General features: G+C 75.8%; 110 protein-coding genes, 2 pseudogenes and 1 riboswitch (2 of these 113 cut by a window edge). Of the genes and pseudogenes, 64 read left to right on the top strand and 48 right to left on the bottom strand.

Annotated elements, in window-relative coordinates:
* A protein-coding gene (gene polA / locus ACUN9U_RS06545) for a DNA polymerase I (protein ID WP_445484184.1) crosses the window boundary here: on the top strand, positions 1-705 show its 3' portion. It extends 2,061 nt beyond the left edge of the window; only the last 705 of its 2,766 coding nucleotides appear in the window; its start codon lies off the left edge, out of view; it ends in the stop codon at positions 703-705.
* A gap of 25 nt (positions 706-730) precedes the next feature.
* Here the strand turns inward: polA and ACUN9U_RS06540 are convergent, their stop codons facing one another.
* Positions 731-1,549 carry a class I SAM-dependent methyltransferase gene (locus ACUN9U_RS06540; RefSeq protein WP_445484118.1) on the bottom strand — a complete coding sequence of 273 codons (819 nt, stop codon included), beginning with the start codon at positions 1,547-1,549 and terminating at the stop codon, positions 731-733.
* Positions 1,550-1,742: 193 nt separating this feature from the next.
* Here ACUN9U_RS06540 and rpsA point away from each other — a divergent pair, with 193 nt between their 5' ends.
* From rpsA to ACUN9U_RS06515, 5 genes are all read left to right on the top strand, one after another.
* A complete protein-coding gene (gene rpsA / locus ACUN9U_RS06535; protein WP_445484117.1) occupies positions 1,743-3,236 on the top strand; it encodes a 30S ribosomal protein S1 in 1,494 nt (497 codons plus the stop codon).
* 143 nt (positions 3,237-3,379) lie between these two features.
* Complete coding sequence (gene coaE, locus ACUN9U_RS06530) at positions 3,380-4,570, top strand: dephospho-CoA kinase (protein ID WP_445484116.1); 1,191 nt, start codon at positions 3,380-3,382, stop codon at positions 4,568-4,570.
* Positions 4,571-4,637: 67 nt separating this feature from the next.
* Entirely contained in the window at positions 4,638-6,740 is a 2,103-nt protein-coding gene (gene uvrB / locus ACUN9U_RS06525; RefSeq protein ID WP_445484115.1) for an excinuclease ABC subunit UvrB, read from the top strand.
* Positions 6,741-6,942: 202 nt separating this feature from the next.
* Positions 6,943-8,070, top strand: coding sequence for a TerC family protein (locus ACUN9U_RS06520; protein WP_445484114.1), 1,128 nt, complete (start codon positions 6,943-6,945; stop codon positions 8,068-8,070).
* A gap of 2 nt (positions 8,071-8,072) precedes the next feature.
* Positions 8,073-9,071: a TerC family protein gene (locus tag ACUN9U_RS06515; protein ID WP_445484113.1), complete on the top strand. Its 999-nt coding sequence runs from the start codon at positions 8,073-8,075 to the stop codon at positions 9,069-9,071.
* A gap of 72 nt (positions 9,072-9,143) precedes the next feature.
* Here the strand turns inward: ACUN9U_RS06515 and ACUN9U_RS06510 are convergent, their stop codons facing one another.
* A complete protein-coding gene (locus tag ACUN9U_RS06510; protein WP_445484112.1) occupies positions 9,144-9,785 on the bottom strand; it encodes an MBL fold metallo-hydrolase in 642 nt (213 codons plus the stop codon).
* Positions 9,785-11,674: a glycoside hydrolase family 15 protein gene (locus ACUN9U_RS06505; RefSeq protein ID WP_445484111.1), complete on the bottom strand. Its 1,890-nt coding sequence runs from the start codon at positions 11,672-11,674 to the stop codon at positions 9,785-9,787. Before ACUN9U_RS06505 ends, ACUN9U_RS06510 begins: the two co-directional genes overlap by 1 nt.
* 44 nt (positions 11,675-11,718) lie before the next feature.
* Here ACUN9U_RS06505 and ACUN9U_RS06500 point away from each other — a divergent pair, with 44 nt between their 5' ends.
* From ACUN9U_RS06500 to ACUN9U_RS06440, 13 genes are all read left to right on the top strand, one after another.
* Positions 11,719-13,263 carry a glucose-6-phosphate dehydrogenase gene (locus ACUN9U_RS06500; RefSeq protein ID WP_445484110.1) on the top strand — a complete coding sequence of 515 codons (1,545 nt, stop codon included), beginning with the start codon at positions 11,719-11,721 and terminating at the stop codon, positions 13,261-13,263.
* Between the two features lie 98 nt (positions 13,264-13,361).
* Positions 13,362-16,316: an excinuclease ABC subunit UvrA gene (gene uvrA / locus ACUN9U_RS06495; RefSeq protein WP_445484109.1), complete on the top strand. Its 2,955-nt coding sequence runs from the start codon at positions 13,362-13,364 to the stop codon at positions 16,314-16,316.
* Entirely contained in the window at positions 16,313-16,870 is a 558-nt protein-coding gene (locus tag ACUN9U_RS06490) for a Rieske (2Fe-2S) protein (RefSeq protein WP_445484108.1), read from the top strand. Before uvrA ends, ACUN9U_RS06490 begins: the two co-directional genes overlap by 4 nt.
* 58 nt (positions 16,871-16,928) lie before the next feature.
* On the top strand, positions 16,929-19,730 hold the full coding sequence (locus tag ACUN9U_RS06485; RefSeq protein ID WP_445484107.1) for an MGH1-like glycoside hydrolase domain-containing protein: 2,802 nt from the start codon (positions 16,929-16,931) through the stop codon (positions 19,728-19,730).
* A gap of 555 nt (positions 19,731-20,285) precedes the next feature.
* Complete coding sequence (uvrC, locus tag ACUN9U_RS06480; protein WP_445484106.1) at positions 20,286-22,325, top strand: excinuclease ABC subunit UvrC; 2,040 nt, start codon at positions 20,286-20,288, stop codon at positions 22,323-22,325.
* A 23-nt stretch (positions 22,326-22,348) separates the two neighbouring features.
* Positions 22,349-23,296: an RNase adapter RapZ gene (rapZ, locus tag ACUN9U_RS06475; RefSeq protein ID WP_445484105.1), complete on the top strand. Its 948-nt coding sequence runs from the start codon at positions 22,349-22,351 to the stop codon at positions 23,294-23,296.
* Between the two features lie 7 nt (positions 23,297-23,303).
* Positions 23,304-24,314 (top strand): gluconeogenesis factor YvcK family protein, encoded by a 1,011-nt coding sequence (locus ACUN9U_RS06470; protein ID WP_445484104.1) that lies wholly within the window; start codon positions 23,304-23,306, stop codon positions 24,312-24,314.
* Positions 24,315-24,413: 99 nt separating this feature from the next.
* Entirely contained in the window at positions 24,414-25,394 is a 981-nt protein-coding gene (gene whiA, locus ACUN9U_RS06465) for a DNA-binding protein WhiA (RefSeq protein ID WP_445484103.1), read from the top strand.
* Between the two features lie 51 nt (positions 25,395-25,445).
* A complete protein-coding gene (gene gap, locus ACUN9U_RS06460) occupies positions 25,446-26,441 on the top strand; it encodes a type I glyceraldehyde-3-phosphate dehydrogenase (RefSeq protein WP_445484102.1) in 996 nt (331 codons plus the stop codon).
* A gap of 16 nt (positions 26,442-26,457) precedes the next feature.
* The gene (locus tag ACUN9U_RS06455) at positions 26,458-27,699 is read left to right on the top strand and encodes a phosphoglycerate kinase (protein ID WP_445484101.1); all 1,242 of its coding nucleotides are present in this window, start codon (positions 26,458-26,460) and stop codon (positions 27,697-27,699) included.
* 175 nt (positions 27,700-27,874) lie between these two features.
* Positions 27,875-28,639, top strand: coding sequence for a triose-phosphate isomerase (tpiA, locus tag ACUN9U_RS06450; protein ID WP_445484183.1), 765 nt, complete (start codon positions 27,875-27,877; stop codon positions 28,637-28,639).
* Positions 28,640-28,730: 91 nt separating this feature from the next.
* Positions 28,731-28,985, top strand: coding sequence for a preprotein translocase subunit SecG (secG, locus tag ACUN9U_RS06445; protein WP_445484100.1), 255 nt, complete (start codon positions 28,731-28,733; stop codon positions 28,983-28,985).
* 31 nt (positions 28,986-29,016) lie between these two features.
* Complete coding sequence (locus ACUN9U_RS06440) at positions 29,017-29,364, top strand: RNA polymerase-binding protein RbpA (RefSeq protein WP_445484099.1); 348 nt, start codon at positions 29,017-29,019, stop codon at positions 29,362-29,364.
* Positions 29,365-29,449: 85 nt separating this feature from the next.
* On the opposite strand, the gene pgi is transcribed toward ACUN9U_RS06440, so the two are convergent.
* The 6 genes from pgi to tkt all read right to left on the bottom strand — a co-directional run bounded on the left by pgi (position 29,450) and on the right by tkt (position 38,138).
* Entirely contained in the window at positions 29,450-31,135 is a 1,686-nt protein-coding gene (pgi, locus tag ACUN9U_RS06435; RefSeq protein WP_445484098.1) for a glucose-6-phosphate isomerase, read from the bottom strand.
* Positions 31,136-31,204: 69 nt separating this feature from the next.
* Positions 31,205-31,990 (bottom strand): 6-phosphogluconolactonase, encoded by a 786-nt coding sequence (pgl, locus tag ACUN9U_RS06430; protein ID WP_445484097.1) that lies wholly within the window; start codon positions 31,988-31,990, stop codon positions 31,205-31,207.
* Entirely contained in the window at positions 31,987-33,078 is a 1,092-nt protein-coding gene (locus tag ACUN9U_RS06425; RefSeq protein WP_445484096.1) for a glucose-6-phosphate dehydrogenase assembly protein OpcA, read from the bottom strand. Before ACUN9U_RS06425 ends, pgl begins: the two co-directional genes overlap by 4 nt.
* 10 nt (positions 33,079-33,088) lie before the next feature.
* Positions 33,089-34,642, bottom strand: a complete 1,554-nt coding sequence (gene zwf, locus ACUN9U_RS06420; RefSeq protein ID WP_445484095.1) for a glucose-6-phosphate dehydrogenase — start codon at positions 34,640-34,642, stop codon at positions 33,089-33,091.
* A 49-nt stretch (positions 34,643-34,691) separates the two neighbouring features.
* Positions 34,692-35,831, bottom strand: coding sequence for a transaldolase (gene tal, locus ACUN9U_RS06415; RefSeq protein ID WP_445484094.1), 1,140 nt, complete (start codon positions 35,829-35,831; stop codon positions 34,692-34,694).
* Positions 35,832-35,933: 102 nt separating this feature from the next.
* Positions 35,934-38,138, bottom strand: coding sequence for a transketolase (gene tkt / locus ACUN9U_RS06410; RefSeq protein WP_445484093.1), 2,205 nt, complete (start codon positions 38,136-38,138; stop codon positions 35,934-35,936).
* A 236-nt stretch (positions 38,139-38,374) separates the two neighbouring features.
* Between tkt and ACUN9U_RS06405 the strand changes: the two genes are divergently transcribed.
* The gene (locus ACUN9U_RS06405; RefSeq protein WP_445484092.1) at positions 38,375-39,319 is read left to right on the top strand and encodes a heme o synthase; all 945 of its coding nucleotides are present in this window, start codon (positions 38,375-38,377) and stop codon (positions 39,317-39,319) included.
* A 420-nt stretch (positions 39,320-39,739) separates the two neighbouring features.
* Here the strand turns inward: ACUN9U_RS06405 and ACUN9U_RS06400 are convergent, their stop codons facing one another.
* The 3 genes from ACUN9U_RS06400 to ACUN9U_RS06390 form a co-directional block, all read right to left on the bottom strand.
* Positions 39,740-40,720 carry a COX15/CtaA family protein gene (locus ACUN9U_RS06400; RefSeq protein ID WP_445484091.1) on the bottom strand — a complete coding sequence of 327 codons (981 nt, stop codon included), beginning with the start codon at positions 40,718-40,720 and terminating at the stop codon, positions 39,740-39,742.
* A gap of 90 nt (positions 40,721-40,810) precedes the next feature.
* Positions 40,811-41,617 (bottom strand): ABC transporter permease, encoded by an 807-nt coding sequence (locus ACUN9U_RS06395; protein ID WP_445484090.1) that lies wholly within the window; start codon positions 41,615-41,617, stop codon positions 40,811-40,813.
* Positions 41,614-42,576 carry an ABC transporter ATP-binding protein gene (locus tag ACUN9U_RS06390; RefSeq protein WP_445484089.1) on the bottom strand — a complete coding sequence of 321 codons (963 nt, stop codon included), beginning with the start codon at positions 42,574-42,576 and terminating at the stop codon, positions 41,614-41,616. The genes ACUN9U_RS06395 and ACUN9U_RS06390 overlap by 4 nt, the downstream gene beginning before the upstream one ends.
* A 136-nt stretch (positions 42,577-42,712) precedes the next feature.
* On the opposite strand from ACUN9U_RS06390, the gene ACUN9U_RS06385 reads away from it, so the two are divergent.
* From ACUN9U_RS06385 to ACUN9U_RS06355, 7 genes are all read left to right on the top strand, one after another.
* Positions 42,713-43,588: a helix-turn-helix transcriptional regulator gene (locus ACUN9U_RS06385; RefSeq protein ID WP_445484088.1), complete on the top strand. Its 876-nt coding sequence runs from the start codon at positions 42,713-42,715 to the stop codon at positions 43,586-43,588.
* Complete coding sequence (gene sufB / locus ACUN9U_RS06380) at positions 43,585-45,033, top strand: Fe-S cluster assembly protein SufB (RefSeq protein ID WP_445484087.1); 1,449 nt, start codon at positions 43,585-43,587, stop codon at positions 45,031-45,033. The genes ACUN9U_RS06385 and sufB overlap by 4 nt, the downstream gene beginning before the upstream one ends.
* A gap of 2 nt (positions 45,034-45,035) precedes the next feature.
* Positions 45,036-46,448 (top strand): Fe-S cluster assembly protein SufD, encoded by a 1,413-nt coding sequence (gene sufD, locus ACUN9U_RS06375; protein WP_445484086.1) that lies wholly within the window; start codon positions 45,036-45,038, stop codon positions 46,446-46,448.
* 32 nt (positions 46,449-46,480) lie between these two features.
* On the top strand, positions 46,481-46,828 hold the full coding sequence (locus ACUN9U_RS06370; protein ID WP_445484182.1) for a non-heme iron oxygenase ferredoxin subunit: 348 nt from the start codon (positions 46,481-46,483) through the stop codon (positions 46,826-46,828).
* Positions 46,829-46,855: 27 nt separating this feature from the next.
* Positions 46,856-47,635 carry a Fe-S cluster assembly ATPase SufC gene (gene sufC, locus ACUN9U_RS06365; protein ID WP_445484085.1) on the top strand — a complete coding sequence of 260 codons (780 nt, stop codon included), beginning with the start codon at positions 46,856-46,858 and terminating at the stop codon, positions 47,633-47,635.
* Positions 47,635-47,949 carry a metal-sulfur cluster assembly factor gene (locus ACUN9U_RS06360; protein WP_445484084.1) on the top strand — a complete coding sequence of 105 codons (315 nt, stop codon included), beginning with the start codon at positions 47,635-47,637 and terminating at the stop codon, positions 47,947-47,949. Before sufC ends, ACUN9U_RS06360 begins: the two co-directional genes overlap by 1 nt.
* Before the next feature lie 96 nt (positions 47,950-48,045).
* Positions 48,046-48,765, top strand: coding sequence for an acVLRF1 family peptidyl-tRNA hydrolase (locus ACUN9U_RS06355; protein ID WP_445484083.1), 720 nt, complete (start codon positions 48,046-48,048; stop codon positions 48,763-48,765).
* Between the two features lie 15 nt (positions 48,766-48,780).
* On the opposite strand, the gene ACUN9U_RS06350 is transcribed toward ACUN9U_RS06355, so the two are convergent.
* Positions 48,781-49,701 (bottom strand): S41 family peptidase, encoded by a 921-nt coding sequence (locus tag ACUN9U_RS06350; RefSeq protein WP_445484082.1) that lies wholly within the window; start codon positions 49,699-49,701, stop codon positions 48,781-48,783.
* 136 nt (positions 49,702-49,837) lie between these two features.
* Here ACUN9U_RS06350 and ACUN9U_RS06345 point away from each other — a divergent pair, with 136 nt between their 5' ends.
* The gene (locus tag ACUN9U_RS06345; protein WP_445484081.1) at positions 49,838-50,209 is read left to right on the top strand and encodes a hypothetical protein; all 372 of its coding nucleotides are present in this window, start codon (positions 49,838-49,840) and stop codon (positions 50,207-50,209) included.
* A 166-nt stretch (positions 50,210-50,375) separates the two neighbouring features.
* On the opposite strand, the gene ACUN9U_RS06340 is transcribed toward ACUN9U_RS06345, so the two are convergent.
* Complete coding sequence (locus ACUN9U_RS06340) at positions 50,376-50,990, bottom strand: biotin transporter BioY (RefSeq protein ID WP_445484080.1); 615 nt, start codon at positions 50,988-50,990, stop codon at positions 50,376-50,378.
* 96 nt (positions 50,991-51,086) lie between these two features.
* Between ACUN9U_RS06340 and abc-f the strand changes: the two genes are divergently transcribed.
* The 3 genes from abc-f to ACUN9U_RS06325 all read left to right on the top strand — a co-directional run bounded on the left by abc-f (position 51,087) and on the right by ACUN9U_RS06325 (position 55,193).
* Entirely contained in the window at positions 51,087-52,685 is a 1,599-nt protein-coding gene (gene abc-f / locus ACUN9U_RS06335; RefSeq protein WP_445484079.1) for a ribosomal protection-like ABC-F family protein, read from the top strand.
* Between the two features lie 250 nt (positions 52,686-52,935).
* Positions 52,936-53,160, top strand: a complete 225-nt coding sequence (locus tag ACUN9U_RS06330) for a helix-turn-helix domain-containing protein (RefSeq protein ID WP_222710405.1) — start codon at positions 52,936-52,938, stop codon at positions 53,158-53,160.
* 155 nt (positions 53,161-53,315) lie between these two features.
* Positions 53,316-55,193, top strand: coding sequence for an ABC transporter ATP-binding protein (locus ACUN9U_RS06325; protein WP_445484181.1), 1,878 nt, complete (start codon positions 53,316-53,318; stop codon positions 55,191-55,193).
* 16 nt (positions 55,194-55,209) lie between these two features.
* Here the strand turns inward: ACUN9U_RS06325 and ACUN9U_RS06320 are convergent, their stop codons facing one another.
* The 3 genes from ACUN9U_RS06320 to ACUN9U_RS06310 all read right to left on the bottom strand — a co-directional run bounded on the left by ACUN9U_RS06320 (position 55,210) and on the right by ACUN9U_RS06310 (position 57,347).
* Positions 55,210-56,121: an SURF1 family cytochrome oxidase biogenesis protein gene (locus ACUN9U_RS06320; protein WP_445484078.1), complete on the bottom strand. Its 912-nt coding sequence runs from the start codon at positions 56,119-56,121 to the stop codon at positions 55,210-55,212.
* Between the two features lie 144 nt (positions 56,122-56,265).
* The gene (locus ACUN9U_RS06315) at positions 56,266-56,511 is read right to left on the bottom strand and encodes an acetone carboxylase (protein ID WP_445484077.1); all 246 of its coding nucleotides are present in this window, start codon (positions 56,509-56,511) and stop codon (positions 56,266-56,268) included.
* Between the two features lie 329 nt (positions 56,512-56,840).
* Positions 56,841-57,347 (bottom strand): DUF3099 domain-containing protein, encoded by a 507-nt coding sequence (locus tag ACUN9U_RS06310; protein WP_445484076.1) that lies wholly within the window; start codon positions 57,345-57,347, stop codon positions 56,841-56,843.
* Between the two features lie 135 nt (positions 57,348-57,482).
* On the opposite strand from ACUN9U_RS06310, the gene fabG reads away from it, so the two are divergent.
* From fabG to ACUN9U_RS06295, 3 genes are read left to right on the top strand one after another with little or no spacing between them, the layout of a single operon-like run.
* Entirely contained in the window at positions 57,483-58,202 is a 720-nt protein-coding gene (gene fabG / locus ACUN9U_RS06305) for a 3-oxoacyl-ACP reductase FabG (protein WP_445484075.1), read from the top strand.
* Positions 58,202-58,981, top strand: a complete 780-nt coding sequence (fabI, locus tag ACUN9U_RS06300; RefSeq protein ID WP_445484074.1) for an enoyl-ACP reductase FabI — start codon at positions 58,202-58,204, stop codon at positions 58,979-58,981. The genes fabG and fabI overlap by 1 nt, the downstream gene beginning before the upstream one ends.
* Positions 58,982-59,012: 31 nt before the next feature.
* On the top strand, positions 59,013-59,537 hold the full coding sequence (locus ACUN9U_RS06295; RefSeq protein ID WP_445484073.1) for a SixA phosphatase family protein: 525 nt from the start codon (positions 59,013-59,015) through the stop codon (positions 59,535-59,537).
* 80 nt (positions 59,538-59,617) lie between these two features.
* Here the strand turns inward: ACUN9U_RS06295 and ACUN9U_RS06290 are convergent, their stop codons facing one another.
* Both ACUN9U_RS06290 and ACUN9U_RS06285 read right to left on the bottom strand, forming a co-directional pair.
* The gene (locus tag ACUN9U_RS06290; protein ID WP_445484072.1) at positions 59,618-59,989 is read right to left on the bottom strand and encodes an ATP-binding protein; all 372 of its coding nucleotides are present in this window, start codon (positions 59,987-59,989) and stop codon (positions 59,618-59,620) included.
* 1 nt (position 59,990) lies between these two features.
* Positions 59,991-61,067 carry a glutathione S-transferase family protein gene (locus ACUN9U_RS06285; RefSeq protein WP_445484071.1) on the bottom strand — a complete coding sequence of 359 codons (1,077 nt, stop codon included), beginning with the start codon at positions 61,065-61,067 and terminating at the stop codon, positions 59,991-59,993.
* A 175-nt stretch (positions 61,068-61,242) separates the two neighbouring features.
* Here ACUN9U_RS06285 and ACUN9U_RS06280 point away from each other — a divergent pair, with 175 nt between their 5' ends.
* Positions 61,243-61,983 (top strand): hypothetical protein, encoded by a 741-nt coding sequence (locus ACUN9U_RS06280; RefSeq protein WP_445484070.1) that lies wholly within the window; start codon positions 61,243-61,245, stop codon positions 61,981-61,983.
* Positions 61,984-62,012: 29 nt separating this feature from the next.
* Here the strand turns inward: ACUN9U_RS06280 and ACUN9U_RS06275 are convergent, their stop codons facing one another.
* From ACUN9U_RS06275 to ACUN9U_RS06245, 7 genes are all read right to left on the bottom strand, one after another.
* Entirely contained in the window at positions 62,013-62,846 is an 834-nt protein-coding gene (locus ACUN9U_RS06275) for an FAD-binding oxidoreductase (RefSeq protein ID WP_445484069.1), read from the bottom strand.
* Positions 62,839-63,435 carry a sulfite oxidase-like oxidoreductase gene (locus tag ACUN9U_RS06270; protein ID WP_445484180.1) on the bottom strand — a complete coding sequence of 199 codons (597 nt, stop codon included), beginning with the start codon at positions 63,433-63,435 and terminating at the stop codon, positions 62,839-62,841. The genes ACUN9U_RS06275 and ACUN9U_RS06270 overlap by 8 nt, the downstream gene beginning before the upstream one ends.
* A gap of 5 nt (positions 63,436-63,440) precedes the next feature.
* Entirely contained in the window at positions 63,441-65,075 is a 1,635-nt protein-coding gene (gene serB, locus ACUN9U_RS06265) for a phosphoserine phosphatase SerB (protein ID WP_445484068.1), read from the bottom strand.
* A 108-nt stretch (positions 65,076-65,183) separates the two neighbouring features.
* A complete protein-coding gene (locus tag ACUN9U_RS06260) occupies positions 65,184-65,984 on the bottom strand; it encodes an LLM class F420-dependent oxidoreductase (RefSeq protein ID WP_445484179.1) in 801 nt (266 codons plus the stop codon).
* 193 nt (positions 65,985-66,177) lie between these two features.
* The gene (locus ACUN9U_RS06255) at positions 66,178-67,104 is read right to left on the bottom strand and encodes a MetQ/NlpA family ABC transporter substrate-binding protein (protein WP_445484067.1); all 927 of its coding nucleotides are present in this window, start codon (positions 67,102-67,104) and stop codon (positions 66,178-66,180) included.
* Positions 67,091-67,915, bottom strand: coding sequence for a methionine ABC transporter permease (locus tag ACUN9U_RS06250; RefSeq protein WP_445484066.1), 825 nt, complete (start codon positions 67,913-67,915; stop codon positions 67,091-67,093). Before ACUN9U_RS06250 ends, ACUN9U_RS06255 begins: the two co-directional genes overlap by 14 nt.
* Positions 67,912-68,967, bottom strand: coding sequence for a methionine ABC transporter ATP-binding protein (locus tag ACUN9U_RS06245; protein ID WP_445484065.1), 1,056 nt, complete (start codon positions 68,965-68,967; stop codon positions 67,912-67,914). The genes ACUN9U_RS06250 and ACUN9U_RS06245 overlap by 4 nt, the downstream gene beginning before the upstream one ends.
* 294 nt (positions 68,968-69,261) lie before the next feature.
* Positions 69,262-69,373: riboswitch (SAM riboswitch) on the bottom strand.
* A gap of 135 nt (positions 69,374-69,508) precedes the next feature.
* On the opposite strand from ACUN9U_RS06245, the gene ACUN9U_RS06240 reads away from it, so the two are divergent.
* On the top strand, positions 69,509-70,258 hold the full coding sequence (locus ACUN9U_RS06240; protein ID WP_445484178.1) for a maleylpyruvate isomerase N-terminal domain-containing protein: 750 nt from the start codon (positions 69,509-69,511) through the stop codon (positions 70,256-70,258).
* Positions 70,259-70,314: 56 nt separating this feature from the next.
* On the opposite strand, the gene ACUN9U_RS06235 is transcribed toward ACUN9U_RS06240, so the two are convergent.
* The 3 genes from ACUN9U_RS06235 to glgC are packed head-to-tail and all read right to left on the bottom strand — an operon-like array spanning position 70,315 to position 73,512.
* Complete coding sequence (locus ACUN9U_RS06235) at positions 70,315-70,923, bottom strand: pentapeptide repeat-containing protein (protein WP_445484064.1); 609 nt, start codon at positions 70,921-70,923, stop codon at positions 70,315-70,317.
* 49 nt (positions 70,924-70,972) lie between these two features.
* Positions 70,973-72,262 carry an NAD(P)/FAD-dependent oxidoreductase gene (locus tag ACUN9U_RS06230; RefSeq protein WP_445484063.1) on the bottom strand — a complete coding sequence of 430 codons (1,290 nt, stop codon included), beginning with the start codon at positions 72,260-72,262 and terminating at the stop codon, positions 70,973-70,975.
* A gap of 11 nt (positions 72,263-72,273) precedes the next feature.
* On the bottom strand, positions 72,274-73,512 hold the full coding sequence (gene glgC / locus ACUN9U_RS06225; RefSeq protein ID WP_445484062.1) for a glucose-1-phosphate adenylyltransferase: 1,239 nt from the start codon (positions 73,510-73,512) through the stop codon (positions 72,274-72,276).
* 141 nt (positions 73,513-73,653) lie between these two features.
* Here glgC and glgA point away from each other — a divergent pair, with 141 nt between their 5' ends.
* Positions 73,654-74,916 carry a glycogen synthase gene (gene glgA / locus ACUN9U_RS06220; protein ID WP_445484061.1) on the top strand — a complete coding sequence of 421 codons (1,263 nt, stop codon included), beginning with the start codon at positions 73,654-73,656 and terminating at the stop codon, positions 74,914-74,916.
* Between the two features lie 184 nt (positions 74,917-75,100).
* Here glgA and ACUN9U_RS06215 read toward each other — a convergent pair whose 3' ends face one another.
* Positions 75,101-75,961, bottom strand: a complete 861-nt coding sequence (locus ACUN9U_RS06215) for a hypothetical protein (RefSeq protein WP_445484060.1) — start codon at positions 75,959-75,961, stop codon at positions 75,101-75,103.
* Positions 75,962-75,995: 34 nt separating this feature from the next.
* Here ACUN9U_RS06215 and ACUN9U_RS06210 point away from each other — a divergent pair, with 34 nt between their 5' ends.
* The 6 genes from ACUN9U_RS06210 to map all read left to right on the top strand — a co-directional run bounded on the left by ACUN9U_RS06210 (position 75,996) and on the right by map (position 81,176).
* Positions 75,996-76,781, top strand: a complete 786-nt coding sequence (locus tag ACUN9U_RS06210) for an ABC transporter ATP-binding protein (RefSeq protein ID WP_445484059.1) — start codon at positions 75,996-75,998, stop codon at positions 76,779-76,781.
* Between the two features lie 89 nt (positions 76,782-76,870).
* Positions 76,871-77,377, top strand: a complete 507-nt coding sequence (locus ACUN9U_RS06205; RefSeq protein WP_445484058.1) for an NfeD family protein — start codon at positions 76,871-76,873, stop codon at positions 77,375-77,377.
* A 3-nt stretch (positions 77,378-77,380) separates the two neighbouring features.
* On the top strand, positions 77,381-78,559 hold the full coding sequence (locus ACUN9U_RS06200; protein ID WP_445484057.1) for an SPFH domain-containing protein: 1,179 nt from the start codon (positions 77,381-77,383) through the stop codon (positions 78,557-78,559).
* Complete coding sequence (locus ACUN9U_RS06195; protein WP_445484056.1) at positions 78,556-78,756, top strand: hypothetical protein; 201 nt, start codon at positions 78,556-78,558, stop codon at positions 78,754-78,756. The genes ACUN9U_RS06200 and ACUN9U_RS06195 overlap by 4 nt, the downstream gene beginning before the upstream one ends.
* A 12-nt stretch (positions 78,757-78,768) precedes the next feature.
* A complete protein-coding gene (locus ACUN9U_RS06190; RefSeq protein ID WP_445484055.1) occupies positions 78,769-80,367 on the top strand; it encodes a cryptochrome/photolyase family protein in 1,599 nt (532 codons plus the stop codon).
* A gap of 35 nt (positions 80,368-80,402) precedes the next feature.
* The gene (gene map / locus ACUN9U_RS06185; RefSeq protein WP_445484054.1) at positions 80,403-81,176 is read left to right on the top strand and encodes a type I methionyl aminopeptidase; all 774 of its coding nucleotides are present in this window, start codon (positions 80,403-80,405) and stop codon (positions 81,174-81,176) included.
* 34 nt (positions 81,177-81,210) lie between these two features.
* Here the strand turns inward: map and ACUN9U_RS06180 are convergent, their stop codons facing one another.
* Complete coding sequence (locus tag ACUN9U_RS06180; protein ID WP_445484053.1) at positions 81,211-82,992, bottom strand: SpoIIE family protein phosphatase; 1,782 nt, start codon at positions 82,990-82,992, stop codon at positions 81,211-81,213.
* 93 nt (positions 82,993-83,085) lie between these two features.
* Between ACUN9U_RS06180 and ACUN9U_RS06175 the strand changes: the two genes are divergently transcribed.
* Positions 83,086-83,886, top strand: a complete 801-nt coding sequence (locus tag ACUN9U_RS06175; protein WP_445484177.1) for a sulfite exporter TauE/SafE family protein — start codon at positions 83,086-83,088, stop codon at positions 83,884-83,886.
* Positions 83,887-84,064: 178 nt separating this feature from the next.
* The gene (locus ACUN9U_RS06170) at positions 84,065-84,568 is read left to right on the top strand and encodes a hypothetical protein (protein WP_445484052.1); all 504 of its coding nucleotides are present in this window, start codon (positions 84,065-84,067) and stop codon (positions 84,566-84,568) included.
* An 81-nt stretch (positions 84,569-84,649) separates the two neighbouring features.
* On the opposite strand, the gene ACUN9U_RS06165 is transcribed toward ACUN9U_RS06170, so the two are convergent.
* The gene (locus ACUN9U_RS06165; RefSeq protein ID WP_445484051.1) at positions 84,650-85,084 is read right to left on the bottom strand and encodes a YybH family protein; all 435 of its coding nucleotides are present in this window, start codon (positions 85,082-85,084) and stop codon (positions 84,650-84,652) included.
* Positions 85,081-86,688, bottom strand: coding sequence for a purine-cytosine permease family protein (locus ACUN9U_RS06160; protein ID WP_445484050.1), 1,608 nt, complete (start codon positions 86,686-86,688; stop codon positions 85,081-85,083). Before ACUN9U_RS06160 ends, ACUN9U_RS06165 begins: the two co-directional genes overlap by 4 nt.
* A gap of 125 nt (positions 86,689-86,813) precedes the next feature.
* Here ACUN9U_RS06160 and ACUN9U_RS06155 point away from each other — a divergent pair, with 125 nt between their 5' ends.
* From ACUN9U_RS06155 to ACUN9U_RS06130, 6 genes are all read left to right on the top strand, one after another.
* A complete protein-coding gene (locus ACUN9U_RS06155; RefSeq protein WP_445484049.1) occupies positions 86,814-87,398 on the top strand; it encodes a helix-turn-helix domain-containing protein in 585 nt (194 codons plus the stop codon).
* Between the two features lie 14 nt (positions 87,399-87,412).
* Positions 87,413-88,078 carry a cyclase family protein gene (locus tag ACUN9U_RS06150; protein ID WP_445484048.1) on the top strand — a complete coding sequence of 222 codons (666 nt, stop codon included), beginning with the start codon at positions 87,413-87,415 and terminating at the stop codon, positions 88,076-88,078.
* Between the two features lie 104 nt (positions 88,079-88,182).
* On the top strand, positions 88,183-89,040 hold the full coding sequence (locus tag ACUN9U_RS06145) for a hypothetical protein (protein WP_445484047.1): 858 nt from the start codon (positions 88,183-88,185) through the stop codon (positions 89,038-89,040).
* Positions 89,037-89,570, top strand: a complete 534-nt coding sequence (locus ACUN9U_RS06140) for a hypothetical protein (RefSeq protein WP_445484046.1) — start codon at positions 89,037-89,039, stop codon at positions 89,568-89,570. The genes ACUN9U_RS06145 and ACUN9U_RS06140 overlap by 4 nt, the downstream gene beginning before the upstream one ends.
* A gap of 92 nt (positions 89,571-89,662) precedes the next feature.
* Positions 89,663-91,108, top strand: a complete 1,446-nt coding sequence (locus ACUN9U_RS06135; RefSeq protein WP_445484045.1) for a sensor histidine kinase — start codon at positions 89,663-89,665, stop codon at positions 91,106-91,108.
* Positions 91,105-91,797 (top strand): response regulator, encoded by a 693-nt coding sequence (locus ACUN9U_RS06130; RefSeq protein WP_445484044.1) that lies wholly within the window; start codon positions 91,105-91,107, stop codon positions 91,795-91,797. The genes ACUN9U_RS06135 and ACUN9U_RS06130 overlap by 4 nt, the downstream gene beginning before the upstream one ends.
* A gap of 52 nt (positions 91,798-91,849) precedes the next feature.
* Here the strand turns inward: ACUN9U_RS06130 and ACUN9U_RS06125 are convergent, their stop codons facing one another.
* Positions 91,850-92,302, bottom strand: coding sequence for a VOC family protein (locus tag ACUN9U_RS06125; RefSeq protein ID WP_445484043.1), 453 nt, complete (start codon positions 92,300-92,302; stop codon positions 91,850-91,852).
* A gap of 99 nt (positions 92,303-92,401) precedes the next feature.
* On the opposite strand from ACUN9U_RS06125, the gene ACUN9U_RS06120 reads away from it, so the two are divergent.
* On the top strand, positions 92,402-93,394 hold the full coding sequence (locus tag ACUN9U_RS06120) for a helix-turn-helix transcriptional regulator (RefSeq protein WP_445484042.1): 993 nt from the start codon (positions 92,402-92,404) through the stop codon (positions 93,392-93,394).
* A 36-nt stretch (positions 93,395-93,430) separates the two neighbouring features.
* On the opposite strand, the gene ACUN9U_RS06115 is transcribed toward ACUN9U_RS06120, so the two are convergent.
* From ACUN9U_RS06115 to ACUN9U_RS06105, 3 genes are all read right to left on the bottom strand, one after another.
* On the bottom strand, positions 93,431-94,240 hold the full coding sequence (locus ACUN9U_RS06115; protein ID WP_445484041.1) for a hypothetical protein: 810 nt from the start codon (positions 94,238-94,240) through the stop codon (positions 93,431-93,433).
* A 7-nt stretch (positions 94,241-94,247) separates the two neighbouring features.
* Positions 94,248-94,712, bottom strand: a complete 465-nt coding sequence (locus ACUN9U_RS06110) for an SRPBCC family protein (protein ID WP_445484040.1) — start codon at positions 94,710-94,712, stop codon at positions 94,248-94,250.
* A gap of 92 nt (positions 94,713-94,804) precedes the next feature.
* The gene (locus ACUN9U_RS06105; protein ID WP_445484039.1) at positions 94,805-95,599 is read right to left on the bottom strand and encodes a MerR family transcriptional regulator; all 795 of its coding nucleotides are present in this window, start codon (positions 95,597-95,599) and stop codon (positions 94,805-94,807) included.
* Positions 95,600-95,677: 78 nt separating this feature from the next.
* Here ACUN9U_RS06105 and ACUN9U_RS06100 point away from each other — a divergent pair, with 78 nt between their 5' ends.
* Positions 95,678-96,028 carry a nuclear transport factor 2 family protein gene (locus tag ACUN9U_RS06100; RefSeq protein ID WP_445484038.1) on the top strand — a complete coding sequence of 117 codons (351 nt, stop codon included), beginning with the start codon at positions 95,678-95,680 and terminating at the stop codon, positions 96,026-96,028.
* 8 nt (positions 96,029-96,036) lie between these two features.
* Positions 96,037-96,824: pseudogene (locus tag ACUN9U_RS06095) on the top strand (SDR family oxidoreductase).
* Positions 96,825-96,858: 34 nt separating this feature from the next.
* Here the strand turns inward: ACUN9U_RS06095 and ACUN9U_RS06090 are convergent.
* On the bottom strand, positions 96,859-97,680 hold the full coding sequence (locus ACUN9U_RS06090) for a TrmH family RNA methyltransferase (protein ID WP_445484037.1): 822 nt from the start codon (positions 97,678-97,680) through the stop codon (positions 96,859-96,861).
* Between the two features lie 149 nt (positions 97,681-97,829).
* Between ACUN9U_RS06090 and ACUN9U_RS06085 the strand changes: the two genes are divergently transcribed.
* Both ACUN9U_RS06085 and ACUN9U_RS06080 read left to right on the top strand, forming a co-directional pair.
* Entirely contained in the window at positions 97,830-98,648 is an 819-nt protein-coding gene (locus ACUN9U_RS06085) for an MOSC domain-containing protein (protein ID WP_445484036.1), read from the top strand.
* Positions 98,632-99,603: a PDR/VanB family oxidoreductase gene (locus ACUN9U_RS06080; RefSeq protein WP_445484035.1), complete on the top strand. Its 972-nt coding sequence runs from the start codon at positions 98,632-98,634 to the stop codon at positions 99,601-99,603. Before ACUN9U_RS06085 ends, ACUN9U_RS06080 begins: the two co-directional genes overlap by 17 nt.
* A 43-nt stretch (positions 99,604-99,646) precedes the next feature.
* On the opposite strand, the gene ACUN9U_RS06075 is transcribed toward ACUN9U_RS06080, so the two are convergent.
* From ACUN9U_RS06075 to ACUN9U_RS06050, 6 genes are all read right to left on the bottom strand, one after another.
* The gene (locus tag ACUN9U_RS06075; protein ID WP_445484034.1) at positions 99,647-99,961 is read right to left on the bottom strand and encodes a chorismate mutase; all 315 of its coding nucleotides are present in this window, start codon (positions 99,959-99,961) and stop codon (positions 99,647-99,649) included.
* A 181-nt stretch (positions 99,962-100,142) separates the two neighbouring features.
* Positions 100,143-100,517: a hypothetical protein gene (locus ACUN9U_RS06070; RefSeq protein WP_445484033.1), complete on the bottom strand. Its 375-nt coding sequence runs from the start codon at positions 100,515-100,517 to the stop codon at positions 100,143-100,145.
* Between the two features lie 214 nt (positions 100,518-100,731).
* Positions 100,732-101,166, bottom strand: coding sequence for an SRPBCC family protein (locus ACUN9U_RS06065; protein ID WP_445484032.1), 435 nt, complete (start codon positions 101,164-101,166; stop codon positions 100,732-100,734).
* Between the two features lie 7 nt (positions 101,167-101,173).
* Positions 101,174-101,725 carry a YbaK/EbsC family protein gene (locus ACUN9U_RS06060; RefSeq protein ID WP_445484031.1) on the bottom strand — a complete coding sequence of 184 codons (552 nt, stop codon included), beginning with the start codon at positions 101,723-101,725 and terminating at the stop codon, positions 101,174-101,176.
* Between the two features lie 14 nt (positions 101,726-101,739).
* Positions 101,740-102,273, bottom strand: coding sequence for a YbhB/YbcL family Raf kinase inhibitor-like protein (locus ACUN9U_RS06055; protein WP_445484030.1), 534 nt, complete (start codon positions 102,271-102,273; stop codon positions 101,740-101,742).
* A gap of 79 nt (positions 102,274-102,352) precedes the next feature.
* Positions 102,353-102,559 (bottom strand): hypothetical protein, encoded by a 207-nt coding sequence (locus ACUN9U_RS06050; RefSeq protein ID WP_445484029.1) that lies wholly within the window; start codon positions 102,557-102,559, stop codon positions 102,353-102,355.
* Between the two features lie 124 nt (positions 102,560-102,683).
* Here ACUN9U_RS06050 and ACUN9U_RS06045 point away from each other — a divergent pair, with 124 nt between their 5' ends.
* The 3 genes from ACUN9U_RS06045 to ACUN9U_RS06035 all read left to right on the top strand — a co-directional run bounded on the left by ACUN9U_RS06045 (position 102,684) and on the right by ACUN9U_RS06035 (position 106,122).
* The gene (locus ACUN9U_RS06045; RefSeq protein ID WP_445484028.1) at positions 102,684-103,382 is read left to right on the top strand and encodes a DedA family protein; all 699 of its coding nucleotides are present in this window, start codon (positions 102,684-102,686) and stop codon (positions 103,380-103,382) included.
* A 108-nt stretch (positions 103,383-103,490) separates the two neighbouring features.
* Positions 103,491-104,261 carry a diguanylate cyclase domain-containing protein gene (locus ACUN9U_RS06040; RefSeq protein WP_445484027.1) on the top strand — a complete coding sequence of 257 codons (771 nt, stop codon included), beginning with the start codon at positions 103,491-103,493 and terminating at the stop codon, positions 104,259-104,261.
* Positions 104,262-104,343: 82 nt separating this feature from the next.
* The gene (locus tag ACUN9U_RS06035; RefSeq protein WP_445484026.1) at positions 104,344-106,122 is read left to right on the top strand and encodes a DEAD/DEAH box helicase; all 1,779 of its coding nucleotides are present in this window, start codon (positions 104,344-104,346) and stop codon (positions 106,120-106,122) included.
* Positions 106,123-106,144: 22 nt separating this feature from the next.
* Here ACUN9U_RS06035 and ACUN9U_RS06030 read toward each other — a convergent pair whose 3' ends face one another.
* Positions 106,145-106,918 carry a metal-dependent hydrolase gene (locus tag ACUN9U_RS06030; protein WP_445484025.1) on the bottom strand — a complete coding sequence of 258 codons (774 nt, stop codon included), beginning with the start codon at positions 106,916-106,918 and terminating at the stop codon, positions 106,145-106,147.
* Positions 106,919-107,280: 362 nt separating this feature from the next.
* On the opposite strand from ACUN9U_RS06030, the gene ACUN9U_RS06025 reads away from it, so the two are divergent.
* The 3 genes from ACUN9U_RS06025 to ACUN9U_RS06015 all read left to right on the top strand — a co-directional run bounded on the left by ACUN9U_RS06025 (position 107,281) and on the right by ACUN9U_RS06015 (position 109,808).
* Positions 107,281-108,567, top strand: a complete 1,287-nt coding sequence (locus ACUN9U_RS06025; RefSeq protein WP_445484024.1) for a sensor histidine kinase — start codon at positions 107,281-107,283, stop codon at positions 108,565-108,567.
* Complete coding sequence (locus ACUN9U_RS06020; protein WP_445484023.1) at positions 108,564-109,247, top strand: response regulator; 684 nt, start codon at positions 108,564-108,566, stop codon at positions 109,245-109,247. Before ACUN9U_RS06025 ends, ACUN9U_RS06020 begins: the two co-directional genes overlap by 4 nt.
* A gap of 270 nt (positions 109,248-109,517) precedes the next feature.
* On the top strand, positions 109,518-109,808 hold the full coding sequence (locus ACUN9U_RS06015) for an SHOCT domain-containing protein (RefSeq protein WP_445484022.1): 291 nt from the start codon (positions 109,518-109,520) through the stop codon (positions 109,806-109,808).
* A gap of 198 nt (positions 109,809-110,006) precedes the next feature.
* Here ACUN9U_RS06015 and ACUN9U_RS06010 read toward each other — a convergent pair.
* Positions 110,007-111,212, bottom strand: a pseudogene (locus tag ACUN9U_RS06010) (MFS transporter); the annotation flags it as partial.
* A 77-nt stretch (positions 111,213-111,289) separates the two neighbouring features.
* Entirely contained in the window at positions 111,290-111,733 is a 444-nt protein-coding gene (locus ACUN9U_RS06005) for a MarR family winged helix-turn-helix transcriptional regulator (protein ID WP_445484021.1), read from the bottom strand.
* Positions 111,734-111,890: 157 nt separating this feature from the next.
* Between ACUN9U_RS06005 and ACUN9U_RS06000 the strand changes: the two genes are divergently transcribed.
* Both ACUN9U_RS06000 and ACUN9U_RS05995 read left to right on the top strand, forming a co-directional pair.
* The gene (locus tag ACUN9U_RS06000; protein WP_445484020.1) at positions 111,891-112,253 is read left to right on the top strand and encodes a hypothetical protein; all 363 of its coding nucleotides are present in this window, start codon (positions 111,891-111,893) and stop codon (positions 112,251-112,253) included.
* Between the two features lie 134 nt (positions 112,254-112,387).
* Positions 112,388-112,906 (top strand): DUF6328 family protein, encoded by a 519-nt coding sequence (locus ACUN9U_RS05995; protein WP_445484019.1) that lies wholly within the window; start codon positions 112,388-112,390, stop codon positions 112,904-112,906.
* Here ACUN9U_RS05995 and ACUN9U_RS05990 read toward each other — a convergent pair.
* Positions 112,891-113,478: the 3' portion of a diguanylate cyclase domain-containing protein gene (locus ACUN9U_RS05990; RefSeq protein ID WP_445484176.1), read on the bottom strand. Its footprint extends 1,905 nt past the window's final position; the window shows 588 of its 2,493 coding nt (coding positions 1,906-2,493); its start codon lies beyond the right edge, outside the window — the gene reads right to left on this strand; its stop codon occupies positions 112,891-112,893. The genes ACUN9U_RS05995 and ACUN9U_RS05990 overlap by 16 nt on opposite strands.

The following is a 113,478-nucleotide window of genomic DNA, read 5'->3' as shown; positions in this document are numbered from 1 at the left end:
GTCCTGCTGACGGCCGACTACAGCCAGATCGAGATGCGGATCATGGCGCACCTGTCCGGTGACGCCGGGCTCATCGAGGCGTTCCGCTCCGGGGAGGACCTGCACCGCTTCGTCGGCGCCCGCGTCTTCGGGGTGGAGCCCGCCGACGTCACCGGCGAGATGCGCGCCAAGATCAAGGCGATGTCCTACGGCCTCGCGTACGGGCTGTCGGCGTTCGGCCTCTCCCGCCAGCTCACCATCCCCGTCGACGAGGCGCGCGGTCTCATGGACGACTACTTCGCCAGGTTCGGCGGCGTGCGCGACTACCTGCGCGGCGTGGTGGAGGAGGCCAGGGCGACGGGCTTCACCGAGACCGTTCTGGGCCGGCGCCGCTACCTGCCCGACCTCACCAGCGACAACCGCCAGCGGCGCGAGATCGCCGAGAGGATGGCGCTGAACGCGCCGATCCAGGGGTCGGCGGCCGACGTCATCAAGCTCGCCATGCTCGGGGTGGAGCGCGCCCTGCGCGAGCAGGGCCTGCGCTCGCGGCTGCTGCTGCAGGTCCACGACGAGCTCGTGGTCGACGTCGCCGCGGGGGAGCGGGAGGCGGTCGAGGCGCTGCTGCGCGAGCAGATGGGCGCCCGCGTGCAGGAGCGCACCCAGCTGTCGGTGCCGCTGGACGTCTCCGTGGGGGCCGGCGCCTCGTGGCACGAGGCCGGCCACTGACGCTCCCGGCAGCGCGGGCAGCGGGTCAGCGCTCGAGGCGCTCGCAGACGAAGACGGCGGTGCCCGGCAGGTGGGCGCCGCGCAGCGCGCTCCACCCGCCCCACGTCGGCTGCTCGGGTCGGGTCCACTCCGGCTCGACCAGGTCGAGCAGGCCGAAGCCGGCGCCGCGCAGCAGGCGCACCCAGTCGCCCAGCGTGCGGTGGTGCTCGGCGTACAGCAGGGCGCCGTCGTCGTCGCGCTCGACGTAGGGGGCCCTGTCGAAGTAGGAGCGCTCGGCCACCAGGCCGCGCGGCCCGGGGTCGTCGGGGAAGGCCCAGCGCACCGGGTGGCTGACCGAGAAGGTCCAGCGGCCGCCCGGGGCGAGCACCCGGTGCACCTCGGCGAGGACGCCGGCGGCGTCGGCGGTGAAGGGCAGCGCGCCGTAGGCGGAGAAGGCGACCCGGGCGCACCCGCCGGCCAGGGGGATCGCGCCGGCGTCGGCCTGGAGCACCGGGACGGCGGTGCCGGTGCTGGCGTCCAGGGCGCGGCTGCGGGCCAGCATGCCGGCGGACAGGTCCACGCCCACGGCGCGCGCGCCGCGCCGGGCTGCCCAGCGCGAGCCCTGGCCCGCGCCGCACCCGACCTCCAGCACCACGGCGCCCGCCAGGGCGGCGGGGTCGCCGAGCAGCTGCGCCTCGTCCTCGGTGAGCCCCTCGGGGCCCCAGACCAGGACGTCGGTGCCCAGGGTGTCGCCGTGCTCCTCCAGGTAGCTGCCCGAGGCGCCGTCCCAGTGGCTGCGGCTGGCGCGCACGCTCTCGGCGGCGCCGGCGGGGCCGTAGCCCGCGCTGGAAAGGGATCCGGTCACTGCAGTAGTCTCTCTGCTGGGTGTGTCGTGCGCTGTCGGAGGTCCTGCGGGTCAGGGCCGAGGACGGCGGCGCCGGCCGCTGCGGTGCTGAGGCTGTGGAATCCCGGAGCTCCTCCCGTGGTGATCGTGCGCGTGGCGCATCCGATCAACCGTCCACCCCTCACTCCCTGTCCGCATCGGAGCCCATCCCTTCATGACCGCCACCCTCCCGACGTCGAGCGCTCCCCAGGTCGCCGTCAACGACATCGGCAGCGCCGAGGAGCTCCTCGCCGCGATCGACTCGACGATCAAGTACTTCAACGACGGCGACATCGTCTCCGGCACCATCGTCAAGGTCGACCGCGACGAGGTCCTGCTCGACATCGGCTACAAGACCGAGGGCGTCATCCCCTCGCGCGAGCTGTCCATCAAGCACGACGTCGACCCCAGCGAGGTCGTCGGCGTCGGTGACGAGGTCGAGGCCCTCGTCCTCCAGAAGGAGGACAAGGAGGGTCGTCTGATCCTGTCCAAGAAGCGGGCTCAGTACGAGCGCGCCTGGGGCACGATCGAGAAGCTCAAGGACGAGGACGGCGTCGTCACCGGCACCGTCATCGAGGTCGTCAAGGGCGGCCTCATCCTCGACATCGGCCTGCGCGGCTTCCTGCCCGCCTCCCTGGTCGAGATGCGCCGCGTGCGCGACCTGGCCCCCTACGTCGGCCAGCAGCTCGAGGCGAAGATCATCGAGCTCGACAAGAACCGCAACAACGTGGTCCTGTCGCGCCGCGCCTGGCTGGAGGAGACCCAGTCGGCCGTCCGCCAGAACTTCCTGCAGACCCTGCAGCGCGGCCAGGTCCGCCCGGGCGTCGTGTCCTCGATCGTCAACTTCGGCGCCTTCGTCGACCTCGGCGGCGTGGACGGCCTGGTGCACGTCTCGGAGCTGTCCTGGAAGCACATCGACCACCCCTCCGAGGTGGTCGAGGTCGGCCAGGAGGTCAAGGTCGAGGTCCTCGACGTCGACATGGACCGCGAGCGCGTCTCCCTGTCGCTGAAGGCGACCCAGGAGGACCCGTGGCAGCAGTTCGCCCGCACCCACGCCATCGGGCAGGTCGTGCCGGGCAAGGTCACCAAGCTCGTCCCGTTCGGTGCGTTCGTGCGCGTCGAGGAGGGCATCGAGGGCCTGGTGCACATCTCCGAGCTGGCCGAGCGCCACGTGGAGCTGCCGGAGCAGGTCGTCAACGTCGGTGACGACATCTTCGTCAAGGTCATCGACATCGACCTCGAGCGCCGCCGCATCTCGCTGTCGCTGAAGCAGGCCAACCAGGGCGTGGACCTGGAGTCCGAGGACTTCGACCCGTCGCTGTACGGCATGGCCGCGGAGTACGACGAGGCGGGGAACTACAAGTACCCCGAGGGCTTCGACCCCGAGACCAACGACTGGCTCGAGGGCTTCGAGCGCCAGCGCGAGGAGTGGGAGCGGCAGTACGCCGAGGCCCACGCGCGCTGGGAGGCCCACCGCAAGCAGGTCTCCGACGCGCGCGAGCGCGACGCCGAGGCCGCGACCTCCGGCGAGTCGGCCCCGACGAGCTACTCCAGCTCCGCTCCGGCCGAGTCGACCAGCTCGAGCCGCTCCAGCGGCCCCGCGGCGGAGGGCACCCTGGCCTCCGACGAGGCGCTGGCGGCCTTGCGCGAGAAGCTCACCGGCGGCTGATGCGCCGCTGAGCGCTCCGCTCGCTGACGACGAGGCCCCGCCACCCGCTCCGGGTGGCGGGGCCTCGCCGCGTCCCGGGACCCCCGCGGGGGTGGGCGCGCGGTGCGCGGATCGCCGGGCGGGAGGGGCCGTAGGGTCGGCGGGTGCTGTTCGTGGGGCTGACCGGCGGGGTGGGCGCGGGCAAGAGCACCGCGGCCGCTGCCCTGCGCGAGCTGGGCGCGGTGGTGGTCGACGCCGACGCCGTCGCCCGGGAGGTGGTCGCCCCCGGCACCCCGGGCCTGGCCGCGGTGGTCGCGGAGTTCGGCGAGGGGGTGCTGGGCGCCGACGGCGCGCTGGACAGGCCAGCGCTGGGGCGGGTCGTCTTCGGCGCCGACGCGGGCAGCGCGCAGCGGCGCCGGGCGCTGGAGGCCATCACCCACCCCCTCGTGCTGCGGCGCACCGAGCAGCTGGTGGCCGCGGCGCAGGCGGCCGACCCCGCCGCCGTCGTCGTCCACGACATCCCGCTGCTCGTGGAGCTGCGCCGCACGGACCGCTACCACCTGGTGCTGGCGGTGGTGGCCGACGAGCAGGTGCGGCTGCGCCGGCTGGTGCAGGGCCGCGGGATGGCCGAGGACGACGCGCGCGCCCGCCTGGCGGCGCAGGCCGGCGACGGCGCCCGCCGCGCCGCCGCCGACGTCCTGCTGGACGGCTCCGGCGACCCGCAGGCGCTCGCGGAGCGGCTGCGGGTGCTGTGGGCCGAGCGCCTGGTGCCCTACGAGGAGCACCTGCGCCGCGGCCAGCGGGCACCCCGGCGCGACCGCCCCGTGCTCGTGGCGCCCGACCCGGGCTGGGCCGCCGCCGGGGAGCGGCTCGTGGCGCGGGTGGCGCGCGCCGCGGGGGAGCGGGCCCTGGACGTGCAGCACACCGGGTCCACGGCGGTGCCCGGGCTGCTCGCGAAGGACTGCATCGACCTGCAGGTGGTCTGCGCCGACCTGCCCACCGCGCTGGAGGTGGCCGCGGACCTGCGCGGCGCCGGCCTGGTCGCCGAGTCCGGCGAGTGGTGGGACGAGCCGACCTCGCGCCGCGGGCAGGGCGACGCGTCCTACCGCCGGGTGCCCAAGGGCTTCGCCGCGAACGCCGACCCCGGACGGCTGGTGAACTGCCACGTGCGCCACGCCGCCAACCCCGAGGTGCGCGAGGTGGTGGCCTTCCGCGACGCGCTGCGCGCCGACCCCCACGCCCGGGAGGCGTACGCGCTGCTCAAGCGCGGCCTGGCCGCGAAGCACCGGACGATCGACGACTACGCGGCGGGCAAGACCGACTTCATCGCCGAGGTGCTGTCCCGCACGCCCTGAGCGGCGCGGGAAGCCGGCCGGGACCGGAGGGAACAGCGCTGTCACACCCGCGGTTCAGACTGTCATCATGCGCCCGGTCACCGATCTGCAGCGTCGCGTCGCGCCCTTCACCGTCGAGTCGGAGTTCTCACCCGCCGGTGACCAGCCGGCCGCCATCGCCGACATCGCCCGCCGCATCCGCGCCGGGGAGAAGGACGTCGTGCTGCTGGGCGCCACCGGCACCGGCAAGTCCGCGACCACGGCGTGGACGATCGAGCAGCTGCAGCGGCCCACCCTCGTGCTGGCGCCCAACAAGACGCTCGCCGCGCAGCTGGCCAACGAGTTCCGCGAGCTGCTGCCGAACAACGCGGTGGAGTACTTCGTCTCCTACTACGACTACTACCAGCCGGAGGCGTACGTCCCGCAGTCCGACACCTACATCGAGAAGGACTCCTCGATCAACGAGGAGGTCGAGCGGCTGCGGCACTCGGCCACCAACTCGCTGCTGACCCGGCGCGACGTCGTCGTGGTCGCGTCGGTCTCGTGCATCTACGGCCTGGGCACGCCGCAGGAGTACGTCGACAGGATGGTCACCCTCCGCGTCGGGGACACCGTCGAGCGCGACGACCTGCTGCGCCAGTTCGTGACCATGCAGTACACCCGCAACGACCTGGCGTTCACCCGCGGCACCTTCCGGGTGCGCGGCGACACCATCGAGATCATCCCGGTGTACGAGGAGCACGCGATCCGCATCGAGATGTTCGGTGACGAGATCGAGAAGCTGTACCTGCTGCACCCCCTCACCGGCGAGGTGCTGCGCGACGAGCAGACGATGCACCTGTTCCCGGCCACGCACTACGTCGCGGGGCCCGAGCGCATGGAGCGGGCCATCGGCACCATCGAGCGCGAGCTCGAGGCCCGCCTGGCCGAGCTGGAGGCGCAGGGCAAGCTGCTGGAGGCCCAGCGCCTGCGCATGCGGACCACCTACGACATCGAGATGATGCGCCAGGTCGGCACCTGCGCCGGCATCGAGAACTACTCGCGCCACATCGACGGCCGCGCCCCCGGCACCGCGCCCCACACGCTGCTGGACTACTTCCCCGAGGACTTCCTGCTCGTCATCGACGAGTCGCACGTCACCGTGCCGCAGATCGGGGCGATGTACGAGGGCGACACGAGCCGCAAGCGCACCCTCGTCGACCACGGCTTCCGCCTGCCGTCCGCCATGGACAACAGGCCGCTGACGTGGGAGGAGTTCCTCGAGCGCATCGGGCAGACGGTCTACCTGTCGGCCACCCCCGGCGACTACGAGATGTCCCGCGTCAAGGGCGAGTTCGTCGAGCAGGTCATCCGCCCGACCGGGCTGGTCGACCCCCAGGTGGTGCTGCGGCCCACGAAGGGCCAGATCGACGACCTGCTCGGGCAGATCCGCGAGCGGGCGGCCAGGGACGAGCGCGTGCTGGTCACCACGCTGACCAAGAAGATGGCCGAGGACCTCACCGACTACCTGCTCGACCAGGGCGTGCGGGTGCGCTACCTGCACTCCGAGGTCGACACCCTGCGCCGGGTGGAGCTGCTGCGCGAGCTGCGCCAGGGCGACTACGACGTCCTGGTGGGCATCAACCTGCTGCGCGAGGGCCTGGACCTGCCCGAGGTGAGCCTGGTGAGCATCCTCGACGCCGACAAGGAGGGCTTCCTGCGCTCCGCGCGGTCGCTGATCCAGACGATCGGGCGCGCGGCGCGCAACGTCTCCGGCCAGGTGCACATGTACGCCGACACCGTGACGCCCTCGATGCAGCAGGCGATCGAGGAGACCAACCGCCGCCGGGAGAAGCAAGTCGCCTACAACCGCGAGCGCGGGGTCGACCCGATGCCGCTGCGCAAGAAGATCGCCGACATCACCGACCTCATCGCCCGCGAGGACGCGGACACCGCTGCGCTGCTGGGCGGCGGCGGGCGGCAGCAGTCGCGCGGCAAGGCGCCGGTCCCGGGGATGGCCTCGCGCGGGGCGGAGGGCCGCTCGGGGGCGGGCATGGCCGGGGCGGAGCTGTCCGACCTCATCCAGCAGCTGTCCGACCAGATGCACGCGGCGGCCGCGGAGCTGCAGTTCGAGCTGGCGGCCCGGCTGCGCGACGAGATCGGCGACCTCAAGCGGGAGCTGCGGGGGATGCAGCGCGCCACCACCGTGTGAGCACCGCTGATCGTCGTGGCGGGCCGTGCGGCGGTGCCCGCGGTATGGTCGGTCGGACGTGAGGGGAGTATCCCTGCGCGCAGGTCCGTCATCACGGACCCCGGCCCGGCCGGGGACCCGGGCCTGCGGCTGACCGGCCGGGGGGCCGGCGGTGGGAGAGACCTCCGGACAGCTCGCACGCGCCGTGACTCCGGAGGTCCCCGTGGACGTACCCCTGTGGCTGTGGGCAGCCACGCTCGCCCTCATCATCGGCATGATCGTGTACGACTTCGTCGGCCACGTGCGCACGCCGCACGCGCCGTCGATCCGCGAGGCCGCCATCTGGTCGGCGGTCTACGTCGGCATCGCCGTCCTGTTCGGGCTGGGGATCCTGGTCTTCTACGGCGGCCAGTACGGCGGTGAGTACTTCGCCGGGTACATCACCGAGAAGGCGCTCAGCGTCGACAACCTCTTCGTCTTCGTGCTGATCCTGACCAGCTTCGCGGTGCCGCGCGAGTTCCAGCAGAAGGTGCTGCTCATCGGCATCGCGATCGCCATCGTGCTGCGCGGCATCTTCATCGCCGTCGGCGCGGCGGCCATCCAGAACTTCTCCTGGGTCTTCTGGATCTTCGGCGCCATCCTCATCTACACGGCGATCGCGCAGGTCAGGGCGCAGAACGACCACGACGAGGAGTACAAGGAGAACGCGGTGCTGCGCTTCACCAAGCGCGTGCTGCCGACCACGGACGACTACCACGGCGACAAGTTCACGACCAGGGTCGACGGCAAGCGCTTCATCACGCCGATGTTCGTGGTGATCATCGCCATCGGCACCGCCGACCTCATCTTCGCCGTCGACTCGATCCCGGCCATCTTCGGCCTCACCCAGGAGCCCTACCTCGTCTTCGCGGCCAACGCGTTCTCGCTGCTCGGCCTGCGCCAGCTGTACTTCCTCATCGACGGCCTGCTCGACCGCCTCGTCTACCTGCACTACGGCCTGGCGGCCATCCTGGCCTTCATCGGCGCCAAGCTGATCATCCACGCCATGCACGAGAACGAGCTGCCGTTCCTCAACGGCGGCGAGCACATCACCGCCATCCCCGAGATCTCGACCCCCGTCTCGCTGGGCTTCATCGTCGTCGCGCTGACGCTCACCACCGTCCTGAGCCTGCGGAAGTCCCAGAAGGACGCCCAGCAGGGCGGTGGCCGCGGTGACGTCGGCTCGGGCAGCGGTCCCGGCGGCGGCACCGAGCCCCGTGACGCCCAGGTGCCCACCTCGGGCCGGGCCTCGCAGGCCGCCACCTCCTCCCCGGGCGGCAGCTCCGAGGGCTCCACCCGCCAGGACGGCTGACGGTGCAGGAGCTGCCGACCTGGTTCGAGGTCGGCACCCTCGTCGCGCTCGTGGGGCTGCTGCTCGCCGACCTCCTGGTCGTCGCGCGGCGGCCCCACGTCCCCTCCACCAAGGAGAGCGCCCTGTGGGTCGCCTTCTACGTGGCGCTGGCCGTCGTGTTCGGCGTGGTCATGCTGGTCATCCCCGGCGGCGGCGCCGAGCCGTCCTCGGAGTTCTTCGCCGGGTGGATCACCGAGTACTCCCTCAGCGTGGACAACCTCTTCGTCTTCGTGATCATCATGTCGCGGTTCGCGGTGCCCGCGGAGGACCAGCAGAAGGTCCTCATGGTCGGCATCCTCATCGCGCTGGTGCTGCGCGGGGTGTTCATCCTCCTGGGCGCCGCGGTGATCGAGAGGTTCAGCTGGGTCTTCTACATCTTCGGCGCCTTCCTCATCTACACCGCGGTCAAGCTGGTGCTGGACAGGAACGACGACGAGGAGTACGAGGACAACGCGCTCATCCGCCGGATGCGCAAGGTCCTCCCGCTCAGCGAGCACTACGACGGCGCGAAGGTGCGCACCGTCGTGGACGGCAAGAAGCTCTTCACGCCGATGATCATCGTGTTCTTCGCGATCGGCAGCACCGACCTGCTGTTCGCGCTCGACTCGATCCCGGCCATCTTCGGCCTCACCGAGGACCCGTTCCTGGTCTACACCGCCAACATCTTCGCGCTCATGGGGCTGCGGCAGCTGTACTTCCTGCTGGGCGGCCTGCTCGACAGGCTCGTGTACCTGTCCATCGGGCTGGCGGTCGTGCTGGGGGGCATCGGCGTCAAGCTCGTGCTGGAGGCCCTGCACACCAACGAGCTGCCGTTCCTCAACGGCGGTGAGCCCTTCTCCTGGGCGCCGGAGGTGCCCATCTGGGTCTCGCTGGTGTTCATCGTGGCCGTGCTGCTCATCACCACGGTGGCCAGCCTGCTGCGCAGCCGCCAGCTCGAGCGCCGCGAGAGCGCGCGCGGCTGACCCGCGCCCTGCGGGCCGGGCGGTGGGCCGGGCGGCGGGGCCGGGGTCCGAGGGGACCCCGGCCCCGCCGGCTCACCAGCCGCGGGAGCGGTACTCGCCCAGGCGCGGGCGCTCGGCGCCCAGCGTCGTGGTCTCCCCGTGCCCGGGGTGCACCACGGTGTCGTCGGGCAGCCCGGCGAAGACCCGCTCCTCCAGGTCGTCCATGAGCGCGGTGAAGTCCTGCGGCGACCAGGTCCTGCCCGGCCCGCCCGGGAACAGGGAGTCGCCGGTGAACAGGTGCGCGACCTCGCCGTCGGCGCCGGGCAGCGCGCCGGCGGGCAGCAGCAGCGCCACCGACCCCGGCGTGTGCCCGCGCAGCGCGGTCACCGCCAGCTCGTGGTCCCCCACGCGCACGGCGTCGCCGTGGTGCAGGCGGCGGTCCGGCGCGAGCGGCAGCGCGTCGGCGTCGGCGTCCCCGGCGGCCGTGGCCGCCCCCGTGGCCCGGGCGACCTCCACCAGGGCGCCGGTGTGGTCGTCGTGGCGGTGGGTGGTCACCACCAGCCCGTCCCCGCGCCGCGCGCCCGGCAGGGCCTCCTCCAGCAGCGCCAGCAGCCGCTCGGGCTGCGCGGCGGCGTCGACGAGCAGCCACGCCCCCGTGCCGCCCGCCCCGCCGTCGGTGAGCAGGTAGGAGCGGTTGTCCACCGGTCCCACCGAGACCGTCCGCAGCTCCAGCATCAGCGCTCCAGCTCCTGTCCGTCGGGGGTGGCGCCGCGCAGGTCCGCCGCCGCCAGCGCGTCGGCGGCCCGGACCAGCGCCAGGTGCGACAGCGCCTGCGGAGTGTTGCCCAGCTGGTGGCCCCCCTGCACGTCGTACTCCTCCGACAGCAGCCCCACGTCGTTGCGCAGCGCCAGCAGGCGCTGCATGAGCGCGTGGCCCTCCTCGGTGCGCCCGGTGCGCGCGTACTGCTCCACCAGCCAGAACGAGCACGCCAGGAAGGGGTGCTCCCCGGGCGGCAGGCCGTCGGAGGAGGCCTCGGTGCGGTAGCGCAGCACCAGGCCGTCCGGCATGAGGTCGGCCTCCAGGGCGGCCACCGTGGCCAGCACCGCGGGGTGGTCGGGCGCGACGAAGCCGACCTGCGGCAGCTGCAGCAGCGACGCGTCGACCTCGGTGGTGCCGTAGTGCTGCACGAAGCAGCCCCGCCCCGGCCGCTCGCGGGTGCCGGTGTCCACGCCGTGCTCCATCACCTCCGCCCGCACCCGCTCGGCCAGCGCCTCCCAGACCTCCGCCGGGCCGTCCAGCCCGCGCTCGCGGACGGCGCGCACGCCGCGGTCCAGCGCGGCCCAGACCATGACCCGCGAGTGCACGTAGTACTGCTCCGGCCCCCGCATCTCCCAGATGCCGGAGTCCTTGCGGTCGGTGTGGGAGACCACGAAGTCCAGCAGCGCGCGCTGCATCGGCCAGGAGAAGGCGTCCTCGGCCAGCCCGGCGCGGCGCGCGGCGTCCAGGGCCACCATGACCTCGCCCAGCACGTCGGCCTGGTACTGGTCCACCGCGCCGTTGCCGATGCGCACCGGCCGGGCCCCGCCGAAGCCGGGCAGGTGGTCCAGCTCGCGCTCGGGCAGGTCCCGGGCCCCGTCGACGCCGTACATGATCTGCACGTCCTCGGGGTCGCCGGCGATGGCGCGCAGCAGCCACCCCCGCCACTCGCGGGCCTCCTCGGTGTAGCCGTGCTCCAGCAGCGCCTCCAGCGTCAGCGCCGCGTCGCGCAGCCAGCAGAACCGGTAGTCCCAGTTGCGCGTGCCGCCCGGCATCTCCGGCAGCGACGTGGTGGCCGCCGCGACGATGCCGCCCGTGTCCTCGTGGGTGAGGGCCCGCAGCACCAGCAGGGAGCGCACCACCGCCGCCGCGTACGGCCCCCTGGCGGCGGGCCCGTCCCCGCGGTCCGCCCACGCCTGCCACCAGCGGCGCGTGCCCTCCAGCCGCTCGTCGACCTCCACCGGCAGCGGCGGCTCGCGGTGGGAGGGGAACCAGGTCAGCACGGTGTCGACGACCTGCCCCGCGGACACCCTGAGGGGGCCCACGTGGGTGCGGCCGCGCGCCCGGGGCAGGCGGCCGGTGCTGCGCAGCAGCACCGCGTCCGGGCCGGCGCTGGCCAGCAGCCCCTTGGCGGCGTCCCCGGCGCCGCCCACGCGCCGCACCCACGGCACCACCGCGCCGTAGCCGAAGCGGACCACGAGCTCCTGGCGCAGCTCGACCTCCCCGGCCACCCCGACGACCCGGCGCACCAGGTCGGCCCGCCGGTCACCCATGGGCATGCAGTCCAGGACGTCGACGACGCCGCCGCCCTCCAGCGTCCAGCGGGTCCGCAGGAGGAAGGAGTCGCCCACGTACTCGCGCTCCACCGACAGCACGGCGGGGCCGTCCTCGGGCGGCGCGATGGTCCAGTGGCCGTGCTCGCGGGTGCCCAGCAGGGCCGCGAAGGCGGCGGGGGAGTCGAAGCGGGGCAGGCACATCCAGTCGATCGAGCCGCGCCGGCCCACCAGCGCGGCGGTGTGGCAGTCGCCCACCACGGCGTAGTCCTCGATGTGCTGGTCGGGCTGGGTACCGGGGGCGGCGTCGGGCACCGCGCCATCGTGCACCTGTCCGCGATCTTCGGCAGGGTGGGCGCGTGAGCGAGCACGACCAGCAGGCGACCGGCGGCACCGAGGGCGGGCGCGGCGGGCGCAGCGGCCCGGAGCAGCCCGGCACCGGCGGCCACGGCGCCTCGGGGGAGCGGGGGCACTCCGGGGGCGACCCGGTCGCCACCCTGCTCGTGCTCGGCGCCAGCGGCGACCTCGCCTCGCGGCTGCTGCTGCCCGGCCTGGCGCGCCTGCTCGTCTCCGACCGCAGCGAGGACCCCGGCCACGGCCACGGCGCGTCGCTGCAGCTGGTCGGCGCCGGCTCGGAGGACTGGGACGACGCGCGGTGGCGCCAGGTGGTCACCCGGGCCTTCGCCGACGCCGAGGGCCACGAGGACGCCGACCGGCCCGGCGGGTGGGAGGCCGCGTGCGCCGTGCGCGACGCCAGCCGCTACCAGCAGGTCGACGTCACCGACCCGGACGCCCTGACCGCCCTGCTGCACTCCTGCGCGGCCCCCGTCGCGGTGTACTTCGCGCTGCCGCCGGCCATCACGGCGCAGGCCTGCGAGAACCTCGTGGGGAAGGACCTCCCGCCCAGCACCCGCCTGGTGCTGGAGAAGCCCTTCGGCTCCGACGAGGCCTCGGCGCACCGCCTCAACGAGGTCGTCGCCCGCCTCGTGCCCGAGGAGCACGTCCACCGGGTCGACCACTTCCTGGGCACGTCCACGGTGCTCAACGTCTTCGGCGTGCGCTTCGCCAACCGCCTCTTCGAGCCGACCTGGAACGCCGGCCACGTCGAGCGGGTCGACGTCTTCTACGACGAGGACCTCGCCCTGGAGGGCCGGGCGCGCTACTACGACCGGGCCGGCGCGCTGAAGGACATGATCCAGAGCCACCTGCTGCAGGTCCTGGCCGTGCTCGCCATGGACGCCCCCGCCGCCCTGGACGAGCGCGAGTTCCGCGACCGCAAGGCGCAGGTGCTGCGCGCCACCCGGCTGGCCGGGACGCCCGCGCAGGCCAGCCGGCGCGCGGTGTACACCGCCGGCCGGATGGGCGAGCGCGACCTGCCCGACTACACCGCCGAGGAGGGCGTGGACCCCTCCCGCCACACCGAGACCCTCGCCGAGGTGGTCCTGCACGTCGACACCTGGCGCTGGGCCGGCGTGCCGTTCCGCCTGCGCTCGGGCAAGGGCCTCGGCAGGGCGCGCAAGGAGGCGGTCATCACCTACAAGCCCGTGCCGCACCTCATGGCGGGCCTGCACGGGGAGGCCCGGCCGACCCGCCTGAGGCTGTCCTTCAAGCCCGGAGCGGTCGACCTCGACCTGGTCGTGAACGCCGAGGGCGACCCCTTCGACCTGGAGCCGGCCACCCTGACGGCGCGGCTGGGCGACTCCCAGCTGCCCGCCTACGGCGAGGTGCTCGCCGGGGTGCTCGACGGCGACCCGCTGCTGTCGGTGCGCGGTGACACCGCCGAGGACTGCTGGCGCATCCTCGCGCCCGTCATCGCCGCCTGGGAGGCCGACGAGGTGCCGCTGGAGACCTACCCGGCCGGCAGCGACGGCCCGGGGCCCACCGAGGCGTTCCCGGCGGTCTGAGGCCGCCGGGGCCTCCCGGTGACCCTCGGTGTGACCGTCCTCGCGCGGCGTCGCGCGCTCGGTCGCGCTGTCGGTGGCGCGACCTACAGTTGACACCCGTGGATCGACTCGTCGTGCAAGGCGCCCGTGAGCACAACCTCAAGGACGTCTCCCTGGACCTCCCCCGCGACAAGATGATCGTCTTCACCGGCCTGTCGGGGTCGGGCAAGTCGAGCCTCGCGTTCGACACGATCTTCGCCGAGGGCCAGCGCCGCTACGTCGAGTCGCTGTCCGCCTACGCCCGCCAGTTCCTGGGCCAGATGGACAAGCCCGACGTCGACTTCATCGAGGGCCTGTCCCCGGCGGTCTCGATCGACCAGAAGTCGACCAGCAGGAACCCGCGGTCCACCGTGGGCACGATCACCGAGATCTACGACTACCTGCGCCTGCTGTGGGCCCGGGCCGGCCGCGCCCACTGCCCGACCTGCGGGGAGCCGGTGGCACGCCAGACCCCGCAGCAGATCGTCGACCGGCTGCTGGAGCTGCCGGAGACCACGCGCTTCCAGGTGCTGGCGCCGGTGGTGCGCGGCCGCAAGGGCGAGTTCGTCGACCTCTTCACCGAGCTGCAGGCCAAGGGCTACGCCCGCGTCCGGGTGGACGGCGAGACGCTGCAGCTGTCCGACGCCGCGTCGCGCCCCGCGCTGGACAAGCGCAAGAAGCACACCATCGAGGTGGTGGTCGACCGCCTCGTCATGCGCGACGGCGTGCAGCGGCGCCTCACCGACTCCGTGGAGACCGCCCTCGGCCTGGCCGACGGCGTGCTCCTCGTCGAGCTCGTGGAGCGCACGCCGCCCGCGGGGGAGGAGGCCAGCGCCCCCGCGCCGGACGGGCCGACGGTCATGCGCTTCTCGGAGAAGCTGGCCTGCCCCAACGACCACCCCCTCGCGCTGGAGGAGGTCGAGCCGCGCACCTTCTCCTTCAACGCCCCCTACGGCGCCTGCCCGGAGTGCTCCGGCATCGGCACCCGCCTGGAGGTCGACCCCGAGCTCGTCGTCCCCGACCCCGACCAGAGCCTGGCCGAGGGCGCCATCGCCCCGTGGAACGGCGCCGGCAGCAGCGAGTACCACCAGCGGCTCATCGGCGGGCTGGCCAAGCAGCTCGGCTTCTCGGTCGACGTGCCCTGGCGGGCGCTGCCCGAGCGGGCCACGCAGGCGCTGCTGCACGGCGAGGGCTACGAGGTGCACGTCACCTACAAGAACCGCTGGGGGCGCGAGCGCTCCTACACCACCGGCTTCGAGGGCGTGCTCCCCTTCATCAAGCGCCGCCACTCCGAGACCGAGTCCGACAGCTCTCGCGAGCGCCTCGAGGGCTACATGCGCGAGGTGCCCTGCCGCGTGTGCGGCGGCGCGCGCCTGCGCCCGGAGGTCCTCGCGGTCACCGTGGGCGGCAAGTCCATCGCCCAGGCCTGCGCGCTGCCGGTGGCGGAGCTGCGGGCGTGGCTGGACACCCTGGAGCTGACGGCCCGCGAGGCGCAGATCGCCGCCGCCGTCCTCAAGGAGGTCCTCGCGCGGGTCCAGTTCCTCGTCGACGTCGGCCTGACCTACCTCTCCCTCGACCGCGCCTCCGGCACGCTGTCCGGCGGGGAGGCGCAGCGCATCCGGCTGGCCACGCAGATCGGCTCGGGCCTGGTCGGCGTGCTGTACGTGCTCGACGAGCCGAGCATCGGCCTGCACCAGCGCGACAACCGCCGCCTCATCGAGACCCTGACGCGGCTGCGCGACCTGGGCAACACCCTCATCGTGGTCGAGCACGACGAGGACACCATCCACGTGGCCGACTGGGTGGTCGACATCGGCCCGGGCGCCGGCGAGCACGGCGGCCAGGTGGTGCACTCCGGCACCGTGGCCGAGCTGCTGGCCAACACCGGCTCCATGACCGGCGACTACCTGGCCGGCCGGCGCGCCGTGCCGGTGCCGGCCGAGCGCCGCGCCGTCGACCCCGGCCGCGTGGTGAAGGTGGTCGGGGCGCGCGAGAACAACCTGCGCGGCATCGACGTGGAGCTGCCGCTGGGGGTGCTCACCGCGGTCACCGGGGTGTCCGGGTCGGGCAAGTCGAGCCTGGTCAACGACATCCTCTACAAGGTGCTGGCCAACCGGCTCAACGGCGCCCGCCAGGTGCCCGGGCGGCACACCCGCGTGGAGGGCGTCGACCAGCTCGACAAGGTGGTCCACGTCGACCAGAGCCCCATCGGGCGCACCCCGCGGTCCAACCCGGCCACCTACACCGGGGTGTGGGACGTGGTCCGCTCGCTGTTCGCCGAGACCACCGAGGCCAAGGTGCGCGGCTACCAGGCGGGCCGGTTCTCCTTCAACGTCAAGGGCGGCCGCTGCGAGCACTGCAGCGGCGACGGCACCATCAAGATCGAGATGAACTTCCTCCCGGACGTGTACGTGCCGTGCGAGGTCTGCCACGGCGCGCGCTACAACCGCGAGACCCTCGAGGTGCACTTCAAGGGCAAGACCGTGGCCGACGTCCTCGACATGCCGATCGAGGAGGCCGCGGAGTTCTTCGCCGCGGTGCCGCGGATCTCGCGCTACCTGCGCACCCTGGTCGACGTCGGCCTGGGGTACGTGCGCCTGGGCCAGCCGGCGCCCACGCTGTCCGGCGGCGAGGCGCAGCGCGTGAAGCTGGCCAGCGAGCTCCAGCGCCGCTCCACCGGCCGCACCGTGTACGTCCTCGACGAGCCCACGACGGGTCTGCACTTCGAGGACGTCCGCAAGCTCCTCGAGGTGCTGCAGGGCCTGGCCGACAAGGGCAACACCGTGGTGGTCATCGAGCACAACCTCGACGTCATCAAGAGCGCAGACTGGGTGCTCGACATGGGTCCTGAGGGCGGGTCCGGCGGCGGGAAGCTCATCGCCGCGGGCACCCCCGAGCACCTCGCCAGGACCCACGAGCGGACCGGCAGCCACACCGGCCGCTTCCTCGGCCCCGTGCTCGAGGCCTCGCGGCAGCGTGACGCGCACCTCGATCTCAGCCGGGACGCAGCCGCAGCACCTAGCCTCGCGTCATGACGACGGAACCGCAGACAGCCGAGTCCCGCCCCGCCATGACCGTCCGCACCGCCGCGGACGCCGCAGCACCTGCCGCGCGGATGCTGCCGTGCTCGCGCCGCGCCCTGCTCGCCCGAGCCGGTGCCGGTGGCGCCGTGCTCGGCGCCGCGGGCCTGCTCGCCGCCTGCGGCGGCACGGGCGAGCCTGCCGCCTCCTCCGCCGGGGGTGACGGCTCGGCGTCCGGCTCCGACAGCTCCAGCGCCGCCGGTGGCAGCGGCTCGGGCGCCGGCGTCCCCGCGTCCGACGTGCCCGAGGGCACGGCCGTCGTCGTCGAGGTGGGGGGCGAGGAGGTGGTGCTGGCCCAGCCCACCGCGGGTCAGTACGTCGCGTACTCGGCCGTGTGCACGCACGCCGGCGGCATCGTCCAGGCCGACCAGGGGCTGGAGGTCCGCTGCCCGCTGCACGGCAGCGTCTTCGACGCCGGTGACGGCGGCGCGGTGCTGCAGGGCCCGGCCACCTCCCCGCTGCCCTCCAAGACCGTCACGCAGGAGGGCGACCAGCTGCTCGTCAGCTGAGCGCGGCGGGTGCGGGCCGCCGGGCGCACGGCCGCCGGTCAGGTGGCAGGGTGTCGCCGTGCCCCCCGCTCCCTCCGGCGGCCCCGCCGCCGGCGCTCCTCGCGACGCCTCCAGCACCCCCAGCCCGTCCGGCCCCGACGCGACAGCGGCCCCCGTCGGTCACCACGCGGAGCCCGCCGAGCCCCCGCAGACCGCCGAGCACGCCCGCCTCGGCGAGTGCACCGGCGCGGCGGGGCCGTGGCGGCTGTGGGGCCCCTACCTGGCCGGGCGCCAGTGGGGCACCGTGCGCGAGGACTACTCCGCCGACGGCGACGCCTGGCGCTCCTTCCCCTTCGACCACGCCCGCTCGCGCGCCTACCGCTGGGGCGAGGACGGCCTGGGCGGCTTCTGCGACAGGTTCGGCTTCCTCAACCTCGCGGTGGCGCTGTGGAACGGGAAGGACCCCTTCCTCAAGGAGCGGCTCTTCGGGCTGACCAACGAGGAGGGCAACCACGGCGAGGACGCCAAGGAGCACTGGTGGGCTGTGGACGGCACCCCCACCCACTCCTGGGCGCAGTGGCTCTACCGCTACCCGCAGGCGGAGTTCCCCTACGCCCGGCTGCGGGAGGAGAACGCCCGCCGCAGCCGCGACGAGCGCGAGTTCGAGCTGGCCGACACCGGCGTGCTGGAGGAGGACCGCTTCTTCGACGTCCAGGTCACCTACGCCAAGTCCGCGCCCGACGACGTGTGCGTGGTCGTGGAGGCCACCAACCACGGACCGGAGGCCGCCCCGCTGCACCTGCTGCCGCAGCTGTGGTTCCGCAACACCTGGTCCTGGGGCCGCGACCTGCGCCGCGGCGTGCTCAGCCAGGTGCTCGCGCCCACGCTGACGGTGCCGGGCCTGGAAGCCGTCGAGGCCGAGCACGGCTACCTGGGCCGCTACGTGCTGGCCGCCGAGGGCTCCCCGCAGGTGCTCTTCTGCGACAACGAGACCAACGCGGCCCTGCTCTTCGGGGACAAGCGCGCCAGCAGCCCCCGCTTCCCCAAGGACGGCGTCGACAGGGCCGTCGTGCAGGGCGACACCAGCGGGGTCAACCCCGCCGGCACCGGCACCAAGGCCGCGTTCTGGTACCGCTGGGAGGCCGTGGCGCCCGGGCAGACGGTCAGCGTCCGGCTGCGCCTGAGCCCGTCGGACCCCACCACCGCCACCTTCGGGCCGGGCTTCGACGACGTCGTCGCCGCGCGCCGCGCCGAGGCCGACGAGTTCTACGCCACCGTCATCGACGCGTCCCTGCCCGCCGAGGACCGCCACGTCGCGCGCCGCGCCTACGCCGGGCTGCTGTGGACCAAGCAGCTGTACCGCTTCGACGTGGCCCAGTGGCTGGACGGCGACCCCGTCTCCCCGGCGCCGGAGCAGCGCGAGGACGCCGGCCGGCGCAACACCACCTGGCGCCACGTGGCCCTGGCCGACGTCATCTCCATGCCCGACGAGTGGGAGTACCCCTGGTTCGCGGCCTGGGACACCGCCTTCCACACCGTCCCCCTGGCGCACGTCGACCCCGACTTCGCCAAGGAGCAGCTGGTGCTCATGTGCCGGGAGTGGGCGATGCACCCCAACGGCCAGCTGCCCGCCTACGAGTGGGAGTTCGGCGACGTCAACCCGCCCGTGCACGCCTGGGCGGCCTGGCACGTGTACCGGATCGACGGCTACCGCGACCGCGACTTCCTCATCCGCGTCTTCACCAAGCTGCTGCTCAACTTCTCCTGGTGGGTGAACCGCAAGGACGCCTCGGGCTCCAACCTCTTCGAGGGCGGCTTCCTGGGGATGGACAACATCGCCCTGTTCGACAGGTCCGCCCCGCTGCCGCCCGGCTACCGGCTGGAGCAGTCCGACGCCACCAGCTGGATGGCGTTCTACTGCCAGCAGATGTTCAAGATCGCTCTCGAGCTGAGCCGGCACGACAGGGCCTGGGACGACACCGCCACCAAGTTCCTGGAGCACTTCCTGTCCATCGCCCAGGCGATGAACAGCTTCGGCACCCGCGGCGCCAAGCTGTGGGACGACGACGACGGCTTCTTCTACGACGTCCTGGTCGACCCCTCCGGCCACGCCGAGCCCATGCGGGTGCGCTCGATGGTGGGCCTGCTGCCGATCCTGGGCGCCACCGAGGTGCCCTCGTGGATCTCCACCGAGTGCCCCGACGTCACCACCCGGCTGCGGTGGCTGCAGCGGCGCCGCCCGGAGGTCATGGGGCCGCTGCGCTCGCGGTCAGGGCCCGACGGGCGCCGGATGCTGCTCTCCCTGGTCGGCCCGGAGCGGCTGCGCCGGATCCTGGAGCGGATGTTCGACCGCGAGGAGTTCTGGAGCCCCTACGGCGTGCGGTCCCTCTCGCGCTCCACCGGGCAGGTGTACGCCACCGTCGGCGGCCGGGACGTCTCCCTGGAGTACGAGCCGGGGGAGAGCCGCACGGGCCTGTTCGGCGGCAACTCCAACTGGCGCGGGCCGATCTGGTTCCCCGTCAACGTGCTGCTGGCCGACAAGCTGCGGACCATGGGCCGCCACTACGGCGACAGCTTCACCATCGAGGTGCCCACCGGCTCCGGCAACGTGGTCACCCTCGACCAGGCCGCCGACCTCGTCGACGGCGGGCTCACCGCCCTGTTCCGGCCCGACCCGGCGCGCGGCGGGCGCCGCCCCGCCGACGGCGACCGCGTGGAGGCCAGCGGCTCCCCGCTGTGGCGCGAGCAGGTGACCTTCAGCGAGTTCTTCGACGGCGACACCGGCGAGGGGCTGGGGGCCACCCACCAGACCGGGTGGACGGCGCTGGTGGCGCACCTGCTCAACCCCCGGCTGCCCGCCGACCCGCGCCGGATGGGCTGAGGCGCCCCCCGGGGTGCGAGCCGGCTGCAAGCCGCCCGCAAGCGGGCGGCGGCACCCTCGCCGGCATGAGCACCCAGCACAGCGACGCCTCCTCCTCGACCCCGGCCACCACCGAGCCCCTGGTCACCACCGAGCCCCTGGTCAGCCCCGTGTGGGTGCTGCGCGGCATCGGCAACGACCCCGGCTGGCTGGTGGCCGCTGGCGGCCGGCTGCTGCTGGTCGCCGAGCACGCCGACGGGCCCGCCTTCGACGTCGGCCTCGGGGAGCTCACCGACGTGCAGTGGCCGTGGTGGTGGTTCGGCGGCGGCTTCAGGGCCACCGTCGGCGGTACCCGCTACAAGGTCACCTTCGTGCGGCCCAACGGGGCGCCGGGGCCCGACCGGGGGCGTCACCCGGCTCGACGGGGTGCTCGTCGCGCAGACGGGGCACGGCCTGTCGGGACTAGTCGACGTCGCCGAGGGCCGCGCGCAGGCGAGGGCCTGGAGGCAGGTGCTGCCCGGCTGAGGCGGCGAGCACGGCGTCCGCCCCGTCGGACGCCGTGCTTACGCTGGACGGGTGACGAACCCCGCCTCCTACCGCCCGAAGCCGGGGGAGGTGCCCGACTCCCCGGGCGTCTACAGGTTCCGCGACCCGCAGGGGCGCGTGGTGTACGTCGGCAAGGCGAAGAGCCTGCGGCAGCGGCTGGCCAACTACTTCCAGCCGCTGCACGCGCTGCACCCCCGCACCGCCACGATGGTCACCACCGCGGCCAGCGTGGAGTGGACCGTGGTGGGCACCGAGGTCGAGGCCCTCCAGCTGGAGTACTCCTGGATCAAGGAGTTCGACCCCCGCTTCAACGTCAAGTACCGCGACGACAAGTCCTACCCCTACCTCGCGGTGACCATGGGCGAGGAGTTCCCGCGGGTGCAGGTGCTGCGCGGCGCCAAGCGCAAGGGCACCCGCTACTTCGGGCCCTACGCCCACGCCTGGGCCATCCGCGAGACGGTCGACCTGCTGCTGCGCGTCTTCCCCGTGCGCACCTGCTCGGCGGGCGTGTTCAAGCGCGCCGGGCAGGTGGGCCGCCCCTGCCTGCTCGGGTACATCGACAAGTGCTCCGCGCCCTGCGTCGGCAAGATCTCCCCGGAGGACCACCGGGCGCTGGCCCAGGAGTTCGCCGACTTCATGGGCGGGGCCACCGCCAAGTACGTGCGTCGGGTCGAGGCGCAGATGCGCGAGGCCGCCGCCGAGATGGACTTCGAGCGGGCGGCGCGGCTCCGCGACGACGCCGGCGCGCTGCGCAAGGCCCTCGAGAAGAGCGCCGTGGTGCTGCCCGACGCCACCGACGCCGACGTCTTCGCCCTCGCCGAGGACGAGCTCGAGGCGGCCGTGCAGGTCTTCCACGTCCGCGGCGGCCGCGTGCGCGGCCAGCGCGGCTGGGTGGTGGAGAAGGTCGAGGACCTCACCACCGCCGACCTCGTCCAGCACCTGCTGCAGCAGGTCTACGGCGGGTCGGCCGAGCTGGACGACGACGACGACGGCAGCGCCCGCGCCGCCGAGGCCGGCGAGCAGCCCCCGCGCGAGGTGCTCGTGCCGGTGGAGCCCACTGACCCCGAGCAGACCGCCGCCTGGCTGACGCGGCTGCGGGGCTCGCGGGTGGAGGTCCGGGTGCCGCAGCGCGGTGACAAGCGCGCGCTGCTGGAGACCGTCGAGCGCAACGCCACCGGCGCGCTGAACCTGCACAAGACCCGCCGCGGCGGCGACCTCACCACCCGCTCCCTGGCGCTGCAGGAGCTGCAGGAGGCCCTCGGCCTGGACGAGGCGCCGCTGCGCATCGAGTGCTACGACGTGTCCCACCTGCAGGGCAGCGAGGTGGTCGCCTCCATGGTCGTGTTCGAGGACGGCCTGCCCCGCAAGAGCGAGTACCGCCGCTTCGCCGTGCGCGGCGAGGGCCCCGACGGGCGCACCGACGACCTCGCCTCGATGAACGAGGTGCTCACGCGGCGCTTCCGCCGCCACGTGGCCGACGCCGCCCGCGACGGCGAGCTCGACGACCAGGTCGCGCCGGCCAGCGGGCCGGTGAGCGGGGAGGTGCAGCCCGGCATCGACCCCGCCACCGGGCGCGCGCGCCGCTTCGCCTACGCCCCGCAGCTGGTCGTCGTCGACGGAGGCCAGCCGCAGGTGGAGGCCGCAGCCGCCGCGCTCGCGGAGCTCGGCGTCACCGACGTCGCCCTGTGCGGCCTGGCCAAGCGCCTGGAGGAGGTGTGGCTGCCCGGGGAGGACCACCCGGTGGTCCTGCCGCGCACGAGCGAGGGCCTCTACCTGCTGCAGCGCCTGCGCGACGAGGCCCACCGCTTCGCGATCAGCTACCACCGCTCCAAGCGCAGCAAGGCGATGACCACCAGCGCCCTGGACGGCGTCCCCGGCCTCGGCCCGGCCCGCCGGCAGGCCCTCATGACGAGGTTCGGCTCGCTGAAGGCGCTGCGCGCTGCCACCGCGGAGGAGGTCGCCGCGGTGCCGGGGATGGGCCCGGCCACCGCCGCCGCCGTGGTCGCCGCGCTCGCGGGCGACGCGCCGGCCCCGGCCCTCGACACGGCCACCGGGGAGCTCGTCGACTGACCGCGATGGGCCAGGATGGCCCGGTGAGCGCGCCGCCCGAGCAGCCCGAGCACCCCCAGGCCGAGCCCCCTGCGACCGAGCCCTCCCAGCCCGAGCACGACCTGCTGGTCATCACCGGCCTGTCCGGCGCCGGCAGGTCGACCACGGCCCACGTCCTGGAGGACCTCGGCTGGTACGTGGTCGACAACCTGCCGCCGCAGATGCTGGGCCCGCTGGCCCAGCTCGCGGCGCAGGCCTCCGGCGCGGTGCCCAAGGTGGCGGTGGTGCTCGACGTGCGGGGGCGCGGCTTCTCCGCCGACCTCGCCGCCGCCCTCGCCGAGGTGCGGGTGCGCCGCAGCATCCTGTTCCTGGAGGCCAGCGACGCCGTCCTGGTCCGCCGCTTCGAGTCCGTGCGCCGCCCCCACCCGCTGCAGGAGGAGGGGCGCATCCTGGACGGCATCGAGACCGAGCGGGAGCTGCTGCGCGACCTGCGCGCCGCCGCCGACGTCGTCATCGACACCTCCGACCTCAACGTCCACCAGCTCGCCGCCTCGGTGACCCGCGCCTTCGGGGAGGCCGAGGCCACCCGGCTGCGCCTGACGCTGCTCTCCTTCGGCTTCAAGTACGGGCTGCCCACCGACGCCGACCACGTCGTCGACGTGAGGTTCCTGCCCAACCCGCACTGGGTGCCCGAGCTGCGGCCGCTGACCGGCCGCGACGACCCGGTCAGCAGCTACGTGCTCGGGCAGGACGGCGCCGAGGAGTTCCTCGACAGGTACGCCGCGGCGCTGCAGCCGGTGATCGCCGGCTACCAGCGCGAGCACCGCCGCTACGCGACCGTGGCCATCGGCTGCACCGGCGGCAAGCACCGGTCGGTGGCCATGACCGAGGCGCTGACGGCGCGCCTGCAGGCGCTGGCCGACGAGCGCGCCGACGGCGAGCACCCCGGCCCCGTCCTGCGGGTCGCCCACCGCGACCTGGGCCGCGAGTGAGGCGCGCGTGAGGCCGGGCGCCGTCCCCGGCGGCGGGCTGGCGGGCGGCCCGGGGCCCGGGACGGGCCCGGCGGTGGTCGCCTGCGGCGGGGGCCACGGGCTCGCGGCGTCGCTGCAGGCGCTGCGGCACCTGTCCGACAGGATCACCGCGGTCGTCACCGTCGCCGACGACGGCGGGTCCAGCGGCCGCCTGCGCGCCGAGCTGGGGACCCTGCCGCCCGGCGACCTGCGCATGGCGCTGGCGGCGCTGTGCGACGACACCGAGTGGGGCCGCACCTGGCGCGACGTGCTGCAGCACCGCTTCACCGGCGACGGCCCGCTGGCCGGCCACGCCGTCGGCAACCTCCTCATCGCCGCGCTGTGGCAGCGCCTGGGCGACACCGTCGAGGGCCTCGACCTCGTGGGGCGCCTGCTCGGGGCCCGCGGCCGGGTCCTGCCGATGTCGTCGGTGCCGCTCTCGATCGAGGCCGACGTCAGGGTGCGCGCCACCCGGTCGGCGCCCGGGCGCCTGGAGGTGGTGCGCGGGCAGAAGGCGGTGGCCACGACGCGCGGCACGGTGGAGGAGGTGCGCCTGGTGCCCGTCGACCCGCCGGCGCGCCCGGAGGTGGTCCAGGCCGTGCGCGCCGCCGACTGGGTGGTGCTGGGGCCCGGCAGCTGGTTCACCAGCGTCATGCCCCACCTGCTGGTGCCCGACCTGGCCGCGGCCCTGCGCGAGACCCGCGCGCGGCGCTGCCTGGTGCTCAACCTCGTCAGCGAGCGCGGGGAGACCAGCGGGCTGAGCCCCGCCGCCCACGTGCGGGCGCTGACCGCCCACGCGCGCGGGCTGCGCTTCGACGTGGTGCTGGCCGACCCCAGCGCCGTGGAGGACGTGGAGGAGCTGGCGGCCGCCGCGGAGGACGCCGGGGCTCGCCTGGTGCTGCGCCAGGTGCGGCGCGGGCGCACGGCCGAGCACGACCCGCTGCGCCTGGCCGCCGCGATGCGCGACGTGCTGGAGGGCTCCTGGGGCGACGTCGCCTGAGGGCCTGACTGGTCACCCCGACCTAGTCACAACGGTGGAATTCGGCGAGTCGTCCCCCCGGGCGTGTCGCGGTGGCACCATGAAGCGCATGGAGACGGCATGGCACTGACGGCACAGGTGAAGGACGAGCTGAGCCGTCTTCCGGTGCAGCGCTCCTGCTGCCGCAAGGCGGAGGTCTCCGCCCTGCTGCGCTTCGCGGGAGGGCTGCACATCATCGCCGGGCGCGTGGTGGTGGAGGCCGAGCTGGACACCGGCGCCGCGGCGCGCCGGCTGCGCCGCGACCTCGCCGACGTCTACCGCGCCGCCAGCGAGGTGCTGGTCGTGGCCGGCGGCGGGCTGCGGCGCGGGTCCCGCTACGTCGTCCGGGTGGTCCACAACGCCGAGTCGCTGGCCCACCAGACGGGCCTGCTCGACCAGCGCGGCCGCCCCGTGCGCGGCCTGCCGCCCCAGGTGGTGGCCGGCGCCGTCTGCGACGCCGAGGCCGCCTGGCGCGGCGCCTTCCTCGCCCACGGCTCCCTCACCGAGCCGGGCCGCTCCTCCGCGATGGAGATCACCTGCCCCGGCCCCGAGGCCGCCCTGGCGCTGGTGGGCGCCGCCCGCCGCCTGGACGTGCAGGCCAAGGCCCGCGACGTGCGCGGCACCGACCGCGTGGTGGTCCGCGACGGCGAGGCCATCGGTGACCTGCTCACCCACCTGGGCGCCCACGGCGCGAAGCTGGTGTGGGAGGAGAGGCGGATGAGGCGCGAGGTGCGCGCCACCGCCAACCGCCTGGCCAACTTCGACGACGCCAACCTGCGCCGGTCGGCGCGGGCGGCGGTGGCCGCCGGCTCCCGCGTGGAGCGCGCGCTGGAGATCCTCGGCGAGGAGGTGCCCGAGCACCTGCGCACCGCCGGCGCGCTGCGCCTGGCGCACAAGCAGGCCTCCCTGGAGGAGCTGGGAGCGCTCGCCGACCCGCCGATGAGCAAGGACGCCGTGGCCGGGCGGATCCGCCGGCTGCTGGCGATGGCCGACCGCAGGGCCGCCGAGCTGGGCGTCCCGGGCACCGAGGCCAACCTGACCCCGGACATGCTCGACGCCTGAGGTGCCCTAGGGTCGGGGGCGACCCCTGCCACTCCTACCAGGAGGCGCTCTGTGACCATCCGCGTGGGCATCAACGGCTTCGGCCGCATCGGCCGCAACTTCTTCCGCGCCGTCCAGGCGTCGGGCGCTGACGTCGAGGTCGTCGGCGTCAACGACCTCACCGACAACGCGACCCTCGCGCACCTGCTCGCCTACGACTCGGTGCTCGGCCGCCTCGAGGGCGTGACCACCTCCGGCGACGAGATCGCCGTGGGCGGCAAGAGCTTCAAGGCGCTCGCGGTGCGCAACCCCGCGGAGCTGCCCTGGGGCGACCTCGGCGCGGACGTCGTCGTGGAGTCCACGGGCATCTTCACCGACGCGACCAAGGCCAGGGCGCACATCGACGGCGGCGCCAAGAAGGTCATCATCTCCGCCCCGGCGAAGAACGAGGACATCACGGTCGTCATGGGCGTGAACGACGGCGACTACGACGCCGCCGCCCACCAGATCATCTCCAACGCCTCCTGCACCACCAACTGCCTCGCCCCCATGGCCAAGGCCATCGACGACGAGTTCGGCATCGTGCGCGGCCTCATGACCACGGTGCACGCCTACACGCAGGACCAGAACCTGCAGGACGGCCCGCACTCCGACCTGCGCCGCGCCCGCGCCGCCGCCATCAACATCGTCCCCACCTCCACCGGTGCGGCGAAGGCGATCGGCCTGGTCCTCCCGCAGCTCAAGGGCAAGCTCGACGGCTACGCCCTGCGCGTGCCGGTCCCGACCGGCTCGGCCACCGACCTCACCGTCACCGTCGGCCGCGAGACCTCCGTGGAGGAGGTCAACGCCGCGGTGAAGGCCGCCGCCGAGGGCGCCATGAAGGGCTACCTCAAGTACACGACCGACCCGATCGTGTCCTCCGACATCGTCACCGACCCCTCCTCCTGCATCTTCGACTCCGGCCTGACGAAGGTCATCGGGGACCAGGTCAAGGTCGTCGGCTGGTACGACAACGAGTGGGGCTACTCCAACCGCCTCGTCGACCTGGTGAAGCTCGTCGGGGCCTGAGCCCCGCCGAGAGAGCATGGCGCTCACCTCGCTCGACGACCTGGTGGCCGCGCAGGGTGACCTGCGCGGCCGCCGGGTGCTGGTCCGCTCCGACCTCAACGTGCCGCTCGACGGCACCACCATCACCGACGACGGGCGCGTCCGCGCCTCCGTGCCCACGTGGCAGCGCCTGCTCGACGCGGGCGCCCGCGTCGTCGTCGTCGCCCACCTCGGCCGCCCGAAGGGCGCCCCGGAGGCGAAGTACTCCCTGGCCCCCGTGGCCGAGCGGGTGCGCGAGCTGCTGCCGTCCACCACGGTCCGCTTCGCGGGCGTGACGGTCGGCGGCGAGGCGCAGGAGGCCGCCGACGCCCTCGGCGACGGCGAGCTGCTGCTCGTGGAGAACCTCCGCTTCAACGCCGGCGAGACGAGCAAGGACGACGCCGAGCGCGCCGCCTTCGCCCGCGAGCTCGCCGCGCTCGTGGGGGGCGCCGACGGGCCTGCCGCCGGTCTCTACGTGTCCGACGGCTTCGGCGTGGTGCACCGCAAGCAGGCGAGCGTGTACGACGTCGCCCAGCTGCTGCCGCACGCCGCGGGCGGTCTCGTCGAGGCCGAGACCGCGGTGCTGCAGCGCCTCACCACCGACCCGGCCCGGCCCTACGCCGTGGTGCTGGGCGGCGCGAAGGTCTCCGACAAGCTCGCGGTCATCGAGAACCTCCTCGGCACCGCCGACCGGCTCCTCGTCGGCGGCGGCATGGTCTTCACCTTCCTCGCGGCCCAGGGCCACGAGGTCGGGAAGTCCCTGCTCGAGGCCGACCAGGTCGAGACCGTCAGGGGGTACCTCGCGACCGCCGCGGAGCGCGGCGTGGAGGTCGTCCTGCCGGTCGACGTCGTCGCAGCGACGGCCTTCTCCGCCGACGCCGACCACGAGGTCGTCCCGGCCGACGCCATCCCGGCCGACCGGATGGGCCTGGACATCGGCCCGGAGAGCGCGAGGCTCTTCGCCGAGAGGCTCGCCGACACCCGCACGGTGTTCTGGAACGGGCCGATGGGCGCGTTCGAGATGGCGCCGTACGCCGAGGGCACCCGCGAGCTGGCGAAGGCCCTCGCGGAGGTCACCCGCGCCGGCGGCCTCACCGTGGTCGGGGGCGGCGACTCCGCCGCCGCGGTCCGCTCGCTCGGCTTCGCCGACGACGACTTCGGGCACATCTCCACCGGTGGCGGCGCCAGCCTGGAGTACCTCGAGGGCAAGACCCTCCCCGGGCTGTCCGTCCTGTCCTGACGGGCGGCGCTCCCGACCCGCACCACCCGCGCCCCCGGGCGCACCGGCTCCCCGCCCGCACCGCCCGACGCGTGCGGGCGGGGAGCCTTCCGCACGCACCCAGCCCGTCCCGCACCGTCCCGCACCGTCCCGCCCTCACCGACCCCTGGAGGACACCGTGGCCCGCACCCCGCTCATGGCCGGCAACTGGAAGATGAACGTCGACCACGTGCAGGCCACGGCGCTCGTGCAGCGCCTCGCCTGGACGCTGCGCGACGCCAAGCACGACCCGGCCGCCGTCGAGGCCGTCGTCATCCCGCCCTTCACCGACCTGCGCTCGGTGCAGACCCTCATCGAGGGCGACAAGCTCGAGCTGGGCCTGGGCGCCCAGGACGTCTCCGCGCACGAGCCCGGCGCCCGCACCGGCGAGGTCGCCGCCTCCATGCTCGCGCGCCTGGGGGTGCAGTACGTGGTGGTCGGCCACTCCGAGCGCCGCCAGTTCCACGGCGAGGACGACGCGCTGGTGGCCGCCAAGGCCGCCAAGGTGCTCGAGCACGGCATGACCCCGATCGTCTGCCTCGGCGAGCAGCTGGAGGTCCGCGAGGCCGGCGAGCACGTCGCCGACTGCGTCGGCCAGCTCGACGGGTCCCTGGCCGGCATCTCCGCCGAGGACCTGGTCAGGGTCGTCGTCGCCTACGAGCCGGTGTGGGCCATCGGCACCGGCAAGGTCGCCACCCCCGAGGACGCGCAGGAGGTCTGCGCCGCCCTGCGCGCGCGCCTGGCCGAGCAGCACGGCGCCGAGGTCGCCGACGCGGTCCGCGTCCTGTACGGCGGCTCGGTGAAGGCCTCCAACGTCGCCGCCATCATGGCCGGGGAGGACGTCGACGGCGCCCTGGTCGGCGGCGCGAGCCTGGACGCCGGCGAGTTCGCGGGCATCGTCACGGGCGGGGCGGCGTCCTGAGCGCCAGCACCCCGGCCGGGGCCGGTGCCCGGCGCGCCGGTCGCGTGATGGCGGTCACCCCGGCGCCCACCAGCAAGTACCCTGGTCGGCTGTGACAGTCCTGCGGATCGTGCTCCAGGTGATGCTGGCGCTGACGAGCCTCTTCCTGACGCTGCTGATCCTCCTGCACAAGGGCAAGGGCGGCGGGCTGTCGGACATGTTCGGCGGCGGCATGTCCGCCAGCGTCGGCAGCTCCGGCGTGGCCGAGCGCAACCTCAACCGCATCACCGTGGCCAACGCCGTCCTGTGGGCGGCGGTCGTCGTCGCGCTCGGGCTCGTCGAGCGCTTCGACCCCAGCGGTTCCTGAGCACCCCACTCCTGCAGACGAAGGGATCACCGTGGCAGGTGGCAACGCGATCCGAGGCAGCCGGGTCGGCGCCGGTCCGATGGGCGAGGCGGAGCGCGGCGACGCCGCGCCCCGGCGCCGCGTCTCCTACTGGTGCGCCAACGCGCACGAGACGCAGCCGAGCTTCGCCTACGACTCCGGCTCGGAGGTCCCCGAGACCTGGGACTGCCCGCGCTGCGGGCTCCCCGCCGGCCAGGACCGGGCCAACCCGCCCCAGCCGCCCAAGACCGAGCCGTACAAGACGCACCTCGCGTACGTGAAGGAGCGCCGCTCCGAGAGCGACGGCGAGGCGATCCTGGAGGCCGCCCTCGCCAAGCACCGCGCCAAGCGCGGCGTCTGACCGGCACAGGTCCCGCCACGCGGAGGGGCTCCCGGGACGGTCCGATCGGACCGTCCCGGGAGCCCCTCCGCGCGTCGTGCGGGGGTCAGACCGTCCGCTGCGCCAGGTAGTGCTCGATGAGCGCCCGCGTGGAGGGGTCCTGCGCCTGCAGCGCCTCGTCGTCGCCGGTGAGCGCCGGGGCGATCTCCTGGGCGAGCTTCTTGCCCAGCTCCACCCCCCACTGGTCGAAGCTGTCGATGCCCCACACGGTGCCCTCGACGAAGGTGACGTGCTCGTACAGCGCGATGAGCTGGCCGAGCACGGACGGCGTCAGCGACGGCGCCATGATCGACGTGGTGGGCCGGTTGCCGCTGAAGACCCGGGCCGGCACGACGTCCTCCGCGGTGCCCTCGGCGCGGACCTCCTCGGCGGTCTTGCCGAACGCCAGCGCCTTCGTCTGGGCGAAGAAGTTGGCCATGAACAGCGCGTGGACGTCGACGTCGCCGTCCCGCAGCGGGTGCGCGGGGTCGGCGAAGGCGATGAAGTCGGCCGGGACCACCCGCGTGCCCTGGTGGATGAGCTGGTAGAAGGCGTGCTGGCCGTTGGTGCCGGGCTCGCCCCAGAACACCTCGCCGGTCTGGGTGGTCACCGGTGAGCCGTCCCAGCGCACGGACTTGCCGTTGGACTCCATCGTCAGCTGCTGCAGGTAGGCGGGGAAGCGGTGCAGGTGCTGGCTGTACGGCAGCACCGCGTGCGTGTGGGCGCCGACGAAGTTGACGTACCAGACGTTGAGCAGGCCCAGGAGCACCGGCACGTTCGTCGCGAGGGGCTCGGTGCGCACGTGCTCGTCGACGGCGTGGAACCCGGCGAGGAAGTCCCTGAACCCCTCCGGGCCGATGGCCACCGCCAGGGACGTGCCGATGGCCGAGTCCACGGAGTAGCGCCCGCCGACCCAGTCCCAGAAGCCGAACGCGTTGTCCGGGTCGATGCCGAAGTCGGCGACCTTGTCCAGCGCGGTGGAGACGGCCACGAAGTGCTTCGCGACGGCGTCGCGGCGCGCGTCGTCGTCGTCCTCCAGGGCACCGGCGGCGGCCAGCCGCTCCCACAGCCACGCCCGGGCCAGGCGCGCGTTGGTCAGCGTCTCCAGCGTCCCGAAGGTCTTGGACGCGACGATGAACAGCGTCGTGGCCGGGTCGAGGTCGGCGACGGTCTCGGCGAGGTCGGTGGGGTCGATGTTGGAGATGAACCGCACCTCCAGGTCGGGGTGCCGGTGGGCCGCCAGCGCCTCGTAGGCCATGACGGGCCCGAGGTCGGACCCGCCGATGCCGATGTTGACGACGGTGCGGATCCGCTGCCCGGTGACGCCCGTCCAGGCGCCGGAGCGCACGGCGTCCGCGAAGGCGAAGACCTTCGACAGGACCGCCTGGACGTCGGCGTCCACGTCCTGCCCGTCGACCACCAGCGGCGGCTCCGCGTGCGGGGGGCGGCGCAGCGCCGTGTGCAGGACGGCGCGGTCCTCGGTGGCGTTGATGCGCTCGCCGGCGAACATCGCCTGCAGCCGCTCGGGCACGCGGACCTGCTCGGCGAGCTCCACCAGCAGCGACAGCGTGGTGTCCGTGACGAGGTTCTTGGACAGGTCCACGTGGAGGTCCGCGACGTCGAGGGTGAGCCGGCGGGCGCGCCCGGGGTCGTCGGAGAACCAGCCGCGCAGGTCCGGGACCAGCTCGGCGTGGTGGGCCTCGAGGTGGGCCCACGCGGACGTGGTGGTCGGGTCCACGGGAGGGGTGCTCACGCAGGAGACGCTAGGGCAGGCCGGTGGCCCCGTCGCGCCCAGGCCGCGGCCCCCCCCGCGGGCGCGGCGTCACAGCCGGCCCGCGGCCTCCCGGTCGAGCAGCCACAGGGTGCGTGCGGTGCCGCTGACCAGGCTCGCGGGCAGCGCGCCGGGGCCCGCGAGGGCCTCGGCGACGGCGTCGGCCTTGTCGGCGCCGCCGACCACGAGCCAGACCTCCTCCGCCGACGCGATGACCGGGACGGTCAGCGACAGGCGCGTGGGCGGCGGCTTGGGGGCCTCGCGCACCGCGACCACCTCGCGGCCGACCTCCTGGCCCTGCTCCAGCGACGGGTGGCCGGGGAACAGGCTGGCGACGTGCCCGTCCGGCCCCACGCCCAGCAGCAGCACGTCCAGCACCGGCACCGCCCCGCCGACGCCCTCGGCGCGCGCGGCCGCGGCCAGCTCGGCGGCGTAGCGGGCCGCCGCGGCGTCGGCGTCGTCCCCGTCGGGCCCGTCGCTGGCGGGCATGACGTGCACCCCCTCCGGGCGCAGGCCCTGCGGGGCGAGGGCGTCCAGCAGGGCCTCGCGCGCCTGCACGGCGTTGCGGTCGCCGTCGTCGGCGGGCACGAAGCGCTCGTCGCCCCACCACAGGTCCACCCGCGACCAGTCGACGGCGCGGGACGCGGGGGAGGAGGCCACCTCGCGCAGCACCTGCGTGCCCACCGTGCCGCCGGTGAGCACCACGGACGCGCGCCCGCGGCGCACCTGGGCGTCCAGCACGCGCACCAGCAGGCGGGCGGCGACCGCTGCGGCGAGGGAGTCCTTGTCGGGGTGGACGACCACCTCGGCGGCCGACCGGGACCCGTAGCTGCTCATGAGGCGTCCTCTCCGACGGTCGGCTTCTCCGGCGGCGGGTCGGCCGCCGCGATGGCCGCGGCGCGGGCGTGCGCGGCGGCGTCCAGCTCGGCGCCGTGGCGCAGCTGCTCGGCCACGTCCGGGCCGCGCCCGCTGGAGCGGGCCTCGGACAGCTCCAGGTGCCCCTCGGACCCGGCGTCCAGCGCGGCCAGGCCCTCGGTGAGCACGCGCCCGTAGACGTCGTCGGGGTCCAGGCGGCGCAGCTCCTCGGCCAGGCAGTCCCGGTTGGAGCGCCGCGGCAGCGCCAGGCGCCGCTCGGGCTGGCCGGGCTGGGTGAGGGTGGCCACCTTGCCGTCCGGACGGGCCAGCTCCACGACGCCGGAGGGGCGCTCCAGGCGCACCCCCACGATGCCGCCGCCGGTGGGCCCGCTGACCCGGGTGACCGGGCAGCGCAGCGCCAGGGCCAGCCACGCGGCCAGCAGCTCGGTGCTGGGGCTGTCGATGGCGCCGGTCACGGTGGCGGAGGTGACCAGGTCGGCGGGCACCTGGTCCAGGGCCGCGGCCAGCAGGCCCCGCCACAGGGTGAGGCGCGACCACGCGAAGTCGGTGTCCCCCGGCACGTGGTGGGCCGCCAGCCGGTGCAGGGTGGCCACCGGGTCGGCGCACCCGGCGGCGTCGGTGATGCGCCGCTGGGCCATCGCCCCGATCGGGTCGGAGGCCGGGTGGTCGGGCGCCTCGCCGGGCCACCACGCCACCACGGGCGCGTCGGGCAGCAGCAGGGGGATGACGGTGGAGGCGCCGTGGGCGGTGAGCGGCCCGTAGCTGCGCAGCACGATGACCTCGCTGGCCCCGGCGTCGCCGCCCACCCGGATCTGCCCGTCCAGGCGGGACGTGCCCCGCTCGTCGGCGGCGGCCAGCACCACGATGCGGCAGGGGTGCTCGCGGCTAGCGTCGTTGGCGGCCTCGATGGCCGTCTCGGCGTGCTCGTCGTCGGTGGGCACCACGAGGGTCAGCACGCGGCCCAGGGCCACGGCGCCCCCCGAGTCGCGCAGGTCCACGAGCTTCTTGGCGATGGCCGCGGTGGAGGTGCGCGGCATGTCGACGATCATCGGTCCGTCCTCACGGCCGCCTCCAGGTCCTGCCGGTGCGCGCGAGCATCTGCGCGGCCTGCTCCGGGCCCCACGACCCCGACGGGTACGGAGGCGGCTGGCCCTGCGCGGCCCAGTGCTCGATGACCGGGTCGAGGATGCGCCAGCTCAGCTCGACCTCCTCGTGGCGGGGGAACAGCGGCGGGTCGCCCAGCAGCACGTCGAGGATGAGCCGCTCGTAGGCCTCGGGGGAGGACTCGGTGAAGGAGTGCCCGTACCCGAAGTCCATCGTGACGTCGCGGACCTCCATCTGCGTACCGGGCACCTTGGAGCCGAAGCGCAGGGTGACGCCCTCGTCGGGCTGCACCCGCACCACGAGCGCGTTCTGGCCGAGCTCCTCGGTGGCGGTGGACTCGAAGGGCAGGTGCGGCGCCCTCTTGAAGACCACCGCGATCTCGGTGACGCGCCGGCCCAGCCGCTTGCCGGCGCGCAGGTAGAACGGCACCCCGGCCCAGCGGCGGGTGTCGACCTCCAGGGTGACGGCGGCGTAGGTCTCGGTGGTGGAGTCCGGCGGGATGCCGTCCTCCTCCAGGTAGCCCTTGACCGGCTCGCTGCCCTGCCAGCCCGGGGCGTACTGGCCGCGGGCGGTGTTGGCGTCGAGGTCGGCCGGCAGGCGCACCGCGGAGAGCACCTTCTCCTTCTCCGCGCGCAGGTCGCGGGCGTCGAAGGAGACCGGCTCCTCCATGGCCGTGAGGGCGAGCAGCTGGAGCAGGTGGTTCTGGATGACGTCACGGGCCGCGCCGATGCCGTCGTAGTAGCCGGCGCGGCCGCCGATGCCGATGTCCTCGGCCATGGTGATCTGCACGTGGTCGACGTGGTTGGAGTTCCACAGCGGCTCGAACATCTGGTTGGCGAAGCGCAGCGCCAGGAGGTTCTGCACCGTCTCCTTGCCCAGGTAGTGGTCGATGCGGAACACCGAGTCCTGGGGGAAGACGCTGCCGACCACGGCGTTGAGCTCGCGCGCGCTGGTGAGGTCCCGGCCGAAGGGCTTCTCGATGACCACCCGGCGCCAGGAGCCCTCCACGGGGTCGGTGAGGCCCGAGGCCGCCAGCTGCTGGCACACCAGCGGGAAGGCGCCCGGGGGGATGGACAGGTAGAAGGCGTGGTTGCCCCCGGTGCCGCGCTGGGCGTCGAGCTCGCGCACCACCTCGGCGAGCTGGGTGAACGCCGCGGCGTCGCCGAACTCCCCGGGCACGAAGCGGAAGCCCTCCGCCAGGTGCGCCCACACCTCCTCGCGGAACGGCGTGCGGGAGTGCTCGCGCACCGAGTCGTAGACGATGCGCCCGAAGTCCTGCTCGGCCCAGTCGCGGCGGGCGAAGCCGACCAGGGAGAACCCCGGCGGCAGCAGCCCGCGGTTGGCCAGGTCGTAGATGGCGGGCATGAGCTTCTTGCGGGCGAGGTCGCCCGTGACCCCGAACATGACCATGCCGCAGGGGCCGGCGATCCGGGAGAGCCGCTTGTCGCGGGGGTCGCGCAGCGGGTTCTGCGCGACCCCCTCGCCCAGGTCGGGGCGCAGCAGGGACATCAGGGCACCACCACGGGCGAGCTCACCCCGTCGAGCCGGGACGGGCTCGTCACTCGTCGCCGCTGCCGCCGGCCTGGGCGGCGGCGCGCTCGAGCTCGTCGCGGACGGACTCGCCCAGCTCGGTCCAGGACTTCTCGAACTTGTCGACGCCCTCGGTCTCGAGGTCCTCGACGACCTTCGTGTAGGAGATGCCCAGGCGCTCCAGCCCGTCCATGACCTGCTCGGCCTCGGCGTAGGTGCCGCGCACGGTGTCGCCGGTGACCTCGCCGTGGTCGGCGAAGGCCTCCAGGGTGGTGCCCGGCATGGTGTTGACCACGCCGTCGGTGACGAGCTCGGAGACGTAGAGGGTGTCCGGGTAGGCCGGGTCCTTCACGCCGGTGGAGGCCCACAGCGGGCGCTGCACCTGGGCGCCGGCCTCGGCGAGCACCTGCCAGCGCGGGGAGGAGAAGACCTCCTCGTAGGCCTGGAAGGCCAGGCGGGCGTTGGCCAGGGCCGCCTTGCCGCGCAGCGCCCGCGCCTCGTCGGTGCCGATCGCGTCCAGCTGCGGGTCGATGGCGGTGTCGACGCGCGAGACGAAGAAGCTGGCGACCGAGGCGATCCCGGTCAGGTCCAGGCCCTTCTCGCGGGCCTGCTCCAGGCCGGTGAGGAAGGCGTTCATCACCGCCCGGTAGCGGTCGAGGGAGAAGATGAGCGTGACGTTGACGCTGATGCCCTCGGAGATCGCTGCGGTGATGGCCGGCAGGCCCTCCACCGTGGCGGGGATCTTGATGTAGAGGTTGGGGCGGTCCACCGCGGCCCAGAGCCTGCGGGCCGACTCGGCGGTGCCGTGGGTGTCGCGCGCCAGGCGCGGGTCGACCTCCAGGGAGACCCGGCCGTCGCCCTTGCCGCCGGTGCGGTCGTGCACCGGGCGCAGCACGTCGCAGGCCTCGCGCACGTCGCGGGTGGTGATCTGGAAGACCGCCTCGTCGACGTCGGCTCCCGAGGCCGCCAGCTCGCGGACCTGCTCCTCGTAGCGGTCGCCCTTCTTGAGCGCCGTCGCGAAGATCGTCGGGTTGCTCGTCACGCCGACGACGCTCTGCTGCTCGACGTGCTCGGCCAGGCGGCCGGTCTGCACGAGCTCGCGCGAGAGGTCGTCGAGCCACACCGCGACGCCGGCCTGCGAGAGGGCGGCGAGGTTGGCGTTGGTCATGGGAACGCTCCTGGGTCTGTCGGGGAGGGGGGCGCGGGCCGGCGCCGGACCGGCGGGCGGGCCCCCGGTCCGGGCCGCGCGGCCCGAACCGGGGGCGGTGGCTCAGCGGTCGCCGGTGCCACCGGTGGGGGAGGAGGAGCCGCTCACCGAGCCGGGGCTGTCGCCGCCGGCCGCGGCCCGCAGGGACTCGTGGGCCTTCTCGACGACGTTCTCGGCGGTGAAGCCGAACTCCTGCATGAGGCGCGCGCCGTCGGCGGAGGCGCCGAAGTGCTCCAGGGAGACGGTGCGGCCGGCGTCGCCGACCACGTCGCGCCACCCGGCGGCCACGCCGGCCTCCACGGAGACCCGCGCCCTCACCGAGGGGGGCAGCACGGAGGCGCGGTAGGCGTCGTCCTGCTCGGCGAACCACTCCCGGCACGGCATGGACACCACGCGGGTGCCGATGCCCTGGGCCTGCAGCTGCTCGCGGGCGGCCACGGCCACCTGGACCTCCGAGCCGGTGGCGACGAGGACGACCTGCAGGTCGCCCTCGGCGTCGACCAGCACGTAGCCGCCGCGCAGCGTGCCCTCGGCGGCGCCGAAGCCGCCCTCGCCGCGCTCGAAGACCGGCAGGTTCTGCCGGGACAGCACCAGGCCGGTCGGGCTCTTCGTGTGCTCCAGCGCCCCGCGCCACGCGTAGGCGGTCTCGTTGGCGTCGGCCGGGCGGACCACCGCCAGGCCCGGGATGAGGCGCAGCGCCGAGACGTGCTCGACCGGCTGGTGGGTGGGGCCGTCCTCGCCCAGGCCGATGGAGTCGTGCGTCCACACGAAGATCGACGGGATCTGCATCAGCGCCGCCAGGCGCACCGAGGGGCGCATGTAGTCGCTGAAGGTGAGGAACGTGCCCCCGTAGGCGCGGGTCCCGCCGTGGAGCACGATGCCGTTGATGGCCGCGCCCATGGCGTGCTCGCGGATGCCGAAGTGCAGCGTGCGGCCGTAGGGGCCGCCCTTCCACATCGGGGTCTGGCGCGAGCTGGGCAGGAAGGAGGGCTCGCCCTCCATGGTCGTGTTGTTGGACTCCGCCAGGTCGGCCGAGCCGCCCCACAGCTCCGGCAGCACACCGGCCAGGCCGGACAGGACCTCGCCGGAGGCCTTGCGGGTGGAGACGTCCTTGCCCGCCGGGAAGGACTTCAGCGCGTCCGTCCAGCCCTGCGGGAGCTCGCGGCGCTTCAGGCGGTCCAGCAGCGCGGCGCGCTCGGGGTTCGCCTCGCGCCACGCGGCGAAGCGGGCGTCCCAGCCGTCCGCGCCGCCGCGGACCTCCTGCGCCCGGGCCGCCAGGCCGCGGGTGCGCTCGAGCACCTCGTCGTCGACGGCGAAGGTCTTCTCCGGGTCGAGCCCGAGGGCCGCCTTGAGGCCCTTGACGGCCTCGTCGCCCAGGGCGGAGCCGTGCGACTTGCCCGTGTTCTGCAGCTTGGGGGTGGGCCAGGCGATGATCGTGCGCAGCACGACGAAGCTGGGCCGGGTCGTCTCGGCCCTCGCGGCCTGCAGCGCGTCCCACAGGGCCTGCACGTCCTCGCGGTAGCCCTCGCCGTCGGCGTGGGAGCCGCCGCGGGTCCAGTCCACGGTCTGCACGTGCCAGCCGTACGCCTCGTACCGCTTGGCGACGTCCTCGGTGAAGGCGATGTCCGTCTGGTCCTCGATGGAGATCGAGTTCTGGTCGTAGACGACCGTGAGGTTGCCGAGCTCCTGGGTCCCGGCCAGGGAGCTGGCCTCGCCGGAGATCCCCTCCTCCAGGTCGCCGTCGGAGGCGATGGCGACCACGTGGTGGTCGAAGACCGACTCACCGGGGGCGGCGTCGGGGTCCAGCAGGCCGCGCTCGCGGCGGGCCGCCATCGCCATGCCGACCGCGTTGGCGACGCCCTGGCCCAGCGGGCCGGTGGTCACCTCCACGCCCTTGGTGTGCTGGTACTCCGGGTGCCCCGGGGTCTTGGAGCCCCACGTGCGCAGCGCCTGCAGGTCCTCCAGCTCCAGGCCGAAACCGCCCAGGTAGAGCTGGATGTACTGCGTCAGCGCCGAGTGGCCGGCGGACAGGACGAACCTGTCGCGGCCGTCCCACGTGGTGTCGGCCGGGTCGTGCCGGAGGAGCTTCTGGTAGAGCAGGTACGCCAGCGGGGCCAGGGAGATGGCCGTGCCGGGGTGGCCGTTGCCGACCTTCTGCACCGCGTCGGCGGCGAGGGCGCGCACCGTGTCCACGGCGCGCTGGTCGACCTCGTCCCACGTGAGCTGGCCTGTGGCGCCCGTCGGTGCGCTGGTCTGCGTCTGGGTCACTGAGCTGTCCTTCCCTCCGCGCGGCGCGGGAGGGGGCCGCCGCGCGCGTGTCGTCCAGTGGTGCGGCTCTGCTGTCCCTGTGAGCCTACTCACCGGCGCCCCGGCCGCCAGGCGTCGGCCTGCCACCCGGGTGGTGGTGGGGCCGTACAGTGGGCCCGTCCGCCCCCTGAGGACCGCCGCGCCCTGCCCGGGAGCCGGTGCTCGGGCCCCTGCTCCAGCAAGGACCGCGACCGCCCGTGACCGCCGTCGAGGACGCCCGTGGCGCCCGCTCCCGCTGGACCAGGCGCCAGCGGGTGGCCGGCTTCGTCGCTCTGACCAAGCCGCGCATCATCGAGCTGCTCCTCATGACGACGGTGCCGACGATGATGCTGGCCCAGCGCGGCCTGCCGCCCCTGTGGCTGCTCGGCGCCACCCTCGTGGGCGGCACCCTCGCGGCGGGGAGCGCGAACGCGCTGAACTGCTACCTCGACCGCGACATCGACATGCGCATGCACCGCACGGGCAAGCGCCCGCTGGTGACCGGCGTGGTCACCCCGCCGGAGGCGCTGGTCTTCGGCCTGGCGCTCGGGGCGCTGTCGGTGGCGTGGCTCGGGCTGCTGGTCAACGGGCTCTCGGCCCTGCTCGCCGCGCTGGCGATCGCCTTCTACGTGGTCGTCTACACGCTCGGGCTCAAGCGCCGCACCAGCCAGAACATCGTCTGGGGCGGCGCCGCCGGGTGCATGCCCGTGCTGATCGGCTGGTCGGCGGTCACCGGGAGCCTGTCCTGGGCCCCCTGGGTGCTCTTCGCGGTGATCTTCCTGTGGACGCCGCCGCACTACTGGCCGCTGTCCATCAAGTACCGCGCCGACTACGCCGAGGTGGGCGTGCCGATGCTGCCCGTGGTGGCCTCCCCGCTCACCGTGGGCCGCCAGGTGGTCGGCTACGCCTGGGCCATGGTCGCGGCGACGCTGCTGCTCGTGCCGGTGGCCCCCACGGGCCCGGTCTACGCGGTGGCCGCGGTGCTGCTGGGGGGCTGGTTCCTCGTCGAGTCGCACGGGCTCCTGCGCCGCGCCAGGCGCGTCACCTCCGCCGACGAGGTCGGCGCCATGCGCCTGTTCCACACCTCCATCAGCTACCTCACGCTGCTCTTCCTCGCGCTCGCCGTCGACGCCGTCGTCCCGCTGCAGCCGCTCTTCTCCTGACCGCCCTGCCGGAGGCGCGCGAGGCGCGTCGAAGGGCGGCCCCAGGCGCCGCGGCCGCTGGTCGCTGCGCCCGTCGTCCTCGGAGTGGGCGCAGGGCCACCCCGTGCTCGTAGGAGTGGTGCGGGGCCACCCCGTGCCACTCAGGGACGGGCGCGGATCCACCCAGCACCGCCGCGCGACGGACCAGGACGACGACGACGGCCACGTCCGGGCTCCTCCGCCGCGGGCGGGCGGGCGCCGGACCCGCAGACGCCTCCCCGGACGCGCTGATCTTGGCGATCGGTGGCTCGGGAGGCCGCTCCAGAGCCACCGATCGCCAAGATCAGCGCACCGCGGCCCAGCGCCGCGGTCCAGACCTCAGCGGGGCCGGCGCGGTCGACCAGCCTCGGCTGCCGGCCCGGCGGGCAGGCGGTCAGGCGGTCAGGCGGCGGCGCGGGCGGGTGCGGCGCCGGTGCGCTCGCGCAGCGACGTCCACAGCGCCGTCACCGCGACCACGAGCAGGCACGCCCCGAGCATGTGCAGCGCCACCAGCGGCACCGGCAGGGCCGTGGCGTACTGCACGTAGCCGATGGCGCCCTGCAGCAGCACCACGCCGAGCACCCACCAGGCGCGGCGCCGTGCCAGTGCCGGCGCCGGGGAGGTGTGCAGCGCCACGAGCAGCCCGATGAGCAGCCCGACCAGCAGGAGCACCAGGTCGGCGTGCAGCCAGCTGACCGTGCGCGGGTCGAGGGCGTAGCGGGCGGGCTCCTCGGCGTCCCCGGAGTGCGGGCCCGCGCCGGTGACCACGGTGCCCACGGCCAGCACGGCGGCGGTCACGCCGGACAGGCCCACGGCGAGGAGCCGCACGGCCCGGTGCACCAGCGGGCGGGGGGCGCCGTCGCCCTCGAAGGCCCGCAGGAGCAGCAGGGTGGAGGCGGCGACGAGCACCATCGAGACGAGGAAGTGCACCGAGACGGTGACGGGGGACAGGCGCGTCAGCACGGTGATGCCGCCGATGACGGCCTGCGCCAGCACCCCCACCACGGGGACGGCGGCCAGCGCGCGCAGGCGCCGGCGGGGAGCCCCGTCGGGCCCGCGCAGGCGCCAGACCGCCACCAGGGCGGCCACCGCGAGCACCAGCACGAGGAAGGTGAGGGTGCGGTTGCCGAACTCGATGTACTTGTGGAAGCCCTCCTCCTGGTGCACCGTCGGCACGTAGGAGCCGGGTGCGCACTGCGGCCAGGTGGGGCACCCGAGCCCGGAGCCGGTCAGGCGCACCAGGCCACCGGTGACGACGATGCCGACCTCGGCGACGAGGTTGGCCACCAGCACCGCCCGGGTGCCGCGGCCGGGACCGCGGGAGGCGGGAGCCCCCTGCGGCGAGGGCGTCGCGGGGCCGGGGCGGGCCGTCGTGCTGGTCACCCCGCCAGGGTAGGTGCGCGCGGCGGCCGCCCCCGCACGCCGAGCGCCCCCGCGGCTGTCACGTGCACCACAGCCCTGCTGCGCGGCGCCTCAGCTCCAGCGGAAGGTGCGCACGACGACGGCGCCCGCGACCACCGCCCAGGCCACCAGGACCGCGCACGGGCCCAGCGCCAGGGCGCCGTCCAGGACCGCCGCGCGGGCGGCGTCGCCGAGCGCCGCCGAGGGCAGCGCGGCCAGCAGCGGGGCTGCGGCCCCGGCGCCCTCGCGCGGCACGAGCAGCCCGGCCCCGGCCAGCAGGACCCACGCGAGGTTGGCCACCGCCAGCACCGCCTCGGCGCGCAGGGAGCCGGCCAGCAGCAGCGCCAGGGCCGCGAACGCGGCAGTCCCCAGCAGCAGCACGACGAGCAGCAGGGGCAGCACCACCGCACCGGCAGCCAGCGGCCGCCACCCCAGCGCGAGGGCCAGCGCGCCGAGCACCACCACCTGGAGCGCCTCGACCACGAGCACCGCCACCAGCCGGCCCAGCAGCAGGCCGGAGCGGCCCAGCGGTGTGGTGGCCAGCAGCCGCAGCACCCCGTACCGGCGGTCGAAGCCGAGGGCGATCGCCTGCCCGGTGAAGGCCGTGGACAGCACCGCCAGCCCCAGCACGCCCGGGGTGACCACGTCGATGCGCGGCAGGCCCTCCAGCGAGGCGGGGACGACGACGCCGCCCACCGGCGTGCGCGCCAGCACCAGCAGCGCCAGCGCCGGCAGCACCAGGCTGACGAGCAGCTGCTCGCCGTTGCGCAGCAGCACGCCCACCTCGAAGCGCGCCTGCGCCAGCACCCGCTGGACGGCCGGGGCGGGGCCCCCGCCGGGGGCGAGGTGCAGCCCGGGTGCGGTGCCCTCCGCGCTCACGCGGCCTCGCCCCACCGGGCGGGGCCGCCGGTCAGCTCCAGCACGACCTCCTCCAGGGACCGGCGCCCCACGGCGAGGTCCTGGGGCAGCACGCCCTGGGCGGCGCACCAGGAGGCCGCGGTGGCCACGACCTGCGGGTCGACGGCCCCGGGGTGCAGCGCGGTCACCTCGTAGCGGCCGGGGGCCGCCTCGTCGGTGGCCACCGACGTGGGCAGCGCGGCCCGCAGGGCCTCCAGGGGGAGGCCGGCCGGGGCGCCGAAGCGCAGCACCTCCGGGCCCGAGGAGGTCAGCTGCGCCACCGTGCCGGTGGCGACCGCGCGGCCGTCGCGCACGACGACGACGGCGTCGGCCAGCCGCTCGGCCTCGGCCATGGAGTGCGTGGTGAGCACCACCGCCGCGCCGGCGGCCCGCAGCTGCTCCAGCAGGTCCCACACCACGGCGCGGGCGTGCGGGTCGAGCCCGGTGCTGGGCTCGTCGAGGAAGGCCAGCTCGGGGCGGCCGACGACGGCGCACGCCAGCGCCAGCCGCTGCCTCTGCCCGCCGGACAGCCGCCGCACCGCGGTGCGCCCGAAGCCGTCGAGCCCGAGGAGCCGCGCGAGCGCCTCGACGTCGAGGGGCTCGGCGTGCTGGGCGGCCACCAGGCGCAGCACGGCCATGGCCGGGGCCCCGCCGGGCAGCCCGCCGTCCTGCAGGAGCACCCCGGTGCGCGCCGCCAGGGCCCGCCCGTCGCGGCGGGGGTCGAGCCCGAGCACCTCCAGGCGGCCCGCGTCGGGGCGGCGCAGGCCCGTGCAGCACTCCACGAGCGTGGTCTTGCCGGCGCCGTTGGGACCCAGGACGGCGGTGATCCGGCCGCGCTCGGCGGTCAGCGACAGGCCGTCCAGCGCGGGGCGGCGGCCGTAGGCCTTGACCAGCCCGCTCGCGACCAGCGCGGGGGCGCCGTGGCCGCGGGTGGTCTGCACGCACGGAGTCTAGGTCGGCCCGCCGCCGCCGCCCGCGGCCCGCGGCCCGGCCCCCGCGGGCGGCGTGACGGTCCTCACGCGAGATCGCCGGGACGGCGGGGGAAGGGGATTAGGGCACCATGGTGTTGTGCAAAGCATGGCCACCTCCGACGCCCCGGGCGCCGCGCGCGCCTCGGCAGCGCCGGAGCTGTCCGCGGCGAGCACCCGCGAGCGCGTCTCGCGCGCGGTGCTGGCCCGCGGGCCGGTCACGGCCGCGCAGCTGGCGGCCGACCTCGGCGTCACGCCCGCGGCGGTGCGCCGCCACCTCGACGCGCTCGCCGCCGACGGGCTGGTCCGCCAGGCCCCCCTGGTCGCCGGCGCCGCCGGGCGCGGCCCGGGGCGCCCCGCCCGGGGCTGGGTGGCCACCGAGGCCGGCCACGCGGCGGCCCCCGGCGCCTACGACGACCTGGCCGCCGCCGCCCTCAGCGCCCTGGAGCGCGAGGCCGGCCCGGAGGCGCTGGAGCGCTTCGCGCGCCAGCGCGCCGAGGAGCTGGTGGCCCGCCACCGCGCCGCCGTCGAGGCTGCCGGGACGGCTCCCGCCGCCCGCGCCGGCGCCCTGGCCGAGGCCCTCACGGCTGACGGCTACGCTGCCCGGACGGTGCTCGGCGGGCCGCGCCGCGCGGCGGCGCCGTCCCCGCGCAGGGGCCGGGCGGGCTCGGCGGTGCCACCGCCGTCGCCGGTCCCGGCGTCGGTGCAGCTGTGCCAGGGCCACTGCCCCGTCCAGGCGGTGGCGGCGCGCCACCCGGAGCTGTGCGAGGCGGAGACGGAGGCCTTCGCCCGGCTGATCGGCGCTCCCGTGCGCCGGCTGGCCACCCTGGCCGCAGGTCACCACGCCTGCACCACGCACGTCACCACCGCCCGCACCCCGGCGGCCCACCCCGCCGCCGCGGGCCCGCCGACCGCCCGCCAGGCCAGCCCGACCACCCCCGAGCCCCCGCAGACCTCGCACCCCACCCAGGGACGGAGCGCATGAGCACAGAGACCAGCCCGCAGACCGAGCTCAACGACATCGAGGCCCGCAACCCCGAGCTCGCCGGCCTCGGCACCTACCAGTACGGCTGGGCCGACCCCGACGCCGCCGGCGCCTCGGCGCGCCGCGGCCTGTCCGAGGACGTGGTGCGCGACATCTCCGCCCGCAAGGACGAGCCGGAGTGGATGCTGCGCACGCGCCTGAAGGCGCTGAAGATGTTCGGCCGCAAGCCGATGCCGGACTGGGGCAGCGACCTGTCCGAGATCGACTTCGAGAACATCAAGTACTTCGTGAAGTCGACCGAGAAGCAGGCCACCAGCTGGGACGAGCTGCCGGCCGACATCAAGAGCACCTACGACCGACTGGGCATCCCCGAGGCCGAGAAGCAGCGGCTCGTGGCCGGCGTGGCCGCGCAGTACGAGTCCGAGGTCGTCTACCACCAGATCAACGAGGAGCTCGAGCGCCAGGGCGTCATCTTCCTCGACACCGACACCGGCCTGCGCGAGCACCCGGAGCTCTTCCAGGAGTACTTCGGCTCGGTGATCCCCCCGGGCGACAACAAGTTCGCCGCGCTCAACACGGCCGTGTGGTCGGGCGGCTCCTTCATCTACGTGCCGCCGGGCGTGCACGTGGAGATCCCGCTGCAGGCCTACTTCCGGATCAACACCGAGAACATGGGCCAGTTCGAGCGGACGCTGATCATCGCCGACGAGGGCTCCTACGTGCACTACGTCGAGGGCTGCACCGCGCCGATCTACAAGTCGGACTCGCTGCACTCCGCGGTGGTCGAGATCGTCGTGAAGAAGAACGCCCGCGTGCGCTACACGACCATCCAGAACTGGTCGAACAACGTCTACAACCTCGTGACCAAGCGGGCCACCGCCGCCGAGGGCGCCACCATGGAGTGGATCGACGGCAACATCGGCTCCAAGGTGACGATGAAGTACCCGGCGATCTTCCTCATGGGCGAGCACGCCAAGGGCGAGACGCTGTCCATCGCCTTCGCCGGCGAGGGCCAGCACCAGGACGCCGGGGCCAAGATGGTGCACGCCGCGCCGCACACGTCGTCCTCGATCATCTCCAAGTCGGTGGCCCGCGGCGGCGGCCGCAGCTCCTACCGGGGCCTGGTGCAGGTCCTCGAGGGCGCCGGCCACTCGGCCTCGACGGTGCGCTGCGACGCGCTGCTGGTCGACTCGATCAGCCGCTCGGACACCTACCCCTACGTCGACGTCCGCGAGGACGACGTCTCCATGGGCCACGAGGCGACCGTCTCGAAGGTCTCCGAGGACCAGCTCTTCTACCTCATGAGCCGCGGCATGGCCGAGGACGAGGCGATGGCGATGATCGTGCGCGGGTTCATCGAGCCGATCGCGCGCGAGCTGCCCATGGAGTACGCCCTCGAGCTCAACCGGCTCATCGAGCTGCAGATGGAAGGAGCGGTCGGCTGAGCATGGCTGACACGTCCAACAGCACCACCGCCCAGACCGACGCCGACCTCGGCCTGGACGGCCTCGACGCCGGCCGCGAGGACCTGGCGCTCGACCTGCCCGGCGGCGCGCCCGCGACGCTGACGGCCCCGGCCGACGGCGAGGACGTCCCGGCGGTCCCGGACGGCGGCTCCCCGGTGGGCACCGCGCCGGCCCAGCACGGCCTCAACGCCCACAGCCACGGCGCCGGCGTGCCGGCCACCAACCGCGCCGAGCGGCGCACGTCCTTCGACGTCGCCGACTTCGCCGTGCCGAGCGGGCGCGAGGAGGAGTGGCGCTTCACCCCGGTGGACCGCGCCCGCGACCTCTTCGAGCCGGCCGGCGCCGGCGCCCGCGGGCTGCACGTCCAGGTCAGCGCGGCCGACGGCGTCACCCACCGGCGCTCGGCGGAGGGCGGCGGGAAGGGCTTCGTGCCCGGTGACCGAGCAGCGGCCGTGGCCTGGGCGGACGCCGCCTCGGCCGGCGCCGTCGACGTCGTCGCCATCGCCCCCGAGGCCGACCTGGCCGAGCCGGTGCTCGTGCGCGTCGCCAGCGACGCCCCGCGCTCGGCGGGCCACCTGGTGGTCCAGGCCGGTGCCTACAGCCGCGCCACCGTGGTGCTGGACCACTCGGGCTCCGGCCACGTCGGCAGCGGCGTGGAGGTGCTCGTCGGGGAGGGAGCCCACCTCGTGCTGGTCAGCGTGCACCAGTGGGAGGACGACGCCGTGCACCTGGCCCAGCACGACCTGCTGGTCGGGCGCGACGCCACCGTCAAGCACGTCGTGGTCACCCTCGGCGGCTCGCTGGTGCGGGTGGGCTCCACCGTCCGCTACGACGGGCCCGGCGGCGACGCGACCCTGCTGGGCGTCTACTTCTCCGACGCCGGGCAGCACCTGGAGCACCGCTCCTTCGTCGACCACGAGGCGGCCAACTGCCGCTCCAACGTCACGTACAAGGGCGCCCTGCAGGGCGAGACCGCGCGGGCGGTCTGGGTCGGCGACGTCCTCATCCGCGCGAGCGCGCTGGGCACCGACACCTACGAGCTGAACCGCAACCTCGTGCTCACCGACGGCGCCCGCGCCGACTCGGTGCCCAACCTGGAGATCGAGACCGGCGAGATCGTCGGTGCCGGCCACGCCAGCGCCACCGGCCGGTTCGACGACGAGCAGCTGTTCTACCTGTGCAGCCGCGGCATCCCGACCGAGCAGGCCCGCCGCATGGTGGTCCGCGCCTTCTTCGCCGACGTGCTGCAGCAGATCGGCGTCCGCTCGGTCACCGACCAGCTCATGGCCGCCATCGAGGCCGAGCTGGAGATGGCCGAGGGCACCTCCGGGACGGGCGAGCTGCCGGTCGTCGCCGACGGCGTCGAGGCGGAGCTCGCAGGCTCGCGCCTGTGAGCGCGGGCACGGGCGCCGGCGGGAGCGGGGCCATGGTGCGCGTCTGCTCGGTGCACGACGTCCCCGACCCGGGGGCGCTGCGCGTCGAGGTGCCCACCCCGCAGGGGACGGTGGCCGTCGCCGTCGTGCGCGACGAGGACGGCGACCTGCACGCCGTCTCCGACACCTGCAGCCACCAGGCCGTCTCCCTGTCCGAGGGCGACGTGGAGGGCTGCATGATCGAGTGCTGGCTGCACGGGTCGGCGTTCGACCTGCGCACCGGTCGCCCGAGCGCGCTGCCGGCGGTCCACCCCGTGCCCGTCTACGCCCTCGCGGTGGACGGCGACGACGTGCTCGTGGACGCCACCACCGACATCGGCCCCTCCGCCGACCAGACCTGACAGACCTGCTGACCTGAGGAGCACCGCATGGCCACCCTGGAGATCCGCGACCTCCACGTCTCCGTGGAGACCCCCGACGCCGGCGCCAAGCAGATCCTGCGCGGCGTCGACCTGACCGTCCGCGCCGGCGAGACCCACGCGATCATGGGCCCCAACGGCTCGGGCAAGTCCACGCTGGCGTACTCCATCGCCGGGCACCCGCGCTACACCGTCACCGGCGGCACCGTCACCCTCGACGGCGAGGACGTGCTGGCCATGAGCGTGGACGAGCGCGCCCGCGCCGGCCTGTTCCTCGCGATGCAGTACCCCGTCGAGGTGCCGGGCGTGACCGTCTCCAACTTCCTGCGCACCGCCAAGACGGCCGTCTCCGGCGAGGCGCCCTCGCTGCGCCACTGGACCAAGGACGTGCGCACCGCCATGGACGCGCTGCGCATGGACCCCGCCTTCGCCGAGCGCAACGTCAACGAGGGCTTCTCGGGCGGGGAGAAGAAGCGCCACGAGATCCTCCAGATGGAGCTGCTCAAGCCCAAGGTGGCCGTCCTGGACGAGACCGACTCCGGCCTGGACGTCGACGCGCTGCGCGTCGTCTCCGAGGGCGTGAACCGCGTGCGGGAGACCGGTGAGACCGGTCTGCTGCTCATCACGCACTACACGCGCATCCTGCGGTACGTGAAGCCCGACTTCGTGCACGTCTTCGTGGCCGGCCGCGTGGCCGAGGAGGGCGGCCCGGAGCTGGCCGACGACCTGGAGGAGAACGGCTACGACCGCTTCGTCGGCGGGGCCGGTGCCGCGACGGTGAGCGCCTGATGTCCGACGTCGACGTCGCTGACGTCGAGGAGGCCCTCAAGGACGTCGTCGACCCCGAGCTCGGCATCAACGTGGTCGACCTGGGCCTCGTCTACGGCCTGACCGTGGAGGAGCCGCGCACCGCCGTCATCGACATGACGCTCACCTCGGCGGCGTGCCCGCTGACCGAGGAGATCGAGCAGCAGGTGGCGCAGGTGCTCGAGGGCGTGGTGGACGACCACCGCATCAACTGGGTGTGGATGCCGCCGTGGGACATGCAGAAGATCACCCCCGACGGCCGCGACCAGCTGCGGGCCCTCGGCTTCAACGTCTGAGTCGGTGACGACCGACGTGCAGAACCCCGCCAGGGGGTCCGTCCAGGGCCTCACGGCGGGGTTCTGCACGTCCGGCGCCACGCCGGGATCGGCGCGGTGAGCAGCCGGCTGGTCGAGGTGGCCCCGGAGCGGCTGACCGGCTGGGTGACCCGCTTCACCGCCTCCCACGGGCCGGTGCGCCTCGCGGAGGCGCCGGAGCGGCTGCTGCTGCACGCCGCCGACGGCGAGGTGGCCGACCTGGAGGTGCCCTGGCCGCCCCTGGCCCCGCCATCGGTGGCCACGACGGACGCCACGGCGGACGCCATGACGGACGACGACGGTGGCGCCGCGCGCGTCGCGGCGCTCGCGGAGCACGCCGGCGCCGAGCGGACGGCGCTGGTGCTGCTCGTGCGGCGCGGGGGCTGGGCCGTGGGCCTGGCGCGGGGCGGGGTGCTGCTCGACGGGGCCCACGGCACCCGGTACGTGCAGTCGCGCACCGCGGCGGGCGGGTGGAGCCAGCAGCGCTACGCGCGGCGGCGGGCCAACCAGGCCGACGGCCTGGTCGGCGCCGCCCTCGACGGGCTCGGCGCGGTGCTCGGGCGCGCGGCGGCGCTGCCCGGGCCGCTGCTGCCCGAGGTGGTCGTGCCGGGCGGGGACCGGCAGCTGGTCGCCGCCGTGCTCGACGGCGCGCCAGCCCCTGTGGCCTCCGCGCTGCGGGGGCTGCCGCACGGCCCGCTGCTCGACGTGCCCGACCCGCGCCGCGCCGTGCTCGCCGAGGCCGCGCGCCGCGCCCGCTGCGTCCGCGTGCGGGTGGGGCGGGCACCGGACCCGTCCTGACCGGACGGGCGGCGCTCAGGACCGTCCCGCGAGGGCGGCCAGGGCCACCTCCAGCGCGTCACCGGCCGCGCACGCGAGGTCGGGGACCACCCCGGAGCCCTCCCAGCTGCTCCCCGTGGTGGGCTCGACGGGCGTGGCCTCGGGCACCAGCGCCGTCACCCGCGGGGCGACCCGCACCGGGGTGACGTGGTCCGCGGCGCCGGGCGTGCGCTCGCCCACCACCAGCACCCGGCGGTGGGCGGCCAGCACGTGCGCCAGCCCCTCGGCGCTGGAGTACGTCCCCAGCCCGACCAGCACGGCCACCGGCACGCCCGCCGGCACCGGGGCGCCGAGCGCCTCGCCGTCGGTCCACCACTGCCGCACCGACCCGTCGCGCCGGTGCACGCGCTGGACCTCCACCTGCCGGGGCCCCAGCAGCCAGCCGGCGACGGCGGCCAGGCCTGAGACGGCGCCGCCGCCGTTGCCCCGCAGGTCCAGCACCACGGCGTCGGCGCCGGCCAGGAGGGCGGCGGCGGCCCGCAGGGCCGCCCCGGCGTGCGCCACCTCCTCCAGGGCGTCCAGGCGCAGCACGCCGGTGCCACCGGCCAGCCGCTCCACCCGGGTGACCCCGGCGCCGCGGCGCGCGACGTCGGCGGGCGAGGCGGGCGGCCACCCCGGCGGGGGTGCGTCCAGCGGTGTCAGCGGGGCCGGGGTGGTCTCCGCGTGCAGCGTCAGGTGCCGCGCCGTGCGGTGGCAGGCGGCCTCCACCTGCTCGAGCAGCTGCTGACCGCCCGCGCCGCGCAGGGCCGGCGCGAGCCGCTCGAGGTCGCCGGCGAGGCGCTCGGCGCGGTGGGCGTCGGGGACCAGCAGCCGCACCCACGCGGCCAGGCGCCGGGTGAGGGCCGGGCCGTCGTCAGCGGTGGTGGCGGCAGCGGCAGCGGGGTCGGGGGTGGCCACCGGGGCAGCGTGGCACCTGGGGCAGGGGCGCCGCGGCCTCCCGCACCGCCCCGTCCACCCAGGGCGAACACGCCCCGCTCCCCGTGCGGGCGGCGCGGCGCCCCCGGCCGCCGGGCACCTCTGGCACCCTGGGACGGTGATCACCCCAGGACGCAGCGTGATGACCGTCGTCGCCGGCGCGGGTCTGGCCCTCGCCCTGGTGGGCTGCTCCGCCGCCGGTGACATCGCCTCCGCGGCGGGGGAGGGCGCCAGCTCGGCGGCGGTCGGGGCGGCCCGCGACGCGGCGCTGGGCCAGGTGTGCGGCGCTGTGCAGGACGGCCAGCTGTCCGAGGCCGACCTGCAGCGGCTGCGCGCCGCGGTGCGCGCCGCCGAGGCCGCCGGCGTGGAGGGCGACGTCGTCACCCGCGCCGACCAGCTGCTCGGCGACGGCGGGCCCGACGAGGGGCAGGTGGCCCAGCTGCAGGAGGCGTGCGCCCAGGCCGGTCAGGGCGGGGACGGCGGCTCCTGAGGCACCGACCTCGCCCGGGCTGCCCGATCATGCAGAAGACCCGCACCTGGAGGCCCCGGGTGCGGGTCTTCTGCATGATCGTGGGCCGGTGGGCCGGTGGGCCGGTGGGCCGGTGGGCCGGTGGGCCGGTGGGCCGGTGGGCCGGTGGGCCGGTGGGCCTGTCGGGTCAGCGGGAGCGGTGGGCCAGCTTCCACGCGCCCGGCAGGGCGACGCCCGCGATGACGGCCTTGACCAGGCCGCCGAGCAGGAACGGCGTGAAGCCCGCCGCGACGGCCTGCCCGGCGCTCATGCCGGTGGCCAGGGCCAGCCACGGCACGCCGACGGCGAAGACCACCAGCTGGCCGGCCGCGAACAGCGGCACCGCGCGCCACCAGCGCCGGTCGGCGCCGTGGCGCGCCGCCAGGCCGATGAGGTAGGCCGCGGGCAGGAAGCCGAGGATGTACCCGCCGGTGGCGCCGAGCACCACGTCCAGGCCGCCGGAGGCCTCGGAGTAGAACGGCAGCCCGACGGCCCCCAGCGCCGCGTACAGCCCCATGGAGGACAGCCCGCGCACGGGGCCCAGCGAGGCGGCCACCAGCACCAGCGCGAGCGTCTGACCGGTGATCGGCACCGGGGTGAACCCCAGCGGCACGACGACCTGCGCGAGCAGCGCGGTGAACAGCGCGCCGCCGGTCACCAGCAGCGCGTCGCGCACGCGGGTGGAGGAGGCGACGGCGGGGACGAGGTCGGCCAGGACGGCGCGGCGGGGCAGCCGGCCCGGGAGGTCAGCGGTGAGGGCCACGGGGACACCCTGGCAGACGGCCGGTGGGCGACCAAGGGGGGCGGGGGCGCCGCGGCGCCCGACGGGGACCCGCGCGGCGACTAGACTGGGCAGGACATGATCACAGCGACCGACGTCGAGCTCCGCGCCGGCGCCCGCCTGCTGGTCTCAGGAGCCACCTTCCGCGTCGGCCGCGGCGACAGGGTGGGCCTCGTGGGCCGCAACGGGGCCGGCAAGACCACCCTCACCCGCGTGCTGTCCGGCGAGACCCAGCCGGCCGGCGGCTCGGTGACCTCCGACGGGCCGGTCGGCTACCTCCCGCAGGACCCGCGCACCGGGGACCTGGAGCAGTCCGCCATCGCCCGGGTGCTCTCCGCGCGGGGCCTGGACGCCGTGGTCGCCAGGATGCGCGCCGCCGAGGAGGAGATGGCCGGGGACGACCCGGCCGTCCGCACCCGGGCCATGGACCGCTACGCCAAGCTCGAGGCGCGCTTCACCGCCGCCGGCGGGTACGGGGCCGAGGCGGAGGCCCACCGGATCGCCGCCAACCTCAACCTGCCCGAGCGCGTGCTGGCCCAGCCGCTGGGCACCCTGTCGGGTGGGCAGCGGCGCCGCGTGGAGCTGGCGCGGATCCTGTTCTCCGACGCCGAGGTGCTGCTGCTCGACGAGCCCACCAACCACCTCGACGCCGACTCGATCGTCTGGCTGCGCGACCACCTGCGGACCTACTCCGGCGGCCTGGTGGTCATCAGCCACGACGTCGGCCTGCTCGAGGCCGTGGTCACCAAGGTGTTCCACCTCGACGCCAACCGCTCCCAGCTCGACCTGTACAACGTCGGCTGGAAGCTGTACCTCGACCAGCGCCGCATCGACGAGGAGCGCCGCAGGCGCGAGCGGACCAACGCCGAGAAGAAGGCCGGCGCCCTCATGGCCCAGGCCGACAGGATGCGCGCCAAGGCGACCAAGGCCGTCGCGGCGCAGAACATGGCCAAGCGCGCGGAGAAGCTCGTGGCGGGCCTGGAGGACGTGCGCCAGGCCGACCGGGTGGCCCGGCTGCGCTTCCCGTCCCCGGCGGCCTGCGGCCGCACCCCGCTCACGGCGGAGCACCTGTCGAAGTCGTACGGCTCGCTGGAGATCTTCACCGGCGTCGACCTGGCGATCGACAAGGGCAGCAAGGTGGTGGTGCTCGGCCTCAACGGCGCGGGCAAGACCACGCTGCTGCGCCTGCTCTCCGGCATCGAGACCCCCGACACCGGCGCGGTCGTGCCCGGCCACGGGCTGCGCCTGGGCTACTACGCCCAGGAGCACGAGACCATCGACGTCGGGCGCACCGTGCTGGAGAACATGCGCTCGGCGGCCCCGGACCTCGACGACACCGGCGTGCGCAGCGTGCTGGGCTCCTTCCTGTTCATCGGCGACGACGTGCACAAGCCCGCGGGGGTCCTGTCCGGCGGGGAGAAGACCCGCCTGGCGCTGGCGATGCTCGTGGTCAGCGCCGCCAACGTGCTCCTGCTCGACGAGCCGACCAACAACCTCGACCCGGCCAGCCGCGAGGAGGTCCTCGACGCGCTGCGCCGCTACGAGGGCGCGGTGGTGCTGGTGACCCACGACGAGGGCGCCGTGCACGCCCTCGAGCCCGAGCGCGTGGTCCTGCTGCCCGACGGCCAGGAGGACCTGTGGAGCCCGGACTACGCCGAGCTGGTCTCCCTCGCCTGACCGGCTGCTGGGGCGGCCCTGGGCGCCCGCTGGCCGGTGCCTGGGAGGCCGTCCGGGGGACGCTGGGCGCCCTCGGCGGTGCCGCCTGGTCGGATGCGCCGCGGCAGGGGAAGATCGGTGCCGGTGGCACCGGGTGCGACGCCGTCGCACGATGGGGGCACCATGGTCGTTCCGGACACCGCCGAGACCCTGCGGTGGAGGGGCGCGGCCAGCAGGGGACTGGTCGAGGACGACTCAGGAGGGCAACACCGTGAGCGACAACCCAGTGATCAAGAAGGGCGCACGCATCACCGGAGGCGAGCGCACCACGCTCGCCGACGACCTCAAGGCCAAGTACGCGCAGGGCGCCAGCATCAGGGCCCTGGCGGCCGAGACGGGGCGCTCGTACGGCTTCGTGCACCGCATCCTCACCGAGAGCGACGTCTCCCTCCGCAGCCGCGGCGGGGCGACGCGGGGGGCGCGCAAGGCGAGCTGAGGCGTGCACCGGAGGCGGTCCGCTCGAACAGCGCGGCGGTCCGCGTCCGGGAAGCAGGGGCGGCACCCCGTCGTTCCTGCTCGTGGTGATGTCCCCGTGAAGACCCCCGAGCCCCTCCCGGCCACCTCGTGAGCGCGACCAGCGGCTGGGCCGCGATGCGCTCCTTCAGCCGCGACGGAGCCGTCAAGGAGCACCGGCTGGCGCCGGGCACGCTGAGGCGCGTCGCCGCCCTGGCCCGCCCCCACCGCCGGGCGCTGGCGGTCTTCACCGCCCTGGTGGTCCTGGACGGCGCGCTCGTCGCCGTCCCCCCGCTGCTGCTGCGCCACCTCATCGACGACGGCGTGCGCACCGGCGACCGCTCCGTGGTGGTCGTGCTGGCCCTGCTCGTGGCCGCGATCGCCCTGGCCGAGGCGGGACTGTCCCTGGTGCAGCGCTGGCTGTCCGCGCGCATCGGCGAGGGCCTCATCTACGACCTGCGCAGCGCCGTCTTCGAGCACGTGCAGCGCCAGTCGATCGGCTTCTTCACCCGCAGCCAGACCGGTGCGCTGGTCTCCCGCCTCAACAGCGACGTGGTCGGCGCCCAGCAGGCCTTCACCTCCACCGCCGCCGGGGTGCTCTCCAACGCCGTCACCCTGGTGGCGGTGCTGACGGCCATGCTGGTGCTCAGCTGGCAGATCACCCTGCTCGCCCTCGTCGTGGTGCCCGCCTTCCTGCTGCCCGCGCGGCGGGTGGGGCGCCGGCTGGCGGCGCTGCGGCGCGAGTCGATGCAGCGCAACGCCGACCTCGGTGAGCGGATGACCGAGCGCTTCGGCGTGGCGGGCGCCCTGCTGGTCAAGACCTACGGCGACGACGCCGAGGAGTCCGCCCAGTTCCGCGCCCGCGCCGCCGCCGTGCGCGAGATCGGGGTGCGCACCGCCCTGAGCAGCCGCGTCTTCTTCGCCGGCCTCACGGCCCTGGCGGCCCTGGCGACGGCGATGGTCTACGGCGTGGGCGGCTGGCTGGCGATCAGCGGCGCGGTCACCACCGGCTCGCTCGTGGCGCTGGCGGCGCTCTTGGCCCGCCTGTACGGCCCCATCACGGGCCTGGCCAACGTCCAGGTCGACGTCATGACCGCGCTGGTCTCCTTCGAGCGCGTCTTCGAGGTGCTCGACCTCGCGCCGGCGGTGCGCGACCCCGACCGGCCGCGCGCGCTGCCAGAGGGCCCGCTCGACGTGGAGCTCGACGACGTCGTCTTCACCTACCCCCGCGTGACCACCCTCGCCTCCCTCCAGGCCCCGGACGCCGGCGCCCGCGGGGCCGACGGGGACGCGGGGGACGACGGAGCCGACGGGGACGACCGCCCGGTCGTGCGCGGCGTCAGCCTGCACGTGCGCGCCGGGCAGGTGGTGGCGCTGGTGGGGCGCAGCGGCGCGGGCAAGACGACCCTGGCCTCCCTCGTCGCCCGCCTGCACGACGTCGACTCCGGCAGCGTGCGCGTGGGCGGGGTCGACGTGCGCGAGACCACCCAGGCCGAGCTGCGCCGCCGCGTGGGCGTGGTCAGCCAGGACGCCCACCTCTTCCACGACACCGTGCGCGCCAACCTGCTGTACGCCCGCCGCGGGGCCTCCGAGGACGAGCTGTGGCAGGCCCTGGCCGCCGCCCGCGCCGACGGCGTGGTGCGCGCCCTGCCGCAGGGGCTGGACACGGTGGTGGGCGAGCGGGGGCACCGCCTGTCCGGTGGGGAGAAGCAGCGCGTGGCGCTGGCGCGGCTGCTGCTGCGCGCGCCCAGCGTCGTCGTCCTGGACGAGGCCACCGCCCACCTCGACAGCGAGTCCGAGCGGGCCGTGCAGGAGGCCCTCGACGCCGCGCTGGTGGGGCGCACGAGCATCGTCATCGCCCACCGGCTGTCCACCGTGCGCTCCGCCGACCTCATCTGCGTGGTCGACGGCGGCCGCGTGGTCGAGCGGGGCCGCCACGCCGAGCTGGTGGCCCGCGGCGGGCTGTACGCCGACCTGCACCGCACGCAGTTCAGCGACGGTCCCCTGGCCGCCTGAAGCCGCCCGCCGGTCCTCAGCGGCCGATCTGGCGCTCGGCGTCGCGCCGGGCGGCCGCGAGCATCGCCTCCACGGCGGCGTCCTCGACCTCCTCGTCGGTGGGCGGCCGGTCCGGGTCGCGCACCACCAGCTCCGCGCGCGGCTCGCGGCGGCCCGCGGCGACGTCGGCCTCGTAGGCCGCCCGGCGCAGGTGGACCACCAGGAACACCCACGCGGCCACCGCGAACAGGAGCCACTGGACGGTGTAGCCCAGGTGCGGCCCCTCGTCTTGGCTGGGGCGGTCCGCGGCGGCGGGGGAGGACGACGGCGCCGGCGCCTCGCTGCCGCGCTCCAGCTCGCCGTAGGCGGCGGTCACCAGGGCCTGGGCCGTGGCAGCACCGGCGGCGGAGCGCACGCCGTCGGCGACCGTGCCGGCCAGGTCGACGGCCTGCACCTGGCCGAGCGGTGCGCTGCGCCCGTCCACGGGCTCGGCGGGCCGCAGCCGCACGACGGCGCTGACCCGGCCCGCGGGCGGGGCGGGGACCGCGGAGGGGGCGTCGGCCGTGGCGGGGTCCGGCGGGAGCCAGCCCCGGTCGACCACGAGCACGCGCCCGTCGTCCAGGCGCAGCGGCACGAGCACCTCGTAGCCATAGCCGTCCTGGGCGTGCTGGCGGTGGCGCACCAGCAGGGTCGCCGCGGGCAGGTAGGTGCCGCTGACGGCGACCGGGGTCCACGTGCGCTGCGCGGGAAGGGCGGTGGCCCCGACGGGGAGCGCGTCGGCCAGCGCGGTGGGCGCGCGGTCGTAGTTGGCCCGCACGAGGCCGATGGCCGCGACCCGCTCGGTGCGGCGCTCCCACTGCCAGTGCGCCAGGGCGAGGCACGCCAGCGTGAACAGGACGGCGAGGGCGATCGCCCTCAGCCATCGCCGCTGCAGCAGCAGCCGGTGCACCGCCCCACGGTACGGCGCGCCACCGGGTGGGCGCCGCCGTCGGCGACGGGGGTGTGAGGCAGCCGACGCCGGTCGGACGCGCGCGCGGGAGCCCGGTCAGGGCGCCCCGGCGCAGCGCTCAGGCGGTGCGCTCAGGCGGTGCGCTCAGGCGGTGCGCTGGGCCTGCAGGGGCGCCTGGGCGGAGACGGCCTCCACCTCGCGCAGGAAGCCGCGCACCTGCAGGTGCGCGGACAGGCCCTCGCGGTGCTCGTCGCAGGCCAGCCAGGTCTTGCGCCGCTCCGGGGTGTGCAGGCGGGGGTTGTTCCACCGCAGGGCGTGGGCCGCGCCCGCCCTGCACCCCCGTGCGCTGCAGACCAGGTCCGGTGCGGGCTCGTGCAGCTCGGGGGCCATGGCCCCATGCTCGCACCCGGTCGCGCCCGAGGGAACCCCGAGCGTCTCCCGGGTTGCCCGCGGGTGAACGGCGCGGCGGCCGGTGCGGGTGGCGCCGGGCGGCGGGGGACCGCCCGGCGCCCGGCGCGACCCGGCGGGGGGACGCGTCGCGCCGAGCAGATCGTGCACGACCAGCTGGTCGAGGTCGCCCACCGGGGCCCGAGACCACCCCGGTGGAGCAGGCGGAACCGCCGCCCCGACCCAGCAGCGCCCCGACCCAGCAGCGCCCCGACCCAGCAGCGCCCCCACCCAGCAGCGCCCCGACCCAGCAGCGCGCCGGGCCGGCGCGCTCAGCTGGCCCGGGCCTGCGGCCCGTCGTCGTGGGAGGCCGGCGCTGCGGCGCTGGTGGCGCCGGCGCCCGCTGCGGGCGGGCGCTCGCCCGCCTCCTCGGGGGTGAGGCCGTGCGCCGCCGGCGGCGGGTGCTCGACGGTCTCCCCGCGCACCACCTGCACCGCCCGCAGCGCCGCCGGCTCCGCGGCGGTCTGCTCCCGGTGCGGGGAGGGGACGTCGCGCACGGAGCGGCCCGAGCCCCAGGCGACGGGCAGGCGCTCGCGGCCCGCGTTGGCGATGAGCACGGCCACGTACGGCAGGAACACCGCGCCCACGGCGGCCACCCACCGCCACGGGCCCGGGAGGACGAAGATGAGCCCGAAGCACAGCACGCGGATGCCCATCGTGATGCTGTACTTGAGCATCCGGGAGTTGATGTCCTGCTGGTGGGAGCGTCCGACGGACGTGATCGACGGCGTGCTCGACGCGCCCCGCCTCTGAGACCGCTGGGTCTGCGAGTGAGCCACGGGTCAACGGTACGTCCGGCGGCCCGGTAGCGTGCGCCGGCGAGAGCCGGTCGTTGCGCTGCTCACACCGAGCGCGCACCCGGCCGCGAGACGGGACCACGAGGGCCGAGCCGGCCCGGGAGCAGGGGGTGGCGCGTGCCGGACGGCCGCAGCGTGCTGGTGACGGGGGCTGACCGGGGGATAGGCCGCGCGGTCGCCGCCGCGTTCGTCGCCCAGGGTGACCGCGTGGTCGGCACCTACCGCACCGGCCGGCCCGAGGACGTCCCCGCGGGCGCCCTGGCCGTGCAGGCGGATGTGACCGACACCACGTCCGTCGACGCCGCCTTCACCCGTGCCGAGGAGGCCCACGGACCCGTCGAGGTGCTGGTCGCCAACGCCGGCACCACCCGCGACGCGCTGCTGATGCGCGCCACCGACGACGACTTCGCGGCCGTCCTGGACACCAACCTCGGCGGCGCCCACCGCTGCGCCCGCCGCGCGGCGAAGGGCATGGTCCGCCTCAAGCGCGGGCGCATCGTCCTCATCGGCAGCGTCGTGGGGCTGTACGGCTCCCCGGGGCAGGCGAGCTACGCCGCGAGCAAGGCGGCGCTGGTGGGCCTGGCCCGCTCCCTGACGCGCGAGCTGGGCGGGCGCGGCATCACGGCCAACGTCGTCGCCCCGGGGTACGTCAGCACGGCGATGACCGACGCGCTGCCCGAGGCGCAGCAGGAGGCCTACCGGAAGGCGATCCCGGCCGGTCGCTTCGGGGCGACCGAGGAGGTCGCCGGCGTCGTGGCCTTCCTGGCCTCCGACGCCGCCGGGTACATCAGCGGGGCGGTCGTCCCCGTCGACGGAGGATTGGGGATGGGGCACTGATGGCTGGACTTCTCGAGGGCAAGCGCCTGCTGGTCACGGGGGTCCTCACGGACACCTCGATGGCCTTCCACGTCGCGCGCCTGGCGCAGGAGCAGGGCGCCACCGTGGTGCTCAGCAGCTTCGGCCGGCAGATGCGCATCACCGAGGTCATCGCCCGCCGCCTGCCGCAGCCCGCGCCGGTGGTCCAGCTGGACGTCTCCAGCGCCGAGGACCTGGGCGCCCTGGCCGGCCGCATCTCCGAGCAGCTCGGCGAGGACGCCCGCCTCGACGGCGTCGTGCACTCCATCGGCTTCGCGCCGCAGTCGGTGATGGGCGACGGCTTCCTGTCCGCCGAGTGGAACGACGTCGCCACCGCCCTGCAGGTCTCCGCCTTCAGCCTGCAGTCCCTCGTGGTGGCCTGCCGGCCGCTGCTGGCCCCCGGCGCCGGCGTCGTCGGCCTGACCTTCGACGCCTCCCTGGCCTGGCCGGTCTACGGCTGGATGGGCGTGGCCAAGGCCGCCTTCGAGTCCGTCAGCCGCTACCTCGCCCGGGAGCTGGGCTCCGAGGGCGTGCGCTGCAACCTCGTGGCCGCCGGGCCGGTGCGCACGACCGCCGCCAAGGCCATCCCCGGCTTCGAGGCCTTCGAGAGCGTGTGGAGCGAGCGGGCGCCGCTGGCGTGGGACGTCAAGGACCCGGTGCCCCCGGCGCAGGCCTGCGTGGCGCTGCTGTCGGACTGGTTCCCCAAGACCACCGGCGAGATCGTCCACGTCGACGGCGGCGTGCACGCCGTCGGCGCCTGACGGCCGCCCGCGACCGGCCCGTGGGCCCGGCGTGAGCGCAGGCGGCCCGGTGCCCCACCGGCTGGTGCTCGTGCGGCACGGCAAGGCCGTCGCGGACTCCGCCGACGGCACCGACCACTCCCGCGAGCTCGCGGCGCGCGGCGCCGACCAGGCGGCCTCCACGGCCGCCTGGCTGGCCGGGCGCGGCCTCGCCGCGCCCGACCTCGTGCTGGTCTCCTCGGCGGCGCGCACCGCGCAGACGTGGGCGGCGATGGCGCCCGCGCTGCACCCGGGCACGGTCCGCGAGGAGCCCGCCCTGTACGACACCTCCTCCCAGGCGCTGGTGCACCTGGTGGCCGCCACCCCCGAGGAGGTGGGGGTCCTGCTGCTCGTGGGGCACGAGCCGGTCCTCTCCGGCGCGGCGTCGGCGCTGGCCGGCGAGGGCTCGGACGGGCAGCTCGTGGCGCAGGTGCGGGCCGGCGTGGGCACCGGATCCGCCGTCGTCCTCGCGCTGGACGGTCCCTGGGCGGACCTGCGCCGGGGCGCGGCGCGCCTGGTCGACCTCCACACCCCCTGACGCGCCACCCGGGGTGGCCGATCGCCCATGATCACTGTGATCATGGGCGTCGGCCACCCCGAGGGGCGGGCGCGGGACCGTCAGGCGGCGCGCAGGTGGGCCCAGACGACCTTGCCGCCGGGGACCTCCTCCACGTGCCAGCGCACCGCCAGCGCCGTCACGACGAGCATGCCCCTGCCGCCGCCGTCGTAGGCGTCGACCAGCTGCGGGCGCGCGGCCGAGGTGTCCCGCACGCCCACCGACGCGGTGGTCGCGTCGGCCTCGAGCAGCAGCTCCACGGAGCCGGGGGCGTGCCGGACGGCGTTGGTGACCAGCTCGGACACGACCAGCACCACGGCGTCGACCAGGTCGGGGCGCGCCCCGACCTCGGCCATCAGCGAGGTCGCGGCGCGCCGTCCGAGGCGCGCGGACGCCGGCTCGGGCGCGAGCGCCAGGGTGCGGCGCAGCGCCACGTCAGCCCAGGGGCGTGGCCGAGCCCGGCACGCGCTCCTGCGGGCGCACCGGCGGCGGCGGCGTGCCGTCGCCGAAGGGGCGGCCGCCGAGCTGCTCGCGGTGGTGCGGCTCCAGCCACCCCGACAGGTCCGGACCCGCCGGGACGATGCCGGAGGGGTTGATGTCGCGGTGCACCCGGTAGTAGTGCGCCTTGATCTGGGTGAAGTCGGTGGTGTCCCCGAAGCCGGGCGTGGTGAACAGGTCGCGGGCGTACGCCCACAGCGCCGGCATCTCGGACAGCTTGCTGCGGTTGCACTTGAAGTGGCCGTGGTAGACGGCGTCGAACCGCGCGAGGGTGGTGAACAGGCGCACGTCGGCCTCGGTGATGGTGTCCCCGACGAGGTAGCGCTGCGTGCTCAGCCGCTCCTCGAGGGTGTCGAGGGCGGTGAACAGCCGGTCGTAGGCGGACTCGTAGGCCTCCTGGGAACCGGCGAAGCCGGCGCGGTAGACGCCGTTGTTGACCTCGGTGTAGACGAGGCGCATCACCTCGTGCATCTCGTCCCGCAGGTGCTCGGGGTAGAGGTCGGGGGCGCCCTCGCGGTGGTGCTCGGTCCACTCGGTGGACAGGTCCAGCGTCATCTGCGCGAAGTCGTTGGTGACCACGGCCCTCGAGGGGACGTCGACGAGGGCGGGCACCGTGATGCCGCGCGGGTAGTCCGGGAAGCGGGCGAAGTACGCCTCCTGCAGGCGCTCGTAGCCGAGCACCGGGTCCCGGCCGCCCTCGTCGAGGTCGAAGGTCCAGCTGCGCTCGTCGTGCACCGGCCCGCACAGCGCCAGGGAGATCGCGTCCTCCAGGCCGAGCAGGCGGCGCACGATGATGGCGCGGTTGGCCCACGGGCACGCCCGGGCCGCCACCAGCCGGTAGCGGCCCGCCTCCACCGGCCACAGCTGCGCGCCGTCCTGGTCGCCGCCGCCGGAGGTGTCGCGCACCACGCGGTCGGTGATGTAGCGGGTGTCGCGGGTGAACTCCTGGCCGGGCTTCGAGTAGACGCCCGGGGTGGAGTGCTCGGCGTGCTCGTCGACGGCGCTGCTGCTCACGGGCCGACGATAGGTGCGGGCGTCGCCCGGCGCTCTGCGAGCGGCACCCGGCCGGGGGCACCGCTCCAGCCGGGCGGCGTGTGGCGGCCACGGGCGGCCGGCGCGTCCCAGCACTGGGCACCGGCGCCCACCGGGTGCACCATGGAGACCCGACCCCCGAGCGCGGAGGTGGCCCGTGAGCACGGGTGCGCTGCCAGGTCCTGCGCCGCACGCCGCGGCCCCCGACGTCCTGCCCGTCCTGTCCGCGGGCCGGCACCGCAGCCCCCGGGCGGGTGCCTGCTTCATGGAGATGGCCTCCTACCTGGCCGGGGAGCGCTGGAGCGACCACCCCGCCTGCACCGACCCGCTGCTGGCCGCGGCGGCCCGCTGCGTCAACGACCGCACCAGCGACGCCGCCCGGGCGCGCCTGGGCGTGCTCGTGCCCGAGGTGGTCGGCCTGACCAGCGACGACCCGCACCTGGCGCCCCGCCTGGTGCGCGCTGCCGCGGCGCACGCGCTGCCGGTGGCGGCCGAGCCGCGCCAGCGGGTGCTCGCCGTGGCGGTGCTGACGTGCGACGGGGTGCTGGCCGAGCTCGACGGGCGCGAGGAGTCCGACCTGGAGCCCGAGACGGAGGCGGCGCTGCGCCGCGCTCCGGGGGCGCAGCGGTGGGCGCGGGCCTTCGTGGAGGAGAACCGCCCGCGCCGGCGCGGGCGCCGCGGCGCGCGCTCCCGCGAGTTCGCGCGGCGCAGCGCCCCGCAGCTGCTCGCGCTGGCCGTGGCAGCGCTGGCCGACACCGGCCGCGCCGACGTGGACGAGCGCCTGCGCGCGCTGCTCGCCGACCTGGTGGGCGTCGCGCGGCGCCACGCGGCAGCCCCGGCGGTCCCGGTCTCCGCGCAGGCGTGGACGGCGGCGGTGGCCCTGACCGGCGCCCGCTGACGCCGGAGGGCCGCAGCAGGCGGTCGCCCTCAGGAGGGGCCGAAGCGCTCCACGCGGATCGCCTCCGCGGGCACGCCGACCTCCTGGAGCAGCTGCTCGGCGGCGGTGGTGAACGGCGTGGAGCCGCACAGGAAGACGTCGGCCTCGCCGCGCAGCGCGCCCAGGTGCTCGGCGGCCGGGAGCACGTCCTCGGCGCGCAGCCGGCCGGCGCGGCGGCCGCTCACGGCGTCGTCCTCGCGGGAGAGGACCACGGTGGTGTCCTCGGCGAAGCGACCGGCCAGCTCCTCGGCGTAGAACAGCTCCGCGCGGGTGCGCGCCGCGGCCACCAGGTGCACCGGAGCGCTCTCGCGCCCCGCCGCGGCGCGCGCCGCCCGCGACCTCAGGACGCACGCCAGCGGCACCAGGCCCGAACCGCCGCCCACGAGCAGCGCCGGCCGGTCGCCGCGCCAGACGAACCAGCCGCCGAAGGGGCCGCGGACCTCCATGGGGTCGCCGGCGGAGACGTGGTCGTGCAGGTAGCCCGACACCTCCCCGTCCGGGAGCCTGTCGACGGTCAGCTCCACCACGCCGGCGTCCTCCGGGGGGCTGGCGACGCTGTAGGAGCGCTGCGCGCGGTACCCGTCGGGCGCGGTGAGGCGCACGAGGTAGTTCTGCCCCGGCAGGTGCGGCTGCCACTGCTCAAGCTGCACCCGGTAGGTCGCGGCGTGCGGCGTCTCCCGGCGGACCTCGAGCACGGTCCCCGTCTGCCACGAGCGCTTCGCCCCCGTGGGCGGGACCCGGCGGCGCGGGGAGTCGAGCTGCGGCAGCGCCGGCAGCGCTGGGAGGTCGGGCAGCGCCGGCAGCCCGCCGGCAGGCTCAGTCACCGGCGTACCGCTGCTCGGCCCACGGCTCGCCGCGCTCGTGGTAGCCGTTGCGCTCCCAGAAGCCGGGCTCGTCGTGGTCGAGCAGGCGCAGGCCGGCGACCCACTTGGTCGACTTCCAGAAGTACAGGTGGGGCACGAGCATCCGGACCGGCCCGCCGTGCTCGGTGGGCAGCGGCCGGCCCTCGTGCTCCCACACCAGCCACGCCTTCCCCCCGGTGACGTCGGCCAGCGGCAGGTTCGTGGTGTACCCGCTGCTGCTCCAGGCCAGCACGTGGGTGGCGGACGGCAGCACCTCGACCTGCGCCAGGAGCGCGTCGAGGCTGACCCCGGTGAAGCTCGTGCCGAGCTTGCTCCAGGTGGTCACGCAGTGGATGTCGCCCTCGTAGGTGGACGGGGGCAGGGCGTGGACGTCGTCCCACGTCCACGTGCGGGGGGCGGCGACCTCGCCGTCCACGCGGAAGGTCCACGTGGCGGCGCTGACGTTCGGGGTGGCCTCGGCGGTCAGCACCGGGAAGGAGCCGCCGACGTCGTACTGGCCCGGGGGGAGGCGGGGGTCGCGCCCGCGCCGGCCGGTGAAGCCCTGGCTCATCGCGCTCACGCGCCCATCCCAGCAGGCGCGGGCGCATCCGTCGAGGCGCCCGCGCCCCGCCGCAGGCGGTAGACGACGTGGTCGCGGCTGTCCACGGGGTTGTCCGGGGTCATCTCGCCCTGGGCCGCCCGCTCGAAGCCGGCCTTCTCCAGCGCCCGCCACGAGGCGCGGTTGCCCGCCGCCACCGCCACGAGCACCTCGGGGGCGTCGGGGTGGCGCACGAAGCCCTCGGCGACGGCCGCCGCGACGACCGCGGCGCCCAGGCCCCGGCCCTGCAGGTCGGGCTCGCCGATGAGGTAGTCGACGCCCAGCGCCCCGGGAGGCACGGGCAGCAGGGCCTCGAGCTCGGCGCGGCTGGCGGGCTCGTCGTCGTAGCGGTAGGTCTGCACGAAGCCGAAGGGCCGGCCGCCCGCGGTCAGCGCCAGGGCCAGGGAGATGGGGTCGGTGCCGTCGATGCCGGGGCCGTAGTCGCGCTCGAGGTCCTCGGGGGTGTGCGCGTCGGGCCACCAGCGGGCCACCCGGGGCTCGTCGAGCCAGCGGCCCAGCAGCGGCAGGTCCTCGCGGCGCAGCGGGCGCAGCGCCACCGCCCCGAGCAGCCCGGCGTCCTGCTCGCGGGAGCGGCGCACCTCGTCGGCCTCCTCCCGGCTGATGCCGAGCAGGTGCAGCACGCTGTCGAGGTAGGGCGTGGTCAGGGAGGTGTCGGCCTGCTCGCGCACCAGCGGCTTGGCGTTGAACGCCACGCCCAGCCCGGCGGCGGCGATCATGTCGAGGTCGTTGGCGCCGTCGCCGACGGCCACCGTGCGCTCCAGCTCCAGCCCCTCGGCCCGGGCGAACTCCCGCAGCGCGGTCGCCTTGCCGGCCCTGTCGACGACGTCGCCCACCACGCGCCCGGTCAGCCTGCCGTCCACGACCTCCAGGCGGTTGGCGCGCACCCGGGCGATGCCCAGGCTCGCGGCCAGCGGCTCGACCACCTCCGCGAACCCGCCGGAGACCAGCGCCATGACGAAGCCCAGGCGCTGCAGCACCGAGCACAGCACCTCAGCCCCCGGGGTGAGCCGCACGGAGGCCCGCACGTCGGCCAGCACCCGCGCGTCGAGCCCGGCCAGGGCCCGCACGCGCTCGTGCAGGGACGCGGCGAAGTCGAGCTCGCCGCGCATCGCCCGCTCGGTCACCTCGGCCACGGCGCGCTGGGCGTCCGGGCCGGCGTGCGCGGCGATGAGCTCGATGACCTCGTCCTGGATGAGCGTGGAGTCGACGTCGAGGACCACCAGGCGCCGCCCGTGGCGCACCAGCCCCGCGGGGGAGACCGCGACGTCGACGCCGGCGCTCGCGGCCACGGCGGCGAGCTCCCGGCGCAGCGCGGCCGGGTCCCCGCCGCGCACGTCGAGCTCGAGGCAGGTGACCGGGTGGTCGGGCGTGGCGGTGGCCAGGCTGCGGACGGCGTCGATGGACGCGCCGGCGTCGGCGACGGTGCCGGCGACCGCTGCGAGCTGCTCGGGACGCAGCGGCGCTGCCAGCACCGCGATGTGGGAGCGGGGCCCGCTGGGGACGACGGCGCCGGCGGCGTCACCGCTGCCGCCGGCGGCGGTGGTCACCTCCAGGCCGAGCGGGGCGGCGGCGGCGCGCAGCGCCCGCTCCACCTCGGCGGCGGCGTCGCCGTCGTCGTGCTCAGGGCCGGCCGAGCCGCAGGTGGTGAGCAGCGCGAGGGTGAGGTGGCCGATCGCCCATGATCACGGACGGGGTCGTGGTCAGGCGTTCTTCTCGTCGCGCCAGGCGAGCCAGTCGCGCAGGCGGCCGAAGTCGTAGTCGGGGCCGCCGGCGCCGATGGTGAACAGCGTCGCGCCGCGGCGCAGCAGCTCCTCGCCCTGCTCGGCCGGGTCGGCGGTGCCCTCGACGCCGATGCTGCGCTCGACGTCCACCGGCTGGCGGCCGGCCTCGCGCGCCCAGCGGTCGAGGATGCCGCTCTTGCGGGTGAAGGTCTCGGCGTCTCCGAAGGAGTGCCACGCGTCGGCGTGCTCGCCGACCATGCGCAGCGTCTTCTTCTCGCCGCCACCGCCGATGAGCACCGGGATGTGCCGCGTGGGCGCGGGGTTGAGCTTGCCGAAGCGGGCCTCGATGCGGGGAAGGGCCTCGCCGAGGGCGTCGAGGCGGCCGCCGGCGGTGCCGAACTCGTAGCCGTACTCGTCGTAGTCCTTCTCGAACCAGCCCGAGCCGATGCCGAGGATGAGCCGGCCCTGCCCGCCCTTGGCGGAGATGTGGTCGACCGTGCGGGCCATGTCGGCCAGCAGCTCGGGGTTGCGGTAGCTGTTGCAGGTCACCAGCGCACCGATCTCGACGCGCTCGGTGGCCTCCGCCCAGGCGGCGAGCAGGCTCCAGCACTCGAAGTGCAGGCCCTCGGGCTCGCCGTACAGCGGGTAGAAGTGGTCCCAGTTGAAGGCGACGTCCACGCCGGCCTCCTCCACGGCGGCCACGGTGCGGCGGATGCCGGCGTAGTCGGAGTGCTGCGGCTGGACCTGGACGCCGATGCGGACGGGGTAGCGCTCGCGCAGAGCGCCGACGACGTCGGTGTCGATGGGGGTGGGCTCGGGAGTCTGCTCGCTCACACCCGTGACCCTAAGCACCTGCAGGGCGCGGGCCCACCCCTGCGGGGTCGGGGGAGCTTCCAGAGTTGGCCCTTACCTCCTGGTGCGTCTCATCACGGGAGGCAAGGGCCAGCTCTGGAAGCGGTCGGCCGAGGACCGATCAGCTGGCGTCCAGCGGCAGCAGCACGCCCTTCACGGACGGGTCGTTCGCGAGGAACTCCTGCACCTTCGGGTCCTGGAAGGTCTCGACGAGGGCCTTGATGTTGGGCTCGTCCTTCCACGTGGAGCCGATGGTCAGCTGACCGGCGAACTCGTCGGGTGCCACCGGCGCGAAGATCTGCTGCTCGAGCGGGACCTTGGCCGCGAGGTAGTACTCGGTGTAGCCGACCGCGGCGTCGAGGTCGGGCAGGGCCCGGCTCTGAGCGCCGAAGTCGAGGAGGGTGAACTGCAGGTCCTTCGGGTTGGACGCGATGTCGTCGACGGTGGCCGAGCCGACGTCGACGCCGTCCCTGAGGGTGATGAGGCCGGCCTCCTGCAGCACGTACAGGCCCTGCGCCTCGTTGGCGGGGTCGGAGTACAGCGAGACGGTGCCGCCCTGGGGGATCTCCTGGGGCGTCTTCCACTTGGCCGACCAGAGCCCGAAGCCCCAGCGGAAGACCGGCGTGGCGGCCTCCTCCTCGAAGTCGGGGTTGGCCTCCAGCACCTGGCCCAGCCACAGCTCGTGCTGGTAGATGGTGCCGGCCACCTCGCCGTCACTCACGGCGCGGTTGATGGTGTTGGAGTCCGCCAGCGCCTTGAAGGCGACCGTGATGCCGTGCTCGGGGGCGACGTCCTTCGCGATGTACTCGATGAGCGCCTGCTCGCGGGCGTTGCCCTCGGCGGTGGCCACGTACAGCGTGGCGCCGGGCGTGGTGTTCGCGGTCTCGGTGCCGCCGAGGCGGGGGACGACGACGGCGCTGGCCACCGCGAGCACCGCGACGGCGCCACCGGCGATCCACGGCCACCGTGTGCGCTTGCGGACCTCGAAGCCGTGGCCGTCGGGGCTGCCGGTGCCGCCGGTGCTGGGGCGGGTCTCAGTGGTGGACATCGGAGAGCTCCTTCGGGGACGTGCTGGCGCTGGTGGGGGTGGTGGAGGACGACGACGGCGGGGGCGCCGCGCCGGTGGAGCTGCGCTGGCGCGGGAGGCGGCGGCGCGAGTGCGGGGTGGTGGCGCGCACGGCGGCGTCGCCGAGGGCCTGGACGGCGGCGACCAGGGCCACCAGCACGACGATCGTCGTGATCATCACGTTGTGGTCGAAGCGCTGGTAGCCGTAGGTGACGGCCACGTAGCCGATGCCGCCGGCGCCGATGGTCCCCGCGATGGCCGAGTACTCGATCATCGCGATGGTGTTGATCGTCAGGCCGCCGAGGATCGAGGGGACGGCCTCGGAGAGCTTGACGCTGGTGAGCACCTGCAGCGGTGAGGCACCCGAGGCGCGGGCCACGCGGACCAGCGACGGCGGCACCGAGCGCAGCGAGTTCTCCACGATGCGGCTGAAGAACGCAGTCCCGGCCAGCGCCATGGGCACCACCGCGGCGGGGATGCCGATGTTGGTGCCGGTGACGAACCGCGTGAACGGCACCAGCGCCGCCATGAGGATGAGGAACGGCAGCGACCTGCCCACGCTCACCACCGCCGACAGCACCCGGTGCAGGACGGGCCGAGGGGTGAGCCCGCCGGGGCCCAGCGCGTCGAGCGCGACGCCCAGCGGCACCCCGAGGACGACGACGACCGCCATCGTCACGCCGACCATCACCAGCGTGTCACCGAGGGCCGGCAGGACCAGGGCGGGGATCTCCGCCCAGGTCAGGTCGGTGCTCGTGGCAGCAAGCACGGGGGAGAGGAGCACGGCGCTCATGCGACGACCTCCAGGGCCTGCCCGAGCGTCTGGGCAGCGGCGCGCTGGTCGGCGGCGTCGGAGGCCTCGCGCTGGGCGTGGAGCCCGAGGCCGACGAGAGCGGCCTCGACGTCGTCGTCGTCCAGGTGCGCCGGGGCGCCGACGACGGCGTGGCCGACGGCCACCCCGGCCACGGTGCTCAGCGACGCGCCCAGCAGCTCGAGGTCGGTGCCGAGGGCGCGGGAGGCGCGGACCAGCCAGTCGGTCGGGACGCGGGTGCCGGCGTGGCTGACCACCCACACCGACCGCTGCCGGCCCTCCTCGGTGGCGCCCGCGTGCGCGCGCCGCGGCAGCAGCTCCCGGCCGAGCGGGGACGCCGGGGTGTGGAGCAGGTCCACCAGGGCGCCGTGCTCGACGATGCGGCCGTGGTCGAGCCGGGCGACCGTGTCGGCCACCGCGACGACGGTGTCCATCTCGTGGGTGATGAACAGGACGGCCAGCTGCAGGTCGTCGCGCAGCTCCTTGAGCAGCGCGACGATGCTCGCCGTGGCCTGCGGGTCCAGGCCGGAGGTGGCCTCGTCGGAGAGCAGCACGCTCGGCCGCAGCGCGAGGGCGCGGGCGATGCCCACGCGCTGGCGCTGGCCGCCGGACAGCTCGTGCGGGTGGCGGTGGGCCTTGTCGGCCAGGCCGACGCGCTCCAGCAGCTCGGCGACCCGCGCTCTGCGCTGCGCAGGCACCACGCCGAGGTGCTTGAGCGGCAGCTCGACGTTCTGTGCGGCGGTGCGGCGTGTCAGCAGGCCGTCGGCCTGGAACACGGTGCCGATGCCGCGACGGGCCTCGCGCAGGTCGCGCTCGGACAGGGCGGTGAGGTCGCGCCCGCCGACGAGCACGGAGCCCGAGGTCGGGCGCTCCAGCAGCGTGGTGCAGGCGGCGAGCGTGGACTTGCCGGCGCCGGACGGGCCGACGACGGCGGTGATCTCGCCGGGGGAGACCGTGAGGTCGAGGGAGTCCAGCACGGTGGTGGCGTGCTGGCCCTCGCCGTAGGTCTTGGTGAGCGACCTGAGCTCGATCACGGCTCGATCACCGTGGCCTCCAAGGTGGTGGGTGGGGCGTTCCGGGCAGGGGGCATCGCCGCTCGGCGGTCACGCACAGTGAGCGCGAGCAGTGGGTGGGGGGGCGCCGGGGGAGCGGCGCGGAGAGGTGCGACGCGCGGGGCAGCGACCGCTGCCGACGCTCCGAGCAGGGACGAGCGGTCAGCGGTGCGTGCGCTGGGGCCGAGGGCCGGCCGTGTCAGCGGGCTGCGGTCAGGCGCGTCGCCAGCGACAGTCGCCGCTGGTGGGGGCGTGCGTCAGCACGTCGGCTCCTCTGAGTCGTCCTTGCCCGTGCCGGTGGGCACGGACCTGGTCTTCACCCGGAGCACCCCATGACGAGCAGGGTTGCCGGCCAGCGAGCCGGGGCTTGGCGCTGGCGCTCATGACCTTGGCAGGACCGTAGCGGGTCGGTCGCCCGAGAGTCAACGCTGTGTCACGACCAGCGTGGCGGGACCTCGGCGTCCGCTGTCGGGGCCGGGTGTGCCGCGGGCACCGCCTGGGCCGCTAGCGTCCGCGTGTGGAGATGGCGCGCGCCGCGGACCTGGTCGAGCGGGAGGCCGGGCGGCTCGCCGCGGCCCTGCGGCCGGAGGGCCTCGCCGTCGTCGTCCCCGGTTGCCCGGGGTGGACGCTGGCCGACCTCGCGCGCCACACCGGAGGGGTGCACCGCTGGGCGCGGGCAGCACTGGGCACGGCCCCCGACGGCTCTCCCGGTGGCGAGCCGTCAGGACCGCCGGACGACGACGCCGTGCCCGCGTGGTTCGCCGTCGGAGCCGGAGAGCTCGTGGCGGCGCTGGCCTCGCTGTCTCCGGCGGCGCCCTGCTGGACGTTCGCCGCCGCCGAGGCGCCCGCGACGGCCGCCTTCTGGGCGCGGCGCCAGGCGCACGAGACCGCCCTGCACCGCTGGGACGCCGAGTCCGCGCTCGCGGCCGCCGGCCTCGCCGCTGCTCCCGACCCGGCGACGTGGCTGGGGGAGGACGTCGCCGCGGACGGTGTGGCGGAGGTCGCCGACGTCATGCTCCCGCGGCAGGTGCGCCTGGGACGCACCCCGGCGCTGCCGGGGGCGCTGGCGCTCGAGAGCCCGTCCGGCCGCAGCCTGCTCGGCGGTGCGGGCGCTCCTCAGCCAGCCGCGGAGCTGCGCGGCCCCGCACCGGCGCTGCTGCTCCTGGTGTGGGGGCGCACCACCCTCGACGCCGAGCTGGCGACCGGCCGGTTGGCGCTGGCGGGCAGCCGCGACGCCGCAGCGCGGCTGCTGTCCGGCGCCCTCACCCCCTGAGGCCCCACGTCCCGACCGGCACCGGCGCGGGAGAGCGCCGGCAGCGGGGCTGTCGGTCAGAGGAGGCGCAGGCCGACGTGCGCGGCCAGCGAGGGCGCCAGGCCCACCAGCTGCACCGCGTCGACGGCGCAGCCGCGCAGCCCGTCGGCGCCGCGCAGCCCCTCCAGGGTCGCACCGCGCAGGTCGACGTCCTCGCAGCGCGCCCCAGCCAGGTCGGCGTCGGTGAGGTCGCTGCCCGCGAACGACACCCGCCGCAGCTGGGCTCCGGTGAGGTCCGCGCCGCGCAGGTCGCAGCCGTCCAGCACCACGTCGGTGAGCTGCGCGTCGCGCAGCACCGCACCGTCGAGCCGGCAGCGCCGCAGCACCACCCGGTCCAGGCGCGCCCCGACCAGCCGCAGCGCCGACAGCCGCGCGTCGGCCACCTCGTCGTCGGCCCACTGGGTGCGCGCGGCGTCGGCCGCGACCGCCGACACGCGCTCCCACCGGCTGCCCGTGACGCGCGCCCCGGCGAGCAGCGCACCGTCGAGCACGGCGTCCTCCACGGAGCTCTCCAGCACGAGCAGCCCCTCCAGCCGCGCGTGCGCCAGCTCCGCGCCGTCGACGAGGGCGCAGTCCCACCGGCCCGACAGGAGCACCGAGCGGTCGGCGACGTCGAGGTCGGGCAAGACGACGTCGGGTGCGCGCGGCGGCGTCGGCCCCGGGCGTCGAGGTGGCCTACCGCCCATGATCACGGACGGCACCGACGGCGTCGGTGGGGGAGGTGAAGCAGGACGGCGGCTGCTCGCCGTCGAGGAGGAGCCGCACCGCGGCGCGCGCCGCGACGGGGCCCACCAGGTTGCCCGTCCCGCTGTACCCGCCCACGGCGGCGACCCGCCCGCCGGCCCCCTCGTCCACGAGCCCGCACAGCGCCCGCCCCTGGGCGTGCTCCGCGGTGTAGCCGACGGACGCGCCCCAGCGGTGCGCGACCTCGCCGCCGCGCAGCGCTCTCCCCAGCAGCCGCTCGGCCACCCGCTGCACGTGCGCCTGCACCGCAGGGGTCGGGTCGGTGGACGTGGTCCACTCGGCCTCCCTGTCGACGTCGCGCCCACCGCCGACCAGCAGCCGCGCGCCTCCTCGGCCGGGAGCGCCGTCGTCGAGCTGGGCGTAGTCGTACCCCCACCGCTCGTACACGCCGCAGGGCACGCGCTCGCGGACCCGCGCGACGTCGTCGCCGGTCAGGGGAGCGGTCGCCAGCATCTGCAGCCGCGCGGTGCGCACCACCGGGTCCGGGCCGCCCAGCTGGGGCAGCAGGACGTCGAGGCGCCCGTCCACGGCCACCAGCACGACCGCCGCGCGCACCGCGCCGCGGTCGGTCTCCACCAGGCCGGGGGAGACCCGCTGCACGCGCGTGCCCTCGTGCAGCCGCACCCGCGCGCCGGGCTCGCGCTGCACGTGCGCGAGCACCCCGAGGTGGCGCACCACAGGGTTGGCCTGCGCGTCGTCGGGCAGGAGCAGGCCCTGCCCGAAGGCGCCGGAGACCTCCTCGACGGCGATGCCGTGCTCTCGCAGGGCGGCGGCCTGCGCGGCGCAGTCGGCCAGCTCCCGGGCGCGCTCGTCGTCGTCCACCCCCACCCCGCCGGCCAGGCGCAGCGAGCCGGCGCGGCGGACGACGCCGGCGGGCAGCACCTCAAGGAGGTGCTCCAGCTCGGCGAGCGTCTGCTCGTAGAGCCACCGCGCGGGCGCGGCGCCCCAGTCCCGGACGGCGTCGTGGAAGAACGGCGCCGTCCCGCCCAGGAGCAGCCCCCCGTTGCGGCCGGCGGCGCCGGCGGCGACGCGGCCGGTGTCCACGCCGACCACGGTCAGCCCGCGCGAGGCCAGCTCCTCCACCGCCGCCAGGCCGGAGCCGCCCAGCCCGACGACGCACGCGTCGGCAGCGGTGTCGCCGTCGAGCGGCGCCAGCCCGGGCCAGGACGCGACGCGGGGGTCGGCGTCCCAGCCGGGGGTGCCGGGGGTGTCCCTGGTCACGGGACGGGTGGTCAGGGCTGCACCACCTGGTGCTTGCCGACGATGGTGATGCCCGACTCGGTCACGGTGAACCCGCGGGCCCTGTCGCGCTCGGGGTCGACCCCGACGGTCGCGCCCTCGGGGACCTCGACGTTCTTGTCGAGGATCGCCCGGCGCACCACCGCGTGGCGGCCGACCTCCACGCCGTCCATGAGCACCGACCTGTCGACCGAGGCCCACGAGTGCACGTTCACGCCGGCGGCGAGCACCGAGTCCTCCACGAGCGCGCCGGAGACCACCGAGCCCGGCCCGACCACGGAGTTGATCGCGTGCCCGATGCGGCCCTGCCAGCCGTGCACGAACTTGGCCGGCGGCAGCGGCGGCTGCTGGCTGTAGATCGGCCACTCGTAGTTGTAGAGGTTGAAGACCGGGTGCACCGAGATGAGGTCCATGTGGGCCTCGTAGTAGCTGTCCAGGGTCCCCACGTCGCGCCAGTAGTCCTTGTCGCGCGGGGTGGAGCCGGGCACGTCGTTGTCCTTGAAGTCGTACACGCCGGCGCGTCCCTGCTCCACGAACCACGGGACGATGTCGCCGCCCATGTCGTGGCGGGAGCCCTCGCGCACCGCGTCCTTGGTGACGGCCTCGGTGAGCGCCTTGGCGTCGAAGACGTAGTTGCCCATCGAGGCCAGCACCTCCCCGGGGGAGTCCGGCAGCCCCTCGGGGTCCTTCGGCTTCTCCAGGAACGCGCGGATCCTGCGCCGGTCGGAGGGGTCGACGTCGATGACGCCGAACTGGTCGGCCAGGGCGATCGGCTGGCGGATGGCCGCCACGGTCGCCGCGGCGCCCGAGGAGACGTGGCTCTCGACCATGGCCGAGAAGTCCATCCGGTAGATGTTGTCGGCGCCGACGACCACGACGATGTCGGGCCGCTCGTCGTTGATGAGGTTGAGGTTCTGGTAGATCGCGTCGGCGCTGCCCAGGTACCAGTGCGGGCCGCGCCGCTGCTGCGCGGGGACCGGCGTCACGTAGTTGCCGAGCATGGTGGACATGCGCCACGTCATGGTGATGTGGCGGTCCAGGCTGTGGCTCTTGTACTGCGTCAGCACCACCGACTTGAGGTAGCGCGAGTTGACGAGGTTGGACAGGGCGAAGTCCACCAGCCGGTACGTCCCGCCGAAGGGGACGGCCGGCTTCGCGCGGTCCGCGGTCAGCGGCATCAGCCGCTTCCCCTCGCCGCCGGCCAGGACGATGGCCATCACCTTCGGTGCCATGCCGATGACCCTAGTGCGCTGGTCACGGCGTGCACACGCAGGTCACCCGACCCGCGGGCCGCAGCCGGCGGCAACCCGCGCAGCAGGGGGGCCGCGCCCGCGCAGGGGCGCCCGGGTGCGCCCAGGGTCTAGGTTCCGCCCATGCGCGTCGACGTCCTCACCCGCGAGTACCCGCCGGACATCTACGGCGGGGCCGGGGTGCACGTGGCCGAGCTGGTGCGGGTGCTGCGCCGGCTGCACCCCGACGGGCCCGGGGGCGACCCGCTCGACGTGCGCGTGCGCGCCTGGGGCCTGGCCGAGGGCGAGCGCGACGAGCCGGGGACGACGAGCCACGCCGAGCTCGCCGAGCTGAGCGGGGCCAACGCGGCGCTGCGCGTGCTGGGCGTCGACCTGTCGATGGCCGCCGCGGTGACCAGCGCCGACGGGACGGCGGACAGCACCGCCCGGGTCGACCTGGTGCACTCCCACACCTGGTACGCCAACCTCGCCGGGCACGTCTCGGGCCTGCTGGCCGGCGTGCCGCACGTGGTGACCGCCCACTCCCTGGAGCCGCTGCGCCCCTGGAAGGCCGAGCAGCTGGGCGGCGGGTACGCGCTGAGCAGCTGGGCGGAGAAGACCGCCTACGAGGGCGCCGCCGCCGTCATCGCCGTCTCGGCGGGCATGCGCGCCGACATCCTGCGCTGCTACCCCGCCCTCGACCCCGAGCGCGTGCACGTGGTCCACAACGGCATCGACGCCGAGGCGTGGAGCCGCGACGACTCGCCCGAGGCCCACGACGCCGTGCGGGCGCTCGGGGTGGACCCCGACCGGCCGAGCGTCGTCTTCGTGGGCCGGACCACGCGGCAGAAGGGGCTGCCGCACCTGCTGCGCGCCGCCGCGCAGCTGCCGCCCGAGGTGCAGCTGGTGCTCGCCGCCGGCGCCCCCGACACCCCGGAGATCGCCGCCGAGGTGGCCGGGCTCGTGGCCGACCTCAGGGCCACCCGCTCCGGCGTCGTCCTCATCGACAGGATGCTGCCGCGCACGGACGTCATCAGGCTGCTCTCGGCGGCCACGGTCTTCGTCTGCCCGTCGGTGTACGAGCCCCTGGGCATCGTCAACCTCGAGGCGATGGCGTGCGGCGCGGCGGTGGTCGCCAGCGCCACGGGGGGCATCCCCGAGGTGGTCGCCGACGGCGAGACCGGCTGGCTGGTGCCCATCGACCAGGTGCAGGACGGCACCGGGCGGCCCACCGACCCCGCCCGCTTCGAGGCCGACCTCGCCGCCGCGCTGGCCGCCGCCACCTCCGACCCCGCCGAGGCGCGCCGCCGCGGTGAGGCGGGGCGGCGGCGGGCGGTGGCCGAGTTCGGCTGGGAGGCCATCGGCGAGCGGACGCTGGCCGTCTACCGGGCCGCGCTCGCGGGCTAGCACCTGCCCCCTCCTCGCACTTTCCGCGGAAAGTGCGAGGAGGACCCCCGTCGGAGTCGCACTTTCCGCGGCAACTGCGAGAAGGACCCCCGTCGGAGTCGCACTTTCCGCGGCAAGTGCGAGAAGGAGCGCCGTCGGAGTCGCGCCCTCCGCGGAGGGTGCGCAGAGGGGAGCGCGGGAGGGGCTAGCGCTGCGGCGCGGCGCCGGACAGCTCCACGGCCGCGGCGTTGACGGCCACGGCCAGGGCCCGGCGGGCGACCCCGTCGACCTCGCGCAGCGAGCGCGCCCGCGCGAGCGCCTCGCTGCTGGAGACGGCGGCGCCGTCGTCCTCGCTGGCCAGCTCCACGATGGCGCGCACGCGCGCCGCCGAGGCCACCACGCGCACCGCGCGGTCCGGGCAGCCCGGCGGCAGCTCGGCGGTGGCGAGCGCGCCCTCGCGGACGGCGGTGATCCGCTCGGCGGCGTCCTCGCGCCAGCGGGCCACGTCCAGCCCGGCCAGCACGCGCGTCGCCTCGGCCAGCCCGGCGCGCAGGGACCTGTCGGCGTCGGCCAGCGTGGTGCCGTCCGGCGCCCTCGGCGACCACGTCGGGGACAGCACCCAGGTCACCTCGGCGCCCGGCTCCCACGCCGAGCCGAACCACGTCACCTCGGGCACCAGCCCGACCCGGCCGACGCCGTGGGCGAGCAGGAGCTCACCCTCGACGAGCACGGCCTCACCGGCCTCGACCGCCTCGGCGGTGAAGCCCGCCGGGCCGGGCAGCCCGGAGGGGTCGCCGGGGGCGGGCAGCGCCACGCGAAGGCCGCTGGCGCCGGCGGCGGCCAGCCCCGCCAGCAGCGCCCGCAGCCCGGCGGGCTCCCCGGAGCCGGAACTGGATCCGGACCCGGTCTCGGGCAGGGCCAGCCCCTGCGCGGCGTCGTCGGCGGTCACGGCGTGCGGCTCGTCGTGGCCGGTCACGGCGGCGACGGCGGCGTCGGGCGCGACGCGGCCGGCGAGGACGGCGCTGCCCCAGGCGGCGAGGCGCGCCGAGCGCGGGAGGTGGAGCACCGGGACACCGTAGGCGCCGACTAGGGTCGGCGCCGTGGTGGAGGTCCTCGCGATGGAGCAGGTCACGGTCGTGCGAGGAGGCTCCGAGCTCGTCTCGGCGGTCGACTGGCGCGTCGGCGAGGGCGAGCGGTGGGTGGTCCTGGGTCCCAACGGCGCGGGCAAGACGACGCTGCTGCAGATCGCCGCCACCCGGATGCACCCCACGCGCGGCACCGTCCGCGTGCTCGGCGAGCAGCTGGGTCGCGTGGACGTCTTCGAGCTGCGCCCGCGCATCGGGCTGGCCAGCGGGAACCTCTCCGAGCAGGTCTCGCGCTCCGAGCGCGTGCGCGACGTCGTCGTCACCGCCGCCTACGGGGTGGTCGGCCGCTGGCGCGAGCAGTACGACACCGCCGACCACGCCCGCGCCGGCGCGCTGCTGTCGGTGATGGGCGTGCACGCCCTGCGCGACCGCCGTTTCGGGACCCTGTCCAGCGGCGAGCGCGGCCGGGTGCTCATCGCCCGGGCGCTCATGACCGACCCGGAGCTGCTGCTGCTCGACGAGCCGGCCGCCGGCCTCGACCTGGGAGCCCGGGAGGACCTGCTGCGCCGCCTGGCGCGCTTCGCCGCCGACCCCGCGGCGCCCACCAGCGTGCTGGTGACCCACCACGTCGAGGAGGTGCCGGTGGGCACCACCCACGCGCTGCTCCTGCGCGGCGGCAAGGTGGTCGCCGCCGGGCCGGTGGGCGAGGTGCTGCGCGACGGGCCGCTGTCCACCGCCTTCGGGCTGCCGCTGGCCGTGGAGCGGGTCGGGCAGCGCTTCACCGCCCGCGCCATCGGCTGACGCGCGAGCGGGTGAGACCCGACACACCGGAGGGCGGCACGGGTGACATCCGCTCGCTGCGCGTCACCGCGTCCGCCTAGGGTCGGGGCATGGCCGCGCTGTGGTGGGTGATCGGGGCCTTCGTGCTGGCCGGGCTCGAGGTCTTCGCCCTCAACCTGGTCTTCGGCACCCTCGTGGTGGGCGCCCTCGCGGGCGCGCTGGCCGCCCTGCTCGGCGGTGACTTCACCGTGCAGGCGATCACGGCCAGCGTCGTCTCCCTCGTGGGCCTGGCCGTGGTGAGACCGGTGCTCGTGAAGCGCTTCAAGGTGGAGGGCCGCTTCACCGCCACCGGCGCCGCCGCGAACGTCGGCCGCCCGGCGCGGGTGGTCGCCGAGGTCACCGAGACCGGCGGTCGCGTCAAGCTCGCCGGCGAGGAGTGGTCGGCGCGCTCGGAGGACCCCGGCGCGACCTTCCCCGTGGGCGCCGCCGTCCGCGTGGTCGCCATCGACGGCGCCACCGCGGTGGTCGCCGCACCACCACCGGCCGCTGCACCCGCACCGCCCGCAGACCCCGCCACCGGCTCCGCGCCGGGGGCACCGCGCACCCCGGAGGGCTGACCCGTGGACCCCACGAGCTTCCTGCTGACCGTCGTCCTCGTCCTGCTGCTGGTCTTCGTGGTCATCACCGTGGTGAGGGCCGTGAGGATCGTGCCGCAGGCCTCCTCGCTCATCATCGAGCGCCTGGGCCGCTACTCGCGGACGCTGGAGGCGGGCCTGCACGTGCTGGTCCCCTTCATCGACAGGGTCCGCGCCCGCGTGGACCTGCGCGAGCAGGTGGTCACCTTCCCGCCGCAGCCGGTGATCACCTCGGACAACCTCGTGGTGAACATCGACACCGTCATCTACTTCCAGCCGACCGACCCCCGGGCGGCGGTCTACGAGATCGCCAACTACATCCAGGGCATCGAGCAGCTGACCGTCACCACGCTGCGCAACGTCATCGGCTCCCTGGACCTGGAGCAGACGCTCACCAGCCGCGACCAGATCAACGGCCAGCTGCGCGGCGTGCTCGACGAGGCCACCGGCCGCTGGGGCATCCGCGTCAACCGCGTCGAGCTCAAGGCCATCGACCCGCCGGCGTCCGTGCAGGACTCCATGGAGCAGCAGATGCGCGCCGAGCGGAACCGGCGCGCGGCCATCCTCACGGCCGAGGGCTCCAAGCAGAGCCAGATCCTCACCGCCGAGGGCGAGAAGCAGTCGGCCGTGCTGCGCGCCGAGGGCGCCGCCCAGGCCGCGATCCTCAAGGCCCAGGGCGACGCCCGGGCCATCACCCAGGTCTTCGACGCCATCCACCGCGGCGACCCCGACCCCGGCCTGCTCGCCTACATGTACCTGCAGACCCTGCCCAAGCTGGCCGAGGGCCAGGGAAACACGACGTGGGTCATCCCGGCCGAGCTCACCGAGGCCCTGCGCGGCATCGGCTCCGCGCTCGGCGGGCGCGACGGCGCCCCGGACCCGGGCTGGGCGGCCCAGGTGCGTCCCCGGCGCGAGCGCGCGGTCGGTGAGCCGGGGGTCGACGCCTTCAGCGACACCCAGCTGCAGGACCCGCACGACGCGCTGCGCGCCGCCCGCGAGGAGGCCGGAGCGGCCACCCGCGAGGCCGAGCGCAGCACGCCGGAGACGCGCGGCTCCGCAGCCCCCTCCGCAGCGCCCGCCGCCGCGCGGCCCGCCGGTGCCACGCAGGCCCCGCAGGGCGAGCAGGCCCCGCCGCCGCCGGCCGCCGGTGAGGGCGAGCGGTGAACCCGCTGGTCTTAGTGGCGCTGCTGGTGGCCGGCCTGCGCGCCGGGCGCACCGCCGCGGCGTCCGGCGCGCAGGTGCCGGCGCTGGCCAGCGGTGCGCTGGCCGCCGGCCTCGTCGGCGCGAGCGCGCTGGTGGGCCTGGTGGGTGTGGTCCTGGCGTGCTGGGCCTTCGGGCTGGCGGTGCTGGTCCTCCTCTGATCGGCTGGGACGGTGTCGGAGCAGCGCGCACCGCAGACCGTCCGCTGGCTCTTCGCCGACCAGCTGGGCCCGCACTTCCTGGACCACCCCGACCAGCGGGCGGTGCTGGTGGAGTCCACGCGGGTGTTCGCGCGCCGCACGGTCCACCGCCGCAAGGCCCACCTGGTCCTCTCGGCGGTGCGCCACCGCGCCGCCGAGCTGGGCGACCGAGCGGTGCACGTGCGCGCCGGCACCTACCGCGAGGGGCTCGCGCTGGCCGCTGAGCAGCTCACCGAGGGCGAGCGCGCGGCCGGCCTGTCGGTGAGCGACCCCACCTCCTACGCCGCCCGCCGCTTCGTGAGGTCGCTGTCGGGCCAGCACGACGACGACGTCGAGCGCAGCGGCGCCTCGGCCCGCCTGCCGCTGCAGGTGCTGCCCGCCCGCGGCTGGGCGGTGACGCAGGAGGAGTTCGCCCACTGGGCCGGGCGCCGCGGCCAGCCGGGCCAGAAGCGGCTGCTGATGGAGGACTTCTACCGCGAGGTGCGCCGCCACCACCACCTGCTGCTCGAGGCCGACGGCGAGCCGCTGGGCGGGAGGCGGAACTACGACCACGAGAACCGCGAGCCCGCGCCGGGCGGCGGCACGCTGCAGGAGGCCGCCGGGGTGCCCGAGCCGTGGTGGCCGCGCGAGGACGAGGTCGACGCGCAGGTGCGCGAGGACCTCGACCGGATGGAGCGGGACGAGGGCGTCCGCTTCGTGGGCGAGGACGGGCCGCGCCGCTTCGCGGTGACGCGGCGCGAGGCGCTGCACGTGCTGGTCGACTTCCTCGAGCACCGGCTGGAGGCCTTCGGCACCTACGAGGACGCGATGCTGGCGCAGGACCGCTGGATGGCGCACTCGCTGATGTCGGTGCCGCTGAACCTCGGGCTGGTCCACCCCCTGGAGGTGGTGCAGCGCGCCGAGGCGCGCCACCGCGAGCACGGTGCGCGCCTGGCCAGCACGGAGGGCTTCGTGCGCCAGGTCGTGGGCTGGCGCGAGTGGGTCTGGCACCTGTACTGGCACTTCGGGGAGGAGTACGGCGCGCTCAACGAGCTCGGCGCCACCGAGCCGGTGCCCGAGTGGTTCGCCGACCTCGACGCGCGGGGGGAGGTGCGCGCGGCGTGCCTGTCCGACGTCCTCGGCCAGGTCCGCGAGGAGGGGTGGGTGCACCACATCCCCCGGCTCATGGTGCTCGGCGGTTACGCGCTGGCGCGCGGCTGGAGCCCGCAGGAGATGACCAGCTGGTTCCAGACCCGCTTCGTGGACGGCTACGCGTGGGTCATGGCCGCGAACGTGGTGGGCATGAGCCAGCACGCCGACGGCGGGATGATGGCCACCAAGCCGTACTGGTCCGGCGGTGCCTACATCGACAAGATGTCCGACTACTGCGGGCGCTGCCCCTACGACCCGAAGAAGCGGCTGGGGGAGGACGCCTGCCCCTTCACCGGCGGGTACTGGGCGTTCGCGGCGCGCCACGAGGAGCGGCTGGCCGCCAACCCGCGCACCTCGCGCGCCGTGAGCGGGCTGCACCGCCTGCGGGACGCCGACGCCGTGGTGGCCCAGGAGGCCGACCGCGGCTCCAGCGCCCCCTGAGGCGCACCGGCCGGCGTCCCCGGGATGATGGCCACGTGATCGAGGTCCTGCACGACGCCCAGCTCCCGCACGCCCGCGCCGCCGGCGCGCTGGTCGGCCGCATCCTCGCCGACCTGCGCTCGACCACCAGGGCGGGCACCAACCTGCTCGAGCTCGACGCCCGCACCCGGGAGCTGCAGGCCGAGGCCGGCGCGACCTCCTGCTACGTCGACTACGCCCCCTCCTTCGGGCGCGGCCCCTTCGGCCACCACCTGTGCACCTCCGTCAACGACGCCGTGCTGCACGGCCTCCCGCACGACAGGGCGCTCGCCGACGGCGACCTGCTCTCCCTCGACCTCGCGCTCTCCCTGCGCGGCGTGGTGGCCGACGCCGCGATCAGCTTCGTCGTGGGCGAGCAGCCCACCGCGCAGGACGCCGCGCTCATCGGCGCCACCGAGCGGGCGCTCGCGGCGGCCGTCGCGGCCGTGCGCCCCGGGGCGCGGGTCGGGGACGTCTCCCACGCCATCGGCGAGGTCCTCACCGGGGCCGGCTACGCGGTCAACCTGGACTTCGGCGGCCACGGCGTGGGCTCGACGATGCACCAGGACCCGCACGTGGCCAACGCCGGCAGGCCCGGGCGCGGCTACCGCCTGCGCCCCGGGCTGCTGCTCGCCCTGGAGCCGTGGGTGATGGCCGACACCGCCGAGCTGGTCACCGACGAGGACGGCTGGACGCTGCGCAGCGCCACCGGCTGCCGCACCGCCCACAGCGAGCACACGGTGCTGGTCACCCCCGAGGGCGCCGAGGTGCTCACGCTCGCGCCCGCCTGACGTCCCCGGGGGCCGGCCGGGTGCTGGCCCGCGCTCAGGCGGGGTGCAGCCGCACCGCGAGCAGCGCGACGTCGTCCTCGGGGTGCTCCGGCAGGAGCCGGCGCACCAGCGCGTCGCACAGCTGCTGCAGCGGCAGGTCCCGCAGGTCCTCCAGCGCCGCCCGCAGCTGCTCCAGGCCGGAGTCGAGCGGGGTGCCGCGGCGCTCGACCAGGCCGTCGGTGCACAGCAGCAGCGTGGACCCGGGGGGCAGCTCGGCCTCCTGGTCGGTCCGGGTGGAGCCGCCGGTCAGCTGCTCCATCCCCAGCAGCAGCCCGGAGCGGCCGGGCAGGACGAGCGCCGCACCGTCGGGGGGGACCACCAGGGGCGGCAGGTGGCCCGCGCTGCACCAGCGCAGCAGCGCACCGCCGCGGGCCAGCTGCCGCTCGTCGCGCTCGAGCTGGGCGACCACCGCGGTGGCCGTGGTGTCCAGCCCCAGGCGCGCCATGGCGGAGTCCACCTTGGCCAGCAGGGCCGCCGGGCGCGGGTCGTCGGCCACACCCAGCCCGCGCAGCACCCCGCGCACCTGGCCCATGTCGGCGGCGGCGCGGCTGTCGTGGCCGACGACGTCGCCGATGACCAGCACCACCGGGCCGGCGGGCTGGGCGAAGGCGTCGTACCAGTCGCCGCCGACGTGCGCGCTGTGCGCCGCCGGCACGTAGCGCACGGCCACCTCGCAGCCCGGCAGCTGCGGGGGAGCGGTGAGCAGCGAGCGCTGCAGCGCCTCCCCGAGGCGCTGCTGCTCGTCGCGCAGCCGGGCCGCCTCGATGGCGAGCCCGCCGCGGCGCGCCAGGTCGGTGACCAGGGCGACGTCCTCGGCGTCCGGCGCGGGGCGCCCCCGCTCGGTGTAGCACGCGAGCAGCCCCACCAGGCCGTAGCGCCCCCGCAGCGGCACGAGCACCAGCGACTCGGGGGCCAGCTCGGCCAGCGCGGCGCGCGCCCCCGGGGAGCGGACCGCCGCCTCCAGCACCGCCCCCGCGCCGCGGGTGAGCACCACGGGCCTGCCCTGCAGGACCGGCTGCAGCGCGTGCCGGGCGGCGGCCCGCTCCGCGGAGACCTCCGAGCCCTCGGCGCTCGGGACGGGTCCCGGCACCTGCGAGGTCTCCTGCGCCAGGCGCGCCACCAGCGGCAGGCGCTGGGAGTCGTGGTGCCACCAGCCGGCCGTGCGGGTCAGGCCCCGGGCCAGCTGCTCGTCGCCGTCGACCTCGCTCACCAGGCACCAGTCGGCCAGCGCCGGCACCACCAGGTGCGCGAGCCGCTCGCTGGCCTCGCGCACGCCCACCGCACCTCCGAGCTCGGCGCCGGAGCGGGTCAGCAGGCCGTTGCGCCGGGCGGTGCGCTCGGCGACCTCCCTGACCAGGTGGCGCGCGGTGACGTCGGTCGTGCTCGTCGCCAGGCCCTCCCCGTCCGGCCAGGCCCTCACCTCCAGCCACAGCGGCGGGTCGAGGGAGGCCTGCACCTCCACCACGGTCTCGCGGCGCTGGGCCACCGCGGTGCGCCAGGCAGCCTCGACGGGGGAGCCCTGAGCACCGGGCAGCGCGTCCCACACCACCGAGCCGACCATCGCCTCCCGCGTGGAGCCGGCCAGGCGCGCGGAGGCCTCGTTGACCCACGTGAAGCGCCACTCGGCGTCGAGGAGGGCGAAGCCGTTGGGCAGCGCCTCCAGCAGCGCCGTCGCCCGCTCCGGCGCCAGCGCCGGCCGGACGGCGCCCCCGCCGTCGTCGCCGGCACCGAGGCCCGCGCCGGCACCGACGCCGCCACCGACCGGGTCCCCCACCACGGACCCAGTCTGGTGCCGGGCACCGACGGCCCACCAGCGCGCCGAGGGTGCAGCCGCCAGCACGTAGTGTCGCGGCGCGTGACGTGGCTCGAGATGTCCGTGGTCCTGCTCGCGGGGCTGTGGGCGGGCACCATCAACGCGGTGGTCGGCTCGGGCACGCTGGTCACGTTCCCGGTGCTCGTGGCCCTGGGGTACTCCCCCCTGGCGGCGACCATCAGCAACGGCATCGGGCTGGTGGCCGGAGGGGTGTCCGGGGCGTGGGGCTACCGGCGCGAGCTGCGCGGCCAGGGCCGCCGGCTGGCGCTGCTGCTGCCCGCCTCGGTGGTCGGCGGCGCCGTCGGCGCGGTCCTGCTGCTGCAGCTGCCGGAGTCCGCCTTCGAGGCGGTCGTGCCGGTGCTGCTCGTGCTCGCCCTGGTGCTCGTCGTCCTCCAGCCCCGGCTGCAGGCCGGGCTGCGGCGCCGCGCCGAGGCCCGCGCCGCCGCGCTCGGCGCCGAGGGCGGGACGCCGCGCGCCTCCCGCTGGCTGGTCGGCACCACGGTGCTGGCCACGCTGCTCATCGGCGTCTACGGCGGGTACTTCACCGCGGCGCAGGGCGTCATGCTCGTGGCGGTGCTCGGCAGCCTGCTCGACGAGCCGCTGCAGCGCGTCAACGGGCTGAAGAACGTGCTGACGCTGGTGGTCAACGTCGTCTCCGCCGCCTTCTACGTCGCCTTCGGCGCCGAGGACGTCGACTGGCTGGTGGTGGCGCTCATCGCGGCCTCCTCCCTCGTCGGCGGTGCGCTGGGTGCCCGCTACGGGCGGCGTCTGCCGCCGACGGCCCTGCGCGCCGCCATCGTCGTGCTGGGGGTGGTGGCGCTGCTGCGCATCGTGGGCTCGCAGGCCGGCTGGTGGTGAGCCCCTCTCGGGTCGCGCACCACCGCGACCAGCCGTAACGTCGTGGCGTCGCGTGGAAGACCCCGCCGACGACCCTGGGTGCGCACAGCACCGGTCGACGGCCCGTGGGGCTCTCCCGGTCCTGGACCTGCGCTCGCGTGCAGCCGCACCCAGTGACCGACGCAGATGAGGCACCACCATGAGCGACCACCAGCACACGACCGGCACCGCCGACGGCGCCACCCGCCTGACCCGCCGCGCCGGGAGCGCGGGGCTGGCGACCACCGCCCTCGGCGTCGTCCTGTTCAACGTCAGCCCCTTCCTCCAGTGGGTCGACCGGGACGGCGCCTCGGACGGGCGCACCGGCTACGAGACGGACTCCCTGGTCCCCTTCATCGCCTACCTGGGCATCGGCCTGGTGCTGGCGATGGCCTACGCCGCGAAGCGCGCGCGCCGCGGCCAGCACCGCGGCCTGACCCTCACCTCGATGGCCGTGGGCATCGCCGCGACCCTCCAGACGGTCGCCTTCGCCCTCAACCCCATGGGCGGCCTGGAGCGCGGGGACGACCTCGTGGCCCAGATCGGCGTCTACGTCGGCATCCTCGGCGCGGCCGTGTGGGCCATCGGCTCCGGCCTGCTCGCCCGGGACGTCGAGGGGGACGACGCCGACCGCGGCCTCGGCCACGAGCACGCCGCCCGCTGACGCCCCTGCGGCGCTGACCGCCGGGGGCCCGCGGCTGGGCGCGGCCGCGGCCCCCGGTGCGGCGCTCCGGCCGTCGCCGCGTCAGCTGGCGCCGGGCGGGGCGGGGGAGAGGTGCTCGTGCACCGCCAGCCAGAGGCCCGGGGCCTGCCGGTGGAAGACGACGGTCTCGCGCTCGTGCAGCGCCTGCTCGCCCTCGTGGGTGGCCGTGCGCGTGCGCACGGTGTGCGTGAGCACGGCGGTCTCACCGAGGACCTGCACGCGGGTGTCGCTGGTCTCGCACCCCAGCACGCGGAAGCCGTGCTCGGCCTCCCATCCCGCCCGCAGCCGCCGGTACTCCTCCGTGGAGGTGACCACGTGCTCGGCGTCGTGGAAGACGAACGACGCGTCGGGGGCGAAGCAGGCGAAGTAGGTGTCCGGGTCGTCGCGGGCGAAGGCGGCGACCAGCTCAGCGGCCCGCTGGCGCACCTCGCGCTCCGCCTGCTCGGCCTGCTCGGTGCGGCCGGGCTGCGCCGTCACCGCTGGTCCCCGCCCGTCGGGGCCGGCGCCGAGGTGGGCTCGGGGGCCTGCGGCTGCGCGCCGCGGCGACCGGTGCGGTGCGCCGAGGCCCGCGGGTCGTCGACGACCGGGGGCAGCGGGAGGTCGGCGGCGGGCACCAGGCGCGGCCCGTCCGGCCCGAAGACGTACCGCGGCTCGGGGAAGGCGAACAGCAGCGCCACGTAGATGACCGCCGCCAGCCCGATCGAGACCAGCAGGCTGAGGTCGACGCCGCCGGCGACGTCGCGCAGCGGCCCGGCGATCAGCGGCGGGTAGTTGGCGAACAGCAGCCCTGCGACCGCGGAGGGGACCCACGCGGCCATGCCGCGCCAGTTGGTGCCCGCCGTGGCCCAGTACCGTCCGCCGCGCCGCCCCTCGTTGAAGACCTGCAGGTCGGCGGCGTCGTAGTGGCCGCGGCGCACCCAGTAGCCGATCGCCATGATGACCATCCACGGCGTCGTGCAGATGACGATGAGGCCCACGAAGGCGTTGACGCTGGCCAGCAGGTCGAAGACGAGGCGCCCGACGAGGATGAAGACGAAGGCGACGGCCCCGATGACCAGCGAGGCCTGCACCCGGCTCAGCCGCGGGAAGACCGAGGAGAAGTCCAGGCCGGTGCCGTACAGGGAGGTGATGCCCGTGGACATGCCGCCGAGGAAGGCCACGACCATGAGCAGCACCGCGTACCAGATCGGTGAGGCCTGGATGAGGGCGAAGACGTAGTCGACCTCGCCGGCGACCAGCGTCGCCGTCGCCACCCCGAACAGGAACGGCACGAGGGTGGCCAGCTGGGCCCCCAGCGTGGCCAGCAGCAGCCGGCCGGTGCTGGTGCCGCGGGGGATGTAGCGCGCCCAGTCTCCGAGGAAGGCTCCGAAGCTGACCGGGTTGCCCATGACGATCAGCGCGGACAGCACGAAGGTGGGCCAGAAGCTGCCCAGCGCGTACGCCCCGGGGCCGGGGTCGTACCCGAGGTCGAAGACCGAGGCGTACGCCACCACGCCGAGCAGGATCAGCACGGTGTTGGCGACGACGACGACCTTGTTGACCAGCAGCATGAACTGGTAGCCGTACACCACGACGACGATGACCAGGGCGCCCAGCAGCGCGTAGATGACGCCGCGCAGCAGGTCGGAGTCGCCGGTGCCGAACAGCCGGGTGGAGGCCCCGACCAGCGCGTCGCCGCTGACCCACACCGAGATCGAGTAGAAGGCGAAGGCCGTCAGCAGCGACAGGAAGGAGCCGAGCACGCGCCCCCGCACCCCGAAGTGGGCGCCGGAGGAGACCGCGTTGTTGGTGCCGGTGCGCGGCCCGAACAGGCCCATCGGCATGAGGAACAGCGCGCCGACCAGGACGCCGACGACGGTGGCGAGCACCGCCTGCACCAGGGACAGCCCCAGAAGGACCGGGAAGGTCCCCAGGATGACCGTGGCGAAGGTGTTCGCGCCGCCGAACTGGATGCGGAACAGGTCGAAGGGGCGCGAGCTGCGCTCGGCGTCGGGGATGGTGCCGATGCCGTGCTGCTCGACCTCGGTCGCCCTGGGACGCCGCCTGTCGGCGGCCAGCCCGGCGAGCTCTGCTCCGGCCACGTGCGCTCCTCGGGTCGCTGCGGTGACCTGCGTCACCGGTGAGCGGGGAGGCTACGGCTAGGGTTGCCCACGAGGCAACGGGGGTTGCCAGAACCGGTGGGGACGAGGGTGAGCGAGGGGGCGGCGTGGCTGGTGAGCTCCGACGCCCCGTCAGGCCGCCGGACCCGACCGAGGCGCTCGTCGGCGCCCGGCTGCGCGCCGCCCGCCAGGCCGCCGGCCTGACCCTGGCCGCCGTCGCCGAGCGGGCCGGCCTGACCAAGGGCTTCCTCAGCCGCCTGGAGCGCGACGAGGCCTCGCCCTCGGTGGCCACCCTCGTCACGGTGTGCGGGGTGCTCGGCGTCTCCGTCGGCAGCCTCTTCGAGGCGCCCGCCACCTCCCTCGTGCGCGCCGACGAGGCCCCCGCCATCCACTTCGGCGGCCACGGCGTGCGCGAGGTCCTGCTCACCCCCGGGGTCCAGCGGCAGGTGCAGGTGGTCCGCTCGACGGTGGAGCCCGGCGGCGGGGGCGGGGAGGAGCTCTACGCGCTGGCCTGCGACACCGAGGTCGTCCTCGTGCTGCGCGGGCAGCTCGAGCTGCAGCTGCCCGGCGACGTCGTGCAGCTGCGCGCCGGGGACGCCTTCACGATGCCGGGCGTCACCCCCCACACCTGGCGCAACCCCTCACCGACGGCGCCCTGCGAGGTGCTGTGGGTGCTCAGCCCCGCACCCTGACCCCAGGAGGCCTCGTGCCCGGCGTCCCGCGCCGCATCGTCGACCTGTCCCACCCGGTCGACGACGACACGCCCGTCTACCCGGGCGACCCCCTGCCGCGCCTATCACCGGCCACGACCGTGGCGGTCGAGGGCTACAACGTGCTGCACGTCAGCATGGGCTCCCAGACCGGCACCCACGTCGACGCGCCGTACCACTTCCTCGACGGCGGCGCCCGCATCGACGAGCTCCCGCTGGAGCGGTTCGTCGGGCCGGCCGTCGTCGTCGACGTGCGCGGCAGGCAGCCGCACGGGCGGATCGAGTGGTCCGACCTTGCGCCGCACGCCGACCGGCTCGGGCCCGGGCAGATCCTCGTGCTGCACACCGGGTGGGACGCCCACTGGGGCTCACCGCGCTACTTCGACCACCCGTACCTGACCGGTGAGGCCGCCGAGCGCGTCGTGGCCACCGGGGTGCGCACCGTGGCCCTGGACGCGCTGAGCATCGACGAGACGGTCCTCGGCGGGCAGCCCGCCGGGGGCTTCGCCGCCCACCTGGCCGTGCTGGGCGCCGGCGGGGTGGTCGTGGAGAACCTGCGCGGCCTGGACGGGCTGCGCAGCGGCGAGCCCCTGCTCTCGGTGCTGCCGCTGCGCCTGGCCGGGGCCGACGGCGCCCCGGTGCGCGCCGTCGCCCTGGAGTGACCCCGCGGCTGGTCCTAGGTCGATGGTCCGATACCGGCACCGACCTGCGCCCGCCGATGCTCGAGGGGACGGAGCACCCGGCTCCGCGGACCCCGGAGGGCACCGTGTCCAGCACCACCCCCACCAGCCAGACCCCCGCGCGCACGCACCGCCTGCGGCCCGCCGCCGCAGCCGCGGGGGCCCTCGCCGTGCTCGCCGTCCTGGCCGCCGCTGGCGGCGCCACCGTGGCCGGCGCCGCCCCCGCCGCGGCCGCGACCTCGTCGGCCTGCTCGACCGAGGGTTTCACCGTCACCATGCCCGACGGGACCACCGCGGGCGCGAAGGGCGCCAGGGCCAGCACCGCCGCCCTGGCCGCTGACGCGCGGATCAGGGTCCGCGGCACCTACGTGGAGTTCGACGTCGCCCCGGTCACCGGCGCCGTCTACGACTACACCTACACCGGCGCCGCGAACCCGGCGAGCATGACCGCCGGGGTGCGCACCCCCGTCATGGCGTCCAAGACCCTGGACCTGGGCCCTGTGCTGCGCGGCGACGTCGAGGTCCGCACCGACAAGGGCGACCTCGTGATCCTCGCCCGCGGTGGTGGGGCCAAGGTCAAGGTGCAGGCCAAGGACTGCGCCACCGGCGGCATCTTCCAGCAGGAGGTGGAGGCCTCCCGCGCGGTGGTGGCCACCCACGTGCTCGCGCCGGGCATGGCCTACTTCGTCAACCCGTACACGGGCAAGGTGAACTTCGGTGACGGGGCCGACTTCCGCGGCAAGGACAGCCCCCAGGTGGCCACCAAGCTGTCCCAGGGAGAGACGACCACCACCTGGAGCATCGCTCCCGGCGGCCGCATGGGCCAGGTGCTGGGGGAGGACGCCGTGGAGCTCTCCGCCGGAGCGACGGCCTGCACGCAGGACTGCCAGGCGCAGAACCGCGTCCGCGGCTCCCTGCCCGTGACCGACCCGGCCTTCTCGTGAACCGCCGCACCGTCGCCGTCGCGGTGGCCGGTGGCGCCCTGGCCGGCGCGGTGCTGGTCGGCTCGGGCGCGTGGGCGCTGTCAGGCTCCTCCGCCGGCGGCCTCGACGTGGTCCAGCTGGCCAACCAGGCTCCGGTCGACGACAACCCGGCGCCCAGCGCCAGCCCGACCGGGACGCCACCGGCGAGCGCGACCGCCAGCGCGACCGACGGCCCGAGTGCTGCCCGGACCGGCTCCGCCGGTCCGACGGCGTCCTCGGCGCCCGCACCGTCGGGCGGAGCGACCTCGACCGCCGTGCCGCCTCCAGCGGCGCCCGCCCCGTCGGCGACGTCCTCGGCGCCGACGGCCTCCCGCTCCGGCGACGGGACCCACCACGGCCGCGGTGACGGCGCCGACGACGACCGTCGTGGTGGCGACGACGGGAGCGGCGACCGCCGGGGCGGCGACGACGACGGGAGCGGCGACGAGCACGGCGGGCACGGCGGTGACGACGGCTCCGGTGGCGGGCGCCACGGGTCCGACGACGGCTGAACCCCTGCGCCGCAGCACCGTCCGCCCTGACACTCCACTGGCACGCGGGGTGCAGCAGCACGCCCCGCCCGCTCGTCCACGCGGAGACCGCCGTGCCCCGCCCCTCGCGACAGCCGCCAGCCGGCCGAACACCCAGCAGCCCGCCGAGCACGCCGTCCAGCAGCGCCCCCAGCGGCGTCCGCGTCGTCGCGCTGTTCGTCACCGCTGCGGTGCTCGCCGTGGCGGCCCTGGGCGCGGTGCTCGTGGCCGTGCAGCACCGCGCCGCGGTCACCGAGGCCGTCCGCGACGCCCGGACGCTGACCAGCCTGCAGGCGCGCGACGTCGTCGCCGACGTCCTCACCGACGACGCGCTGGTCCCGGGCCCGGCCCGCGACGCGCTCGACGAGCGCGTCCGCAGCCGCGTCCTGGGCAGCCAGGTGGTGCGCGTCAAGGTCTGGGACGGCAGCGGCACCATCGTCTACTCCGACGACCCGGACCTGGTGGGGCGCACCTTCGAGCTCCCCGAGGACGAGCTGGCGGCCCTGCGCGGCGGCGGGCCGCCCGTAGCGGAGGTCAGCGACCTGGAGGAGGCCGAGAACGCCGAGGAGCAGCAGTTCGGCCGGCTGCTGCAGGTCTACGTCGGGACCACCACGCCGGGGGGCACCCCGCTGCTGTTCGAGACCTACCACCGCTACGACGCCATCGACGCCGCGACCTCGCGCTCGCTGCGCTCCTCCCTGCCGCCGCTGCTCGGCGGGCTGGTGCTGCTGTGCGTGCTGCAGGTGCCGCTCGCGTGGAGCCTGGCGCGGCGGCTGCGCGCGGCGCACGAGGGGCGTGAGGCGCTGCTGGTGCAGGCGCTGCACGCCTCCGACCGGGAGCGCCGCCGCATCGCCGCCGACCTGCACGACGGGGTCGTGCAGGGGCTGAGCGGCACCGCGCTGAGCCTGTCCGCGGCCGCCTCCGCGGCGCGCGGTCGCGGCGATGAGGGAAGCGCCGAGGTGCTGGGGCGCACGGCGGTGGACCTGCGGCGGTGGGTGCGCGAGCTGCGGACGCTGGTGGTCACGGTGACCCCGCCCGCGCTGCACGAGCAGGGGCTCGCGGCCAGCTGCGAGGACCTGGCGGCCGTGCTGGAGGTGCGCGGCTGCGCGGCGCAGGTGGTGGTCGAGGGCGACCTCGGGCCGGGCGCGCTCCCGCTGGCCGTGGAGGCGCTGGTCTTCAGGACGGCGCAGGAGGCGGTGCGCAACGTGGTCAAGCACGCCGGGGCGGGCTCGGCGCGGATCGCGCTGGCGCGCGCGGAGGCGGAGGTGCGCCTGGAGGTCCTCGACGACGGCCGCGGCTTCGACGCCGGGGACGCGCCGCGCCGGCGCGGCAGCGTGGGGCTGGAGCTGCTGGCCTCGCTGGCCGGGGAGCAGGGGGGTCGCTTCGAGGTGGTCTCGAGGACCGGGCCCGCGCGCAGCGGGACCCGCGTGCGCCTCGCGCTGCCGGTGGCGGCCCAGGACGGCGCCGCAGGAGCGCGCTCGCGCCGCCTGGCGGCAGCCGGCGGAGGAGGTTCGCGGTGACCAGGGTGCTGGTGGTCGACGACCACCCGATGCTGCGCCGGGGCCTGGTGGACCTGCTCGGTGCGCTGCCGGACGTGGACCAGGTGACCGCGGTCGCTGACGGGGCCGAGGCGGCCGGTGCGGCGGTGCGGCACGCCGCCGACGTCGTGCTCATGGACCTGTCGATGCCCGGGCTGGACGGGCTGGCGGCCACGCGCGCCGTGCTGGCGCAGCGGCCGCAAGCGCGCGTCGTCGTCCTGACGACCTTCGCCGAGCACGACAGGATCCGCGCCGCCCTGGCCGCGGGCGCCGTCGGCTACCTGCTCAAGGACGCCGAGCCGGAGCAGGTCGTGCAGGCGGTGCGCGACGCGGCCGCCGGGCACGCGCCCATCTCCCCGCGGGCGGCGACGGCGCTGCTGCCCGGCGCCGGTGCGCCCGCGGTGCCACCGGCGGCGCCCTTGGCGCCGCCCGCACCGGCTGCACCGCCCGGACCGTCCGGTGCGGCGGCGCTGACGCCGCGGGAGGCGGAGGTCCTGGCCCTGGTGGCCACCGGCCTGCCGAACAAGAGCGTCGCCCGCAGGCTCGGGATCAGCGAGAAGACCGTCAAGGCGCACCTGTCGCGCGTCTTCGCCGCCATCGGCGTGGCGGATCGCACCTCAGCTGCCCTGTGGGCGCAGCGCCACGGTCTCGCCGACGACGGACCCGGGTGACGCATCCGCTCCTCGCGGCGCGCGCCGGCTCGGCGCGCGCCGCGGGGTCCGCTCACGCGGTGGCGCTGAAGCTCCACGTGACGCCGAAGCGGTCGGTGAGCATGCCGAACCCGGCGCTCCACGCCGAGGCGGCGAGCGGCTCGACCACGACGGCGTCGACGGCCAGGGCGTCCCAGCTGCCCCGCAGCTCCTCGAGGTCGCCCGCGCTGACGGAGACGAAGGCCGCCTGGTCGGTGAGGGTGGTGCCGTCCTCGCGGCGCGTGGTGCCCCCGCCGACGACGGACCCCTCCGTCTGGCCGGGGACGTCGTAGCCCATGACGCGGAAGCCGCTCTCGGCGGCGACCACGCCGAAGACGACCTTGTCCGCGCCGGGCGCCCCGGCCGGCACCCCGAGGTCGGCGTAGGTGGTCAGCACGAGGTGGCCGCCGAAGGCGGACTGGTAGAAGCCCAGCGCCTCGCGGGCGTCACCGCGGAAGTTCAGGTGGGTCGTCGTCTGGATGCTCATCTCAGCTCCTCAGGAGTCCGGGCCCCTCTGGCCCGCTGCGACGACCCTCCCGCCCGATCAGGTCAGGATCTGTCCTAGACGGCCCCTAGTCTCACCACCATGACGACGACCAGCCGGCTCCTGCAGCTGCTGTCGCTGCTGCAGGCCCGCCGCGACTGGCCGGGACCGGAGCTGGCCGCCCGGCTGGGCACCACCGACCGGACCGTGCGCCGCGACGTCGAGCGGCTGCGGGGGATGGGCTACCGCATCAGCGCGACGCTCGGCCCCCACGGCGGGTACCGGCTCGACGCCGGCAGCGAGCTGCCCCCCCTGCTGTTCGACGACGAGCAGGCCGTCGCCGTCGCCGTCGCGCTGCAGACCGCACCGGCCAGCGGCGCCGCGCTGCAGGAGGCAGCGGTGCGCGCCCTCGCGACGGTCCGCCAGGTCTTGCCCTCCCGGCTGCGCCGCCGGCTCGACACCCTGCGGGTGAGCGCCGTCGGGCGCGCCGGCGACGGGGCGCCCGCCGACGTCTCGCCCGACCTCCTCCTCACCCTCGCCGAGGTGGTCCGCGCGCGCGAGGTCCTGCGCTTCGACGACGACGCCCGCGGTGGTCCTGCGGCTCCCGCCCCTCCCGGCGGTGGCGGCCAGGTCGCCCCCGTCCGCCGCACCGAGCCGCTGCGCCTGGTCTCCTCCCACGGGCGGTGGTACCTGCTCGGCTGGGACCTGGACCGCGAGGACTGGCGCCTCTACAGCGTCGACCGCGTGCGCCCCCGCACCCCGAACGGCCCGCGATTCACACCCCGGGTCGTGCCGGGCGGTGACGTGGACGAGTTCGTCTCCTCGCGGTTCGAGGGCTCCGACACCAACGCCTGGCCCTGCCGGGGCACCGTCGTCCTGCACCTGCCCGCCCGCGAGGTGCTGCCCTTCGCCGGGGACGGGACGGTGGTCGCCGTGGACGACGAGCGGTGCACCCTCGAAGCCGGCTCCTGGTCGTGGGGCGCGCTCGCGGCGTCGTACGGCAGGTTCGAGGTGCCGATGGAGGTCGTCGGCCCGCCCGAGCTGCTCGCCGCGTTCGGCGTGCTCGCCGACCGCTACCGCGCTGCGAGCGGCTGACGCGCGGCGGACCGGGGCAGCCTCCGGTGGGCGGGGTCAGCTGGCCCGCACGCGGTGGACCTGAGCGGTCTTCGGGTAGGCCGCTGCGGGCCCGGGCGGCCCGACCTCGAAGAGGTCGACCACGAGCTGCAGCGGGTAGTCCAGGCGCTGCGGCGAGGTGAACACGACGCGCTGCTCGCACGCCACGACGACCCCGTGCTCGTCCCAGCGCGCCGACCAGGTGTGCGCCCGGCCGCGGCCCACGGGGACCTCGACCTCGGTCATGTCCGTGGTGAGACGGGGGTCGTGGTGGGCCTTGACACCGACGCGCGCCCGGGTGCTGTCCGCACCGACGGCCTCGGCGTCGATCTCGAACAGGCACACCTCCCCGCTGTCGCGCTCGTCGAGGTGCTCGGTGCCGACCAGCCAGGCAGCGAGCATGCAGGAGGCGTCGGTGCTGGCGGTGACGGTCACGTCGACCTGCCCCGCGGAGGGCGCCCACAGGAGCCGGGTCGGCACGGCGGTGCGCACCACCAGGCCGTCGGGGCGGTGGCGGTGGGTGCCGCGGGCGGAGCCGGGAGGACCGGAGGAGGTGGCCGTCTGCAGGTTGGACACGCGCAGCGGCGCATCCTCGGGCCGCCAGTCGGGCTGGTCGGCGTCGATGCGCAGCCGCAGTCCGGCGGGGGTGAGGTCGTAGCGGGCGCGAGAGCGCTCCGGCGTCGACCAGTGCGGCAGGTAGTGGTCGACCCAGCGGCCGGTGTCGAGCCCAGCGGCGCAGAAGTCCTCGTCGAAGGCGGCGTCCGCCCCGAGCGGAGCCAGGTGCCCACCGCCCGTCAGACCTCCGCTGCCGCTCGTCCCGGGGATCACCGCGCGATCATCCCCTGCCGCTCGGGGCAGTCGCCTCGGCCAGCTCCGCGACCTCGGCCAGCGCGCGGTCCCAGGCGGCGAGCACGTCGTCGTCGTAGTCCTCGGACATCGGCGCGGAGACGTGCAGGCGCGTCCCACCGGGGGTGGCCGTCAGGCGGTAGGTCTCCCTGGTCCCGCGGTGCTCGCGGGCCGCCTCGCTGTCGGTGTCGTCGCGACCCTCGACCACGAGGCCGTCGTGCTCGACGTCGACCAGCTCGGGGTGGCGGGCGGTGACGACGTGGCCCAGCAGCCCCTCGCCGGAGGGTCCCAGGAACCGCACGGTGCTGCCCTCCTGCCAGTCGGTCTCGGCGTAGGAGCCCTCGAAGAAGACGCCCGACCACTGCCGGTAGGTCGCGTCCTCCAGCAGCACCTGCCACACGCGCTCGCGCGGCGCTGCGACCTCGACGCTCTTCTCGATCACCCGGGTGCCCATCGCGTCCTCCTCGTCAGCTGCTCGGTCACCCAGGAGACGCCCCAGGGCCCCAGGACTCATCGGTGCGCCGGTCGCTGACCCGCCGACCCCGCTCAGGAGACGCGGAAGACCGGCCACCCGACCTCGGTGCGCCAGGCCGCGGGGTCGTCCGTGTCGCGCGGCCCGACCAGGTAGACCTCGCGCACGGGACCCGCCACGGACATGGCGTTCCCCACCACCCAGGTGCCCAGCTGGCCGTAGGTGACCTCCACGCCGTCGTGCTCGCCGACGTGGGTGGCCACCGCCAGCTCCGCGGCGGGCAGCGTGACCGGGTGCACCCGCCCGGTGCGCGGCGGAGCGTCCGTCGGCAGGTAGAGCAGAGCGCGGCCACGACCGCGCTCGAAGAGCGCGTCGTCGTAGGTGCCCCCGAGGGGCCCGGTCACCGCGCTCCCCACGGCGGCCTCCAGCTCCGCCACCGCACCCGCGTACCAGGCCGCCACGTCGCCCTCGCCCACCACGGCCTCCACCGCCGCGACCGTGCGCGATGGCTCCGCGCGCAGCTGCACCTCCAGCGGCGCGGGGTCCGGGCGCAGCAGGCGGCGCAGCGACGCGACCGCGGCGCGGGTGCGGTCGAGCTCGGACTCCAGGCGGCGCAGGTGGTCAGCGACCAGGCTCGCGCGCTCGTCGGGGTCCGGTGAGCCCAGGATGCGCTGGACGTCGGCCAGGGGGACGTCCAGCTCGCGGAGCCGGTGGATGACCTGGGCGGTCGGGACCTGCTCGACGGAGTAGAGGCGGTAGCCGCTGGTCGCGTCCACCTCCGCAGGCGCCAGCAGGCCGGCGTCGTGGTACCGGCGCAGCATCCGCACGCTCAGGTGCGTCAGCCTCGAGAACTCACCGATCGTCAGCACCCGCGCAGGATGGACCCTCCCCCCGGGGGAGGGTCGACCGCTTGACCCTCCTGCTCCGGGAGGCAGCACGGTCGGGCCATGAGCGACCACAGCGACCAGCTCCCGACCACGATCAGCGGCTTCCTCGCCGCGAGCGTCGTCCACGACGCCGACACGGCCGCGTCCTTCCTCACCGAGGACGCCGTCGTCGTCGACCAGGGCGAGTCCTTCCGCGGCCGTGAGGCCGTCCACGCCTTCGTGCGCGACGCGGGGTCGGAGTTCGCCTACACGACCGAGCGGGTCGGCGCGCACCGCCTCGACGACGACCACTGGGTGGTGACCCTGCGCCTGGAGGGGTCCTTCCCCGGCGGCGTCGCCGTGCTCGACTACCGCTTCTCGCTGCGGGACGACCGCATCAGCGAGCTCGTCATCGCCAACCACGGCTCGTGAGCGCACTCGTGACCACGGCAGGACGGGACCGCCTGGACGGCCGCAGGGCCCTCGTCACGGGCGGGACGAAGGGCACAGGAAGGGCCGTGGCCGACAGGCTGCGGGAGATGGGCGCCGACGTCTGGGTCACCGCCCGCTCCATGCCCGCGGGATACGAGCACCCCGACAGGTTCATCGGGGCCGACACCTCGACGCTCGCGGGCACCGACGCCGTGGCGGCGCGGATCACCGAGACCGGGGGCGCCCTCGACGTGCTGGTCCACGTCGTGGGCGGGTCCACCACCCCTCCCGGCGGGTACGCGGCCGCCACCGACGAGCACTGGCTGGCCGAGCTCGGTCTGAACCTCCTCGGCGCGGTGCGCCTCGACCGCGCCCTCCTGCCGGCCGTGGTCGAGGCCGGGCGCGGCGTGGTGGTGCACGTCACCTCCATCCAGCGCCAGATGCCCCTGCACGAGTCGACGCTCGCCTACGCCGCGGCGAAGGCCGCGCTGCGCACCTACAGCAAGGGGCTCGCCACCGAGCTGGCCCCGCGCGGCGTGCGGGTCAACGCCGTCAGCCCGGAGGCATCCAGACGGAGGGCTACCAGGTGTTCGCGGACCGCATCGCGGCCGGGAGCGGGCTGACCCGCGCCGAGGCCGAGCAGAGCATCCTGGACGCGCTCGGAGGCGTGCCCCTGGGCCGCTTCGCGACCACCGAGGAGGTCGCCGACCTGGTCGGCTTCCTCGTCTCCGACCGCGCCGCGGCGGTCGTGGGCGCCGAGTACGTCATCGACGGGGGGACCGTCCCCACCGCCTGACGCGCTGGTCCTGGGGGCCGGGTCGGCGGTCGGGTCAGGGCCGGCGAGGCGCCCCGCGGCCAACGGCCCAGAAGGCGACGGCGCTGGCCGCAGCGACGTTGAGGGAGTCGACCCCGCCGTCCATGGGGATCCGGACGACGGTGTCGGCGGCGCTGACCGTGGCCGCCGCCAGGCCGTCGCCCTCCGTGCCGAGCAGCAGCGCCAGGCGCTCCGGGCGGTGAGCGGTGAAGGCGTCGAGGTCCACCGCGGTGTCGGACAGGGCGAGCGCGGCCACGTGGAAGCCGGCCCCGCGCAGCTCCTCCACGCCGGCGGGCCAGGAGGCCAGCCGCGTCCACGGCACCTGGAAGACCGTGCCCATGCTCACCCGGACGCTGCGCCGGTACAGGGGGTCGGCGCAGCGCGGGGTGACCAGCACGGCGTCGACGCCCAGGCCGGCGGCTGACCTGAACACGGCGCCCACGTTGGTGTGGTCGACGACGTCCTCCAGGACGGCGACGGTGCGCGCGCCGCGCAGCAGCTCGGCGACCGGCGCCAGCGCCGGGCGGTGCACCGAGGCGATCGCACCGCGGTGGACGTGGAACCCGGTGATCGCCTCCAGCACCGGCTCCTCGGCCACGAACACCGGCGCACCGGCCCGCTCGCAGGCGCCCAGGACGTCGGTGAGGTCCGGCAGCCAGCGCGGGGCGACCAGCAGCGAGCGCGGCCGGTGCCCCGCGGCCAGGGCGCGCCGGATGACCTGGCTCGACTCGGCGATGAACAGCCCCTCGGCGGGCTCGCGGACGCGCCGCAGGGCCACGTCGGTCAGGTCGGTGTAGTCGACCAGGCGCGGGTCGTCGGGCTCGTGGACGTGGATCACCGGTGCTCCGCTGCTGCTGGCCGGGCGGCCCGCCCGTCGGGGCTCGCCGGGCGAGCAGTCGCGGTGACGCTACGCCAGGGGCGCGGTGCGGCGGCGGGGACGGCGGGGGCGGCGCTCGTGCGCGCACCGCCGCGGGTGAGGATGACCCCGTGGACGAGGGGTTTCCGGGGGGCCCGGGCGTGGGCGGGCGCGTGGAGGGCCTGTTCGTCTACCCGGTCAAGGGGCTCAGCGCGCAGCCGCTGGCCTCCGTGGACCTGCAGGCGGGCCGCGCCTTCCCCTTCGACCGGGTGTTCGCGCTCGCCAGGCCTGACGGCGCGCACGCGCCCGGTCTGCGGCGCGGGGTCGCCAAGACCAACTACTACGTGCTCGTGCAGGAGGCGCGGCTGGCCGGCCTGCAGACCCACCTCGACGGCCCGAGCGGCGTGCTCCACGTCGGCGTGCGCGGGCACCGGGTGCTCACCGCGGACCTCACCACCGAGCCCGGGCGGGCCGAGGCGGCGGCGTTCTTCGCCCGGGTGCTCGACCTGCCCGACGGCGTCGCGCCGGTCGTCGCCCACGAGCCGGGCCGGCGCTTCACCGACATGGCGCCCGACTCCGACCGGGCCATGGAGTTCGTCTCCCTCATCAACCTGGCCTCGGTGGCGGACCTGGCCCGCCGAGCCGGCGCCGAGGTCGACCCGCTGCGCTTCCGCGGCAACGTGCACCTGGCCGGGCTGGCGCCGTGGGCGGAGCTGGAGCTGCTGGGCCGGGAGTTCACCCTGGGCGGGGTGCGGCTGCGCGGCACGTCGGTCACCGACCGGTGCGCCGCCACGGAGGTCCACCCGGGCACCGGCCAGCGCGACCTCCCGGTGCCGCGCCTGCTCGCCGGCGCCTACGGGCACACCTCCATGGGCGTGTACGCCGAGGTGCTCTCCGGCGGCCGCCTGAGCACCGGGGACGTGCTGGAGGTCGGTGAGGTCGCTGCCTGAGCCGCTCGCGCCGCTGCGCCTGCGGGTCGCCTCGCGGGAGCCGCTGACGCCCGCCGTCGTCCTGCTCACCCTGGTCGACCCGGGCGGCGGCACGCTGCCGGGCTACGCGGCCGGCGCGCACGTGACCCTCACCGCGCCGAACGGGCGCCGGCGCAGCTACAGCCTCACCGAGGCCGGCAGCCCGGCGCCGGACCGCTACGCCGTCGCCGTGCTGCGCGAGCCCGGCGGGCGCGGGGGCTCGGCCAGCCTGCACGACGACGTGCGCGCGGGAGACCTGCTGGAGGTCTCACCGCCGCGCAACACCTTCCCGCTGCTGCCCGCGCGCCGGTACGTGCTCATCGCCGGGGGCATCGGCATCACGCCGCTGCGCGCGATGGCGGCCGAGCTGCGGGCGCGCGGCGACGCCGAGGTCGAGCTGCTGCACCTGACCCGCAGCCCGGAGCTCACGCCGTGGCTGGAGGAGCTGCGCGCCGACGGGGCGGTGGTGCACCACAGCCGTAGCGGTCCGGGCAGCGGCCGGCTCGACCTGTGGCCCTGGCTGGCGGTGCCCGACGACGACGCGCGCGTGTACTGCTGCGGGCCCGCGCCGCTGCTGGAGGAGGTGCGGGCGCTCACCGCGCACTGGCGGCCGAGCCGGGTCCACACCGAGGAGTTCGCCGGGGTGTCCGCCGACGTCGTGGGCGCCTCGCCGTTCACCGCCGTCTGGGAGCCCACCGGCGCCCGCGTCGAGGTGCCGGCGGGCACCTCCCTGCTCGCGGCGCTGCGCCGGGCCGGTCTGGGCGTCGAGGGGGACTGCGAGGCCGGCACGTGCGGCACCTGCCGGCTCCGGCTGCTCGCCGGTGCCGCGCACCACCGGGACGTGGTGCTCAGCGAGGCCGAGCGCGCCACGGCCGTCATGCCCTGCGTCTCACGGGCGCTCGGCGACGAGCTCGTGGTGGCCCCGCCGCCGCGCTGAGCCGGTCGGCGGCCGCTCGGGCCGCTCGGGCTGCCCGGGTGCCTCAGGCGGGCGGCGCGGAGTCGGCCTGGCTGCTGAGGTGCTCGTGGTGGCGGATGACCTCCTCGATCACCAGGGTGAGGAACTTCTCCGCGAAGTCGGCGTCCAGGCCCGACTCGGTGGCCAGCGCGCGCAGCCGGGCGATCTGCCGCTCCTCGCGCGCCGGGTCGGCGGCCGGCAGCGCCAGCCGCGCCTTGAGGCGGCCGACCGCCTGCGTGCAGCGGAACCGCTCGGCGAGGGTGTGCACGAGGGCCGCGTCGAGGTTGTCGATGCTGCGGCGCAGGTCCGCGAGCTCGGGCGGCACGGGTGTGCTGGTCATCGGGGCTGCCTCGCCGGGGGAGTCGGTGCGGGTCGTGGTGCAGGTCGTCGGCTGCGCATCCTGCCGCACCGCGGCCGGTCGCTGCCCGCGCGCTGCCCGGTCCCGCGGCCCGGTCGCTGCCCGGTCGCGGCCCGGTCGCTGTCCGGTCGCCCGGTGACCTCGCCGCCGGGTGCCGGGTGCGTCAGCTGTCGCGGCCGCCGCGCGGGCCCGAGGGGTCGGCGGCCAGCCCGTGGCGGGCCGCGGGCTCGGCCTCCCCGGCCGCGGACGGCTGGACCGGGGAGCCGGCGTCGGCGGGCGGCGCGGCCTCGGGGGCCGTGGCGGCCGGGTCACCGCCGGAGGGCTGGGCGCCAGCGGCGAGCGGGTCGGCGCGCGACCTCAGCAGCTGCAGCACCGGCGTGCGGGCGCCGTGCGCCTGCTCGAAGCGCAGCAGCTGGTCGAGCTGGGCGGCGTCCAGCGTGCGGATGCGGCCCTGCAGCGAGCCGATGGGCAGGTGGTCGTAGTCGGGGATCGCCAGGTCCTCGCGGGCCGGCGACGCTCCAGCGGCGGGTGTGCTCATGCAGGTCGCCCTACCCGGCGCGGCGATCGGTAGACGCCCGCGAGCCGGACGAGGTGGCTCCGGCCACCCAGGACCCCACCGCCGTGGACGGGTGGGGAGGCTGGGTCCCGGTGGGCAGGCTGGGTCCCGGCTCGCGGTGGGGGAGCGGGACCGGACCTGCCCACCGGGCTCCAGGCTCCCCACCTGGACCCGCTGGCGCCGGGGGTGCGCGCCGTCAGGGGAGGGCGACCAGGCGCCGCAGCGCCAGCGCCGCCAGCGGTGCGTACGCCAGCACCACCGGTGCCGCGCCCTCCAGGGCCAGCGTGGTGGTCGACCCGCCGTCGACCCGCCCGCTCAGCGCGACGCCGTGCTCCAGGCGCAGCCGACCGAGGCGGCGCAGCGCACCCGGCAGCGGCAGCAGCAGCGCGTGCGTCGGCTCCACGCGCCAGGTCCAGCGGCGGGCGCCGTCGTCGACGTCCTCGGCGGTGAAGGCGAGCCGGAGCCCGCCGTGGCCGCGCACGACACCGATCGTCCCGGTCCGCAGCCGCGCCGTGCTGGCCTGCACGGACGCGATCTGCGGCGACCACGTCGGCCACAGCGAGGGGTCGGCGTAGCGCTCCCACGCCAGCGGCGGGGGAGCGGCGCCGGTGACCGCGAGCTCGCGCCTCATGCCGGCGTCACGGCGACAGCGGGACGCCGAGGCCCTCGACGACCTCCGCGCCGGGCAGCTGCGCCAGCAGCGCGCCGGGCAGGGCCAGCTTGGAGCGGCGCACCCCGGAGCCGATGACGGCGACGTCGACGTCGAGCACCGCGGCGTCGACGAGCACCTGCCAGCCGGCGGGCAGCCCGAGGGGCGTGATGCCGCCGAACTCCATGCCGGAGCCGGCCACGGCCCTGTCGTGGTCGAGGAAGGACGCCTTGCGCGCGTCCAGGCGCCGGCGCACGAGGCCGTTGACGTCGGCGCGGGTGGTCGCGAGCACCACGCACGCGGCGATCCGCTCGGCCTCCCCGCGCCGCCCGGCGACGACCACGCAGTTGGCCATGACCGACGCCGGGGCGCCGGTGGCCTCCACGAGGGCGGCGGTGTCGGCGAGGTCGGGGTCGATCCCGGCCACCAGCACCCGCTGCGCCGCCTCGCCCCAGCTGGCCAGCGCCGCGGCCACGGGCTCGGCGAGCAGGTCGGTGCGCGCCAGGGCGGGCTCCCAGCCGAGCCCGCCCGGCCCGGTCACCGACGCGCCGGCGCTCAGCCCTGCACCTGGTAGGTCGGCGCCAGCGTGGCCCGCGCGAGGGTGTGGAACAGCGCCGTGAACGCCACCACGGTGGGCGTCGCCGAGGCGTCCAGGCCGAGGTCGTCGGTGTCCAGGGCGTGCACCGCGAACACGTAGCGGTGCGGGCGGTCACCGGCCGGCGGGGCCGCCCCGGTGAAGCCGGCGCCGCCGACGTCGTTGCGCACCGCGGTGCCACCGCCGAGCTGCGTGCTGCCCTCGTCGCCGGCCCCGGTCGGCAGCTCGGTGACCGAGGCGGGGATGCCGAAGACGGTCCAGTGCCAGAAGCCGGCCGGGGTGGGCGCGTCGGGGTCGAAGCAGCTCACGACGAAGGACTTCGTCTCCGCCGGGAACCCGCTCCAGCTCAGCTGCGGGGAGGTGCTGCCGCCCTCGGCGGAGTGGCGGTCGGCCATCGGCTCGCCGTCGGCGACGTCGGTGCTGGTGAGGGTGAAGGACGGCACCTGCGGCAGCTGGCCGTAGGGCTCAGGGGCGAGGGGGCGGTCGAGGTCCACGGTGGTCTCCTCCGGGCTTCTTCGGGGGTCCTGGTCAGGTCGTGCGGCGGCGTGCGGGTGCGGGGCCGCCGGCGGGGCCTCAGCGCGGGTGGTCCTGCGAGGGCGGCCCGACCGGCGGTTCCTGGGCCGGCCCGCGGTGGCCCTCGGCGTCGTCGACCACCTCGTCGGCGCCGTGGCCCGGCAGCGACGCCGCGACCTCGGCCGAGGGGTCCTCCTCACCGGCGTCGAGCTGGGCGGCCACGCCAAGGGGGTCCGCGGCGGCGCGCTGGCCGGGGTCGCTGGTCACGGCGCCACTGTGCCCCGCGCTCCGGGCCGCTGCACTCGGAGGAGCGCGGCCGCGCTGTGCGCCCGAGCGGGTCGGCCCCTGCTCCGGGGGGTCGGCCCCGCGCGCCTCCCCTACCGTGGGCCCGGTGATCGCCGTGCTCGCCGCCGCCTCCGCCGACAGCACGTCCGCTGCCAGCGGCCTGACGGGCCTGTCGGGGTGGGTCGCCGACGTCATGGACGCCCTCGGCTGGCCCGGCGTCTTCCTGCTGACCCTGCTGGAGACGGTGTTCCCGCCGATCCCCAGCGAGGTGGTGCTGCCCCTGGGCGGCTTCCTGGCCTACGACGGGCGGATGGACCTGGTGGCGGTGTTCCTCGCGGCCACCGCGGGCGGGGTGCTGGGGGCCCTCCTGCTGTACGAGCTGGCGCGCCGCATCGGCCAGCGCCGCGCCATCGCCCTGCTGGCGCGGATGCCGCTGGTGGACGCCGACGACGCCGACGCCGCGAACCGGTGGTTCCGCCGTCACGGGCGCGCTGCGGTCTTCTTCGGCCGCCTCATCCCCGGCGTGCGCAGCCTGATCTCCCTGCCGGCGGGCGCCGCGGGGATGCCGCTGGGGCAGTTCCTGCTCTACACCACCGCGGGCACCGCCCTGTGGAACGCGCTGCTCATCGGCGGCGGCTACGGGCTGGGCTCGCAGTGGGACCGCGTCTCGGGGTACGCCGACGTGCTGGACAAGGTCGTCATCGGCGCCGTGGTGGTGGCCGTGGCGCTGCTGGTGGTGCGCCGGGTCCGCAAGCACCGCGCCCGGCGCCGCGCGGAGGTGGCCGGGGAGCGCAGCGCCGGCTGAGCACCGGCGGTGAGCGGCACCGGCGGTGAGCGGCACCCGGTGAGGTGAACCCGCGGGAGGTGGCGCGGCGGTGGTGAAGGGCGCGTCCCGCCCTGCCGATGGGCGGGGGTGACCTGCCACCGCGACGGCGCCCGCCACTGCTCCTGCGCCCCCGGGCCCGCCGACCACGAGCCCCGCCTCGAGCTGCACACCCCCGACCCGCGCGCCCACGCCGTGCTGCGCCTGCTCGCCGCGCCGCTGGCCGTCGACGTCACCCGCGTCGCGCCCTCGGCCTCGGTGGTCAGCGGTGACGTGGCAGCGCTGCTGCGCGCCGCCGCCGCCGCGCTGCCCGCTGCTGCGCTGCCCGCCGCCGCGGTCGGGCACGACCCCCACGAGGGCGTGGCAGCGCCGGCCGCCCCCCAGCGCCCCGAGCCGACGGCCTCCCTGCCGCACCGCGCCGAGCTCCTGGGCTCCCTCGAGCGGGCGCTGGAGCGCCAGCGGCCCGGCACCACCACGGCGCTGCTCTTCTGCGCCGTCGGCGAGGGCGACCTCGGCGGGGCGGTGCTCGGCGTGGTCGCCTCCCGGGTGCGCGGGCACCTGCGCCGCAGCGACGTGCTGGCCCACTGCGGCGGAGGTCGGTTCGTGGCGCTGCTGCCCGACCTGCCGCTGCCCTCGGGGGAGGACGCCGTGACCCGCGTGGTGGCCTCCGTGCGCGACGCGCTGCGCGAGCCCGCGGCCACCGCCGAGGGACTGTTCCCGCTGCAGGCCGTGGTGGGCGCGCTGGTGCACCCCGGCGCCGACGGCCCCGACGACGCCGAGGCTGACGGGCCGCTGACCGCTGCCGAGATGCTCGACGTGGTCGAGCGGGCCATGGAGCGCGGGGCGCTGCCGAACCGCTGAGGCGCCGGGCCGCCGCAGCGCCATGAGCGCCAGGCGGGCCGGGCGTCACGCGGGGGTGGCGACCTGCGAGACGATGGGGCCCGTGAGCTCCGCGCCAGACACCGCCGCACCGTCAGAGCCGTCGTCGTCCTCCGCGACGCGGTTCGCCGACCTCGGGCTCGGCCCGGAGCTGCTGGCGGCGCTGAACGACCTCGGCTACGAGGAGCCCACCCCGGTGCAGGCGGAGGCGGTGCCGCACCTGCTCGCCGGGCGCGACCTGCTCGGGCAGGCCGCCACGGGCACCGGCAAGACCGCCGCCTTCGCCCTGCCGCTGCTGCAGCGCCTGGCCGACGCCAGCCGCGCCGGGGAGCCGGCCGGGAAGGGCCCCTCGGCGCTGGTGCTGGCGCCGACGCGCGAGCTGGCGCTGCAGGTGGCGACCGCGACCGAGTCCTACGGGGCCGGGCTGGGCGTGCGCGTGCTCGCCGTGTACGGCGGCGCGCCGATCGGCGGGCAGCTGCGGGAGCTCTCGCGCGGGGTCGACGTCGTCGTCGGCACCCCGGGGCGGGTCCTGGACCACCTCTCGCGCGGCAGCCTGGACCTCTCGGGCGTGCGCACCGTGGTGCTCGACGAGGCCGACGAGATGCTCGACGCGGGCTTCCAGGAGGAGATCGAGGGCATCCTCGAGAAGGCCCCGCGCGAGCGGCAGACGGTGCTCTTCAGCGCCACCATGGCCGGGCGCATCGAGCGCATCGCCCGCACCCACCAGACCGACCCGGTGCGGGTGGTGCTGCAGCGCGAGGTGCCCGAGGGCGGTGCGCCGCTGGTGGAGCAGCGCGCCCACGTGGTGCAGCGGGCGTGGAAGCTGCCGGCGCTGCGCCGCGTGCTCGACGTCGAGGCCCCGGCGGCCGCGATCATCTTCTGCCGCAGCCGCGGCGAGGTCGACGAGCTCACCGAGGCCCTCAACGGCCGCGGCATGCGCGCCGAGGCGCTGCACGGCGGCATGAGCCAGGACCAGCGCGACAGGGTCATGGGCCGGCTGCGCGCCGGGGTGGCCCAGCTGCTGGTGGCCACCGACGTCGCCGCCCGCGGCCTGGACGTGGAGCAGCTGACCCACGTCATCAACTACGACGTGCCCGCCTCCTCCGAGGCGTACGTGCACCGCATCGGCCGCGTGGGCCGCGGCGGGCGCTCCGGGGTGGCCATCACCATCGCCGAGCCCCGCGAGGCGCGCTACATCTCCGGGCTGGAGCGGGCCTCGCGCGGCTCCATCGCCGTCCTGCCGGTGCCCACCGCGGCCGTGCTGCGCGAGCGGCGGGCGCAGCGGACCGCCGCGGCCCTGGAGTCCGCCGACGTCGACGGCGCCGCCCGCGAGCTCGCCGCGCAGCTCACCGCCGAGCGCGACCCCGCCGAGGTGCTGGCCGCCGCCCTGGTGCTGCTGGCCGAGGCCAGGGGCGAGCGCGCCGAGGAGCCTGACGTGCCCGACGCCTCCGCCGGGCGCCCGCTGCGCTCCGGCCCGCGCGCCGGCGCCGAGCGGGCCGAGCGCTCCAGCCGGCCGGTCGGCGGCGCCCGCGGCGAGGGCCGGCGCCTGCCGCACGGCCGCGAGGTGGGGCCGGTGCGCGGCGGGCGCAAGCCGCGCCTGGGCGGGGAGGTCTCCCGGGTGTGGGTGGGCCTGGGCCGCCAGGCCGGGGTGCGCCCGCAGGACCTGGTGGGCGCGGTGACCGGGGAGACGCGCCTGGACGGCGGGGAGGTCGGCGCCATCCAGGTGCACGAGCGCTACAGCCTCGTCGAGGTGCCCTCGGGCTCCGTCGACGACGTGGTGCAGGGCCTTCAGGGCGGGCTCATCCGCGGGCGGAAGGTGCGCGTGCGCCCCGAGCGCTTCTGACGCGCCGGCCGGTGGGGCGGGGCTACGGGGAGGTCGGCGCGCTGGTGAGCACCGGCTGGATCACCGGCACGACGTAGCCCTGCAGCGGCGAGAAGGCCACCACGAGCACGAGCGCCGCGACGCCGAACATCGTGGCCAGCACGTGCTCGGGCTTCGCGCCGGTCTTGAACAGGCTGGCGCTCAGGCGCGCCGAGTGGCCGCCCACCCACGTCAGGGGCACGGGCACGCCGCCCACGGTCAGCCAGTCGCCGAGGATGTGGACGACGACGCCGCCGGCCACCGCGTACGGCAGCCACTCCAGGGCGTGGTTGGCGGTGCCGGTGACCCACCACGCGCCCACCACGGAGATCAGCAGGTTGCCGACCACCGTCTGCTCCACCTTGCCGGGGATGACGACGTGCAGGGCCTGCAGCGCCAGCCCGATGCCGAGGGCGACCACGGCCATCGACGCCCACGGGTTGCTGGCCGCGAGCACCGTCAGCAGCCCGAAGATCGCGGGGGCCAGCAGCAGGTCGTGGGTGCCCTGGCGGTGGCCGCCGGCGATCCTGCCGACCACGCTGGCGAGCGTGGTGGTGATCGGGCCCCACATGCGGGCGACCGTGGAGCCGGTGGCGCTGGGCATCACGCCGCGCCAGTGGATCCCGCCCTGGTCCAGGTCGGGCAGCATCGCGAAGCCGCCCCAGGCGGCCACCCAGGCGACCTGCTCGACGGGCCCGCTGACGCCGGCCTGCGCGGCCCACGGCAGCGTGGCCGCGCCGGCGGCCAGCCCTGACATCGCGTGCGAGTGACCCAGCACCCGTCTCGCCCCCCAGCTGCGCTCTCCGGGCGACCCCGTGGCACCCGGTCACACGCTAGTCACCGACGGTCGCCGGTGCGGTGTCGCCGCGCCGCGGTGATCGCCGTCCGGCCCTCCGTCGTGGCCTCCACGAGGTTCGTGCGAGCCCGTCGCGCGGGTCAGGCGCCGATGCGCCGGAACCCTGCCGCCAGGTGCCGGAACCCCGTCACCAGGTGTCGGAACCGGGGCCCGGTTCCGACACGTCCTGCCGGGGTTCCGACACCGAGGGCCCGAGTCCTGCTGCCGCGTACGCAGCGCGGCGTACGGGCGGCTCCGCTCCCAGGACGACGACGGCGGGCGCCCGCGCTGGCTAGCGTCGGGCGGTGACCCCAGCGAGCCCGCCCTCCGCGAGCCAGCCGAGCGCGGCGCGTGAGGTCTCGCCGGGCGCCGCGCGCCGCGTCCGGCTGCGCCTGGTCGCGCCGGTGGTCGCGACGGCCTTCGTCCAGGTGGCCGGCTCCCGCGTCGCCGCGCTCGCCAGCGGCGCCGACCTGCGGTCTCTGGGCCCCTGGGTGCCCCTGCTGCTCGTCGGCCCCGCCGCCCTCCTGCTGAGGCGGCGCCACCCCCACCTCGTCCAGGGCGCCGCGGCGCTGGCGCTGCTGGTGTGGGTCGCGGGCACGCGCGTCAGCGGGCCGGTGTGGCTGTCGCTGGCCGTGGCCACCGTCAGCGCCGTCGCCGGCTCGGCGCCCGGCCGTGACGGCGCCCGCCGGCGCGCCACCGCGTACGCCGTGCTGGGCGCGGCGTGGGCGGTGGTCTCGGTCGGGCTGCCGCTGTGGGGGCGCCTGCAGCTGCCGTGGTCGGTCGCCGTGGGGTCGCTGGCGTGGGTGCTCGCCGTCGTCGCGGTGGCCGAGGGGGTGCGCGCCCGCCGCGCCGCGGCGGCCGACCGCCGCCGGCAGGCCGAGCAGGAGGCCGTCGCCCGCGAGCAGGAGCGCCACCGGCGCGCCAGCGACGAGCGCCTCGCCGTGGCCCGTGAGCTGCACGACGTCATCGGCCACAGCCTCTCCATGATCACCGTGCAGTCCGGTGTGGCCCTCGAGCTCATGGACGACCGCCCCGAGGTCGCCCGCGAGGCGCTCACGGCCATCCGCGCCGCCAGCCGCGACGCCCTCGTGGAGGTGAACGGCGTGCTCGCCTCCCTGCGCGGAGGCGACGCCGACGCACCGCGCCAGCCTCGCGCGCCCGCCCCCACCGTCGCCGACCTCGACGCCCTGCTCGCCCGTCCCCGCGACGCCGGCCTGCGCGTCGAGGCGCGCGCCGAGGGCGACCTCACAGGCCTGCCGGTGGCGGTGGACCTGGCCGCGGCGCGCATCGTGCAGGAGGCGCTGACCAACGTCGCCCGCCACGCCGGCGGGTCCCCGGCCCGGGTGCTGCTGCGCCGCACGCCGGACCTGCTCGTCGTCGTCGTCGACGACGACGGGCCCGCTGCCCCCGCCCCGGCGCCGAGCGGAGGCGGCGGCCTGCCGGGCATGGCCGAGCGCGCCGCTGCGCTCGGCGGCCGCCTGACCGCCGGGCCCCGCGACCCGGCGGAGGGCGGGGGCTGGTGCGTGCGGGCCGAGCTGCCGCTGGCCCGCGCGACCACCGGCACCACGGCCGGCACCGGGCGGCAGCCGTGAGCGTGCGCGTGCTCGTCGTCGACGACCAGCAGCTGGTCCGCGCCGGCTTCGCGGCCCTGCTCGACGCGCAGGACGGCATCGAGGTGGTGGGGCAGGCCGACGACGGCGAGCAGGCGCTCGCGGCGGCCCGCGCGCTGCTCCCCGACGTCGTCCTCATGGACGTCCGGATGCCGCGCCTGGACGGCATCGAGGCCACGCGGCGCATCACCGCGGACCCCGAGCTGGACGGGGTGCGCGTCGTCGTCCTGACGACCTTCGAGCTGGACGAGCACGTCTTCGACGCGCTGCGCGCGGGTGCCACGGGCTTCCTGGTCAAGCACACCGAGCCGGCCGAGCTGGTCCGCGCCGTGCGGGTGGCCGCCGCCGGCGAGGCGCTGCTCAGCCCCGGGGCGACGCGGCGGCTGGTGGCGGAGTTCGCCGCCCGCTCCACCGCCCCGCCGGCCGGTGCGGGGGAGCGCGCGGCGTCGCTCGACGTCCTCACCGCCCGGGAGCGGGAGGTCATGGCGCTCGTGGCCGAGGGCCTGTCCAACGAGGAGGTCGCCGAGCGGCTCGTGCTGAGCCCAGCCACCGCGCGCACGCACGTGGGGCGCGTGCTCGCCAAGCTCGGGGCGCGGGACAGGACGCAGCTGGTGGTGCTCGCCTACGAGACCGGGCTGGTGCGGCCCGGCTGGCGGGGCTGACCCGGACGGGCGCAGCCTCCCACCTGACGCCCGGCGCCGCGGAGCCACCCGCGCGGGTCCGGCGCGTCGGAGGACCGGCCCCTTGCGGGTGCTCGACCGGTCACGCCCGTGGGGCGCATCCTCCGGTGCGGCGCCGCGGCAGGTGGCGCGGCAGCGGGTCAGCAGCCGGGACCGCGGGCGACGCGGTGCGCGCGTACGCACGCAGGCGCAGCCGCGGTGACGCACGCAGGCCGATGCGGCGGGCGGGGTCGGCGGGGCACCGTCGACGGCATGGACTCACTGCTCACCCACCCGTTCACCGCCTCCCTCACCTCGGTGGCGGCCAGCACCGCCACCGACCCGCGCTGGGGCCCCGGCCCGTGGCACGGCGGCGGGCCGGGCCCCTGGGTGCTCGTGCCGCTGCTGTTCTGGGTGCTCGTCATCGGCGCCGTCGTCTTCACCGTGCGGCGCCGCCGCTCGCGCAGCGCCGAGCAGGTGCTGCGGGAGGCCTACGCCCGCGGCGACGTCGACGAGGAGGGCTACCGCGCCCGCCTCGCCGTGCTGCGGAGCACGCGGCGGTGACCGCGGCCGGCCCGCGGGCCGGTGGTCATCGCGCGCCACCCGGAGGTGCAGAACAGGGGCGTCCCGGTCACCGGGACGCCCCTGTTCTGCACCTGTCGACCCCTGACCCCCGCCGCCGCCGGGGGAGTGGGGTCAGCGGGGGGCCGCGGGGGCCTCGTCGGCCAGGCGGTCGAGGTCGAGGCCCTCGCCGGCGGGCTCGGGCACGGCGAGCTCCTCCTCGCCGGTCTCGCCGTGTGCGGCCGGAGCGGCGGCCTCGGCGCGGGCGAGCACCCGGTGCCCGGTCGCCAGGACGACGATCGCCACGAGGAAGGAGGCGGCGCCCACCCAGAACGGCAGCCCGAAGCCGCTGGCCGCGGCCAGCTTCCCGGCGACGAACGGCGCGAGCCCGCCGCCGATGAACCGCAGGAACCCGTAGGCGGAGGAGGCGACGGGCCGCTCCACCGGGGACACGAGCATGACCGCCTGGGTCATGAGGGTGTTGTTGACGCCGATGAAGGCGCCGGTGGCGATGGTCGCCGCGATGACCACCCGCGGGTGGTCGACGCCGGCCGCGATGACCCCGAGCAGCACGGCCAGCCCGGCGAAGACGGCGTACATGGTGGGCGCGGTGCCGAACCGGGCCTGCAGGCGCGGGGCCACCCAGACGCTGAAGGCGGCGACGAGCAGGCCCCAGCCGAAGAAGACCCAGCCGAGCTGGTGCACGCCCAGCTCCATCGGGTACGGCGCGTAGCCGAGCAGCGTGAAGAAGCCCCAGTTGTAGGCCAGCGCGGCCAGCGCCATGGTCAGCAGCGAGCGGTGGCGCAGCGCCTTGAGCGAGGCGAGGAACGGCGTGGGGTGCGCCGGCCGCGGCGTGGACGGCACGAGCAGCGCGGTGGCCACGAGGGCGACGAGCATGAGCACCGAGACGCCGAAGAACGGGCCGCGCCAGGAGATGCCGCCCAGCAGGCCGCCGACCAGCGGGCCGACGGCGATGCCCAGGCCGAGCGCGGCCTCGTAGAGGATGATCGCGCCGGCGAAGCCGCCGGTGGCGCTGGCCACGATGACGGCCAGCGAGGTGGCGATGAAGAGGGCGTTGCCCAGGCCCCAGCCGGCGCGGAAGCCGACGATGCCGTCCACGCCACCGCTGAGGCCGGCGAGCCCGGCGAAGACCACGATGACCGCCAGCCCGGCGATGAGGGTCTTCTTGGCCCCGATGCGGCTGGAGACCGCGCCGACGAAGAGCATCGCGACGGCCGTCACCACGAGGTAGCTGGTGAACAGCAGGGAGACCTGCCCGGGCGTGGCGCCCAGCTCGTCCTTGATGACGGGCAGGATCGGGTCGACCAGGCCGATGCCCATGAACGAGATGACGCAGGCGAAGGCGACGGCCCAGACGGCGCGCGGCTGGCGGAGCGTGTCGCGCATCGACGTGGGGGCGTGGGAGCTCACGGGAGCGGGTCCTTCCGGGGGGTTCGGGGGCGTGGGCGTCCGAGGTGGAGCGCTCAGGGGTGCGCGGGGACGGCCCGGCGGGCGAGCGCCGCCTGCGCGAGGCGCGCCAGGGCAGGGGTGGCGGACAGCAGCAGCTCGGCGTCGCCGGGGGGCGCGGCCTGCAGCAGGTCGGCCAGCGCTGCCGCGCGGGCGGCGCGGCGCGCGCCGACCAGCTCGCGGCCCGCGTCGGTGAGGACGACGACGAGGGCCCGCCCGTCCTGCGGGTGGGCGGTGCGGGCCACGAGGCCATCGCGCTCGAGGCGGGCGACCATCTGGCTCATCGCGGGCTGGCTGACGCCCTCGGCGGCGGCCAGCGCCGAGACGCCGGAGCCGCCGTCGCGGGCGAGCCGCGCCAGCAGGGTGGTGGCGGCCAGGCTGAGGTCACCGGGGGGTGCCAGGCGGCGGGCCCAGCTGAGCAGGTCCTCCAGCGCCGCGGAGAAGTCGGTTGCTGCAGGCACCCACCATGTGTATCACGCGCTTATGCACCTGTCGACCCGCGGGCTCCGCGAGGTCGGCGAGACGCGTCGGCCGCGACGAGTTCGGCGAGCCTCCCACGAAGAGGGGGCCCGACGGCCTAGCGTCTGAGCACGGACCGCAGGACCCGAGGAGGCCGCCGTGCCCGACCCGACCACTCCCGCACCCCGCTCCGGAGACCCGGCGCGGATCACGTGCTCGTGCCCGGTCTGCGGGGCCATGACCCTGCCGGCCGACAGCTTCGACCTGGTGGTGTGCGCCTCCGACGCGGCGCGCAGCTTCTACCAGTTCACCTGCCCCAAGTGCTCCGGCCTGGTCACCAAGCAGGCCTCCGAGCGCGTCGTGACGGGCCTGTCGGCCCGCGGCGTGCGGGTGGCGAGCCTTCCCCTGGAGGCGCTCGAGGAGCACGCCGGGCCCGCGCTGACCATGGACGACCTGCTCGACCTGTCCATCGGGCTGTCCAACCCCGACGCGGTGGCGGCGGCGCTGTCCGCTGCCGGCTGACGGGCGCGCCACCGACCCGCGGCCGCGACCGCGCAGGAGACCCGCACCCAGGACCACCGGGTGCGGGTCTCACGCGTCACCGCCCGCCCGCCGGTCCTCGCGCGCGCGGCACCTCCTGCCGCCAGCATGGCGGCGTGCACGACGACGACGAGGCGTGGCGCGACGAGCGCGGCGAGAGCCAGCTGGCCCAGCTGGACCGGCACTGGGCCGAGCTGCTGCAGGAGCTGCGCGTCGTGCAGACCGGCGTGCAGGTGCTCACCGGCTTCCTCCTGACCCTGCCCTTCCAGCCCCGCTTCGCGCAGGCCCCGACCTGGCAGGTGGTCGTCTACCTCGTCGCCGTCGGGCTCGCGGTGCTGGCCACCGCCCTGTTCGCCGCGCCGGTCAGCGTGCACCGGGCGGTGTTCCGCCGGCGGGCCCGCGCGGAGCTCGTGCTGGTGGGGCACCGCTGCGCGGTGGCGGGCCTGGCGTGCCTGGCGGGGGCGCTGGCCGCCGTCGTCCTGCTCGTCGTCGCGGTGCTGCTGGGCGGCGCTGCGGGCCTGGTCGCGGGGGGCGCCGCCGTCGTCGTCTTCGCCCTCCTGTGGGGCCTGGTGCCGCTCACCCTGCGCCGGCGGGCCCTGCGCGCCGCGGCGGCACCGCCTCAGACCGCCGCCTGACCGGGCACCCCACCGGGCACCCCACCGGACACCTCACCGGGCGGTCCACCGGCGGCCACCTGGACGCGGTTCTTGCCCCCGCGCTTGGCGGCGTACATCGCCCGGTCCGCGCGGCGCAGGAGCTCGTCGACGCTGGCGCCCCCGCGCGCGTCGGCGACGCCGATGCTCGCGCCCACGGAGAAGGCCCGGCCGTCGACGACCACGGGGTGGGCCACCGCCATCAGCAGGCGGGGGGCGATGGTCGCGCCGACGTCCTCGCTGCTCGAGCCGCTGCAGACGACGGCGAACTCGTCACCGCCCAAGCGCGCGACGAGGTCCCGCGGGCGCACGCTGGCCCGCAGGCGCTGGGCGACCTGGCACAGCAGGTCGTCGCCGACCTCGTGCCCGGCGGAGTCGTTGACGGCCTTGAAGCCGTCGAGGTCCAGGAGCACCAGCGCGACCGGCGCCGCGCCGGGCTCCGCCTGCCGGGCCGGTTCCAGCAGCGAGCGCAGGCGCTGCACGAGCAGCCGGCGGTTGGCCAGGCCGGTCAGCGCGTCGTGCGTGGCCTGGTGCTCGAGCTGCCGCTGGGTCGC

The sequence above is a fragment of the Quadrisphaera sp. KR29 genome, from assembly GCF_052644995.1.
This window is presented reverse-complemented; position numbering and strand designations above follow the sequence as displayed.

Bases quoted from the DNA above. Each gene is read 5' to 3' on its own strand.
- ACUN9U_RS06325 (WP_445484181.1), top strand. From the start codon at position 53,316: ATGCGCTCCTTCAGCCGCGACGGAGCCGTCAAGGAGCACCGGCTGGCG.
- uvrB (WP_445484115.1), top strand. From the start codon at position 4,638: ATGCGCCCGGTCACCGATCTGCAGCGTCGCGTCGCGCCCTTCACCGTC.
- ACUN9U_RS06070 (WP_445484033.1), bottom strand. From the start codon at position 100,517: ATGAGCACACCCGCCGCTGGAGCGTCGCCGGCCCGCGAGGACCTGGCG.
- ACUN9U_RS06240 (WP_445484178.1), top strand. From the start codon at position 69,509: ATGGCGCGCGCCGCGGACCTGGTCGAGCGGGAGGCCGGGCGGCTCGCC.
- tal (WP_445484094.1), bottom strand. From the start codon at position 35,831: ATGACCAACGCCAACCTCGCCGCCCTCTCGCAGGCCGGCGTCGCGGTG.
- sufD (WP_445484086.1), top strand. From the start codon at position 45,036: ATGGCTGACACGTCCAACAGCACCACCGCCCAGACCGACGCCGACCTC.
- tpiA (WP_445484183.1), top strand. From the start codon at position 27,875: ATGGCCGGCAACTGGAAGATGAACGTCGACCACGTGCAGGCCACGGCG.
- ACUN9U_RS06315 (WP_445484077.1), bottom strand. From the start codon at position 56,511: ATGGCCCCCGAGCTGCACGAGCCCGCACCGGACCTGGTCTGCAGCGCA.
- ACUN9U_RS06385 (WP_445484088.1), top strand. From the start codon at position 42,713: ATGGCCACCTCCGACGCCCCGGGCGCCGCGCGCGCCTCGGCAGCGCCG.
- ACUN9U_RS06175 (WP_445484177.1), top strand. From the start codon at position 83,086: ATGTCCGTGGTCCTGCTCGCGGGGCTGTGGGCGGGCACCATCAACGCG.
- ACUN9U_RS06510 (WP_445484112.1), bottom strand. From the start codon at position 9,785: ATGCTGGAGCTGCGGACGGTCTCGGTGGGACCGGTGGACAACCGCTCC.
- ACUN9U_RS06490 (WP_445484108.1), top strand. From the start codon at position 16,313: ATGACGACGGAACCGCAGACAGCCGAGTCCCGCCCCGCCATGACCGTC.
- rpsA (WP_445484117.1), top strand. From the start codon at position 1,743: ATGACCGCCACCCTCCCGACGTCGAGCGCTCCCCAGGTCGCCGTCAAC.
- ACUN9U_RS06075 (WP_445484034.1), bottom strand. From the start codon at position 99,961: ATGACCAGCACACCCGTGCCGCCCGAGCTCGCGGACCTGCGCCGCAGC.
- ACUN9U_RS06015 (WP_445484022.1), top strand. From the start codon at position 109,518: ATGGACTCACTGCTCACCCACCCGTTCACCGCCTCCCTCACCTCGGTG.
- ACUN9U_RS06270 (WP_445484180.1), bottom strand. From the start codon at position 63,435: ATGAGCCAGGGCTTCACCGGCCGGCGCGGGCGCGACCCCCGCCTCCCC.
- ACUN9U_RS06120 (WP_445484042.1), top strand. From the start codon at position 92,402: ATGACGACGACCAGCCGGCTCCTGCAGCTGCTGTCGCTGCTGCAGGCC.
- ACUN9U_RS06250 (WP_445484066.1), bottom strand. From the start codon at position 67,915: ATGAGCGCCGTGCTCCTCTCCCCCGTGCTTGCTGCCACGAGCACCGAC.
- whiA (WP_445484103.1), top strand. From the start codon at position 24,414: ATGGCACTGACGGCACAGGTGAAGGACGAGCTGAGCCGTCTTCCGGTG.
- ACUN9U_RS06425 (WP_445484096.1), bottom strand. From the start codon at position 33,078: ATGATCGTCGACATGCCGCGCACCTCCACCGCGGCCATCGCCAAGAAG.
- ACUN9U_RS06360 (WP_445484084.1), top strand. From the start codon at position 47,635: ATGTCCGACGTCGACGTCGCTGACGTCGAGGAGGCCCTCAAGGACGTC.
- glgC (WP_445484062.1), bottom strand. From the start codon at position 73,512: ATGGCACCGAAGGTGATGGCCATCGTCCTGGCCGGCGGCGAGGGGAAG.
- ACUN9U_RS06170 (WP_445484052.1), top strand. From the start codon at position 84,065: ATGAGCGACCACCAGCACACGACCGGCACCGCCGACGGCGCCACCCGC.
- ACUN9U_RS06110 (WP_445484040.1), bottom strand. From the start codon at position 94,712: ATGGGCACCCGGGTGATCGAGAAGAGCGTCGAGGTCGCAGCGCCGCGC.
- ACUN9U_RS06205 (WP_445484058.1), top strand. From the start codon at position 76,871: ATGGCCGCGCTGTGGTGGGTGATCGGGGCCTTCGTGCTGGCCGGGCTC.
- pgl (WP_445484097.1), bottom strand. From the start codon at position 31,990: ATGAGCAGCTACGGGTCCCGGTCGGCCGCCGAGGTGGTCGTCCACCCC.
- ACUN9U_RS06100 (WP_445484038.1), top strand. From the start codon at position 95,678: ATGAGCGACCACAGCGACCAGCTCCCGACCACGATCAGCGGCTTCCTC.
- ACUN9U_RS06125 (WP_445484043.1), bottom strand. From the start codon at position 92,302: ATGAGCATCCAGACGACGACCCACCTGAACTTCCGCGGTGACGCCCGC.
- ACUN9U_RS06065 (WP_445484032.1), bottom strand. From the start codon at position 101,166: ATGAGGCGCGAGCTCGCGGTCACCGGCGCCGCTCCCCCGCCGCTGGCG.
- abc-f (WP_445484079.1), top strand. From the start codon at position 51,087: ATGATCACAGCGACCGACGTCGAGCTCCGCGCCGGCGCCCGCCTGCTG.
- fabI (WP_445484074.1), top strand. From the start codon at position 58,202: ATGGCTGGACTTCTCGAGGGCAAGCGCCTGCTGGTCACGGGGGTCCTC.
- ACUN9U_RS06370 (WP_445484182.1), top strand. From the start codon at position 46,481: ATGGTGCGCGTCTGCTCGGTGCACGACGTCCCCGACCCGGGGGCGCTG.
- ACUN9U_RS06255 (WP_445484067.1), bottom strand. From the start codon at position 67,104: ATGTCCACCACTGAGACCCGCCCCAGCACCGGCGGCACCGGCAGCCCC.
- ACUN9U_RS06455 (WP_445484101.1), top strand. From the start codon at position 26,458: ATGGCGCTCACCTCGCTCGACGACCTGGTGGCCGCGCAGGGTGACCTG.
- glgA (WP_445484061.1), top strand. From the start codon at position 73,654: ATGCGCGTCGACGTCCTCACCCGCGAGTACCCGCCGGACATCTACGGC.
- sufC (WP_445484085.1), top strand. From the start codon at position 46,856: ATGGCCACCCTGGAGATCCGCGACCTCCACGTCTCCGTGGAGACCCCC.
- sufB (WP_445484087.1), top strand. From the start codon at position 43,585: ATGAGCACAGAGACCAGCCCGCAGACCGAGCTCAACGACATCGAGGCC.
- zwf (WP_445484095.1), bottom strand. From the start codon at position 34,642: ATGTCCCTGCTGCGCCCCGACCTGGGCGAGGGGGTCGCGCAGAACCCG.